The organism is Streptomyces sp. NPDC051104, from assembly GCF_040682835.1.
GTDB classification, from domain to species: Bacteria; Actinomycetota; Actinomycetes; order Streptomycetales; family Streptomycetaceae; genus Streptomyces; species Streptomyces cynarae.
Map to the genome: position 1 here is coordinate 1 of NZ_JBFBBS010000014.1, position 111,464 is coordinate 111,464.

Consider the following 111,464-nt stretch of genomic DNA (forward strand, 5'->3'; position numbering starts at 1 on the left):
CCGGTACAGCCACAGGCCGCCCTTGCTGTCACGAGCGACGAGATCGGCCCTGCCGTCCCCGGTCAGGTCACCGGTGCCGACGATGGAGCTGTAGATGTTCCAGCCGTAACCGATGGACGTACGGGCCAGGAACGGCGCCGACGCGTTGCCCGTACCCCGGTACAGCCACAGGCCGCCCTTGCTGTCACGAGCGACGAGATCGGCCCTGCCGTCCCCGGTCAGGTCACGGGCGCCGACGACGGAGTTGAAGATGTTCCAGCCTGAGCCGACCTGTTTCCGGGGCGCGAAGGGCGCTTTCGGGTTGCCGGTGCCCTGGTAGAACCACAGCGTGCCCTTGCTGTCACGGCCTACGGCGGTTCCGGTGCCGTCCGCCATCTCACCGCTGACACTGGTGATGAGGTTGTAGGTGTTCCAGCCGGTTCCGATGGCGGCCCGGGCGGCCAGTGCGCCGGAGGGCACACCGGTGCCGCGGTACTGCCACAGGGTGCCGGAGTAGTCCCGTGCCAGCAGGGTGCCGAGCTGCGACGCCGGGGGCACACCGATGCCGGTGAGCGGCTCCAGCTGCGCCCCCTGCCCGGCGTCGCCGGTGACCTCGTACGAGGCCGACTGGCTGCCGCTCGCGGTCGGGGCGAAGGTGACCGTCTGCCGGACACTCTGCTCGGGACCGATGACCAGGCCCTCCGGGAGCTGGTCGGCGCTGCTGAACACACCTGCCGGGGCCTTCGCCTTGGTGACGGTGACCGGGACGTTCCCCGTGTTGGTGATGGTGAAGGTCCGTGTGCTCGACGTGCCGCGGACCACCGCGCCGAACGACAGGGTCGTCGGGTTGAACACCAGGTGGCCCTGGCCGCTGATCGCGTCGCCCTCGACCGGGATGGTGAGCGGCCCGCTGGTGCTGCTCAGTGTGATCGACGAGGAGTTGTGGCCGGTGGCCGTGGGCGCGTACCCGACCTGTAGGACGATCGAGCTCTGGGGCGGGATCACCGTCGGGTTCGCCGGGTCGGCGCTCGGCAGGTCGGCGGCCGTGAACGGTCCGTCGGGCCGGGTGACGGAGGTGATGGTCTCGGGGTCGGTGCCCGTGTTCGTCAGCTGGACGTTCGCGGTGGCCGTGGTCCCCGTCGGCTGGTTGTCGAAGGACACCGTGCCCGGGAACGCGGCCAGACCGGGCTTGGTCCCGACGCCGTGCAGGCTCAGTGCGAAACTGCCGGCGTCGGTGGCCACGGTGAGCGTCCCGCTCGCGCCCAGGACCGCGGTGGGTTCGAAGGAGAGGGGTATCGACAGCTGCCCGCCCGCCGGGATCGTCGGCGGCAGCGACGAGGTGTCCGCGGTGAACGGACCGTCGACGGTGACGCCCTTGATATCGAGGGACTGGGACGGGCTCTGGTTCTCCGTCAGGACGACGTCGGTGCTCGCGGAGCCGCCCACCGGCACGAGCCCGAAGTCGACCGGGCCGCCCTTGAGCGGGCTGCCCACCGGGTTGCCGAAGGCGTAGACCTTGCCCTCCCGGGTGCCGACGAAGACCTGCCCGCCGTCGGTGGCCGGGGTGGCGAACTTCGGCGCGGTGCCGATCGGCGCGGACCAGACCAGCGGCAGGACGCCGTTCGCGTCGGGAACCGGCTCGTACGCGCGCAGCTGCGCGTTGACGCCGGTCGACCCGCCCGACCAGACCACCCACACCAGGGCGCTGCCCGAGCGTGTTCCGTCGGAGGTCACCACGGGCGATCCGCTGGTGTAGGGGAAGGAGTCCTGGCTGGACCCGGCGACGGTCAGCGCCGGGTCGCCGGAGCCCGTCACGCCGCGGTGCAGCGCCACCAGTGAGCCACCGCTGCCGACGACGTAGACATAACCGCCGTCACCGCCCCAGACCCCGGGGTGGCCCCACTGGCCCTTGAGCGGTCCGGTGATCCCGACCACGTCGTCGGTCCCGCCGGTGCCCTGCGACCTCCCGCCGAGGTCGTCGCGGTCCAGCAGGAAGACCCGGCCGTCCTTGCCCTGCTGCACCATCAGATGCGGATGGGAGGCGGTGCCGAAGCTGTCCGGCAGGCCGACCGGCCCGCCGGAGGCCAGGTCCTTGTCCTGCTGGTCCAGGGTCGGCGCGTTGGACGGGCTGAAGAAGTCGGCGGCCTTCAGGCTCCGGTCGGCCTGCACCTGCAGCCGGACCACGGACTCCGCGAGAGTGCCGGGCGGGGCGCTGCCGGGGCCGGGCGCCGGGCTGACGCCGTTGCCGGTGGCGAGGAAGATCCGGCCGGGGCCGTCCGAGACGAGTCCGCCGCCGGACTGCCAGATGCCGGCCCCGCTGTTGCTGGCGCCGGTCTCCGTCGCCCACATGGAGGTCACCGAGGGGTTGGTGGTGCTGACGCCGACCACATAGCCGCGATAGGGCTTGGCGTCGCAGTGTCCGCCGAACGCCGCGTACACCACCCCGTCGAGCAGCAGAAGGCCCGGACGCTGCATCTGGTAGGCGGGCAGGAAGGACTGGGTGGGGTCGTTGGACGGGGTGCCCTGGATCGTCACGGGGAAGCCGGACTTCTCCGCCCCGGTGACCGGGTCGAGCGCGTGCATGTACCAGTGCGGGCTCAGGGCGTCCGGACCGTCGTCGACCTTGGTGGTCAGATAGACGGCCCCGCTGACCGGGTCGTACACCGGCGTCGCGGTGCTGCCGATGGTCGGCACGAGATCGCCGCAGTTGAGAGTGGACGCGGGCCATGCGGGCCCGAAGCTGCGCTGCCACAGCACGGCTCCCGTGGTGCGGTCGAGGCCGTAGGCCTTGTTGTTCTCGGTGACCGCCACCACCGTGCCGCCGACGACGATCGGCTGGGCGTATATCTGCCCGTCGAGCTGCGCGGGAGCCTTCCAGAGCTGCCCGAAGGAAGAGGAGCGGACGTCGGACGGGCCGAGGTTCGGTTCACTCCCGTCCCAGCCGGTCCGGAGGGTGTCCACCGAGCCGGTCGTCTCGCTCGCCTGCGCCTGTGAGACGCCCAGCCCGATCAGGCCCGCGGTCACCGCGGCCGTCACGGCGAGCGCCAGGCCGCGCCGCCGGGTGTGTCTGCGTCTGTGCACGCGTCTGGTGGCGCCCGCCACCGCAACGCCTTGTGATATCGCCAAGGAAACCCCCCTGAGTCCCGAAGGCCCCCCAGGCCCTCCCCCCGCGCCACGGCGGCCTCCACGATCGCGTGGGAGGCCGCGGCGGACGGGTACAGTCCGCGCATCCAATCACAGACCGGCGTCCGTGCCTACGGTCGTGGATTTTTCGTGCCTACGGTTGTGGACCTGATGCACGCAGTCCGGGCGCGTGCTCGCGCGCAGTCGGCCGCCCGGGAACTCCGACCCGGTGATCACTGGCCGGACACGGCCTGGTGGGGCAGCGAGTTGATCACGGCGTCCAGGAGGCCGGGGAACCTCGCGTCCAGGGCCTCGCGGCGCAGCTGCACATACCGGTTGCGGCCGACCGCCCGGGTGGAGGTGATCCCGGCCTCCCGCATGATCTTCATGTGGTGCGAGACGGTCGACTTGTGCAGATGCCCGACGCCCAGCGCGTCGGGCGCACAACTGAACTGCTCACCGGTCGAGTACACCTTCAGCAGCCACAGCCGCACCGGGTCACCGAGTGCGTGCAACACCTTGACCAGCTCGATGTCGTCCACATCGGGCTGCGGCAGCCACTCTCCCTCGTCACCGCCCACGGATCCTCCCACCCTCAGGTTGTTTGACAATCATCCAACAGTCCCTATTGTTTGACCAACGTCAAACCGTTGCGCTCGCGCCGCACGCACTCTGGGGGATTCGTGCGCCTACGTCTGCTTCTGCTTGCTCTCGGTACCTTCGCCGTCGGAACGGACGGCATGGTGATGGCCGGCATCCTGCCGCTCATCGCCCGTGATCTGGATGTCTCTCTCTCGGTCGCCGGACAGGTGGTGACCGTCTTCGCCCTGTCGTACGGGATCCTGGCCCCGGTTCTCGCCACCGCGACCGCCAAGTGGCCCCGCCGGAGGGTTCTGCTGACGGCCCTCGCCGTCTTCACCCTCGCCAACTCCCTGACCGCGCTCGCCCCTTCCTACGGCGTCCTGCTCGCCACCCGCGTACTCGCCGCCGTCGGGGCCGCCCTCTACACGCCCACCGCGAACGCCGTGGCCGCCGCCGTGGTGCCGCCCGAACGGCGCGGGCGGGCGATCGCCGTGGTGACGGGTGGGCTGACCGTCGCCACCGCGCTCGGGGTGCCGCTGGGCACCTGGATCGGACGCACGGAGTGGCGGCTGACCATGTGGCTGGTGACCGGACTCGGCGCTGCGGCCTTCACCGGTCTCGCCCTGCTGCTGCGCGAACTGCCGTATCCCACAGCCGTCCTGAGCCTGCGCGACCGCATCACCCCGCTCGGCAATCCACGCGTCCTCGGCGCGGCCCTGACCACGTTCCTGGTCTTCCTCGCCTTCCAGACGACGTACATCTACTACGCGCTGGCCACACGCCCGGCGACCGGCGGCGACCAGGACCGGCTGACCCTGCTGCTCCTGGTGTCCGGGATCGCGGCGGTCGGCGGGTCACAGCTGGGTGGACGACTGGTCGACCGGTGGGGACCGCGCACGGTGATCCTGTCGGCGTGCGCCGCCTACATGGTGCTCGCGGCCACCCAGCCCTGGACACTGCGCACCATGTCGACGGCCCTGCCGGCCTCCGTGCTCACCCCGCTGATCGGCTGGTCGATCACGGTGGCCCTGATCGCTCGCCTCGCCTCCCTCGACCCGGCCAATGTGCCCGTGCTGGTCTCCCTCAACAGCAGCGCCCTGTACCTGGGCATGGCGGCGGCGGGCGGCACCGGCAGCCTGGCGATCACCCTGCTCGGCGACCGCTGGTTCGTGTGCGTGGGCGCCGGACTGATGGCGTTGGCGACGGGTGTGGCGGCGCTGACGACGTGGCCTCCGGCGCCGAGCACCGAGAGCCGCGTGCCCGTGGCCGATCCGGAGACCAGCCCCTCTGTTTGACCGGGCGACCGTGTCGCAGCCGGTCAGGTCAGGCGTCGAGCGCTGTGCGCCACGACCGCACAGCCTCCGCCGACACCGGTGTCGTCCAGCCGGCCGTACGGGCCGCCGCGCCGATGTGGAAGGCGTCGACGCCCGCCGTGCGCAGCCGCGGGACGTGGTCCAGGCGGAGTCCGCCGCCCGCCATGAGGCGCTGGGTGTAGCCGGGCTCGCCGCGCCGGGCGGCCTCGGCGACGAGGGTGGGCAGGCCGTCGTCCACGCCGTCCGGCGAGCCCGCGGTGAGGTAGGTGTCCAGGCCGGGCGCCTCGGCGAGCCGCTTGCGCAGGGCGTCGCGGTCGGCGGCGCGGTCGATCGCGCGGTGGAAGGTCCAGCGGCAGCCGTCCAGTTCCCCGGCCAGCCGCTCCACCGCGTCGAGGTCGGGCCCGCCGTCCTCGCCGAGGAACCCGAGCACGAACTCCTCGGCACCGGCGGCACGCAGCTCCCGTGCGGCCCGTACGAGCGCCTCGACGTCACCGGCCGCGAACCCGTCCCCGAGGCGGAGCATCACGCGCAGGGAGATGTCGACGGCGGCGCGGATCCCGGCGAAGGCCGCAACCGGCGGGGTGAGCCCGTCGGAGGCCATGTCGGTGACCAGCTCGAGGCGGTCCGCGCCTCCGGCCTGGGCGGCGACCGCGTCCTCGACGTCGAGGGCGATCACCTCCAGGACTGCACGCGTGCTCATAGGACCCCTTCCGTCGGTGTTCCATGGAGCGGCTACAGGTCTAGTCCAATCCAAGGGTACGACGACGGGGTCCGAGGCGGCGACAGGGCACCGGCCGCCGCCGCGGACGTACGGCCGTCCTCAGCCGAAGAGGTTCAGCTCCCTTTCCTCCACGCCCGCCAGCTCGTACCGCGCCCCGTCCAGCGGGCGGCCGGAGTAGAGCCGCACCAGCGTGGACGCCTCGCCGATGAACCGGGCGGGCGGGTGCTCCCCGTTCGCGTCGCCCAGGAGCAGGGGCTCGTCGAGGTCGTCGAGGTCCGCGTGGAGCGGGACGTGCCCCTTCTCCCGGGAGACACGGGCGAGCAGGGTGAGCGCGTACGGCAGCCCGTCACCGGCGTACGCCCCCGGCTCCCCGAACGTCTCCCGCACGTCTCCGCCGTGCACCCACTCCCCGAGCGCGACCATGTCGAGCACCCCGCCCGCCTTCGCGATCGCGGCGCCCGCCTCGGTCATGCCGCGCTCCAGTTCGTCGACGACCTGGGCGTTGCTCCAGTCGGCGCGCTCGGCGATGTCGCGGTCGTTCGACTCGGGGCTGAACACCCCTTTCTCGAAACGGTGCTCCACCACCCGCGTCAGGGCGGCCGAACAGTGCGCGAGGACGTGCCGCACGGTCCAGCCCGGACACGCGGCGGCCGGCAGCGCGAAGTCCGCGTCCGGGCGGGAGCGCAGCAGCGGGATCAGCGCGTCGCGCTCGGTGGTCAGCAGCAGGCCGGGCAGCTCGGGGTCTCGTACGTCGTCGTGCAGGTCTGCATTCGTCATGCGCCCCACGCTAGGTGCCCACCGGCGAACAGGGGAGAATGCCCCCATGACCGACCTCGACGCGTTGCGTGAGAGCTGGCGGCGCACCCTGCTCGCGGTGCGGGGCGGTGCGGAGCGGCCCGATCCCGCACCCTACGCCGACGACCTGCTGCGCCGCTGGTCGGAGCCGCAGCGCCGGTACCACACGGTGGAGCACCTGGCGGCGGTCCTCGACCGTGTCGACGTACTTGAGGAGTACGCGGACGACCCGGACGCGGTGCGCCTCGCGGCCTGGTTCCACGACGCGGTGTACCTGCCGGAGCGGTCGGAGAACGAGGAGCGGTCGGCGCGTCTGGCCGAGCGTGCGCTGCCGGAGGCCGGGGTGCCCGAGGAGAGGACCGCCGAGGTCGCCCGTCTGGTGCGCCTCACCGTCACCCACGACCCCGCCGACGACGACCGAAACGGTCAGGTCCTGTGCGACGCGGACCTCGCGATCCTCGCCTCGCCCCCGTCGGCGTACGCCGCCTACACCGCGGCCGTCCGCGAGGAGTACCACTTCGTGCCCAACGCCGCGTTCCGCGAGGGCCGCGCGGCGGTTCTGCGCCAACTCCGCGACCTGCCACGGCTGTTCCGCACCCCGCACGGGCGGGAGAAGTGGGAGGCGACGGCGCGGTACAACATGCGGTCGGAACTGGATCTGCTGACGCCGAGGCCGCTGCCGGAGTAGCGTTACGAGACCATCCCTTCGCAGGAAGGATCACTGGCCGTGAGCGAACAGCCCGTCCACCCGGAAGCCCCCGTCGAGCCGCCGCCCATGCGGACCCTCGGCGAGGTGCGGGCCGCCCTCGCCGCAGGGCTCGGCTTTCCAGGTGACCTGGCCCGCCTCGAGGCCGAGCTCGCCGCCACCTTGAACCGTGTCGACTTCACGGATCTGCACGAGGTGTCCGAGCTGATCGCGACCTACCGGGGGCATGTGCTGACCCGCTGCGACCCGGACTTCGAGGCATCCCTTGCCGAGGGCATCGAGCTGGCCCAGTCCCTCAAGCGGGAGCGCCACCGTTGACCGAGTCCCGAACCGTCGTGGAGATCACCCACACGGCCCGTAAGCGGCTGGACCAGCTCGGCCCCGCCGCCGCTTCAGCGGTCGAGGAACTGCGCGAAGAGCTGGAGCACGTACAGCACTTAGGGCGTCGGGTTCGCGTACTCGACCAGGGCGCCGAGGTCTGGGTGACGCGCATCGAGGCACGCGCGGAGTGTCCCGCCCTGTCCGTGACGTACGTCTATCTGCCTCGCCCCGCACCACCGACCGGTGCCATTGTCTCCGTCGTGCCGGATGACGGCCGGAACGACGGTCTGGGCCCATCAGAGGCGACTCCGTGATCCGTATACCCACCGAACGCCTCACCCTCCACGGCGTCACCCCCGCAGCCGCCGCCGATCTGCACGCGGGCGGCACCGGAGGCTTCGAGTGGCTCGACGGCGAGCCATTCGAGGGCACACGGGAAGCCGCCGGGATGCTCGTGAAGGCGTACGAGGCCGGGGTGCACCGGCCGGAGTGGGGCGTCTTCGTGCTCGTACGGAGGGAAGACGGGCGGGCGGTCGGGAGCATGGGCTTCCACGGAGCCCCGGATGAGGAGGGGCGCGCGGAGGTCGGCTACGACCTGGTGGAGGGCGCCCGCGGCCACGGCTACGCGACCGAGGCGCTGCGCTCCCTCGCCGCGTGGGCGCTGGCCAGGGACGACGTCGGCACGCTGTTCGCCACCATCGAGCGGGCGAACACCCCCTCGCAGGGCGTCATAGCCCGGGCCGGGTTCACCCGAGTGAGTGAGGACGAGGAGACGTACGCGTACGCGCTGCACCGCTGAGCCCCTGCTCGCGGCCCTTGCGCCGGCGCAGTCCGGACGCGTGCAGCAGCCGCACCACCTCGCGGCTGGAGACCTCCACCGCACCGGCGGCCACCGCGTCGGCGTACCGGTGCGAGGGCAGGTCGTAGTGGTCGCGTTCGAAGGCGCGGCGGGGCACGTGCAGCTTCCCCGCGAACGCGTGGAGTTCGTCGTACGAGACGTCGCTGATCAGATGCGACCACAGGCGGCCGTGCCCCGGCCAGGCGGGAGGGTCGATGTAGACAGTCACGAGGACGTCATCCCGCCCGTCGCCCTCCCCAGCGAGCCCACCGCCGCGACCTTCACACCGGCTTGGGGACACACCCAGTGCGGGTTGGGCCCGAGTTCCGGCTCGACGTCGAGGGCGTGCGGGTCACCGGAGCCGCAGACCGGGCACAGCGGCCAGCGGCCGTACCGCTCCAGGAGCGCGTCCTGGACGTCCTGCGCGACCAGGCCCGCCACGTAGTCGGCGCCGTCCGGCCACTGCTCGACCCACCATCGCCGCTGGGCCACGGAGTCCTCGACGAGTGAAACCACGTCCGCCTGGGCGACCTCGCCCGCGATCAGGTCGGCGAGCACCAGGGCACGCGCCGCGTGCAGGGCCTGCTCCAGGGGGCTGATGGGGTCCATGCCCCTATTGTGCGCACTCTTGACCGGACGGCCGAATCGAAAATAGCTTTCACGTGTGACCCGCGACGTGAAGGAAATTTTCGCAGGGCCGGTGGGTCCGGGGGTGCCACCCGCCCCCGCCGCCCTCGCCGCCAAGGTGCGCACCCTCGCACCGTCCATGACCCGGTCCATGCAGCGCGTCGCCGAGGCCGTCGCCGGGGACCCGGCCGGCTGCGCGGCGCTCACGGTCACCGCCCTCGCCGAACTGACCGGCACCAGCGAGGCCACCGTCGTCCGCACGGCCCGCCTGCTCGGCTACCCCGGCTACCGGGACCTGCGGCTCGCCCTCGCCGGCCTCGCCGCCCAACAGCAGTCGGGCCGAGCCCCGTCCGTCACCGCGGACATCGCGGTCGACGACCCCATCGCCGACGTCGTCGCCAAACTCGCCCACGACGAACAGCAGACCCTCGCCGACACGGCGGCCGGACTCGACACCGTGCAGCTCGGCGCCGCCGTAGCCGCGCTCGCCGCCGCCCGCCGCGTCGACGTCTACGGCATAGGCGCCTCCGGGCTCGTCGCCCAGGACCTGGTGCAGAAGCTGCTGCGGATAGGTCTCATAGCCCACGCGCACAGCGACCCGCACCTCGCCGTCACCAACGCCGTGCAACTGCGCGCCAAGGACGTGGCGATCGCGATCACGCACTCCGGCTCCACCGGGGACGTCATCGAACCGCTGCGCGTCGCCTTCGAGCACGGCGCGACCACCGTCGCGATCACCGGCCGCCCGGACGGCCCGGTGTCGCAGTACGCCGACCACGTCCTGACCACGTCCACGGCCCGCGAGAGCGAGCTGCGCCCGGCCGCGATGTCGTCCCGCACCAGCCAACTCCTCGTGGTGGACTGCCTGTTCGTGGGCGTGGCGCAACGGACGTACGAGACGGCGGCGCCGGCGCTGGCCGCCTCGTACGAGGCGTTGGCGCACCGTCACCGCCCACGGGGCGGAACGAAGCGCTAGGCCCTTCCGTCCTCCTCCCAGAGCAGTGCCGCAGCGGAAACGAGCCACCCTCATGACTTCCTCGTCCCACCCCCGCGATCTCCGCGCCGAGCTGGAGACGCTGACCACCGAGGCGTTCCGTCCCGAGCTGGCCGAGATCGACCGGCTGCCGACGCTGGAGATCGCGAAGCTGATGAACGGCGAGGACGCGACCGTGCCCGCCGCGGTCGCCGCGCGGCTGCCGCAGATCGCCGCCGCGATCGACGCCGTCGCCGAACGGATGGCCCGCGGCGGCCGGCTCGTCTACGCCGGCGCGGGGACCGCCGGGCGGCTCGGCGTCCTGGACGCGTCCGAGTGCCCGCCGACCTTCGACACGGACCCCTCCCAGGTCGTGGGCCTGATCGCGGGCGGCCCGGGCGCCATGGTGACGTCGGTCGAAGGCGCGGAGGACTCCAGGGAGCTGGCCGCGGAGGATCTCGACGCGCTGGAGCTGACGGAGTGTGACACGGTGGTCGGCGTCTCGGCGTCCGGGCGCACGCCCTACGCGGTCGGCGCGGTGGAGCACGCGCGGGCGCGGGGCGCGCTGACGGTCGGCCTGTCCTGCAACGCGGACAGCGCGCTCGCGGCCGCCGCCGACCACGGCATCGAGATCGTGGTCGGCCCCGAACTGCTGACCGGCTCGACACGGCTGAAGGCGGGCACGGCGCAGAAGCTGGTCCTCAACATGCTCTCGACGATCACGATGATCCGCCTCGGCAAGACGTACGGGAACCTGATGGTCGACGTCCGCGCCTCCAACGACAAGCTGCGCGCCCGCTCGCACCGCATCGTGGCGCTGGCGACCGGCGCGAGCGACGAGGAGATCGAGCGTGCCCTCGCGGCCACGGGCGGCGAGGCCAAGGACGCGATCCTCACCATCCTGGGCGGCGTGGACGGCCCGACGGCGAAACGTCTCCTCTCGGAGAGCGGAGGGCATCTTCGCGCGGCACTGGAGAAGTCGGCCGGCTGAGCCACCTTTCGGTGGAGAGCGGTGGAGGTTCCCGCGCGGCGCCCACCTCGGTGCTTGCGGGCGCCGCACGCTCAACCCGTGCCCAGTACCTCATACGCCGCCACCGCCGCCGCGCTGCTCCCCCTGGTCGGCGGCCCCGCGAACGTCACCTCCGTCGCCCACTGCATGACCCGACTGCGGCTGGGCCTGGCCGACCGCTCCCTCGTCGAGGAGTACGCCCTGCGCGCGCTGCCCGAGGTGCTGGGAGTGGTGGACGACGACACGTACCAGATCGTGCTCGGGCCGGGGAAGGCCGCACAGGTCACGGCGGAGTTCGAGGCCCTCGTCCGTACGAGCAACGATGAACCGGCCGCGCGGGGAGCCGCGTTGAAGGAGGCCCGGCGCCAGCGCAACGCCACCCCCGGCAAGATCCTCCTGCGCCGCGTGGCGAACGTCTTCGTGCCGCTGATCCCGGCCCTCATCGGCTGCGGCGTCATCGCGGGCGCGACCGGCCTGCTCCTCAACCTGCGCCTGCTGCCGTCCCTCACGCCCGCCCTCACCACCCTCTCCTCCGCCTTCATGGCCCTGATCGCGGTCTTCGTGGGCCACAACACGGCGAAGGAGTTCGGCGGCACGCCGGTACTGGGCGGCGCGGTGGCCGCGGTCGTGGTCTACCCCGGGGTCGCCAAGGTCACCGTGCTCGGGACGGCCCTCGCCCCCGGCCAGGGCGGGGTGCTGGGCGCCCTGGCCGCCGCGCTCCTCGCGACGTACGTCGAGAAGTGGTGCCGCACCCGGGTCCCGGCCACTTTGGACGTCCTGCTGACCCCGACGCTCACGGTCCTGGTCCCCGGCCTGGTGACGCTCTACATCCTGATGTACGCGGCCGGAGCGGCGGCGAGTGCCATCGGCACGGCGGCGAACTGGCTTCTGACGACCACGGGCGCGGCAGCGGGCCTGGTCCTCGGCGGCCTGTTCCTCCCCCTGGTGATGCTGGGCCTGCACCAGGCCCTGATCCCGATCCACACCACCCTCATCGAACAGCAGGGCTCCACGGTCCTGCTCCCCCTCCTGGCGATGGCGGGCGCGGGCCAAGTGGGCGCGGCCCTGGCGGTCTACGTCCGCCTCCGCCACGACCTCTCCCTCCGTACGACGATCCGCTCGGCCCTCCCGGCGGGCCTCCTGGGCGTGGGCGAGCCCCTGATCTACGGGGTCTCGCTACCGCTCGGCCGCCCGTTCCTCACGGCGTGCGTCGGCGGTGCGGCGGGCGGAGCGTTCGTCGGCGGCTTCGCGATGCTCGGCTACAAGGTGGGCGCGACGGCGATCGGACCGTCCGGGTGGGCGCTGTTCCCGCTGCTGGCAGGGACCAGGGGGCCGGGGGTGACGGCGGCGATCTACGGAGGCGGGCTGCTGACGGGCTACGCGGTGGGCTTCGCGACGACGTACGCGTTCGGCTTCAGCGGACGGCGTGCTCTTCTCCTCCCGTCACCGGATTGACCAGCCACCGAGGTGGCTTCAGTGCGGGGAGGGTTCGGCCAGCCCCGCCTCCAGGTCCAGCACCGCCCTGCACACAGCCGCTTGCACATCGGTGTACGCCAACAGGTAGACGGCTCGCACACGAGAGGCGACATGTGATCGGAAGTATCCGACCACGCCGGCCACCAAGGTCTCCGCCGTCTTCCTCAGGTCGCTGTTTCCTCCACCGGTTCCGAGCAGAGGGAGAACGACCGAGCGCAACTCCTCGCCTGCGTCGTTCAGCCGGTCCACCTCGGCCAGAACGTTCCGGACGCACCTCTCCAGGTCCAAGACGGGGCGGAACCCGGACCCCGGTTCCCCTTCGACGGCAGCGACATGGAGGATGCGCTTGACCTGATGGCTCGCTGCAAGTTCTCCGGCTCCTGTCACGAGGACCTGTCCTGGCACGACCCGGGTCTGGCCTCCCATTCGGTCGGCCAGTTCCAGGGCGATGGTGTCGTCGATCAGGTTTCCGGCCGCGTCCCGTCGCCCCCCGTGGTAACGGATGGTCGCGGAGATGGTGGGCTCGTTGATGCGTGACATTTCCATACGGGTGTTCTCGGTGTTCACCCAGACGTCCATGCCGGTCACGCCGGCAAGATTGCCCGTGACCATCCCCACTCGGTGCCCCCGCACACCGGGCACGGCGACCTCGTGCCGGGTGCCGGTCACCAGAGGGCGAGCCGGCCGGCCCGGAGCGCGCTCACCGAGCAATTGCCGGCGCAGCGCCGCGTTCTCCGTCTTCACCTTCTGCAGTTCCGCCGCCATTTCGTCCCTGCCACGCGTCTTGGACAGCCACGTGAAGGACGCCAGCATGAAGAAGGCGGCGAACCCAGCCGCACCTCCCAGACTGAAGCCCAGCGCCCGTCCCTCTGAGATCGAGTCGGGAAAGGTCGCGAAGAGGAACAGCGCCCCCGCCAGGGAGTACAGCAGCGTCACGGGAAGTTGGAGGGCATAGTGCCGCCCCGCACGGGCCGGCGCGGACGACCAGGCTTGCAGGCCGACACCGGACAGGATGAGGAGTGCAGTCAGGCACAGTTGCAGCGGGCTCATGGGCGACACGCCATCCCTTCTCTCGGCCTCCACCCCGCCGGTCAACGGCTTCGGGCAGCCTCGGCACAGCAAGAGAAGCACAGGATCGGGCAGGGCCACCAGTGATGGCTCTCGCCACCTTCGCCGAGGGCTGCACCACGGTCGCCGCGTGGTATGACGGAACGTCACGTACTGGCTTTACACGGGTGGTTTCATGTTCATATGAACCCCATCGACTTCGGCGACCTCTTCGAACTCAGGGTGCGTCTGCAACTGCTTGCCGAAGAGGCCGATCGCCGCCTCGTCACCGTGTTCGGTTCTGGAATCAGCAACGCGGTGCTGCCGGGGGTTCCGGAACTGACGGAGCTTTTCCGGGCGCACGTGCCGCGCGCAGGGCGGGCACGGTTCAACGAGACGATCGACGCCATCACCGACCCCGGCCTCAAGTACCAGAACGCAGCCGCCATCCTGACCCGCCAGGCCGGCGAACAGACGGTGATGCGTGCGATCCGCACCGCGGTGTTGAAGGCATGCCATGACGTGTCCGATGAGGACGCCGGCAAGGTCGCGCGCGACGAGGAACAATGCCGCGGGCTGGTTCGGGCGGGTTCGTGGCAGATCCCGCTGGGCTACCAGAGGTTCGCCCGCTTCTTCGCCTCCCTCGACGGAAGAGTGCGCGGACCGATCATCACCACGAACTTCGACCCGCTCGTCGAAATAGCTCTCACCAAGGCCGGTGTCGACGCCGTCCCGATACCGGTCCCCACGGACTCCGCTCCCACACCGGACCAGTTGCGGGAGGCCACGACCCATCCCGTTCTGCACATCCACGGGTACTGGACGGGTCCGGCGACGAGCAACGTTCCGTCTCGAATCACAGCAGACAGGCCCCAACTCGATGCCGTGCTTCAGAAGATACTCACGAACTCCGTCGTTCTGGTCGTGGGATACAGCGGCTGGCTCGACGGCTTCATGAAGAGTCTGCGCGGCCGAGTACTCAATGACGCGGACCTCCTCCAAGCCGAAGTCCTGTGGGCGGCCTATGAGCCGAACGCGTCCGACGCCCTCGGGGACGGCGTGCTCAACGACCTCGTGGGCGCGCCCGGCTTCAGTCTTTATCTGGGAGTCGACGGACACGAGCTCTTCAGCGGGGAAATCGAGGTCGACGACAGCGCAGCGCAGGAGAAGGCCTCCCCCTTCGGCTATTCGAGGGTGCCCCGTCCAAGCGCATCCACCGAGTACAAGCCGGCCCACTTCGCAGACGGACGTCCCCCGAACTGGGCCGATGCCCAGCCGGGCCGCTGGCCCTTGCTCAGCTCCACGCAGACGCTGGAGGAGGAACTGCTCGGCTGCCTCGCCAAGGGCGGGGGAGGTGGAGTGGTCGCCATCGGTCCTCTCGGTGAGGGCAAGTCACTGGCTGTGCGGCAGTTGGCAGTATCAGCCGCTTCGGCCCGACCGGACTGGGATGTGTTGTGGCGCGAACCCGGCGCGCCTCCCATCACAGAGACTTGGCTACGTGAGGTCCGCAAGACCTCGGACCGCACCTTGATCTGCATCGACGAGGCCGATCTGGTCATGGACGAACTCGTGGCCACCGAGCGTCTGTGGGGAGCGGAGAACTCCGGCTTCGCCTTCCTGCTCGCCAGCCACGACCGGCTGTGGTGGCAAGGCGCGGGCACTTACCTCCAGGCGCGCATCAGCCCTGTTCTCTTCCATGGCATCACCGCTGACGACGCCGCCAACATCGCCGGCGCCTGGCAGGCGATGGGACTGCTGCCGCCCTCCCTGGCCAGTGCTGAAGCCGCGGCCGAGCGACTCGCGACGTCGGCGGGCGCGATGGCGATGAAGACCAACACACTCTTCGGCGCTGTGCTCGACGTCCGGTACGGACCGGAACTCGGCCACCGCGTCGAGGATCTGCTGAGGAAGCTCCGGGACATCAACCTGACGGACACCGTGACGCTCGGCGACGTGTTCGCTGGAATCTGTGTGATGCAGCATGTTCTCGACAAGGACGGAAACCGGGGCAGAGGCGCAAGCCGTTCGGTGATCGCGGAAATGGTGGGGAAAGGGGAGGTCTTCGCGGACGGCAAGATCTTGCGCATCCTTGGCCGGGAAGCAGCCGTCACCTTTGCGGGTGACCGGGTGTACTCCCGGCATCCGGCCATCGCCTCGGCCGTGGTCGAACAGGTGAACAGGGATGGGTCCGCCCAGAAGGTCTATACGCTGGTGGGCAGGGCCGGTGGAGCACTGAGAGCGGCGGAAGCGAGCGAGATCGACGGGTTCCGCGACGCCTACCTGCTCTCCCGCCACCTGCCGGTTCCCGAGGCCGTGTGGGCGGCCGCCGGGGCCGTCGAAGGCACAGGAAAGCTGCTGGAATCCCGGGTGAGCCTACTGCGGGCCTTTCGCCGGGAACCTGGAGGACGAGCCGTCAAGTACGCCCGGGACCTGGCCAAGCATGCGCACGAGTACCGCGACTTCCGAGCCGCCCTGAGAGGGTTCCTTGTGGAGTTCTCGAACTGCATGCGAGACGAGCATGCGCAGACCTCCTCCGGACTAGCCGCGCTCGCGCTTGACGACAGGGTCGGGTTCAGGCTCGACTCCACTCGCGCAGGGTACGCGCTGGTGAGCCTCGGGAAGTCTGCGCTCAAGCTGAACGCGCAGACGGGTACGGGAGCCACAAGTGATGCCCCGGAGATCTCCTACATCCTGCTCGAACGTATCCGCGGGGAGTACGAGGCGGAACAGTTCCTGGGGGTGATCCGCACGCGTCTGACACCGCTGGAGGAGTTCCGCAGCCTGAGCGCCATCAAGTTGTGCGCTCGTCTGGCCACGGCGATGAGCACCGCAGCGAAGTCAGCGGAGAAGGAAACAGGCGTACAGCTCGGCCTCGATGACGCGCTGTCCTTCGACACGTTGCGCCGACTGGCCGAGCTGGGACCCGACGGGAGGTGAGGAACAAGGCCCAGAGGTCAGGCCCCTTCCTGGGCCCTTCAAGGCACCCGAGACTCCCGGTTGAGCCGCCGCACCCGCGCCCTCAGCTCCTCCCCCGTCGGCATCGCCCGCAGGACGTCCGTCACGTGCTGCGCCGTCCGCACGTTGCAGCGCCCGAGCTCCACCAGGGCGAACCCGTCGTCGCTCGCGCCGGTCACCGGGTCGACGCCCAGCGACGGCAGTACGACTTCGACTCGCGCCAGAGCGACCCGCAACGCCTCGACGACCTCTTCGATGGACCACGCCATGCCATTTCGCCAGCCACGACTTCGCCCACATCCCACCCCGCGAAGCCGCCATCGCCGCCTACATCGACCGCCTGCCCGACGGCGCCGACATCTCCGTCAAAACGCTGGCCAAGCACCTCCCCTACGGGCAGTGCGCGCTCCGCACCGCCCTCAACCACCTCCACCGGGCAGAGCACTTGCGCCGGGGCCGGGAACGCCTGGAGGCGGAGGCGGGCGGCTCCCGCTGGATCACCCGATCGTGGTTCTCCCGTACCGCACGGGCCGATGACTGGTGGGCGGCCTTCGTCCGGGGCGACGTACCGCAGGAGCCGCGCCCGGACGCGCCGCGGTCGCCCCGCTCCCGCGCCCACATCCTCCTCGCCGCCCTCGGCCGTACGGCTCCCGTCCTCTCGCTCTCCCAGGCCGACTGTGCGGCCCTCGCGCCGCTGGTGTCCGAGTGGTTCGCCAGGGGCGCGACCGACGAGGCCGTAGTCCGCGCCCTGACCGTCGGCCTGCCCTCCCCGGTCCACCACCCGGCCGCCCTGGTCCGCAGGCGCCTGACCGACAAACTCCCACCCGAGCCGCTGCCGCCGGAGCCCCCACGCCGCCCTCTCCGCCTCCTGGAATGCGCGGAGTGCGGCGTCCCGGGCCGCCCGGAAGCATTGCCGGGCGGTCTCTGCGGCGCATGCCGAGACGGGCACGCCCCCGCTCATCCCAAAGCGACCCTACCCGCCTCGACGATCCGCGCCCGCGCGTCGGAGACCCGCAGCGAGATGGCGCTTCGGCGACATGAAAGGACACCCGCATGACGGCTCCCACGGTCCACCGGCACCGCTCCAGGGCAGCTCCCGGGTCGAGCGACTGAACAGGAACCACGCGCGGCTCAGCGCCCTCCGCCGTGTCCTCCGACGTCCGGCTGCCGCTTCGCGTCGCGGTGGCGACGGTGGTACAGGTGGCGGCCGATGAGAAACAGGAGCAGTACGGCCATGGCTGTCAGCACGTACAGCTCGTAGCGCTGGATCGCCGGGTAGAGCGTGTTTAGGTGGGCTCCGGCCAGGCCGCCGAACGTGACCCAGGCGCCGACCCACAGGGCCGCGCCCAGGGCGTTGAAGATCAGGAAGCGGCGCCAGGACATTCCGGCCATCCCGGCGATGATCCCGTTCGCCTGGCGCAGGCCCTCGATGAACCTGGCCACGGTGACGACCTTGCCGCCGTGCCGGGTGAAGAAGCCCTCCGCCTTCTCCACGCGGGCCGGCGTGAGCAGGACGTAGCGGCCGTAGCGCTCGACGAGCCGGTGGCCGCCGAAGCGGCCGATGGCGTAGCCGACGTTGTCACCGAGCACGGCGGCGAAGAACGCGATGACGGCCACCAGGACGATGTTGATCCGGCCCGCGCCCGCGTAGACGGCGGCGACGATCAGGATCGTCTCGCCGGGCACGGGCACGCCGAAGTCCTCGATGAACACCAGGCCGGCGACCGCCAGATAGCCCCAGTGGTCCAGGATCGGGGCGACGTCGGCCAGGACTCCGGGAAGCGGGGGCTGTGTCATCGGCGGTCTCCCGTGCGACTGGGCATGAGCTGTCGGTACCGGTTTCCATGGTCCTGCACGCCCGCGCGGCACGAGCGGGACGGTCACGACTCCGTCGCGACGAGCTGGTCGACCAGGCGGCGCGCCTGGGTCAGCAGGGTGCCGTAGGTGGCGACCTCGTTGGGGTCGTCCGGTACCGAGCGGGTCAGGTGGCGGCGCAGTTCGTCATGCGTGTCGCGCAGCTTGCGCACGGCTTGGTGCAGCTCGTGGTCGTCCTGGGCGCCGAAGCGGCTCTGGCAGTACAGCTGGAGCGCCTGCGCGGTCCGGTGCAGGAAGTCCGCGTAGCGACGGGCGGCGGAGGGATCCGGCCGGGCCGCCGGGCGGTCCTCGGACGCGGCCTCCAGGACCGCCCGGGTGACACCGGCGGTGTGCACGGCGGCGTAGTCCAGGACGACGACCGCGTCGTCGTAGTCCTTGCCCGGCGCGGACAGCGCGCGTGAGCGGCGGCGGAGGTTGATGCGCATGCTCTCCCGGCTCCAGCCGATCGCGGAGCGGGCCTGGTCCACCAGGCGTTCCAGGCGCAGCGCGCGCTCGTGCCAGGTGGCGGCCTCGTCGGCGTCCCACCGGTCCTCGGCCATCCCGTCGGCCACCGCCTCGAGGATGTCATGGGCCTCCCCGGCGGCGTCCTGGAGGGCCGCCCGGCTGTCGCGCAGATACACCGGGGGCCGGATCAGCGCGTTGACGGTGATCCCGACCAGGGCACCGAAGACCGCCTCGGCGATCCGGGCGGCCGAGGTGGCGACGGTGACCTGCCCGTTGGTCAGGACGAACAGCGCGCCGGTGGCCGCGTAGATGCCCTGGCTGCCCAGGCGCTGCCAGTGGCCCAGCAGCACCACCGTGGGCAGCACGAGCGCCATGGCGGTCATCGTGTTGTGCAGCAGCAGGGCCGCCGCTGTCGCCACGACCGTGCCGGTGGCGATCGCCGCGAGCTGCTGCAGCCCGTGCGCGATCGACCGGTACACGGTCGACTCCACGAGGACGACCGCCACCCAGGGCGCCACGAAGGCCACCGGGGCCTTCAGCCACCAGCCCGCCACGGCCCAGGCCACCCAGGCGGCCAGGGCCGCCTTCAGCGCCTGGACGACGATGTCCCGCTCCCGGCCCGGTCCCTCGCAGGCCCGCCGCACCGTCCGGCAGGCCGTCTGCAGCCAGTGCCACACCGGCTGGATCGCCGTACGCTTCCCTCTCATGGCACACCAGGTGCCACGGGGCTCGCGATGAATGCCCCTTCGGCCGCAGGTGCCTGCGGTGGCCGGTTCCGGAGCGGGTACCGGCTCAGCGCAGCAGCGGCAGCGCAGGGAACTCGTACCCCTCCCAGATGCGCCGCGACGTCTCCTCCGGGTACGCGGTGACCTTCGGCTCCGCGTCCAGTACCTGCACCAGCCGGCGCTCGGTGTCGTACGCCGGCCAGCCCGGGTCGCCCGTCCTCGCGAACCTCGTCCAGGACGTGCGGAAGCGGGAGGCCAGCGCCTCGGCCTCCGGGCCGGGCTCCCCGTCCGCGAACAGCAGGGAGCCGAGGTCCGCCGTGAACGTGCCGAACACGAGCGGGATGTCGAGACCGTGGCAGGCGCGCAGGACGCCTCCGCTGCCCGGCGCGGGCCAGGTCAGTTCGTACGCGTACGCACGGCCGCCCCCGGCCACCTGTGCCTCGGCCAGGTGCAGGGTGGGCATGCGGAAGAGCCAGTCGGACTGGATCCGTTCGTACAGCTCGTCGGGCGTGGCGTCGGGGAACGCGGCGCGGTAGGCGGCCTCGCCGTCCGGGCCCGGAGCGAACAGGCGCAGGGCTCCCGTCACCTGCTCGTCGGTGATCCGGCCGAGCATGCCGCCGAGGACCAGGAAGAGCTGGTACTCCTCCCGGTTGTGCCCGGTGATCAGCTCGACGTCCCGGCCCGCACCGTCCGCCAGCGCCCGCCAGGGTGTGGTGGGCAGCACCTCGCCGTCGACGACCGGCGAGAAGGGGGTCACCGTGGGCGCGACCTGCCCCCAGCGGTCCTGGTACTGGAGCATCTTCGCGCTCAGCGCCTGGCCCGCGTCGGTCAGTCGGCGCGGGTCCACGGTCGACAGGTCGGCGGCCGTGGGGCGCAGGCCCGCCTCCGCGGCGATGGCGGTCGCGAGGTCACGGGCCAGTTCGTCGGAGAAGTACGTGCCCGGCACGCTCTGGGCGATCGCCCGCCGGAACAGCCCGGCCGCATGGGGCACGGCCAGCAGCGCGGCGACGGAGCCGGCACCCGCCGACTCGCCGAAGACGGTGACCTGCTCCGGGTCGCCGCCGAAGGCCTCGATGTTGTCCCGCACCCACTCCAGGGCCGCGACCTGGTCCAGCAGACCGCGGTTGGCGGGGGCGCCCTCGATGCGGGCGAAGCCCTCGATGCCGACGCGGTAGTTGAAGGTGACGACGACGAGGTCGCCGTCGCGGGCGATGTGCCGGGCGTCGTAGCCGGGGCTGCCCGCGTGGCCGAGTTTGTAGGCGCCGCCGTAGATCCACACCATCACGGGGCGGCGGGCGGCCGGATCGGGGTCGGGCGTCCAGACGTTGACGGTCAGCCAGTCGTCGCCGAGGGACCTGTCCGGGAAGCCGGTTCGGCCCGGGATCCCGAGCTCCTGCGGGGGCGGCGGCCCGAACGCGTACGCCTCCCGTGTGCCCTCCCAGGCCCGTACCGGGCGGGGAGCCCGGAAGCGCCCCTCCCCCACCGGCGGCTCGGCGAACGGTATGCCGCGGAACACCGCGAGCCCGTCCTCCCGGCGCCCGCGCACCGCGCCGGCCGCGGTGCGCACCACGGGCCCGGTCTCGTCGTCGGCGGTCGGCGTGCGGGATTCGGCTGTCGTCATCGTGTGACCTCCAACTTGTCGCCGGTACGGCCCCTCGTCCGGGTGCCGCTGGAACACGTGGTGCACGGACGGCCGGGCGGCCGCACAGCCCGCGGGAGCGGGGCCGCGACCGCCCGACCTGACGATCAGTTGGACTCTACGCCTTGGCCTCGGAGACCTCCGCGTGCCCGGCCGGACCGTCGGCCGCGGGCGGCGTCTGCCCGGCGGCCGGACGCCGGCGCGGGATGAAGGAGGCGACGGCGCCCGCGAGCAAGGTGGCGGTGACGGCCCAGGCGGTGTCCGACGACGAGGCGTGCAGCAGCTCGGGGACGATCGGGATGACCAGGGTCTGCATCAGCGAGACGACGATGCCGGCGAAGGCCAGGACGGCCACGATGGCGTTCGGCCTCGGCGGCGTGTTGGCCCCCATGCGGCGGAGCCGCACATGAGTGCGGCCCCTCGCCCCCGAAGGGCGAGGGGCCGCACTCCCCGTTCGTCAGTGCAGGGTCGTCAGCGCCCCGTCCGTCAGTGCAGGGTCTTCAGCGCCGCCGCGTCATACGCACCCAGCTCGTCGAAGCGGCCCTGGAGGACCTTCTTCGCCCACTTCGGGTCCTGGAGCAGCGCCCTACCCACCGCCACCAGGTCGAACTCCTCCGACTCCAGCCGGTCCAGAAGGTTGTCGAGGGTCTTGACCGGGGCGCCCTCGCCCTGGAACGCGCGGAGGAAGTCGCCGTCCAGGCCCACCGAACCGACCGTGATCGTCGGCTTGCCGGTGAGCTTCTTCGTCCAGCCCGCGAGGTTGAGGTCGGAGCCCTCGAACTCGGGCAGCCAGTAGCGGCGCGTGGAGGCGTGGAAGGCGTCCACGCCCGCCGCCGCGAGCGGGGTGAGGATCGCCTCCAGCTCTTCGGGGGTCTCGGCGAGCCGGGCGGCGTAGTCCTGCTGCTTCCACTGCGAGTAGCGGAAGAGCACGGGGAAGTCGGGGGACACCCGCTCGCGGACCGCCGCGACGATCTCGGCCGCGAACTTGGTGCGAGCCACCGGGTCGCCGCCGTACGCGTCCGTGCGGCGGTTGGTGCCCGCCCACAGGAACTGGTCGACGAGGTAGCCGTGGGCGCCGTGGATCTCCACGCCGTCGAAGCCGATGCGCTCGGCGTCCGCGGCGGCCTGGGCGAACGCGTCGGTGACGTCGTCCAGGTCCTGCTGGGTCATCGCCCTGCCCGTCGGCTCGGCGCCCGCGGTGACCAGGCCGGACGGTCCGACGGCGGGGGCGTCCGAGAAGGGGGGCTCGCCCTGCTTGCGGACCATGCCGATGTGCCACAGCTGCGGGACGATCGTGCCCCCGGCGGCGTGCACGTCCTCGGCGACCTTGGCCCAGCCCGCGAGCTGCTCGTCGCCGTGGAAGCGCGGGACGCGGTCGCTCTGGCCGGCCGACTCGTGGCCGACGTAGGTGCCCTCGGTGACGATCAGCCCCACGCCGGCGGCGGCGCGGCGCGCGTAGTAGGAGCGCACGTCCTCGCCGGGGATGCCGCCCGGGGAGAACATGCGGGTCATCGGCGCCATCACGATCCGGTTCGGGACGGTGAGGCCACCCAGCGCGATCGGGCGGGACAGGATCTGGGCCGCGCGGGAGGCGGGCGTGGTGACGGTCACGTGAGGGGCTCCTCGGGAGGGATCGCTGTGTTAACCGACTGGTATGTGCGCGCGCATTGTTGCAGCTTCTGAAGCAACGGCCTATGGGCCGGCCCACATTCCCGGCCGGGCGGAACGCCCGCGTGATCCCGGACACGCCCGAGGGCGGCACCCCCTGCCACAGACAGGGAGTGCCGCCCTCGTACGGAAGGACTGGTACCGATCCTCGGAAGGATCAGAAGTCCATGTCACCGCCCGGCATGCCGCCACCGGCGGGCGCGGCGGCCTTCTCCGGCTTGTCGGCGATGACGGCCTCGGTGGTGAGGAACAGCGCGGCGATGGAGGCGGCGTTCTGCAGCGCGGAACGGGTCACCTTCGCCGGGTCGATGATGCCCTCGGCGATCATGTCCACGTACTCACCGGTCGCGGCGTTCAGGCCGTGGCCCGGGGTGAGGTTGCGGACCTTCTCCACCACGACGCCGCCCTCGAGGCCGGCGTTGACGGCGATCTGGGTCAGCGGGGCGGTCAGGGCCTTGCGGACGATCTCGGCGCCGACGGCCTCGTCACCTTCGAGGTCCAGCTTCTCGAAGGAGTTCTGCGCCGCCTGGACCAGGGCCACGCCACCACCGGCGACGATGCCCTCCTCGACGGCCGCCTTCGCGTTGCGGACGGCGTCCTCGATGCGGTGCTTGCGCTCCTTCAGCTCCACCTCGGTGGCGGCACCGGCCTTGATGACGGCCACGCCGCCGGCCAGCTTCGCCAGGCGCTCCTGCAGCTTCTCGCGGTCGTAGTCGGAGTCGCTGTTCTCGATCTCGGCGCGGATCTGGTTGACCCGGCCCTGCACCTGGTCGGCGGAGCCGGCACCGTCGACGATCGTGGTCTCGTCCTTGGTGATGACGACCTTGCGGGCGCGGCCCAGGAGGTCCAGGGTCGCGTTGTCCAGCTTGAGGCCGACCTCCTCGGAGATGACCTCGCCGCCCGTGAGGATGGCGATGTCGCCGAGCATGGCCTTGCGGCGGTCGCCGAAGCCCGGGGCCTTGACGGCGACGGACTTGAAGGTGCCGCGGATCTTGTTGACGACCAGGGTCGACAGGGCCTCGCCCTCGACGTCCTCGGCGATGATCAGCAGCGGCTTGCCGGACTGCATGACCTTCTCGAGGAGCGGGAGCAGGTCCTTGACGGAGCTGATCTTGGAGTTGGCGATCAGGATGTACGGGTCGTCGAGGACGGCCTCCATACGCTCCATGTCGGTGGCGAAGTACGCCGAGATGTAGCCCTTGTCGAAGCGCATGCCCTCGGTGAGCTCGAGCTCCAGACCGAAGGTCTGCGACTCCTCGACGGTGATGACGCCTTCCTTGCCGACCTTGTCCATCGCCTCGGCGATGAGCTCGCCGATCTGGGTGTCGGCGGCGGAGATGGAGGCCGTGGAGGCGATCTGCTCCTTGGTCTCGACGTCCTTGGCCTGCTCGAGCAGCGAGGCGGAGACGGCCTCGACGGCCTTCTCGATGCCGCGCTTGAGGGCCATCGGGTTGGCGCCGGCGGCCACGTTGCGCAGGCCCTCCTTGACCAGGGCCTGGGCGAGGACGGTCGCGGTGGTCGTACCGTCACCGGCGACGTCGTCCGTCTTCTTGGCGACTTCCTTGACCAGCTCGGCGCCGATCTTCTCGTACGGGTCCTCGAGCTCGATCTCCTTGGCGATGGAGACACCGTCGTTGGTGATCGTGGGGGCGCCCCACTTCTTCTCGAGGACGACGTTCCGGCCCTTGGGGCCGAGGGTCACCTTGACGGCGTCCGCGAGCTGGTTCATGCCGCGCTCGAGGCCGCGCCGCGCCTCCTCGTCGAACGCGATGATCTTGGCCATGTGAAGTGGTCCCTCCAGGACTGGGGGTGATTCCTTCGGACCGCGCCCGCGCCCGCGACGGACGGCCCGGCCGGAGGTTCCTTGCCCCACCCGGCCCGCGGCCTCACCGACCCGGTCCATCTGTTGTCACTCTCACCTTCAGAGTGCTAACGCCAATGATTAGCACTCGCCCCGTCCGAGTGCAAGGCGCGCCCGCGGAGCGGGCTCGTTGAGGGGTGGTGGTCGGGTGACGGGCGGGCGCAAACGGCTCCCGGGACCAGAGGGTGAACTCGGGAGCATGATCCGCAGGTGGACGCCGCTGCGCGCCCCCTGGAGAGCCGGTGGCCGGACACGACCGAGGGGCCCGTACCCCGGACGGGATACGAGCCCCTCGACACGTCGAACAGTTCAGCGTCGGCGCGTAACTTCAGCCGGCCAGGCGAACCATGTCCGCCTGCGGCCCCTTCTGACCCTGCGAGATCTCGAACTCGACCCGCTGGCCCTCCTCAAGGGTGCGGTAGCCGTCCATCTGGATCGCGCTGTAGTGGACGAAGACGTCCGCACCACCGTCGACCGCGATGAAGCCGTACCCCTTCTCCGCGTTGAACCACTTGACGGTGCCCTGAGCCATGCCTAACTCCCCTATTACTGGCCCTTGCACAGATCCACACTTCGCGGATCCGGGTCAGACCTCGCCCCCAACGGTTGGGGGCGTGCGCCGGAACGCGTCGACCGCGGCTGAATGTATCTGTCCAACTGCCGTCTGCAACAGGTCAATCGGACGAGAATTCGGGGCCCGACCGGTCGGGAATGTACGGAGAATTCACCCGAATTCAGGGCAAGTCGGGCCGGGCAAAGGGAATGAATGGCGCAAAAGCCCTGCACAGTTTGGCTGCTTCTTGTCGGGCGCGCGGCAGGTGATCGCGGACCCGGAAGGGGAGTCCGGGAGCGCGTTCCCCAACTGTACCCCGCTCAACCATGCAGAATTGCCCCCTCCGTTTCTCTCACGGAGAGGGCAATTCGATGAACTCGGTTACATGCGTTACCGAGGGTAAGGATCGCGCGTCCGAACGACCGTCAGCCGCCCGCGACCGCCGGGATGATGGAGACGCCCGCGCCCTCCGGGGTGGCGGTCTGAAGACCCTGCTCGAAGCGGACGTCGTCGTCGTTCACGTAGACGTTGACGAAGCGGCGCAGCTTGCCCTGGTCGTCCAGGACGCGGGCGGCGATGCCGGTGTGGTTCTTCTCCAGGTCGGCGATGACCTCGGCGAGGGTCGCGCCCTCGGCGGTGACCTCGGCCTGCCCGCCCGTGTAGGTGCGCAGGATGGTGGGGATGCGGACGGTGACGCTCATCGGGGGATGACCTCCGGTCGGGGTACGGCTGGTGGGTTGTGGCGGGCGGAGGTCAGACGAGACCGGCCTCACGGAAGGACTCGAGGGTAGGACGGATCGTCGCGGTCAGCCCCGTGTCGGCCACCGCGTCCAGCGTCTTCAGACCGTCCCCGGTGTTGAGGACGACCGTCGTCTTCGCCGGGTCGAGGACGCCGTTCTCGATGAGCTTGCGCGTGACGCCGACGGTCACGCCACCCGCCGTCTCGGCGAAGATGCCCTCGGTGCGCGCCAGCAGCTTGATGGCGTCGACGATCTGCTCGTCCGTCACGTCCTCCACGGCGCCACCCGTGCGGCGGGCGATGTCCAGGACGTACGGGCCGTCGGCCGGGTTTCCGATCGCCAGCGACTTGGCGATCGTGTCCGGCTTCTGCGGCCGTACGACGTCGTGGCCCGCCTTGTACGCCGTCGACACCGGCGAGCAGCCCTCGGCCTGCGCGCCGAAGATCTTGTACGGCTTGTCCTCGACGAGCCCCAGCTTGATCAGCTCCTGCAGACCCTTGTCGATCTTCGTCAGCTGCGAGCCCGAGGCGATCGGCACCACGATCTGGTCCGGCAGCTCCCAGCCGAGCTGCTCGGCGATCTCGTACGCCAGGGTCTTGGAGCCCTCCGCGTAGTACGGCCGCAGGTTGACGTTGACGAAGCCCCAGCCCTCGCCCGCCGGGTCGCCGATCAGCTCGGAGCAGAAGCGGTTCACGTCGTCGTAGTTGCCCTCGATGCCGACGAGCTCGCCGCCGTAGATCGCGGCCATGACGACCTTGCCCTGCTCCAGGTCGTGCGGGATGAACACGCAGGAGCGGAAGCCGGCGCGGGCCGCCGCGGCGCCGACCGCGCCCGCGAGGTTGCCGGTGGAGGAGCAGGACAGGGTGGTGAAGCCGAAGACGCGCGCCGCCTCGAGGGCCTGGGCGACCACGCGGTCCTTGAAGGAGTGCGTCGGGTTACCGGAGTCGTCCTTCACATACAACCCGCCGGTGACGCCCAGCTCGCGCGCCAGGTTGTCGGCCTTGACGAGCTTGGTCCAGCCCGGGTTGAGGTTCGGCTTGTCGGCGACGTCCGCCGGGACCGGCAGCAGCGGCGCATAGCGCCAGATGTTCGCGGGGCCCGCCTCGATGCGCTTCCGCAGCTCCTCGGTGTCGTAGCCCGAGAAGTCGTAGGCGACCTCCAGCGGGCCGAAACACTCCTCGCAGGCGAAGACCGGGCCGAGCGGCACCCGGTGGCCGCACTCGCGGCAGGACAGGGCCGCGGCGGGGCCGAGGTCCACGGAATCGGTGGTGCTTGCAACTGTCTGCACAGCCATGTCAGGCGAGGCCCTTTCTCCTCATCTTCCTCACGACGCATCTCGCCGTGAGACGGAATTGGCACCTTCCCGAGCCGGGAGCCTCGCCTGCTAGGACGAGAACCGACTGGAGGGTTGCCGGGGCTTCACCGGGCCGTGTCCCTCTGCCCCTCTGGATGAGCTGTATGCGGTTGTTTCGCCGGCGCGGGCCAGGGTGGGCCCCGACATGCGATGGTCACCGGCGTTGTTCAAGACTGTAACCGACGGCCGGGAGAGTTGAGATAGTCGTCCGAACCGCGAGATGGATCACAAGAGAGACCGTTCGACCGTCCCCGACTCACCCCCCACCCCGTACGAACGTGAGGAGCCGCAGACTGTGCTGGAAGAAGTCGAGCGCTGGCTGAGCACCCGCTCCTGGTCCGTCACCGATCGCCCGCTCCACCAGATCATGGCCGCGAAACGAGCCTCGGGCTCCTCGGTCAGCGTCGTGCTGCCCGCGCTCAACGAGCAGGAGACGGTCGGCGAGATCGTCTACGTCATCCGCCACGACCTCGTGCGGCAGGTTCCGCTGGTCGACGAGATCGTCGTCGTCGACTCCGGCTCCACCGACCGCACGTCCCAGGTCGCCGCCGCGGCCGGCGCCAGGGTGGTGCACCGCGACACGATCCTGCCGCGCATACCGGCCGTGCCGGGCAAGGGCGAGGTGCTGTGGCGCTCCCTGCTCGTCACCGGCGGGGACATCGTCTGCTTCGTCGACGCGGACCTGAAGGAGTTCTCCTCGGACTTCGTGACCGGGATCGTGGGCCCGCTGCTCACCGACCCGGACGTGGACCTGGTGAAGGCGATGTACGACCGTCCGCTCGGCACCGAGTCGGATTCGCTCGCCTACGGCACTGAGTCGGATCCGCTCGCCTCCGGCACCGAGTCGGATTCGCTCGCCTACGACAAGACGGCGGGACAGGGCGGCCGCGTCACGGAACTGATGGCGCGCCCGCTGCTCAACATGCACTGGCCGCTGCTCGCCGGATTCGTCCAGCCGCTCGGCGGCGAGTACGCGGCCCGCCGCTCCCTGCTGGAACGGCTCCCCTTCCCGGTCGGGTACGGCGTCGAGCTCGGCATGCTGGTGGACGCGCTGCACCTGGTGGGCCTGGACGCGCTGGCCCAGGTCGACGTCGGCGTGCGCAAGCACCGCCACCAGGACGGCCAGGCGCTCGGCCGCATGGCCGCCGCGATCTACCGCACGGCCCAGCTCCGCCTGGCCCGCGGTCATCTGGTCCGCCCGGCCCTCACGCAGTTCGAACGGGTCGAGGGCGGCTTCGAGCCCCGGACGTACTCGGTGGACACGGAGGAGAGGCCGCCGATGGCGGAGATCGCCGAGTACATGGAACGAAAGGTGGCCTGAACCGTGCGCAGCCGGATGCCCGGACGTGGCGGACACGGTTCCGCATACGGCCGAACCGTACGTTTGAGCGTATTCGCCTCGGGCTAGGTTTCGTGGCATGGCTTCCACGCAGCATGCGCACGGCGCCCGCATCCTCGTCGCCTCCAACCGCGGCCCCGTCTCGTACGCGCTGGACGAGTCCGGGCAGCTCACCGCCAAACGCGGCGGAGGCGGCCTGGTGTCGGGCCTGTCGGCGATCGGCCCCGACGCGGGCGCGGTCTGGGTGTGCGCGGCCCTGAACGACGGCGACCGCGAGGCCGTACGCCGCACGGGCGGCGCACTGGATCCGGCCGACACCGGCGGCCGGCGGGTCCGGATGCTCGACATCGACGCGACGGTGTTCTCCGAGGCGTACAACGGCATCGCGAACTCGGTGCTGTGGTTCGTCCACCACATGCTGTACCAGACGCCGCTCGAGCCGGTCTTCGGCAGGGAGTTCCGGCACGCGTGGGCGTCGTACGAGACCTACAATCGCGCGTTCGCCGAGGCGCTGGCCGAGGAGGCGGCCGAGGGGGCGGCGGTCGTGGTGCAGGACTACCACCTGACGCTGGTCCCGGGGATGCTGCGGCAGTTGCGGCCGGACCTGCGGATCGGTCACTTCTCGCACACGCCGTGGGCACCGGTGGACTATTTCCGGATGCTTCCGGACGACATCGCCGGTCAGGTGCTGCGCGGCATGCTGGGCGCCGACCGGCTGGGCTTCCTCACCCAGCGGTGGGCGGACGCCTTCACCAAGTGCTGCGAGGCGCTCGTCGGCGGGCTGGGGAACACCCGGATCGGGGTGCACGGCCTGGGCGCGGACGCGGACTTCCTGCGCGAGCGGGCGCACCGGCCGGATGTGGACGAACGGATGGCGATCCTGCGGGAGCAGATCGGCACCGGCCCCGACGGCCGCCCCCGCAAGGTGATCGTGCGGGTGGACCGCACGGAGCTGTCGAAGAACATCGTGCGGGGTCTGCTGGCGTACGAGGAGCTGCTGGAGTCCCGTCCGGAGTGGCGCGATCGGGTGGTCCACGTGGCGTTCGCGTACCCGTCCCGCCAGGACCTGGCCGTGTACCGCGAGTACACGGCGGAGGTCCAGCGGGTGGCCGCGGAGATCAACGAAAGGTACGGGACGCCGGGCTGGACCCCGGTCGAGATGCACGTCAAGGACGACTTCGCGCGCTCCCTCGCCGCGTACCGGCTCGCTGACGTCGCCCTGGTGAACCCCATCCGGGACGGCATGAACCTCGTCGCCAAGGAGGTTCCGGTGCTGTCGGACCAGGGGTGTGCGCTGGTGCTGTCGCGGGAGGCCGGGGCGTACGAGGAGCTGGGCGACGACGCGGTGACGGTCAATCCGTACGACATCCGGGGCACGGCGGAGGCTTTGCACGAGGCGTTGTCGATGCCGGTGGGTGAGCGGGCGGAGCGCTCGAAGCGGCTTGCCGCGCAGGCTACGGCGCTTCCGCCGGCCCGGTGGTTCTTGGATCAGTTGGCTGCGCTGGAGGTTTGAGGTCGTTTTTCGGGTGCGGGCCGACGGGGGCTTGTCGCTCCCCCGAGTTCTCGGCTTCGCTCGAACAGGGGGACCCCCATCGCGGCGGAGCCGCATATCGACACGGCCCCGCGCCCCTCAAGGGGCGCGCTCTACGCCAGCCTCTCTGCCAATGTCCTCAGTAGCTGTACAACCCCCTGCGGGCCGTCGACCACCAGGTCCGCCCTCTTCGCCAACTCCGTGACCTCGTCGCTGCCGCTGCAGATCAGGAGGCCGGGGACGCCGTCGGAGCGGAGTTTGTCGACGGCGGCGAAGGCGGGGAGGTCGCCGAGGTCGTCGCCGGCGTACATGACCGCTTCGGCACCGGTCTCACGGACGTACTCCGACAGGGCCACCCCCTTGTCCATGCCCGGCGGGCGCAGTTCCAGGACCATGCGGCCGGGTTCGACGATCAGGCCGTGGCGGGCGGCGAGGTCGGCGAGGGGTTCGCGCAGGGCCTCGAAGGCGGCCTGCGGGTCCTCGGCGCGGCGGGTGTGGACGGCGACGGCGCGGCCCTTCTCCTCGATCCAGGTGCCGCGCCAGGCGCCGATCTCGTCGAGGTGGCCGGGGAGTTCGGCGCGGACGGCGGCGACTCCCGGGTGGGGGGCCGGAGCGGTGACGGTGCCGGTGCGGGCGTCCCAGCGTTCGGCGCCGTAGTGGCCGAGGACGACGAGGTGGTCGAGTCCGGGGACGCCCGCGAAGCCGCCGTGGCGGACGGCGACGCCGGCGGGACGGCCGGTGACGACCGCGACGGAGGCGACCTTCGGGGCGAGGGCCGCGAGGGCGGAGACCGCGTCGGGGTGGGCGCGGGCCTGGTCGGGGTCGGGGACGATCGGGGCGAGCGTCCCGTCGAAGTCGAAGGCGAGGACGGCCCGCTCGGGCCGGGCGAGGATGGCGTCGAGACCGTCACGCCCGGCCGGGGTGGCGGGCGTCGGCAAGGAGTCCGTGTGGCTGCCCATGGGTCCGACCCTATCGGCGCGCGGCCGGGCGCACCCACGGGGTCACGGGGGCGCGCCGGGCGCGCGCCGGCAGGCCCGGCGCGGCTCACGGCTTACGGCTTACGGCTTACGGCTTACGGCTTACGGCTCACGGCTCACGGCTCACGGCTCACGGCTCACGGCTCACGGCTCAGCGTTCCGCGCGGCGTGCCTCTCGGATGCGGCGGAGGCGGTTGACGGTGACCGGGGCGTGGGCGAGGGCCCTGGGGTCGTCGAGGAGGGCGTTGAGCAGCTGGTAGTAGCGGACGGGGGCGAGACCGAGCTGCTCCCGAATGGCCCGCTCCTTGGCCCCCGGCCCGGAGAAACCGCGGCCCTCCAGGGCCAGGATGGCCTTCTCTCTGGGGTTCAGGTCGTCCATGCGGGAACGGTAGCCAATCACGAGCCCGTCCGGGGGTCCCCCTGCCTACCCGCACGTATCCCGGCTAGCCCGCGGAGCTGTCGGCCGTCACGGCCGCCCGCTGCAGCTGGCCCAGGATCGCCGCCGGGCTGCCGTCCGGGCCGACCGCCTTGCCTATCCGGTTCTTGATGTCCGCGCTGACCGTCGCCCACGACGTCTTGCCGACCGGGTACAACTCAGCGCTCGGCAGCTCCTGCAGGAACGGCTCCAGGTCCTGGTCCTGGGACGACTGCGCCATGGTCTCCCGCGCGGAGCTCGTCACCGGCAGCAGGTCGTACTCGCGGGAGAAGGACAGCACGTTCTTCTCGCTGTACACGTAGTCGAGGAACTCACGGATCTGGTCCTTGTGGCCGCCCTGCTGGAACGCCATCATCCAGTCCGCCACGCCCATGGTCGACTTCGCCCGGCCGTTGATCCCGGGCATCGGCACCATGCCGAACTTCACGCCCTTCCCGCGCGCCATCTTCATCAGGGACGGGTGGCCGTTCAGCATGCCCACCTCGCCGCGCGTGAACGCGGCGAAGGCGTCGGCGCGGTTCAGCTTCCCCGGCGCCACCGGGCCCGTCAGCCCCTTGCCCACCAGGTTGTCCTTCAGCCAGGTGAAGGTGGCCACGTTCTGCGTGGAGTCGAGGTCGTAGGAGCCGAAGCCGTTCAGGTAGCCGGCGCCGCCGCTGAGCAGCCACTGCATGGTCTCCGCCTGCGCCTCCTCGGGGCCCAGCGGCAGCGCGTACGGGTACTTCACCCCCTTGGCCTCGAGCAGCTGAGCGTCCGTCGCCAGGTCGCTCCAGCTCTGCGGCGGGGTGGTGATGCCGGCCTCGGAGAACAGCGTCTTGTTGTAGAGGAGGATCCGCGTGGAGGCGGCGAACGGCATGCCGTACTGGGTCCGGTTCACCTTGCCGGCGTCGCTCAGCTCCGAGGCGAAGTCCGCCTGGACGGGGATCGAGAGGACGTCGTCGGCCGGGTACAGCTTGCCCGCCGCCGCGTAGTCCGCGTAGGCCCCGATCTGCGCCATGTCCGGGGCGTCGCCCCTGGCGACCATCTCCTTCACCTTGCGGTCCACGTCGTTCCAGGAGTAGACGCTGACCTCGACCTTGATTCCGGAGTGCTCCGCCTCGAAGTCCTTGACCAGCTGGTCCCAGTACTTCTCGGAACTGTTCGCCGACGAGTCCCCGTAGTCGGCGGCCACCAGCCGCAGGGTGACGTCCCCGGAACCCACCGCACCCGCGCAGCTCGCCAGGGCTCCGGTCATGCCGAGGGCGGACACCGCCGCGATCAGACCCTTGCCCCATGTCGTCCTGCGCGTTCCGCGTCGCTGCACTGCTCTGGCCCTGCCGTCTCATCATCCGGAATATCCAAAGGATAAGGTCTACACCACCTGAATGGACTAGACCTCTTCCGGGTCCACGAGCGACACTGTTCCCGTGAGACATGTCATCGCCCTGGATGTGGGCGGCACCGGGATGAAGGCCGCTCTGGTCGGGGCCGGGGGTGAGCTGCTGCACCGGGCGCGCCGGGCCACCGGACGTGAGCGCGGGCCGGACGCCGTGGTGGAGTCGGTGCTCGCCTTCGCCGCCGAGCTGCGCGCGCACGGCGAGCGCCACCTGGGCGAACCCGCGGCCGCCGCAGGCGTCGCCGTCCCCGGGATCGTGGACGCCGAGCGCGGTGTCGCCGTGTACTCGGCCAACCTGGGCTGGCGCGATGTGCCCCTGCGGGACCTGCTCAGCCGCCGGCTCGACGGGGTGCCCGTGGCGCTCGGGCACGACGTGCGCACCGGCGGACTCGCCGAGGGGCGCCTCGGCGCGGGCCGGGGGGCGGACCGGTTCCTGTTCGTGCCGCTCGGCACCGGGATCGCGGGCGCCATCGGCATCGGCGGCCGGGTGGAGGCCGGGGCGCACGGTTTCGCGGGCGAGATCGGCCACATCGTCGTACGGCCGCAGGGGAGCCCGTGTCCGTGCGGTCAGCGCGGCTGTCTGGAGCGGTACGCGTCCGCGGCCGCCGTGGGCGAGGCCTGGGCCGGGGCGGCCGGTGCCCCGGAGGCGGACGCCGCCGACTGCGCGAAGGCCGTGGCGTCGGGGGACCCGCGGGCACGGAAGGTCTGGCAGGAGGCCGTGGACGCCCTCGCCGACGGCCTGGTGACCGCGCTCACCCTGCTGGACCCGCGCACCCTGATCATCGGTGGCGGGCTCGCCGAGGCCGGGGAAACGTTGTTCGCACCACTGCGCGAGGCCGTGCGCCGCCGCGTGACCTTCCAGAAGCTGCCGTCGATCGTCCCCGCCGCGCTGGGGGATGCGGCCGGACGTCTCGGGGCCGGGCTCATGGCCTGGGATCTCCTCAAAACCACTGACCCTGCGGAGGTAACCATCTGATGGCCACTACGAAGGTTCTCGCCGGTGCCCGGGTGGTACTGCCCAGCGGGGTGGTGGACGACGGCCGCCTGGTCGTGGAGGGCACGCGCATCGCCGGGTCCGCCCCCGAGAGCGCCGAGATCATCGACGTACGCGGCCACTGGCTGGTCCCCGGCTTCGTGGACATCCACAACCACGGCGGCGGAGGTGCGTCCTTCTCCGGCACGGTGGACGACGTCCTGACGGCCCTGCGTACCCACCGGGAGCACGGCACCACCACGCTCGTCGCCTCCACCGTCACCGACGACATGGACGTCCTCGTCCAGCAGGCGGGCCTGCTGTCGGAGCTGGCCGAGCAGGGAGACATCGCCGGCATCCACTTCGAGGGCCCGTTCATCTCGCCGTGCCGCAAGGGCGCGCACTCGGAGGCGCTGCTGCGCGACCCCGATCCGGCGGAGGTGCGCAAGCTCATCGACGCCGCGCGCGGCCGGGCCGCGATGGTGACGCTCGCCACCGAACTGCCCGGTGGCCTGGACTCCGCACGGCTGCTGGTCGAGCACGGGGTGATCGCGGCGATCGGGCACACGGACGCGACCTACGAGCAGACGGTCCAGGCCATCGACGCGGGCGCCACGGTCGCCACCCACCTGTTCAACGCGATGCCACAGCTCGGCCACCGCGCCCCCGGCCCCGTCGCCGCCCTGCTGGAGGACGAGCGGGTCACGGTGGAGCTGATCGACGACGGCGTCCATCTGCACCCGGCGGCCCTGCGACTGGCGTTCCGTCACGCGGGCGCGGGACGGGTGGCGTTCATCACGGACGCCATGGACGCGGCCGGTATCGGGGACGGGCGGTACATGCTCGGCCCGCTCGAGGTCGAGGTCCGTCAGGGTGTGGCCCGACTGGTGGAGGGCGGCTCGATCGCGGGCTCGACCCTCACCCTGGACCGCGCGTTCCGCCGGGCGGTCACCGTGGACGGGCTGGCGGTGGAGGACGTCGTCACGGCCATCTCGGGGGGCCCGGCGAAGCTGCTCGGCGTCTACGACCGGGTGGGCTCCCTGGAGCCCGGCAAGGACGCCGACCTGGTGCTGCTGGACGACGACTTCCGCCTCAAGGGCGTGATGCGCCGCGGACAGTGGGTGGTCGATCCCCAACTGGGGTGATTGATCCGTTTGTTCGCGTGCGGCGGTCGGCCCCGGGACTGGGCCGACCGCCGACTCTTTTGGCATGATCGAGCCTCCGCAACCGCCGACGGCAGGCGCACTGACCAATCCGGGCCCACGGACCGCGCCTGCACGACCCTCGAGGGAGGTCCCCACGTGATCCTGACGGTCACGCTGAACACCGCTCTCGACATCACCTATCGCGTACAGGAGCTGAGGCCGCACACCTCGCACCGGGTGACCGAGGTGACCGAACGGCCCGGCGGCAAAGGGCTGAACGTCGCCCGGGTGCTCGCCGCGCTCGGTCACCAGGTGACCGCCACGGGCTTCGCGGGCGGCGCGACGGGCCGCTCCCTGCGGGAGCAACTCACCCGCACGCACGGCCTCGTGGACGCGCTGGTCCCGGTCGCGAACGCCACCCGGCGCACCGTCGCGGTGGTCGACCGGTCCACCGGCGACACCACCCAGCTCAACGAGCCCGGCCCGGTGATAACGCCCGCCGAGTGGTCGGCCTTCCTGGAGGCGTACGACGACCTGGTGCGCTCCGCCGCCGCGGTGGCCCTGTGCGGCAGCCTGCCGCCGGGCGTGCCCGTGGGGGCGTACGCCCACCTGGTACGCACCGCGCGGGCGGCGGGCGTCCCGGTACTCCTCGACACCAGTGGGGAGCCGCTGCGACGGGGCCTGGCCGCCCGCCCCGACCTGATCAAACCCAACGCCGACGAACTGGCCGAACTCACCGGCTCCCACGAGCCCTCGCGCGCCACCCAGGACGCCCGCAGGCGCGGCGCCCGCGCCGTCATCGCCTCCCTGGGCGCACAGGGCCTGCTGGCGCTCACCCCGGAGGGCCGCTGGCACGCGATCCCGCCCGCCTCCGAGCACGGCAACCCCACCGGCGCCGGCGACTCGGCCGTCGCCGGCCTCCTCTCCGGCCTGGTCGACCAACTCCCCTGGCCCGACCGACTGAGCCGCGCGGTCGCCCTGTCGGCAGCCACCGTACGGTCCCCCACGGCGGGCGACTTCGACCGCGCGGCCTACGAGAAACTCCTGGCCCGAGTGTCGGTGACGGCGGCGTGAAAGCTTTGCGACCCTCGCCGGATATGCCCGCCTGGCAGTTTGGCCGAGAGACGCCCTCCCCCATGTCGGCCAGATGATCAGATGATCACCTGTTCGCTATATCGACCAATAGCGAAAGATTCGGAATCGGGGACTTTATATGAGGGTGCTCGGGAAAAGCCTGACGACGGTGGCTGTGGCCGGCGTGTTGCTGGGCGGCGCCTCTGCCACACCGGCTGCGGCGGCTGATCCCAAACGGTCCGCCGGTCCACCGGCGGACCGTTTGGCTGTTTGAGCCCTACTGCACCCACAGTTGGTCGATGAGGGCGTTGCACTGGTTCCCCTGACCACAGGCGATCGTCAACGTGTTGGTGCCCTTGGTCAACGTCACTGGAGCCCAGGTGGACTGCCAGCCCTTCTCGAAGTCGCCGTTCGGTGAGCCGATGAAGTTCTTCATGCCCAGCGGCTGTTGGTTGGGTTTGCCGTTGACCGTCAGCGTCGCGTTGGCGTCCACACCGGGAATGGCATAACGCACATACAGGCGGTACGAGCCGGCTTTCTGGATGTCATTGACAGTCCAGGTGATCGAGGCACCGACAGTGTTGAACCCCGTCACATAGACCCCGCCGTCCGCTTTCGCCCCCTTGACGTCCGAGGCCGTGGTCGCGCCGCCGCTCAGCTGGAGGGCCTTGGCGTCGCTCTTCGGTAGTTCCCCGACCGCGGAGCCGGACGACGAGGCGCTCGGGGAGGCGCTCTGCGAGGCGGTCGGAGTGCCCGACGCGTTGCCCGCCGTGTCCTTCTTGCCGTCGTTCGAGTCGCCGGTGACCATCGCCACACCGATGCCGATCACCACCGCGGCGACCACCGCGATCGCGCCGATCAGCAGGCCCTTGGTGTTGGGGCCCCGGCCGCGGCCGCCCCCCGGGGGCTGAGCCATCGGGGTCTGACGGGTCGCCGGGGCGCCGCCCGGCATGGTCTCGGGTGCCGCGTAGTGCGCGTTCGGCCGGCCGTACGCCTGCTGCGGCGGGACCTGGCCGTAGGCGGACGTCTGCGGCTGGCCGTACTGGCGTTCCCCGACCGTGCGCACTCTGTTGACGGAGCCCGGGTAGCCGTAGCCGCCGGAGGGCGGCTGAGCGCCGTTGGCCTGACCGTCGGCGTAGAGGTAGCCGAACGGGTCGTCGTCCTCGGGCGTGCTCGCGCCGTTGTTGCCGGGCGTCATCCCTAGGTCTCCTCAACAGGTGCGGGTCCAGATGCGTACGTGGCTGAATGGCGAGCCTACCCGGTCCCCGGACCGCACACGGCTGTTGTTCCCATCACCCAAGGGTTGACCGGCGGTTTACCCCGCACGCCTGTGCTGTTTGGGACGAGACCGTTTCTCTACGTACATCCGCTCGTCAGCCGATTTCAGCACTTCGTCCGCCGTCATGCCGCAGTGTGCCCAGCCGATGCCGAAACTCGCGCCGACCCGCATGGCGCGGCCGTCGACCCGGATCGGCTGGATGATCTCGTTGCGCAGACGGACGGCGAGATCCTGGGCGTCGGCCTTGCCGAGCCCGTCGGCAAGCACGACGAACTCGTCACCGCCGAGCCGGGCCACCGTGTCCCCGTCCCGCACCCCGCGGCTGAGCCGCCGGGCGACCTCGATGAGGACGGCGTCGCCCGCGTTGTGCCCGAACCGGTCGTTGATGGACTTGAAGCCGTCGAGGTCGCAGAAGAGCACCGCGAGGCCCTTGGTGCCGTCGTCGCTGCCGCTGTCCGGGGCGACGGTGTGCACATGGTGGTCGAAGGCGTCGTACGGCCCCGGCCCGGCGTGGAAGTCGAAGGCGTGGCCGCCGCTGTCGTGGGCGGCCGGGTGGTCGCTCCGGAACCCGTCGCCGTACGCGGCGTCCAGGGAGTCCGCCGCGCTCGGCGGCAGCGACTGCGGGCGCCGGCACAGGCGGGCGGACAGACGGGCGCGCAGTTCCGCGGAGTTGGGCAGGCCGGTGAGCGAGTCGTGCGAGGCGCGGTGGGCGAGCTGCAGCTCGCGGCGCTTGCGCTCCTCGATGTCCTCGACGTGGGTGAGCAGGAAGCGGGGCCCGTCGGCGGCGTCGGCGACGACGGAGTTGCGCAGGGACACCCACACATAGGTGCCGTCCCGGCGTCCGAGCCGCAGTTCGGCCCGCCCGCCCTCGGCGGAGGTGCGCAGCAGGGTGCCGATGTCCTCCGGGTGGACGAGGTCGGAGAACGAGTAGCGGCGCATCGCGGAGGCGGGCCGGCCGAGCAGGCGGCACAGCGCGTCGTTGGTACGCAGGATCCGGCCGTGCTGGTCGCCGCCCATCTCGGCGATGGCCATGCCCGAGGGGGCGTACTCGAACGCCTGCCGGAAGGACTCCTCGCTGGCGCGCAGCGCCTGCTGCTCCCGCTCCAGGCGGACCAGGGCCCGCTGCATGTTGGCCCGCAGACGGGCGTTGCTGATGGCGATGGCGGCGTGGAAGGCGTACATCTGGAGCGCCTCGCGCCCCCAGGCGCCGGGCCGCCGCCCGTTGCGCGGCCGGTCCACGGAGATGACGCCGAGGAGTTCACCGCAGGAGCTGCCCTGGGCACCCGGCGTGTACATGGGCGCGAAGAGGCGGTCGGAGGGGTGCCACTCGTCCTCGAAGCGGGGCTCGGGACCGTCGGTGTACCACTGCGGCACGTCGTCCTCGTCGAGGATCCAGCCCTCCGTGTGCGGTATGAACCGCAGGGTGCCCCAGGCCTCGCCCATGCTGAGGCGCCGCTCCCAGGAGGCGCGGGAGCCGACGCGGCCGGTGATCAGCGCCTCCGCTGCGGAGTTCCCGGCGAGTGCGGCGACGACGAGGTCACCGTCCGGGCGTACGAGGTTGACGGCCGCCAGCTCGTAGCCGAGGCCGTTGACGATGCCGTCGGCCACCGTCTGCAGCGTGTCCGCCAGGCTGCGGGCGGTGTTCATGTCCGCCATCACCTGGTGCAGCTGCCGCAGGGTCGCAAGACGGACATAGGGCTCCGACTCGGTCTCCATTCGCCCTCCCCTCGAGATCTCGCAGCAACTCCAGGGACGCGTCGGCGTACCACCGTTCTCCCGGTATTCCGCGGCACGCTACTCGGTGTACTCCCCGGGTAGCGTCATGCAGCGCCTCCGCCACTGAATCACAGCGCGCTGCCCACTAGGTACACAGGGTCAACAAAATAGGCTTCCTGTGACTCAAGTCACAGCTAAAGATGAACAATTACGGAGGGGTTCCGCATTTTTCCTGTGTTTTCGCGGAATGCTTCCGGACTCGATGCGGGCCCTCTGTGCAGAGCTTGTGATCCTACGACGTCCGTCGACGTCCGTCGCTGGTCCTAGGCCGCGATTCGGGCCCGGGCCCGATGTGGGGGGCCATGAGCGGGGACTAGCGTTTTGACGTGCTCAAGACTTCCGCTGTCCCGTCCATGTCCGCCGTGCCGCCCTCCTCCGGGCATCCTGAGGGGGTGAGCAACGACGAGTTCCGCGCTGCCATGTCCCGGCTGGCCGCGGGCGTGGTCCTGGTGACCTCGCACGAGCCGGCGCTGGATCCCGAGGGGCCGAAGGGCGAGGACGTCGGCATGACGGCGACCGCCTTCATGTCGGTGTCCCTGGACCCGCCCCTGGTGCTGGTGAGCCTGCGCGAGGGCGCCCGCATGGACGACCTGCTCGCCGAGCAGCCGCTGTGGGCGGTCTCCGTCCTCTCGGAGAGCCAGCGGCACATCGCGGGACGCTTCGCGATGAAGGGCCGCGTCAGCGACCGCCTGCTGTTCGAGGACATCCCGTACGTCCGCGGCGAGGCCTCCGGCGCACCGCTGGTCGGCGGCGCACTGGCGACCCTGGAGTGCCGCACGGAACAGCGGGTGCAGGCGGGCGACCACACGCTGGTCATCGGCCGGGTGCTCACGGCCCGGGTGCCGAGTGCGGAGGGCGGACCGCTGATGTATTTCCGGGGGCGGTACCGGCACTTGAAGTGAGCGGAAGAAATCCGTGGCCCTCGGTACGGGGAGACGAGCGGGGACCAGACCGTGGGCGTCCTGGGACTGACCTGACCCGCCGGTCCGGCTGTCCGCCTACGTCCAGTCACGAGCGGACCGGCCGCGTTTCGTCTCCGAGCGCTGCTTCTTCTCCCGCAGTCGCCGCTCGTTGATCCCCCGTGGGATCCGGGTCGGCCTGCGGGGCTTGGGCGGGGGCGCGGTCGCCTCCGCCAGCAGCGCCGCCAGGCGTACCGCGGCGGCCTCACGGTTGCGCCACTGGGAGCGGTGCTCGGAGGAGCGGACGCTGACGACCCCGTTGACCAGGCGGGGCGCCAGGCGCTCGAGGGCGCGCTCCTTCCACACCTGGGGAAGGGCCTCGGTGTTCGCCAGGTCGAAGCGCAGCTCGACCTGCGAGTCGCTGGTGTTGACGTGCTGTCCGCCGGGCCCGGACGACCGGGAGAAACGCCACATCAGCTCGGCCTCGGGGAGCGAGACGGAGCCGCGGATTCTGTGTTTTCCGGGGGACAGCCCCCCGGACCCCCGAGAAGGACCGGACATGCCGTCCATGTTCCCCGCTCCGCCCGGTTCTCGTCATCCCGATTTCCGGTGGCAGGTAAAAAAGGTAAAGGAACCCGGAACCGCGAGTACCCCCCTTGGCGTTGCTAGAGGTGGCGGTAGCTTCATCCGCACACGCAACGAGGGAAGGGACTCCCAACAATGGCTGTAAGCCTGTCCAAGGGTGGCAACGTCTCGCTCACCAAGGAGGCTCCGGGCCTGACCGCCGTCACCGTGGGCCTCGGCTGGGACGTCCGCACCACCACCGGCACGGACTTCGACCTCGACGCGTCCGCGATCGCGGTCAACGCCCAGGGGAAGGTCTACTCGGACCAGCACTTCGTCTTCTTCAACAACAAGCAGACCCCGGACAACTCGATCGTCCACACGGGTGACAACCGCACGGGCGAGGGCGCGGGCGACGACGAGGCGATCAACGTCAACCTGGCAGCGCTCCCGGCCGACATCGACAAGATCGTCTTCCCGGTCTCCATCTACGACGCGGAGTCCCGCTCGCAGAACTTCGGCCAGGTGCGCAACGCCTACATCCGTATCGTCAACCAGGCCGGCGGCCAGGAGATCGCCCGCTACGACCTGTCGGAGGACGCGGCCACGGAGACGGCCATGGTCTTCGGCGAGCTGTACCGCAACGGCGCGGAGTGGAAGTTCCGCGCGGTCGGCCAGGGCTACGCATCGGGCCTGGTGGGCATCGCCCAAGACTTCGGCGTCAACGTCTGACGGAGCCCCCTGTCTCCTCACCGGAGCCCCGGTCCGGGAGGCCGGGGCTCCGGCGTGGTCCCCGGCCTCCCACGACCCGTGCGGGACCCGTCCGCGATACGTTGCGCGGGTGATCCTCGAGCCCCTCTCCCCCGCCCCCGACCATGACCTTCCGGGTGAGCTGCTGACCGAGCTCACCGGGCTCTACGCCTCCAACCGGGAGTTCCACGCCCTGAGCGGCGACTTCCCCGACCCGGACGACATCCGCCCGGAGCAGGTGGCGGCCGCGCTGGCCGACGAGTTGGCGCACCCTGACGTGGAGGTCCTGCTCGCCCGCAGTTTCGGGCGGCTCGTCGGCATCGTCGTCACCCTGGCCCACCACCCCGACCCGGCCGACCCGGACCCGTGGATCGGCCTGCTGATGGTGGACGCGGCGATGCAGCGGCACGGGCACGGGCGACTGCTGGCGTCCCTGGTCGAGGACCGCTTCCGCGCCGCGGGCCGCACCGCCGTACGACTGGCCGTGCTGGAGAACAACCCCGCGGGCCTCGCCTTCTGGACGGCGCTCGGCTACGAGGTCGTCGACCGCCGCCCGGACCGTGGCCGGGGCCGCCCGTGCGCCGTGCTGCGCAAGGCCCTGTGACACCATCGCCCCCGTGCTCGACATCGGCTACGCCCTCTCCAACCGCTTCCCGGACCCGCCACAGACCGACTACCGCCGCGCGGACGTCCACGCCCTTCGGCACGACCTGTTCTGCGGTGACGTCTATCTCGCCGACACCGAGGCGGACCGGGAGCTGTCCACAGCCTGGGGATGGGTGCCGGTGCTCGACTTCGCGTGGGCGCTGTGCGACATCGTCGAGCGGCTCGACCGGGACCCGCTCGGCAGCCGTGCCGCCCGGCGGCAGCGCGCGGAGCTGGACTTCACCGAGTCGACCGACCGCCTGCTGTTCGAGCGCCGTTTCGGCTGGGTGGACATCGAGGCGGAGTGGCTGCCGCCGGCCGAGCCCCCGCTGACGTTCTCCCACGCGGAACTGCGCCGCGAGGCCCGCGACTTCCTGCAGGACCTGCTCGCCGACCTGACCGACCTGCACGAGGACCTCGGCGAGAACCCGGCGATCTGGACGCTGCAGGCCCGTTTCCCCCGGATCGCCTGACACCGGGAGCCCCCGGACGCGGCGGGCCGCTCCTCACGGCTCCAGGACCACCTTGCCGACCGTGCCCCGCGTCTGAAGGGCCCGGTGGGCCGCGGCCGCCTCGGCGAGCGGAAAGCGCTGGACGGCCGGGACCAGGCGGCCGGCCGCGGCCTCGGCGAGGGCACGCTCCTCCAGGGTGCGCAAGGGGTCAGGACCGCCCGCCCTCCGCAGCATCACGGGACCGAGGACCTGCTCGGAGACACCCTCGACGAGATACGGCCGGCCGCCCCGGATGCCCTCGGCGGACCACCCGAACACGAGGTGCCGGCCGCCCGGCGCGAGCAGTCCCACGGCGGTCCGGGCCACCGTGCCGCCGACGCCGTCGAAGATCACGGTGACCCTGCCGCGATACTCCACGAGTCGGTCCGCCCAGGCGGGGTCCGTGTAGTCGACGGCGAGGTCCGCGCCGTTCTCCCGCACCCGCGCGACCTTCTCCGGACCGCCCGCGAGCCCGATCACGGTGGCGCCCGCGTGCCGGGCGTACTGCACGAGGAGGGTGCCGACGCCGCCCGCGGCGGCCGGGACGAGGGCCACGGAGCCGGGGCCGAGGTCGGCGAACTGGAGGATGCCCTCGCCGTACGGCCCGTGCCGATCATGGCGACGGCCTGCGCCTCGTCCAGGTCTGCGGGTATCTCGTGCAGGCGGACGACGTCCGTGACGGCGAGTTCGGCGTAGCCTCCCGGCACGAAGCCGAGGTGGGCGACGACCCGGCAGCCGAGCCGGCGGGCGTGGACGCCCTCGCCGAGGGACTCGACGGTGCCGGCGACCTCGCGGCCGGGGATCGTGGGCAGCGGGGCCGACCCGGGCGCGGGACCGGTCTCGCCCTCGCGGAGCGCGGTGTCCAGCAGGTGCACGCCCGCCGCGGCGACCGCGACACGCACCTGGCCTGGGCCCGGTTCGGGGTCCTCGACCTTCTCGTGGGTGAGGTTCTCGGCGGGGCCGAAGGCGTGCAGCCGGATCGCGTGCATGGGAGGGCTCCTCGTCCGTGCGTCTTTGCCGTCGTCTGTCGTGCTGCTCTCGGAAGGCCCACCCTTCAAGCTCAAGCGCGCTTGAGGTCAAGGGCGACGTCGCAGGTCGGGGCGATTGTCAGTGGTGGGGTGCAGCATGGGGGCATGGTGCGCAAGGCGCGGGTGGTGAAGGCGGCGCGGCGGCCGGAGGTGCGGCTGCCCGAGCTGGTGGCGTGGACGGACGGGGAGGTGGTGCCGGACGGGGACTACGACGGGCTGGAGTTCCAGGACGCGGATCTCGCGGGACAGGACGGCGGGGGCGCCCGGTTCATGGACTGCGCGCTGACGGGGTGCGCGCTGGACGGGACGGGGCTCAACCACGCGCGCGTGCTGGACTCGGTCCTCACGGGCATACGGGGCGTGGGCACGGACCTCGCGGAGGCGACCCTGCGCGATGTGGAGCTGGTGGACGCCCGGCTCGGCGGGACGCAGCTGCACGGGGGGGTGCTGGAACGGGTACTGGTGCGCGGCGGCAAGATCGACTACCTGAACCTGCGCAAGGCGCGGCTGAAGGACGTCGTCTTCGAGGGCTGTGTCCTCATCGAGCCCGACTTCGGGGGCGCCCGGCTGGAGCGGGTGGAGTTCGTGGACTGCGTGCTGAGGGGAGCCGACCTGACGGCGGCGGCCCTGGTGGACGTGGACCTGCGCCGCGCGGCGGAGCTGGACATCGCGCGCGGGGTGGAGCGCCTGTCCGGCGCGGCGATCAGTCATGCGCAGCTGCTGGATCTCGCGCCGGTGCTGGCGGCGGCGATGGGACTGCGGGTGGCGGAAGCGGACTGACAGCCGCCCGGCACGGGCGGCGACCGGAAGGAGCGGGGGACCGGCACGGGCGGCGACCGGCTTAGCGGCGGACCGGCACGAGCGACAGACCGGCACGGGCGACAGACCGGCACGAGCGACAGACCGGCACGAGCGACAGACCGGCACGAGCGACAGACCGGCACGAGCGACAGACCGGCACGAGCGGCGCACCGGCACACGGCGCCGTCGCCCGGGGGCGTGATGGTGGCGGCCACGGCCCTCGAAGCGGGGCTGCGCCATGCCGCCCGGCAGGGACGTGCGCCGCCACTCGTCTCGCCACGGCAGTCGCTTGGGTGGACCATGGAGGTGACGCGACGAAGGAGGCCCGCCATGAAGAAGTCATCCGGAGCCTCGGATTACGACACCTGGCTCTACTCGCACACCCCGTCGCAGGCCGAGGGCGAGCGCGACGAGCCGGGCGAGCGCAGTGCCATGGAGCAGCACCCGGACGTACCCCGCACGGAGCCGTCCCAGGCGGAGGGCGAGCGGGGCGCGGACGAGCAGGGGCCGAATCGTCCCTGACCACGGGTGATCCGGTGATCGGCGGTGGCCTTCGGTGTCGTATGTCGCTGTGAGCGCGCTCAGCCACCCGGGCCTGCTGCGGGACAAGAACGAGGACAGTCTCGTCGCCGGGCCGTGGACGCTGTGTGCGACCGTCACCGAGAACCCGCAGACGCTGGTCTTCCCCCTGGGGACGCCCCTGGTGGTCGCCGTGGCCGACGGACTCGGCGGGCACCCCGGGGGCGAGGTGGCGAGCGCGCTGGTGGCACGGCGGTTCGCGGCCCTCGGGCCGGCGCTGGGCAGTGAGGACGCCGTCCGGGGCGCCGTGGCCTCCTGCAACCGTGCCGTCTACACGGCTGCCGAGGGCGGCGAGGACGACGGTCGCGGCCTCGCGATGATGGGCACCACCGTCGCGGGTGCCGTCGTGCTGCCCAAGGAGCTGCTGGTCTTCAACGTCGGGGACAGCAGGGTCTTCGCCGCGCCCCGGAGCGGACTGCGGCAGGTGAGCGTGGACGACAGCCCGCCCCTGGCGCCGGGGCAGCGCACCACCTCGCTGGTCACGCAGTGCCTCGGCGGCTCCCCGCACTACCGTGCCGTCGTGGCGCATGTGACGGCCACGCCGTTGTCACCGGGCGACCGCTATCTCGTCTGCACCGACGGCCTCACGGATCCGGTGCCGGAGGAAACGATCGACGCGGTGCTGCGGGAGCACGACGACGGACGGGCCGCCTTCGAGCTGTGGAAGGCCGCCATCAGCGCAGGCGGCCCCGACAACATCACCTTCGCGCTCGTCCGCGTCGCCGACGACGACTAGAGGGGGCGGGCTCCCTGCCCCCTGCGCCCCGCGGATCGCCCCAGCTCCGCCAGCGCCCCGTCCGTCAGCCGGTACACCGTCCACTCGTCCTGCGGGCGGGCGCCCAGGGCCTCGTAGAAGTCGATCGACGGGCGGTTCCAGTTCAGCACCGACCACTCCAGACGCTCGTAACCGCGTTCCACGCAGATGCGGGCCAGTTCCGTCAGCAGCGCCTTGCCGTGGCCGGCGCCGCGGGCCTCCGGGCGGACGTACAGGTCCTCCAGGTAGATGCCGTGCGCGCCCCGCCAGGTCGAGAAGTTCAGGAACCACAGCGCGAACCCGACGACCTCTCCCCCGTCGTCCTCCGCGACATGCGCGAACGCCGCCGGCCGGGCGCCGAACAGCGCCTCACTCAGCTGTTCCTGCGTGGCCCGCGCCTCCTCGGCCGCCTTCTCGTAGGCGGCGAGTTCACGGATCAAGGTGTGGATGACGGGGATGTCGTCGGGAGTCGCGGTGCGGATCATGCGGGCAGTCAAACACAGATGGGGCCGGGCCCACGAAGGCCCGGCCCCATCCCGCCGTCACCGACGGCTCAGCGCAGGCGCCGTACGTCGATCGCCCAGATGCCGCGCCCGTGGGTGGCCGCGTAGAGCCGTCCGTCGGGGCCCGTGCGGAGCTGGAGGACCGCCGTCGTGGGCAGGTTGGTGCCCGCCACCTTCCAGCTGGACGCACCGGCCGGACGGACCAGGACGCCGAGGTCGGTGCCGATCGCCACGGTCCCGTTCTTCAGCAGCACGACCGTGTTGGCGGGCACGTCCGGCAGGTTCCCGGAGATGTCCTTCCAGGTCGCGCCGCCGTCCCGGGTCTCGAACAGGTGCCCGACTCCGGCGCCCGGCCCCTCCGTCCACTTGCGGGAGAAGCCGTTGACCGCGAGGAGCACGTGGCTGGAGTCCGCCGGGTCGATCGCGAGGCCCGCGAGGTAGCGGTTGGGGACCGTCCCGTCGGCCGGCAGGTTCAGCTGGTGCCAGCCGGTGCCGTCCGCGTTGCCGACCGCGATGCCCCGGGTGAAGCCCTCGTTGTTGCAGGGGCCGCACCAGGCGGCGTACACCTTGCCCCCGGAGGAGGCGACGGCGGTGGCGGTGTGGCCCTCGCCGAGGTCGAAGGCGTTGAACCACTCGCTGCCGCTGCGGATCGCCCAGCCCTTGGTGTTGATCCACACGTGGCGGCCGCCCGCGACCCAGGTGTTCGCGTCCTTGATGTCGGAGTTCAGCGGGGCGATGAAGCGGGCCTCGCCGGTGGCGTTGTCGGGCGGGGCCACGGAGTAGGTGGTCGCCTTCGACGGGTCGGTGATCCACCTTCCGTCGTTCACCGCGCAGTTCTGTGTGACAGCGACCGCCAGGTACACGTACTCGGAGGCGATGTTGCACCCGTTGGCCGGGTCGACGATCGTGTCGCCGCCGTCACCGCCGAAGTTGGAGCCCATCACACGGTCGCCTGGCCGCAGGACCGACTGGCCGTTGTCCTGCAGACCGCCGCTGACGTCGAGCCCGCGCGCGGCCTGGTCGATGCCCACGCCGACCGAGTAGTACTGCAGCGCGTCCATCGTGCCGTCGTTCAGGGACGTCCAGTCGGTGCCGTGGCCCGAGGCGTTCGCCGAGCCGTTCAGCGGCCTGCGGAACGCGCCGCCGTCGTCGCCGACCACCAGGTACGGCGCGCCGCCGTTGCTGCCGATCGCCACCGCGTGCTGGTCGGCGTGCACGGTGGAGGGGCAGTCACCGCTCTGCTTGGCGGGGTCGATGGACCAGCAGGGGAAGCCGAAGTTCCAGTACGGCCCGGGCGCGGTCCAGCTCTTGCCGCCGTCCTTGGTCTCGAAGACCTCCTCCAGACCCGCGTAGACGTGGTCGGGGTTCTTCGGATCGACGGTGAGGAACTGGTCGTACCACGCCTGGATGCCCGGCTGGTAGCCGGCGCCGGTGAGCGCCGAACCGGAGTCGCGCAGCTGCGTGTAGTCGGCGATCTTCGTCCACGGCCCGGTCGGAGAGCCGGACTTGGAGACGAAGATGCCGGCGAGCCCGCTGTCCGGGTTGGAGTTGGTCATCGCCGGCGACTGGTCGATGGCGTAGTAGCGGGAGCCGTCGGCGCTGTGAGCGAAGGTCACGTTGCCCACGTCGTCGCTGTCGCTCGGCAGGTCCCCGAGGCTGGTCAGCCGCTGCCAGCCGCGCGGGCCCTTGGCGTAGAAGCCGTTGTACGTGTCGCCGCCGCGCCAGCCGACCGCGAGGACGACCTTGTTCGGGTTCTTGGGGTCGATGGCGATGTCACTGGTGATGTTCTTGTACGCCGCGTCGGGGTCGCTCGCCTCGGAACCGCCCGGCAGGTAGTCGGGGTTGGGGGCGAACTCCAGCTTCCAGGGGCCCTTCAGGGACTTCGTGGAGTGGCTCCACACGCCGCGCGTGGTCGCCGCCCACACCTTGTCCCCGCCGAACCGCAGCGCGTTGATCGAGGTGGACTCCAGCTCGTCCCCGCCGACCCGGTCACGGGTGCTGAACTTCCCCTTGCGCGGGTCGTCGAGCACGTAGACACCCGTGCCGAGGAACGAGGTCGCGCTGGTGTTGGCCTCACCGGTCGCGTACCACAGCCGTCCGCGACCGTCGAGCTGGAGGTCGCCGGTGGAGAGGGCGGGCAGGCCGTCGGAGATGTTCTGCCAGTGTCCGCCGCCCGTGCGGGAGCGGAAGACACCGCCGTTGGCCGAACCGGCGTACACATACCCGTGGTTGTCGGCCGCGAGCCCGGTCACGCGCCCCGTGACCCGCCCGGCGCCGCCGCTGGAGTTGGAGTTGGTGTCCCGGTAGCGCGGGTCGTCGGAGTCGTACGGCAGCCGCGTCAGCTCGCTCCACGTGCTGTGCGTGTGCCGCAGACCGCTGAGCTCGTCGTACGCGGCCCCGTAGGCGCCCGGCGCCACGATGCCCGGCGAGGTGCGGGCCTCCGCGTACTGGTCCGCCTGCTCGGCGATGTTCCCGGCCTCGTCCTCGTCGCCTCCGGGGTCCTCCGTCTCCGCGAACGGGGACAGGCCCTTCTGCTGGTTCAGAAGGGCCTGTCCCCGAAGCGCCCGCACCCCGAAGGGGTCCGTATGGGTACCTGATGCCGCCTGGGCCTGTGTGACCGTCAGACCCAGCGCGGCGGACACGGCGAACACCGCCGCCCATGCCCGTCTTCTGCGCAACCCGTCGTCTGCCATGAAAAACGTGCCCTCCCCTAAAAGCCGTGGCGTACATGACACAAGCTGCACCACAGCTTTGGGGAGACGGGAGTTGAGGGAGAAGCGGTTGGGGGCAATCAGAACGTAAAGATTTTCCGGGACCTGGCGGTGGCCCAAAGGACACAGTCCCCGCGAGGGGTCCGGGGGACGCCGTCCCGGGGAGGGGTCCGGGGGACACAGCCCCCGGCCGGAAGCTCGGGGGACGCAGCCCCCGGCAGGGGTCCCCGGGGGCAGAGCCCCCGGGGATGGGAGGGGCGAGGGCGGCGGGGGCGAAACCGACCCGGGGCGCGCCCGGCGGCCACGGCGACAGCCCAGCGCAGCGGGTACGTGTCAGTGGCGTCCGGCGACCCGGTCGGCCAGTTGTGCCAGCCGTGACGACTCGATGCCGGGTGCCGTCCGTTCACGCCGGTCCGCCGTGCGGTAGGTGGCGTACATGCCGTGCACGCCCAGCCAGCGCAGCGGTTCCGGCTCCCACTTGCGCACCCGGTGGTTCACCCACGGCAGCGCCGTCAGCTCCGTCGGGCCCCCCTGGCCCGAGTCCTGCTGGACGAGGTCGCGGAGCGTGCGGGCGGCGAGGTTGGTGGTGGCGACGCCCGAGCCGACGTAGCCGCCCGCCCAGCCGAGGCCCGTGGATCGGTCCAGGGTGACCGTGGCGCACCAGTCGCGCGGCACGCCCAGCACCCCCGACCAGGCGTGGGTCACCCTGATCCCGGCCAGCGACGGGAAGAAGCGGACCAGGATGTCGTACAGCGCCTCGACGGTGGCGGGCTGCGTGCGGCCGTCGTTGTCCGTGCGGGAGCCGAAGCGGTACGGGATGCCGCGGCCGCCGAGCGCGATCCGGCCGTCGGCGGTGCGCTGGGCGTACATGTACGCGTGCGCCATGTCGCCCAGCGTCTCGCGCCCCTCCCAGCCGATCCGCTCCCACTGTGCGTCGGTGAGCGGCTCGGTCGCGATCATGGAGGAGTTCATCGGGAGCCAGGTGCGCCGCTGCCCCTTCAAGGAGGCGGTGAAGCCCTCCGTGCAGCGCAGGACGTACGGGGCGCGGACCGTGCCGTAGGGCGTCACGGCGTGCTTGGGGCGGATCTCCGTGACCGGGGTGTGCTCGTGGATCGTCACGCCGAGCGCCTCGACGGCCGCCGCGAGGCCCTTGACGAGCTTCACCGGGTGCAGCCGCGCCCCGTGCGGGGTCCAGGTCGAGCCGACAGCGTCCGCCACCCTGATCCGCTCGGCGGTCTGTCGGGCGCCGTACAGCTCGCGGTCCTTCTCGCCGTACGACAGCTCCTGCTCGTGGAACGCCTTGAGCCGGGCCAGCTGCGCGGGCGTGTACGCCACCTCCAGGACGCCGCCGGCGTGCACGTCCGCGTCGATGCCCTCCTCCTCGGTGACGCGGACCACCTCGGCGACCGTGTCGTTCATCGCCCTCTGCAGGCGGACGGCGGCCTTGTGGCCGTGCAGCTTCGCGTACCGGTCGCGGCCCGCGATGCCGTTGTAGAGCCAGCCGCCGTTGCGGCCGGAGGCGCCGTAGCCGCAGAACCTCTGCTCCAGGACCGTGATCCGCAGGAAGGGCGCCGCCTTCTTCAGGTAGTAGGCGCTCCACAGGCCGGTGTAGCCACCGCCGACGATCACCACATCGGCCGACGCGTCGCCGGCGAGGGGTTCCCGGGGCTCGGGGAGGCCGTCGTCGGCGTACCAGAAGGAGACGCCGCCGTTGACGACGCCATTCACCGCACTGTTCATGCGGTGGGACGTTAATGCCTGAGAGCGACCAGTGTCTCCTTCGGATTCCATGGTCTTCCGCAGCCACGGGTCAGCGGATAGCAGGCCAGACCGATCAGCACCGAGATGAAATGCCCGAAATCGGTGAAGGTGGGGGTCGCGGTCAGGGGGAGGGCGTACACCAGGAGGACGACGGTCAGATAGGCGTAGCTCCAGGGCGCCGCGAGCCGGTAGGTGAGCACGCCGATCACCCCGGCCAGCGCGTAACTGACCCCGAAGTCGAGCGTGTTGACCGCCGAGTACGGGGCCATCCCGTCCTTTATCGCCTGCAGCAGCGCGCCCTCGCTGACGAGCGTGGCGAATACGTGCGCGGCGGCGCACACGGCCAGCCAGCGGGCGGTGCCCAGCCAGCGCTCCGCCTGCGCGTGGAAGACCGTGTAGAGCGCCGCGTACGGCAGCCAGTGTCCGCCGTTGATCCACATCGCGGAGGTGATGAACACGCGCAGCGGGTCCTGGGACAGCTGGTGGATGTTGGTGGACCGATGCCGCAGGAAGCGTGCCTCGAAGTGCGGCGACATGTGGTGCAGCGCGATGGTGGTGAAGAACAGGACCAGCAGCCACACGTACGTCCCCGGGGCGCTGCGTATGTAGGCCGCCGCTGCCCCGAGGCCGCGCCGAAACCGCCTGACCCCGTCCACACAGGCCAGTATGGTCGGGAAGGTGATCGAGGTACCTGGCGAGCTGGTCGCTTCTCAGGAGAAATTCAACCGGGAGGCGGGGCGCGCGTTCGTCGCGGAGCTGCCCCGGCGGGTGGAGGGGTTCCTGGAGCGGTGGGGGCTGCGGGTGGACGGGCCCGTGCGGTACGGGGTGACCGCGCTGGTGCTGCCGGTGACACGCACCGACGGTGCTTCGGCAGCGCTCAAGCTCCAGCTCCGGGACGAGGAGAGCGAGGGCGAGCCCCTGGCACTGAGCGCCTGGGACGGGGAGGGAGCCGTACGGCCGCCCTGCGCGAGATCGCGTCCGAGCCGGGCGACCGCCTGCTGCACTGGGACCTGCACTACGACAACGTCCTGGCCGCCGAACGCGCCCCCTGGCTGGCCATCGACCCCGAGCCGCCGGCCGGCGACCCCGGCTTCGACCTGCTCCCGGCGATTCGCAACCGCTACGACCCCGGGGAGACCCGGTGGCGCTTCGCCGCCCTGACGGACGCACAGGGACTGGACCGGGAGCGGGCGCGGGCCTGGACGCTGGGCCGGGTGCTGCAGAACTGCCTGTGGGACATCGAGGACGGCAGGGCGCCTGAGACGGTCCAGCTGGAGATCGGACGGACTCTGCGCGGCTGACTGTGCGCGGGTGACTCTGCGCGGGTGACTCACCGCCCGAGGACACGGCGGCCCGAGACACGCCCCCGTATGGACGATCCGGCATTCAACGGCTTATCCGGTCATAGCGTACCGAATATGACGAAACGCCATCTCGCCTACCTCGCGTGTGCCGCAGCGCTCATCGCGTCGGGGTGCGGCGCCACCGCCGACTCCCTCCCCGCGACGCCCGGCACCCGCACCGTGCGTCCGGGTGACTCGATCCAGAAGGCGGTGGACGCCGCCAAACCGGGAGACACCATCCTCCTCGCCGCCGGCACCTACCGGGAGAGCGTTCGGGTGACCACCTCCGGGCTGACCCTGCGCGGCATGGGCCGGAGCACCGTCATCGCACCGGCCGACAAAGCGGCCTCAAACGCCTGCGCGAAGGCCGGCAACGGGATCTGCGTCGAGGGGACGCAGGGGCACCCCGTCACGGACACCACCATCGACTCCCTCGCCCTGACCGGCTTCTCCAAGAGCGGCCTGTGGTCGACGTGGACCGACCGGCTGACCGTCCGGCACGTGACCGCCCAGAAGAACAAGGTGTGGGGCATCGCGCAGGAACGCTCCACCCGGGGCGTGTTCCTGGACAACACCGCACGCGACAACGGCGACGCGGGCCTGTTCCTCGCCAACACGGTCGCCTCCGAGGGCGGGGCGACGAACACCAGGGGCGCGGTGATCGCGCGCAACCATCTCCAGGGCAACCGGATCGGCGTGACCATCCGCCGCCTGAGGGACCTCACCGTCATGAGCAACGACCTCACCGCCAACTGCGTGGGGCTCTTCGTCGTCGGGGACGAGAACACGCCGCGGGCCGGCGCCCTGACCGTGAGCGACAACGTCATCCGTCAGAACAACAAGTCCTGCCCGAAGACCGCGCGGCTGCCCGCCCTGCAGGGCTCCGGGATCGTCCTGACCGGGGCCGAGAACACCCTGGTGACCCGGAACACGATCACGGACCACAAGGGCAAGTCCCCGCTCTCCGGCGGCATCGTGCTCTTCAAGAGCATGGTGGGCGCCTCGAACGAACGCAACCAGATCACCGGCAACACGGTGCGGCGCAACGCCCCGGCGGACCTCGTCAACGGGGAAGCCGGCAAGGGCAACACCTTCCAGGGCAACACCTGCGGCGCCTCCAAGCCCGCGGGACTGTGCTGACGCCGCGGCACCGCCGCCTTGCGGACCCAGAGAGGAAAAGGCAGCACATGACGACCGTAAGCCCTGCCCCACCGCCCTCCATGCGCCTGCGGGAACTCGCGTTCGGGGCGGCGTGCGCCGCCGCCCTCCGCGCCGCCGCCCGGCTGGGCGTCGCCGACGCGCTCGGGGACGGCCCGATGGCCGTGGAGGACCTCGCGGCTGCGGTGAAGACCGAACCCCGGCCACTGCGGCGGCTGCTGCGGGCCCTGACCTGCTACGGCGTCTTCGCCGAGCACGAGGACGGGACGTTCGCGCACACCGACATGTCCCGGCTGCTGCGCGAGGACGACCCGAACAGCCTGCGCTACATCACCCTGTGGTGCACCGAACCCTGGACGTGGAACGCGTGGCCGAAGCTGGACGAGGCGGTGCGCACCGGCCGGAACGTCATCGAGGACCTGTACGGCAAGGAGTTCTTCACCTACCTCAACGAGGACGCCCCGGAATCGGCCGACGTCTTCAACCGGGCCATGACGACCTCCAGCCGGCAGTCCGCTCGGGACGTCGCCGAGCTCCTCGACCTGTCGGGGAGTACCTCGGTCGCCGACATCGGCGGCGGCCAGGGGCATGTGGTGGCGAGCCTCCTGGAGAAGTACCCGTCGATGCACGGAACGCTGCTCGACCTGCCCCCCGTGGTGCGGAACGCCGACCCGCAGCTGAGGGAGGGCGGCGCCCTCGCCGACCGGGTGCGCATCGTGCCCGGCGACTGCCGCGAGGCCATCCCGGTCAAGGCCGACGTCTACATCATCAAGAACATCCTCGAGTGGGACGACGACTCGACCGCCCGGTGCCTGCGCAACGTCGTCACGGCGGGCGGCCCCGGGGCGCGGGTCGTGGTCATCGAGAACCTCGTCGACGACACCCCCTCGATGCGGTTCTCCACCGCCATGGACCTGCTGCTGCTCCTCAACGTGGGCGGGGCCAAGCACACCACGAAGAGCATGGTGGACCGGATCACCGCCGCGGGCCTGATCATCGACGACATCCGCCCGGTCAACCCCTACCTGCACGCGTTCGACTGCAGCGTCCCCCAATGAACAGCGTCTCCCAGTGAACAACGTGTCCCAGTGAACAACATCCCACACTGAACGACGACCGCCACCGGCCCGCGAGGGCCGCCCCCACAGGCCACCGGTCGCCGGGCCCGCGTACACCGCGGACCCGGCGACCGGTGGCCGTTCGGGTGGTTCGGACGGTGGGGCCGGGGGTGGTTCAGCGAGCGGAGTCCCGCTCCCAGCGGTAGAAGCACTGCGCCATCGCGTCCTTCGGGGAGCGCCAGGTGGCCGGGTCGTAGGCGCTGACGTACGCCGTGAGTCGCTCGCTGACGTCCCGGAAGTCCGGGTGCTGGGCCACCTTGGCGATGGCCGGGCCGGGCTCCTGCTCGGCCTCGATCAGGTGCATGTAGACGTCGCCGAACTGCCACAGGGTGCGCCGGGTGACCCCGACGAGATGCGGCAGCTCTCCCCGGTCGGATTCCTCGAACACCTTGGCGATGTCCGGGGCCGATCCGGGGGCCATACGGGCGACGATCAGGGCCTGGTGCATGAGCGTGTCCTCCGTCCGGTTCAGTCGGCCAGCGCGGGTGCGGGCCGTGACTCGGCGGCGGCCTTCTCGATGCGGTCCCGGATCAGGGCCATCTGCACCTTGGAGTTCCGGTTGATGTTGTCGGTCATCCAGGCGTCGTCGACCGGGGCGTCGGGCTTCATCGCGAAGTCCTGCGTCCACACCATCCGGGTGCCCTCGGTGACCTCCTCGTACTGCCACCGGATGTTCATGTGCGCGAAGGGCCCCGGCTCGACACGGCGGGCCTTGACGGTGAGCGTGGGACGGTCCGTCTCCCGCTCCGAGACCCAGCTCCACACCGTGCCGTTCTGGTCGGGGTGCATCGTCAGCCGGAAGGTCGTCCTGTTCCCCTCGCGGGAGAGCACGTCCACGGAGGCGTACTCGCTGAACAGGTTCGGCCAGTTCTCCAGGTCGTTGGTCATGTCCCAGACCAGGTCCACCGGCGCGGCGATGGTGATGGCGTTCTCGGTGTGTCCGGCCATGTCAGGCTCCTGCCATAAGGGTGCTGTTGACGAGGTCGAGGAACTGCCGGGGCGTCTTGCAGCGCTCCGCGTCGGGCGGCATCGGGGTGCCGTGCCGGTTCTCCAGTTCGCCGACGATGCCGAGCAGGCCGAGCGAGTCGATGCCGAGGGCGTCGAAGCCGGAGTCGCACCGCTGCTGCAGATCCTGCGGGGCGACGGTGACTCCGGCGGCCTTCCTCATCAGCTCGGACAGTTCTTCCAGGGTGATGCGGTCGTTCATACGGTGGGTCTCCTTTGCTCCAGGGCGGCCTCGCTGCGAGGCGCCGCTGTTCCGGTCGTTGACTCCCGGCTCACTCGGCCGCGCCGTGCCGCAGCACGAGCGCCGTGTTCGACCCCATGAGGCCCCGGCTGAGGACCAGCGCCGTGCGCGGCTCGGCGGCGCGGGCCCGGCCGGTCACCAGGTCGAGGTCCTGGCAGACGTCGAGGACGTTGGGGGTGGGCGGGATCAGGCCGTGCTCCATCGAGAGCACCGCCGACGCGACGTCCAGCACGGGCGCCGCGCAGTAACCGCGGCCTATGCCCGTCTTGGGCGCCGTCACGGGTACGCGCCTGCCGTGCGCGCCCAGCGCGTCGGCGATCGCCAGCGCCTCGGCACGATCCGCCTCCGGTACGCCGAGGGCGTCGGCGAAGACCACGTCGATCTCCTCCGGGGCGCACTCGGCCTCCTCCAGGGCGCCGCGGATCGCCTGGACGAGCCCTTCCCGGGACCGCTCCCACCGGGAGGCGCCGGTGAACGTCGCCGCGTGCCCCGCCAGCACGGCCCGCACCCGCACGCCCCGCTCACGGGCCGAGGTCTCGTCCTCCACGACGAGCATGGCGCCGCCCTCCGCGGGCACGAACCCGCAGGCCCCCGAGGTGAAGGGGCGGTAGGCGCGCTCCGGGTCGCCGACGGTGCTCAGTTCCTCGTAGCCGAGCTGGCAGACCATCGAGTACGGCGCGAGCGGCGCCTCGGTCGAGCCGGCCACGATCACATCGGTGCCCCGGTGCACGGCCCGCGCGGCGTGCGCGAGGGCGTCGAGCCCGCCGGCCTCGTCGGCGGCGACGACCGAACAGGGGCCCTTGAACCCGCGGCGGATGGAGATCTGACCGGTGCTGGCCGCGTAGAACCAGGCGATGGACTGGTAGGGACCCACGAAGCGGCTGCCCTTTCCCCACAGCCGCTGCAGCTCCCGCTGCCCGAACTCACCGCCGCCGGATCCGGCCGCGGTGACCACGCCGAGGGAGAACGGCGAACCGTGCTCGTCGGCGCGGCCGATCCGGGCATCGGCCAGGGCCAGGTCGGCCGCGGCCATCGCGAAGTGCGTGAACCGGTCGGTCTGCACGAGGAAGCGCTCCTCGACCCCCGCCGCCGGGTCGAAGGCGCGGACCTCGCCGGCCACCTTCAGGGGCAGGTGCTCGCACCCCTCGCGGGTGATCCGGTCCAGGACGCTGATGCCCTCCCGGGTGGACTTCCAGAAGGTGTCGGTACTCGTTCCGTTGGGCGCGACGACGCCGATTCCGGTGACGCCGGCGCGCCTGACGTGGGGTGCGCTCATCGTGTCCTCTCCCTCTGCCGGGTCAGGATCACCGCGGACTGGAAGCCGCCGAACCCGCTGCCCACGGAGAGCACGCTGGTCAGCTTCCGCTCCCGGGCCACGCGCGGGACGTAGTCCAGGTCGCACTCCGGGTCGGGGGTCTCGTAGTTCGCGGTCGGCGGTACGACCTGGCGGTCCAGGGCCAGTACGCAGGCCACGACCTCGATCGCGCCGATCGCGCCGAGGGAGTGCCCCACCATGGATTTGATGGAGCTCATGGGCGTGTCGTAAGCGTGGTGACCCAGGGCCCTCTTCACGGCGGCGGTCTCGTGGCGGTCGTTCTGCCGGGTGCCGGAGCCGTGCGCGTTGACGTAGCCGATGGCCGAGCCGTCGAGGCGGGCGTGGTCGAGCGCCGTCTCGATGGCGCGGGCCATCTCCAGGCCCTCGCTGGTCAGTCCGGTCATGTGGTAGGCGTTGCCGAAGGTGGCGTAGCCGCTGAGCTCGCAGTACACCCGCGCCCCGCGGGCCCGGGCGTGTTCCAACTCCTCCAGGACGAGCACCGCGCCGCCCTCGCCCATGACGAACCCGTCACGGTTGTTGTCGAAGGGCCGTGAGGCGTGCGCGGGGTCGTCGTTGTTCGGGGACGTGGCCTTGATCGCGTCGAAGCAGGCCATGGTGATCGGGGAGATCGGCGAGTCGGAGGCGCCCGCGATGCAGACGTCGGCCCGGCCCTCCTCCACGGTGTGGAAGGCGTACCCCACCGCGTCGAGCCCCGAGGTGCAGCCCGTGGAGACGGTCTGCACCGGACCGCAGGCGCCGAAACGTTCCGCCACCATCGAGGCCAGCGTGCTCGGCGAGAACGCCCGGTGCAGATGCGGACCCGCCTCCCGGTGGTCAACGTCCCAGCGCTGCCCGCGATGGCTGACCAGGACGTAGTCGTGCTCCAGCCGGGTGGTTCCGCCCACCGCGGTCCCCAGGGACACCGCGACCCGCCAGGGGTTCTCCCGGGCCAGGTCGAGGCCGGCGTCCCGTACGGCCTCCTCACCGGCGACCAGGGCGAACTGGATGTACCGGTCGGCACGTTCGATCTGCTCCGGCCCCAGCCCGCACGCCACCGGGTCGAAGTCGCACTCGGCGGCGATCCGCGAACGCAGGCCGGTCGGGTCGAAGAAGGTGATGCCCCGCGTCGCGGTACGGCCGTTGGCGAGCAGATCCCAGAACGCCGGGACGCCGATGCCGCCCGGTGCCACGACGCCTATGCCGGTGACCGCCACGCGCCGGGTCATGAACGGACCTGACCTCGGTCGGCCGGCCGGGCACCGCCCGCCCCGGCTCCTTCCGCGGCGACCGCGACGGCTTCCGTCTCCTCGGTGTCGACGTGGCCGAGCTGCGGGGTCGGGGCGAGGGGGCCCAGATGGAAGACGAGACGCGCCTCCTCATCACCCACGTTGCGGAAGCGGTGCCGCATATAGGCGGGGATCATCAGGCCCTGTTCGGGGCGCAGCGCGTGCGGCTCGCCGTCCAGGTCCACCTCGAGCCGGCCGTTGAGGACGTAGACGAACTCCTCGGAATAGGGGTGGTAGTGCTCGCCGATCCGATCCCCCGGCTGCACGATGGCCACACCCATGAAACCGCTGGTGGAGCCGACCGTGGCCGGGGTGAGCATGGCGCGCAGATCGCCGCCGCGTCTGGTGTTGGGCTCGATCTCGCCGAGCTCCACGATTCTGGGACGGGGTTTGGTCACGTCGTTCCTCCGATGGTGTGCTGCGTCGACAGGGGGGCGGGGCCACCACGGCCCTGTGGTGGCGGTCAGGCCTCGGCCGAGCGGCGGTCGGTGATGAGGTCCATACGGGCGAGCGTCAGGAAGCGCGCCAGGTCGCCGCCCTTCAGCGCAGAGCCGTCCGCACCGACGGCGGCGCCGTCGAGGAGGGTGGTCAGCTCGGCCGCCTGCCCCGGATCGGCCAGGCCGAGGGTCAGCACCGGGTCGGCGGCGACACCGCCGCGGACATCGATCAGCCGTACGACGATCTCGTCACGCTGGAAGATCGTGCTGCCGCAGACCGGGCTGCGCGGATCGTCCGCCCGCGCCTCGTCCTGCTCCGCGAGCAGCCGGGCCAGCCGCATGCCGCAGCCCGGCCGGGCCGGGTAGTACAGCGCGAGCCGCTTCGCCTCCGGGCACTCCTGATCCGACGTCACATGGTGGACCGCGGGCAGCGCCGCACGGGTGAAGAAGACCCGCGCCGACTCCGGGTCGTTGAGGTCCCGGTCCTGCTCCAGATAGGGGTTGATGGCCTCCTCCACCGCCCGCACCTCCGGCTGCCGGGAGACGTGCCGCAGCGCCGCGAGCAGGTCGCCGCGCACCTCGATGGCCCGCACCACCCGGTTGCCGTGCATGAACAGCGAGGTCCGGCACAGCTGGGTGGTGTCGTCGACCCGGGCCTCCGGCGAGGCGTAGTCCGAGAGGATCTTCGCCACGGCCTCCTCGCTGCCCGGCTTGACCGTGAAGGTGAGCGCATGGCGGATCACTCCGTCACCGATCCGCGGGGACGCCTGCAGCCGCCGGTTCGCGGACCTGGCGGACGCCTCGCCACCGGTCTCCCGGACGATGTGGAAACGCAGCGACCGGGTGTCCCTGACACAGCTGTGCAGCGGTTGCACCATCCGCACGTGCTCCTCGCTGTTCACCCAGGCGAGGAACGGCGGGGCGCTCTCCCACTCGCTGGTGATGAGCCACTGCGAGGGATTCTCGATCGACTGGCAGAGCTGGTCGCTGACGTGCCCGGGAACGGACGCGACCTGGTTGCACAGCTGCTCGTACGCCTCCAGGAACTGCTGCTGAGCTCCGTCGTAGACGTCCACCAACAGGACGACCCGGAGCGGGGAGCCGTCGAACACCGACTGCGAGACCCGTTTCGACACCTGTCGCGTCACCGGTTCTGAAACACGTTCAGACATTGTGGTCATGCTGCGCTCTTCTCCTTCGGCGGGGCAGAAGCCGACATCGGCCGCGGGTGACACGACGTCAGCGTTCCTCGATCGTGTTCCGGCCGCCGGTGGTGCGCGACTCGTATGAACCACGTGGGTGATCACGCGGGTGATTGGCCGCGCCGACGCACGCGAAGCCGCCCGGAGAGGGCATGGAAACCACAACGTGCCCAACCCCGCACCCCTGCCCCTGGAGGCACCGATGCAGCAAGAAGCCGACCACCGGGTTCCGGTCCTCATCGTCGGCGGCTCCCTGGTGGGCCTGTCCATGTCCCTGTTCCTGGGCCGTCACGGCGTGCGGCACACCCTCGTCGAGCGGCATGCGGGCACCTCGATCCACCCGCGCGGACGCGGCAACAACGTACGGACGATGGAACTCTTCCGGGTGGCCGGCATCGAACCGGACATCAAGACCGCGGCCTCGCTCCTCGCCGGCAACCACGGCATCCTGCAGACCCCCACGCTCGTCGGCGACGCCGGCGAATGGCTGTTCCGGCACATCGACCCGGGCGGCGGACTGGCCCGGTTCAGCCCCACCACCTGGTGCCTGTGCAGCCAGAACGACCTGGAACCCGTCCTGCTCGACAGCGCCCGGGAACTCGGCGGCGACCTGAGGTACTCCCACGAGATGGAGTCCTTCGAACAGGACCCCGAAGGGGTGACGGCCGTCATCCGCGACCGGGCCACCGACGAGCGGTACACCGTCCGCGCCGACTACCTCGTCGCGGCGGACGGCCCGCGCAGCCCCGTGCGGCGCCGGCTCGGCATCGGCCAGAGCGGGCCCGGCGACCTCTTCGCCAACGTCAGCGTCACCTTCCGCTCCAAGCTGCTCGCCGACGTGGTCGGCGACCGCCGCTTCATCTGCTGCTACCTCACCGACCCCGAGGCCGACGGCGCCCTGCTGCCCGTCGACAACAAGGAACAGTGGGTCTTCCACGCGCCCTGGCACCCCGAACGCGGCGAAACCCTCGAGGAGTTCACCGAGGACCGGCTCCAGCGGCACATCCGCCGCGCCGTCGGCGTGCCCGACCTCGACGTGGAGGTCACCGGCAAGGCGTCCTGGCGCGCCGCCGAACGCGTCGCCGACCGGTACGCGGCCGGCCGCGTCTTCCTCGCCGGGGACTCCGCCCACGAGATGTCCCCGACCGGCGCGTTCGGCTCCAACACCGGCATCCAGGACGCCCACAACCTGGCCTGGAAACTCGCCGCCGTCCTCGGCGGCTGGGCCGGACCCGGCCTGCTGGACACCTACGACACCGAGCGCCGACTGGTGGCCCTCGCCACCAGCGCCCGCGCCTCGGCCCGCTCCGTGGAGCACAGCCACCCCGGCTTCTCCCCCGCGCCCGGAATGCGCGGCGACAGCCCGAGAAGCGGCATCCTCAACGTCGTCCTCGGCTACCGCTACCCCGAGGGCGCCGTCGCCGGGGCCGACCCGGCGCAACCGGTCGTGCCCGACGCCGTACGCCTCACCGGGGAGCCGGGCAGCCGCGCCCCCCACCTCTGGCTGCGCCGCTCCAGCGCCCGGCTGTCCACGCTCGACCTGTACGAACGCGCCATGGTGCTGCTCAGCGACGCCCGCTCCACGGCGGGGTGGCACGACGCGGCCCGCCGCATCGCGGTGACGGACGGCGTACGCCTCGAGACCTACCGCATCGGCACGGGACCGGACGCCGACCTGACGTACGACGAGGGGGAAGGAGCCGGGCCCGGCGACTGGGCACGGACGTACGGCACGACGACGGACGGGGCGGTCCTGGTACGACCGGACGGGTTCGTGGCCTGGCGGGCGCCGGGAGCCGTGCCGGACCCGGTGGGCGCTCTGCGGGAGGTGCTGGGGGCGGTCCTCAGGCCGGCCTGAGCCCGCTCACCCGACGGGGGTGTGCCGGGTGGTTCCGGACGGCTTCCCGGCGCCCGGAACCACCGGCGGAACAGCTAGTGCCGCAACAGGCAACGTTCGCCCCGTCGCGACGCCCGGCACTCCCCCAAGCTCTCGGCTTCGCTCGAGCAGGGGGGACCCCCACCCCCAAGCTCTTCGAGCAGGGGGGACCCCCACTCGCCGCACCGGCCAAAAGCCCAAGTACATCCAGTACGAGGACTTCCGGCCGGCACTCCCCCAAGCTCTTCGAGCAGGGGGTACCCCCAGAGCACGCACCGGACGCCGTCCGCCTGCTCAGGCGCCGTCTCGACCGTGAGTGACCACTCGGGTTGATGTCACCCGTGGATGTCGAACGCCCCGGACCGATCATCGGCCGGGGCGTTCGTGCTATTCAGCGAGAGAGCCCCCTGTCGGATTCGAACCGACGACCTTCGCTTTACAAGAGCGGCGCTCTGACCAGCTGAGCTAAGGAGGCGTGCACCTGGGTGCTCGTGCAGTGTACCCAGGTCCGGAGGGCGGTCTGTCGAAAATCTCCGCGAGGTTCACAGTCCCCGAGGTACTGACAGACAGGCGAACGCCAGGTACCGTCCTGGTCCAGTTCACTCTTGTGGACTACACCACAACGGAACCCCGTAGTGGCAACCACCTTCCTACTCGGATCGTCCGGCACGTTCCTGCCGGTAGAAGGGGGCCCATTCACCATGGCCACTGTCTCGTTCGACAAGGCGACCCGGATCTACCCGGGCACCGAGAAGCCCGCCGTAGACGCGCTCGACATCCACATCGAGGACGGGGAGTTCCTCGTCCTGGTCGGGCCGTCCGGCTGCGGCAAGTCCACCTCGCTCCGCATGCTGGCGGGGCTCGAGGACGTCAACGCCGGCGCCATCCGGATCGGCGACCGTGACGTCACGCACCTGCCGCCCAAGGACCGGGACATCGCCATGGTGTTCCAGAACTACGCGCTCTACCCGCACATGACGGTCGCCGACAACATGGGCTTCGCGCTCAAGATCGCCGGTGTGCCGAAGGCGGAGATCCGCAAGAAGGTCGAGGAGGCCGCGAAGATCCTCGACCTCACCGAGTACCTGGACCGCAAGCCGAAGGCGCTCTCCGGTGGTCAGCGCCAGCGTGTCGCCATGGGCCGCGCCATCGTCCGTGAGCCGCAGGTCTTCCTCATGGACGAGCCGCTGTCCAACCTCGACGCCAAGCTCCGCGTGTCGACCCGTACGCAGATCGCGTCGCTCCAGCGCCGCCTCGGCATCACCACCGTCTACGTCACCCACGACCAGGTCGAGGCCATGACGATGGGCGACCGCGTGGCCGTGCTGAAGGACGGTCTGCTCCAGCAGATCGACACCCCGCGCAACATGTACGACAAGCCCGCGAACCTCTTCGTCGCCGGCTTCATCGGCTCCCCGGCGATGAACCTCGTCGAGGTCCCGATCGCCGACGGCGGTGTGAAGTTCGGCAACAGCGTGGTGCCGGTCCAGCGCGACGCGCTCTCCGCCACCACCGACGAGACCGTCACCGTCGGTGTCCGTCCGGAGCACTTCGACGTGGCCGGCCCGGACTCCGACCAGGGTCTCGCGGTCACCGTGAACGTCGTCGAGGAGCTGGGCGCCGACGCGTACGTCTACGGCACCGCGAAGGTCGGCGACGAGTCCAAGGACCTGGTCGTGCGTGTCAGCGGCCGTGACGTGCCGGAGAAGGGCAGCCGGCTGCACGTCGTGCCGCGCTCCGGTGAGACCCACGTCTTCTCGACCTCCACGGGCGAGCGTCTCTCCGACTGACCCGACGACCTCGGCTTATTCACCCAGGTTGACGAAGAGGGCCCCGCAGCAGGCTGCGGGGCCCTCTTCGCTGTCGACAAATACCCCGGCATACGGTGCATTTCGATCAGCCGCGTCAACCGTTACCCAGAAATCAGCGCTTCCTCATCACCCGAACCGGTGACTAAATGTCGCCAAATCACTACGGGACGCTACCCTCACTCGCGTGAAGCACACCACTACTCCTCAGGGACGGCGCGGCCGGGGCCCCGCCCGCCGGATCGGCCGCACCCTCGCCCTCGTTCTGCCCGTCGTCCTGGTGCTGTCCGGGACGCTGGCGGTGACCCGCGTCAACTGGTCGGGCGGCTCCAACTCGGTGCTCGCCGCCTCCTCCGAAGACGTCTCCACACGTGCGTCCTCCCGGGCCCCGCAGGACGTGCTGCGCGACAAGCTCCTGCTGGAACTGCAGGAGAAGAACCCGGGTGTCGCCCTCACCCACCTCCAGGAGGCCGTCAACGGCCGCCCGTCGCTGGCGAAGCACTGCGCGTCCATCGCCAGGGCGCTGGGCCGTGCCGCGGTCCGCGTGTACGGGCCGTCGCGCGCCCAGGCCTACGCCCGGCCGGTCTGCGACACGTCCTTCGCCTCGGGCGTGGCGGGCGGGCGCGGCTGAGGGCCCGGCCGGGCGGGGCGCGAGGCGACGTACAGTTCGGTCATGACCGATCCGAACGCCGCCTCGCGCCCCGTTCAAGCCGTTGTCCTGGCCGGGGGCCAGGGCTCCCGGCTGCGTCCGTACACCGATGACCGGCCCAAGCCGATGGTGGAGATCCCGGGCACCGGGACTCCTATCATCGGCCACCAGCTCGCCTGGCTCGCCGAGGAGGGCGTCACGGACGTCGTGGTCTCCTGCGGCCATCTCGCCGAGGTCCTGCAGAACTGGCTGGCCTCCGCCGACCTGCCGCTGCGCGTCACGACGGTGGTGGAGTCGGAGCCCCTCGGCCGCGGCGGCGGCCTGCGGTACGCCGCGGAGCACCTGCCGCACCCCGACAAGCCGTGGTACGCGACGAACGGTGACATCTGGACCCGGTTCTCGCTGCGCGACATGGCGGACTTCCACACCGAGCGCGACGCGGTCGCCACGCTGGCGCTGGCGCGGCCGCGCATCCCGTGGGGCGCGGTGCAGACGGACGGCTTCGGCCACGTCACGGACTTCATCGAGTCCCCGCCGTCGACGTTCGAGATCAACGCGGGGGTCTACGTCTTCTCCGCCGAGTTCGCCAAGATGCTCCCGGAGCGGGGCGACCACGAGCGTACGACGTTCCCCCGCCTGGCCCGCGAACACCGCCTGGCCGGCTTCCCGATCCCGCAGGGCGCGTACTGGCGGGCGATCGACACGGCGAAGGACCTCACGGAAGCGGCAAAGGAGCTCGCAGCCCAGGTCCGCTGACGCTGCGGCAGGGATCCACACCCCCTCCCACCCGGATCCACACCCCCTCCCACACAGAAGGGCCCGGACGCCTGCCGGCCGTTACGCCATCGCCTGCCTGCCCGGTCGTTGATGCCAACGATCCGGCAGGCGTCCGGATGAGAAGTTCCTTGATCCACGAGCAGAAGGTATGTCTCCCGCTCTCGACTCAACTTCTTCGGCCCCTGTGGCCGCCGATCCGCCCGAACCTCGAAGTCCATCGCAACCCCTGAGCTGGGGTATTGCGACGACCACTAGAACTCAAGCCATGTGCGGGCCCTTCGTGTGGGAACGTCGGGCTACCCCAGCAGCCCGCCCACCAAGTGGTCGGAGCCTCCCGAGCTGCTGCCGCCGCTTCCTCCTGTGCCGCCGGTCGGGCCTGCTGTGCCCGTGCCGCCCGACGAGGAGGGGCCCGCGCTGGTGCTGGGGGCGTGCCCGGACGGGGACGAGTGGCGGGGCCGGGCCTGGCCCACGCTGCCCTGGGTCTGGCTCGGCCGGCCGCCCGTGCCCGAGCCGGTCGCGCCCGCCGTGGCCGGCGTCCTGGCCGTACTCGACGGCGACGACGTCGTGCCCTGGGTCGTCGGCGGCTGGGAGGCCGAGGGGCTCGCCTTGTGCTGCCGCGCGCCCGGCGTCTGGGGCAGCGGTGAACCCGGCAGTTCGTTGCGCGGCGCCTCTCCGGGCCCGGGCACGACCACGCGGTCCGCGTCCCGTACCGCCCCGCCGAGCAGCGAGCCGACCAGCAGCGTCACCCCTGTCACCAGCCCCGTCACCACGGCGCCCCGGCGCAGCACGTACTGCCGCAGCTCCCAGATGTCCGCCCGCGGCCCGAGCCGGCGCCACGCGCTCCCCGCCAGGCGGCCGTCCACGGAGTACACCGGCGCCCCCGCGATGACCAGCGGCGACCAGGCGGCGAGGTAGATGATGTCAGGCGCGTCGTACCCGGGGGTGGTCCGCCAGCTCACCGTCACGATCAGTGCCGCCGACAGCAGCGCCCCGGCCGCGGCCGCGACCCGCTGCCACAGCCCGAGGACGGTCAGCACACCCATGATCACCTGGAGGAAGGCGATGACCAGGCCGGTGCCGACGGGGTGGTGGAGCGCGAACTGCCGCAGTGGCTCGGCGACTTGCCAGGGGTGCAGAGTGTTCAGCCAGGTGACCATGGACCCCCGTTTGCCGCCGTCGAAGTAGAGGGGGTCGCAGAGCTTGCCCATGCCGGCGTAGGCGGAGATGGAGCCGAGGAAGAGGCGCAACGGCAGCAGCACCACGCCGAGGTTCATCCGGCGCCCGGGGTAGTAGGCGTGCCGTACGTGGTCGCCACCGTGCCGCCTGCTCCGCCGCCCGTTCGCGAGCTCCTCGGTGCGCGCCGCGCCCGCGAACTCGCCGTCCCCGTAGGGCGGTTCGTCGTAGGCGTGCCTGTGCCCGTCGTACGCGACGTCGTCGTACGCGCTCTCCACGCTCCGCATCGGCGGCAGCAGCCGTGTCTCCCCGGCCAGCGGCCCGCGCTGGGCACCGACGACCGGCGTCTGAACCGTCTGTGCGGTCAGGTGGTCGTCGTAGCCGCCGGTGCCCGCCAGGCCGTCCAGTCCGACGCGCGGGATGACCTGCGTCGCGCCCGGGTCGCCGCCCGCCTCCTCGCCGTGCGTCAGGCTCGACGTCCGTACGGCCTGGAGCAGCCGGTGTGCGCCGGTGTCGTCAGGCGCCGACTTACCGCTCCAGACGACGGGCCGACGGCGGCCGGCGGCCTCCGCCGTGCCGGCGACGGGCATGCGCGCGACGTCCTGCGCGCCGCCGCCCTGCCGGGCGACCCGCGGGTACTGGGCGCGGCGCGCCGACGCACCCAACTGCACGCGGAAACTCGCATGATTGACGATGACCTGCGCCGGGTCGCTCGGCACCTTCACCATGCTCAGCGCGGGAGCGTCGTCGAACCCGGACGACCGGTCCCCCGTGGGTGTGCGGCGTGTTCTGGTCTCCACACTCATCTAACCGAGTGACGTGTGGTTAGGACACTGCTTTGACTCCGCGGATCTGTCCGGACCCCGTCAAGCTTGCCCTGTACGACCGAATTCGCCCGCACGAGCGAGGACGCCAACGTCTGTCCGCATCCTCCGGCCCGTCGGTGTCACGCGCGTCGGCGGGCCGCCTCGTACAGCACGATCCCCGCCGCCACACCGGCGTTGAGCGACTCGGCGCCGCCCGGCATCGGGATCCGCACCCGGAGGTCACAGGTCTCGCCGACCAGCCGCGACAGCCCCTTGCCCTCGCTGCCGACGACGACCACCACCGGCCCTTCCAGCGCGTCCAGCTCACCGAGTTCGACGTCCCCGTCGGCGGCGAGCCCGACGACCGTGATCCCCGCCTTCTTGTACGCCTCCAGGGCACGCGTCAGGTTGGTGGCGCGCGCGACCGGCGTACGGGCGGCCGTACCGGCGGACGTCTTCCACGCACCGGCGGTCATCCCGGCCGCGCGCCGCTCGGGCACGACCACCCCGTGCCCGCCGAATGCGGAGACGGAACGGACCACGGCGCCCAGGTTCCGCGGGTCGGTGACCCCGTCGAGCGCGACGATCAGCGGGTCCTCGCCCTCGTCATAGGCGGCGTCGGTGAGGTCCTCCGGGTGCGCGTACTCGTACGGCGGGACCTGGAGGACGAGGCCCTGGTGGTTGAGCCCGTTCGTCATCCGGTCCAGCTCGGGACGCGGCGCCTCCATGAGGTTGATGCCGCCGCGCTCGGCCGCGAGCTGAAGCGCCTCGCGCACGCGCTCGTCGTTGTCGATGAACTGCTGGACGTAGAGCGTGGACGCGGGCACGCCCCCGCGCAGCGCCTCGACGACCGGGTTGCGCCCGACGACCAGCTCGGAGGACGACTTCCCGCCCGTACGACGCTGGGGGCGGACCTGCGCGCGACGCGCCTTCGCCTGTGCGGCGCGCTGCTTGGCGTGTCCCTTGCGCATCTCGGCGGGCGGAGTCGGGCCCTTGCCCTCCAGGCCCCGGCGTCGCTTGCCGCCGCTGCCGACCTGCGCGCCCTTCTTGCCGGACATGCGGCGGTTGTTCGCGGCCATGACCTACCTGTCTGTTGAAGCGTTCGTATCTGTTGAAGCGTTCGTACGTACGTCCAGTACGTCTCTTACGTCTATGCAGTGTGCCGCCCGGAGGGCCGGGCGGCACAATCGATCATCGGATCGGCGGTGGGATCAGCGCGGGCCGAGCGTCCAGCGCGGGCCCTGCGGGCTGTCCTCGATGACGAGCCCGGACTGGTTGAGCTGGTCGCGGATGGCGTCCGCGGTGGCCCAGTCCTTGCGGGCGCGGGCCGCCTCGCGCTGCTGGAGCACCAGGCCCACGAGGCTGTCGACCACGCCGTGCAAGTTTTTGTTGAACGCAGTCTCGCCGCGGTCACCCTCGCCGGCCCACTCGGCGTCGAGCGGGTCGAGGCCGAGGACGCCGAGCATGGCGCGCACCTCGGCGAGCCGGGCCACGGCGGCCTCCTTGTCGTCGGCCGCGAGCGCGCTGTTGCCCTGGCGGACGGTGGTGTGCACGACGGCGAGCGCCTGCGGCACGCCCAGATCGTCGTCCATGGCCTCGGCGAAGGCGGGCGGCACCTCGGCGGCGGGCTCGACGACACCTCCGGCCTTCTCGACGACGCGCTGCACGAAACCCTCGATGCGCGCGAACGCCGACTCGGCCTCGCGCAGGGACTCCTCGCTGTACTCGATCATCGAGCGGTAGTGCGGCGTGCCCAGGTAGTAGCGGAGCACGATGGGCCGCCACTGCTTGACCATCTCGGAGACGAGCACCGAGTTCCCGAGGGACTTCGACATCTTCTCGCCGCTCATGGTGACCCAGGCGTTGTGCACCCAGTACCGGGCGAACTCGTCGCCGAAGGCCTTGGCCTGGGCGATCTCGTTCTCGTGGTGCGGGAAGATGAGGTCGAGGCCGCCGCCGTGGATGTCGAAGGCGGAGCCCAGGTACTTGTGCGCCATGGCGGAGCACTCCAGGTGCCACCCCGGGCGGCCCCGCCCCCACGGCGTCTCCCAGGTCGGCTCGCCGGGCTTCGCGGCCTTCCACATGGCGAAGTCGCGCGGGTCCCGCTTGCCGGTCTCCCCGACGCCGGAGGGCTGCTGGAGGTTCTCCAGCTCCTGGTTGGAGAGCTGGAGGTACTCCGGGAAGGACCGCACGTCGAAGTAGACGTTGCCGTCCGCCTCGTAGGCGTGCCCGCGCTCGATGAGCCCGCGCATCATCTCGACCATCTCGGTGATGTGGCCGGTGGCGCGCGGCTCGTACGTCGGCGGGAGGCAGCCGAGCGCGGTGTACCCCTCGTTGAAGGCACGCTCGTTCGCGTATCCGATGGCCCACCAGGGGCGGCCCTGGTCCGCGGACTTCGCGATGATCTTGTCGTCGATGTCGGTGACGTTCCGGACGAAGGTCACCTGGTACCCGCGGTACTCGAACCACCGGCGCATGATGTCGAAGTTGAGGCCCGAGCGGATGTGACCGATGTGCGGTGCGGCCTGCACGGTGGCGCCACACAGGTAGATCGAGACACAACCCGGCTTGAGCGGGGTGAAGTCACGGATCTGCCGGGCGCTGGTGTCGTACAGGCGAATAGTCACGAGTCCAGAGTAGTGGGCCGGGGCCGGTCTCCGGCGCCCAGCCCACCAAGACCGTCACCCGATCATGCGGCGGATGCGGCAGGTATCCCCGCCTCAGAGCCGCCCCACCACCTTCTGCGGCACCACCCGCACCACCACCCGGTCCGCGTCCTGCGCCGACGCGGGGTTGAACTCGGCGTATTTCTTCCCCGTGTACTTCAGCGACAGTTCGTCGATCAGTTCGCGGGCGCCCTCGGTGCTCAGCTCCGCGGTGCCGCGGATCTCCGCGTACTCGTACGGCGCGTCGGGGTTCAGAACCACCACGCTCACCCGGGGGTCGCGGTCCAGGTTCAGCTTCTTGCGGCGGTCGACCGTCGTGGAGAAGAGGAGGTCGTCACCGTCCCGCTTGACCCACACGGGGGACAGTTGGGGGCTGCCGTCGGGCTGGATCGTGCCGACGACGATGAAGACGGGGCCGTCGAGCAGCCTCTTGAGGCGGTCGGACAGTACGGCGGTCGGCATGGGTGCCTCCAGGACCTGGGTCATGTGTCGCTGGTCACTCTGCCGGTACCCTCGCACGCTCTCAGCACGCCCGCACCACGAGCGCCGCCATCACATTGACCCACGAGCGCTGCCATCAGCAAACCCGCACCACCAGCGCCACCGTCAGCAAACCCCCACCACCAGCGCCGTCATCAGCGTACTCGCACCACCAGCGCCGTCGCCACGGCCATCAGGCCCTCGTTCCGGCCGGGGAAGCCGAGGCCGTCCGTCGTGGCGCCGGAGACCGAGACCGGTGCGCCCGCCGCCTCCGAGAGGATCTTCTGTGCCTCGTCGCGGCGTTTGCCGATCTTCGGGCGCGGCCCCACGACCTGCACCGCGATGTTCCCGATGCGGAACCCCGCCTCGCGCACGGTCCGTGCCGCCTCCGCGAGCAGCGTCACCCCGGACGCCCCGGACCACTCGGGCCGCCCGGTGCCGAAGTGCTGCCCCAGGTCACCGAGGCCGGCGGCGGAGAAGAGCGCGTTGCACGCGGCGTGTGCGACCACGTCCGCATCCGAGTGGCCCGCGAGGCCCGGCCCCTCACCCTCCCACTTCAGGCCCGCGCACCACAGCTCCCGCCCCTCCTCGAAGGCGTGGATGTCGGTGCCGATGCCCACCTGGGGCAGCAGCGGCCCACTCGGCGGCAGCCGGACACCGGACGCTTCAGAACCCATCGGTGAGCCTCCTGCGGGTCAGGACCGCCTCCGCGAGCACCAGGTCCAGCGGTCGCGTGACCTTGAAAGCCTCCTCGTGGCCGGGGACCACGACGACCGGCAGCCCGAGCTGCTCCACCATGCTCGCGTCGTCCGTGACGTTGTCCGTGACCGTCTCGTGGGCCTGGATCAGCGTCGCGCGGTCGAAGCCCTGCGGGGTCTGCACCGCGCGCAGCCGGGCGCGGTCGGGGGTGGCGACGACCGGTTCGGGCTCGCCGGGCGCGGTGGCCGGCTGGACCTCCTTCACCGTGTCGGCGAGCGGCAGCGCCGGGACGACGGCCGGCGCGCCCTCCCGTACCGCCTCGATCACCGCGTCCACCGTGTCCACCGGCACCAGGGGGCGGGCCGCGTCGTGGACCAGGACGATCCCGTACTCGGGGGGCAGGGCGTCGAGGCCGAGCCGTACGGACTCCTGGCGCGTCTCGCCGCCGGGGACGACCAGGAAGTCCGTCCTCTCCGGCAGCGCGTGCGCGTCGAGCAGGGACTTGACCTCGGCGGTCCCGTCGGGCGGGGCCACGACGATGACGAGGGATACCGCGCGGGACGCCGCCATCGCGCGCACGGCGTGGATGAGCATGGGAACGCCACCGAGCGCGCGGAGCGCCTTGGGGGCACCCGGGCCGAGGCGTACACCCCGGCCGGCGGCCGGAATCACCGCGGCGGTACGGAGGGCGGGCGGCTCGGTGGTCGAAGGGCGCGATTCGTCAGACATCGGTTCCTGTCAGGTTTGTGTGCTCGGCCGGGATGGGTATGGCCACACCGTGCCGGGCGCGACGCCTTGACCGGACCCTTCCGTGACTTCTGGTCGAGCCGACTGCCCGGGCCCGGCACGCCAAGTATCGGGGGTTTCCCCGTCGGCACAGGGATCCGGGCAGGGCTTTTCGCGTTCCGGCTGTTGCACCTGAGGTTCGGGCCGCGGCGTCATGGGTACGTCGGGCGGTGACGGGTACGAACATGCCGCAGCGCCCGGCGACACCTACTGTGTCATCGGGCACCGCGGCATCGCGTGTGTGCTGTGCGCCGGTCGGTCCGCCGCGCTCCTGGCCGGGGAGCGAGCGGGCCGGGACGGGCGTCAGGACGCGAGGACCTCGTCGAGGAGGGCCTCGGCCTTGTCCTCGTTCGTGTTCTCCGCGAGGGCGAGCTCGCTCACCAGGATCTGCCGGGCCTTGGCGAGCATCCGCTTCTCACCGGCGGAGAGTCCGCGCTCGCGCTCACGGCGCCACAGGTCACGCACGACTTCCGCGACCTTGATGACGTCGCCGGAGGCGAGCTTCTCCAGGTTTGCCTTGTAACGACGAGACCAGTTCGTGGGCTCCTCGGCGTACGGCGCGCGCAGCACCTCGAAGACCCGGTCCAGCCCGTCCTGACCGACCACATCACGCACGCCGACGAACTCCGCATTGTCCGCTGGCACACGCACCGTCAGGTCGCCCTGGGCGACCTTCAGCACCAAGTAGGTCTTGTCCACGCCTTTGATCTGGCGAGTTTCGATGGCCTCGATCAGCGCGGCCCCGTGATGGGGATAGACCACGGTGTCGCCAACCTTGAACGTCATGTGACAGGTACCCCTTCCGTGGCTATCCAGGGTAACACGGAAACCGCGTCTTCTGAATGGCGTTTTCGCAGGTCAGGGCATATCTCGGGGCTTGACAAGCGCGACCGGAACGTGCTTCGAGGGGTGAGCGGAAGAGGGTATTCGCAGGTCGGAGCGGCTGTGCGGGCAGGTCGAAACCCGGGCGTTACACGCGTCGCAGGACTCCGAGCGTGCCCGGAACATCCGCTTTTGTCCACCCCCAAGTGATCGACTTCCGCTACTCCGTTCGGTGCGCGGAGGCGGGTACGAGTCGAATCCGGAATTGATCAAGGGCTCCGGCGAGGCGCGGTTGTCGTGCCGGTGATCGATTTTCGGCACTCGCCTCGCAACCCGCCTCGCATTCCTTACCGGAAATCCCCGGGGCGGGTGAGGAGACGCTTATGTGAATGGTGAGTCAGGAGTGGTCAAAGTGGTAGACGGGACTGTTGTGTACCGGGTGAACGTTGCGCCGTCGCCCTGACAGCGGTGGGGCGCGCTGCGGCCGGGGCCGGATCCGTGAGGCGAAGTGCCGGGCTTGGGGAGGGTCGGGTGCGGTGGCCCGGGAGCGGCTCGGTAACCTAAGGCCGCTGACAGATACTTAGGGCGGCTTTATCAGGGGGTCGCCCTGCTTCGCCCACGTACAAGGAGTTGCCGCCGCCGTGAGCAGCAGCCTTCGACGCGGCGCCCTCGCCGCCGCCGCCATCGCGTTCTCGATCGCCTCGCTCGCCGCCTGCGGCGCCGGCAACGACAGCCAGACGCTCGAGGTCAAGCCGGACAACGCGGCGACCAGCGTCGGAAACATCAAGATCCAGAACGCGCTCGTCATCACCCAGCCCGACCCGAAGTCCACCGGGCCCGCCGTCATCTCCGCGACGGTCTTCAACGCCGGCCGCACGGACCAGACGCTGGACTCCATCACGGTCGACGGCACCGGCAAGACCGCAGAGCTCAGCCCCGCCTCGGGCAAGGGCAAGCTCACGATCCCGGCCGGCGGCTCGGTCGTGATCGGTGGCAAGGGCAACGCCTCCGCGGTGCTGCCGAGCAGCCGGGAGGCCGTGCAGGACGGCAACGCGCAGAAGATCACGTTCAGCTTCAGCGAGGCCGGGGACGTGAGCCTGCGGGCGTTCGTGGTCCCGGCCGAGAGCTACTTCACCAAGTGGGGACCGAGCAACATCCCGTCGCCGTCGGCCACCGCCTCCGCGTCCCCGGCCACGTCGACGCCGGGCTCCCCCAAGCCGTCGACCTCGGTGCAGGGTTCCCCGGCCGCGGGCGCCGAGGGATCCCCGTCGGCGACCGCGTCGAAGTCCGCGAGCCACTGAGGGACTCCCGGGCACGGACACGAGGGCGGTACCCCGCTGGGGGTGCCGCCCTTCGTCGTACGGGTCCGCGCGGCAGGCGGGCACCACGGCCGTCGGCAGTGCGGCACGCACCCCCCACACGCACGAAGGGCGGCACTCCGCCAGGAGTCCCGCCCTTCGTCGTGCGATGCGTGCGCCGACGCCCCGCCGCCGTCTTTATGGCTTACAGCTCACGGCTTACCGCTTACGGCTCACGATCACCGCTCACTTCACGGCTTACGGCTTACGGCTTACGGCTCGAACTTGTAGCCGAGGCCGCGGACCGTCACCAGGTAGCGCGGGGCGCCCGGGTCCGGCTCGATCTTGGCGCGCAGGCGCTTGACGTGGACGTCGAGGGTCTTGGTGTCGCCCACGTAGTCCGCGCCCCAGACCCGGTCGATGAGCTGCATACGGGTCAGCACGCGGCCCGCGTTGCGCAGCAGCATCTCCAGCAGGTCGAACTCCTTCAGCGGCAGGTCGACCTTCGACCCGGAGACCGTGACCACGTGGCGGTCGACGTCCATCCGCACCGGACCGGCCTCCAGCGCGGCCGGCGTCACCTCCTCCGGCTCGCCGCGGCGGCGCAGCACGGCCCGGATCCGGGCCACCAGCTCCCGCGAGGAGAACGGCTTGGTGACGTAGTCGTCGGCTCCTATCTCCAGCCCCACGACCTTGTCGATCTCGCTGTCCTTGGCGGTCACCATGATGACGGGGACGTTGGAGCGGCCGCGCAGCTGGCGGCACACCTCCGTGCCGGGCAGACCCGGCAGCATCAGGTCGAGGAGGACGAGGTCGGCGCCGTTGCGCTCGAACTCGTCGAGTCCGTCGGGCCCGGTGGTCGCGACGGCGACCTCGAAGCCCTCCTTGCGGAGCATGTACGACAGGGCGTCGGAGAAGGACTCCTCGTCCTCGACGACGAGCACTCGGGTCACGGAAGGACCTCCGGGGCGGGAAGCGGTTCGTACGGGGATGAGACGGTGGGGGTCGTCGCGTCGGGCCGGCCGTCCTCGTCATCGAGGTCGGACGGATGGTCGGTCGCATGGTCGCGGGCCGCGCCCGCCTCCGGCAGCCGCAGGGTGAAGGTGGAGCCCTGACCCTCGGAGCTCCACACCGTGACCTCCCCGCCGTGCGAGGCGGCCACGTGCTTGACGATCGCGAGACCGAGGCCCGTGCCGCCCGTGGCACGGGAGCGGGCCGGGTCGACGCGGTAGAAGCGCTCGAAGACGCGCTCCTTGTCCTTGTCGGAGATGCCGATGCCCTGGTCGGTGACGGCGATCTCGACGAGGTCGCCGCCGTGCGCGGACACCCGGCGGGCGGCGATGCCGACGCGGGTGCGGGCGGGCGAGTAGTTGACGGCGTTCTCCACGAGGTTGCCGAGGGCGGCGGCGAGCTGACCGCGGTTGCCCCACACGTGCAGCTCCGCGGTGCCTCCCACCCGTCGCCCACCATCACCCTGATCGGGCCCTTCGGGCACCCATACATTCGAGGCCATGATGATCTGCTTGGTGGTGGCAGCGTGCCGGCAGCGGTCGATGGCCTCGGCGACCAGTTCGTCGACGCGTACGGGCTCGGCGTCCTCCAGCGGGTCGTCGTTCTGCACCCGGGAAAGGTCGATGAGCTCCTGCACGAGGTTGGTCAGGCGGGTGGCCTCGACCTGCATCCGGCCCGCGAAGCGCTGCACGGCCTCGGGATCGTCGGAGGCGTCCATCACGGCCTCGGAGAGCAGCGACAGGGCGCCCACCGGCGTCTTCAGCTCATGGCTGACGTTCGCCACGAAGTCGCGGCGCACCGCCTCTATCCGGCGGGCCTCGGTGAGGTCCTCGACGAGCAGCAGGACCAGCCGGGAGCCGAGCGGCGCCACGCGCGCGGAGACGGCGAGCGCCTCCCCGCGTCCGGTGCCGCGTCGCGGCAGGTCCAGCTCGACCTGGCGTATCTCGCCGTCGCGCCGGGTGTCACGTGCCATGTGGAGCATCGGCTCGACGGCGAGCCTGCCGCCGCGCACCAGCCCGAGCGCATAGGCTGCGGAGCTGGCCTTGACGACGGCGTCGGCCTCGTCGAGGACGACGGCCGAGGAGCGCAGGACGGACAGCACCGTGTCCACGCCCGGCGGCAGCACGGGGTCGGTGTGCAGGGAAGTACGGGTCGGGCGCTTCTGGTCGCGCTCGCTCCAGCGGAACGCCAGCATGGCGATGACACCGGTGAGCACTCCGGCGATCGCTGCCGCTGCGGCGACCGCCGCGTTCACGTCCATGCGTCCAGATTAGGCAGGTCCTCGCACCTGCCCACAGCCATCGGAGTGCGACCTCGAACACTCGTCGCCCAGAGTTCACCTGGGAGCCAGTATTGGTTCATTCGGGATGGCGGAAACAGTCGCGTACGGGCCGGAGCGTGGGAGCGTGGGGTGCGTAGGGCGCCGTGTCCGCCGTGTTTTCGTCATGGTGACGACGGCCCCCGGCCCCCGGCCCCCGGCCCCCGAAGCAGACGTAAGAGAGGGACACCCAGATGCGGGACGCGTACCACGAGGAACTTGACTCGATCGGTGACAGCCTGGTCGAGATGGCCCGGCTGGTCGGGTCGGCGATCGGGCGTGCCACGACGGCCATCCTCGACGCCGACCTGAAGCTGGCGGAGGCCGTGATCGAGGCCGACCAGAAGGTCGACGACCTCCAGCACGGCCTGGAGGCGCGCGCGATAGCCCTCCTGGCCCGCCAGCAGCCGGTGGCGACGGACCTGCGCATCGTGGTGACGTCGCTCAGGATGAGCGCGGACCTCGAGCGCTCGGGCGACCTCGCCCAGCACGTCGCGAAGCTGGCCCGGCTGCGCTTCCCCGAGCGCGCCGTGCCGCACGACCTGCACGCCACCATCCTGGAGATGGGCCAGCTCGCCCAGCGCCTGATGGCGAAGGCGGCCGAGGTGATCGTCACCAAGGACGTCGACCTGGCGCTGCAGCTCGAGCAGGACGACGACGAGATGGACCTGCTGCACCGCACCCTCTTCCAGCATCTGATCGACGAGCGCTGGAGGCACGGCATCGAGACCGCCGTGGACGTGACCCTGCTGGGCCGCTACTACGAGCGCTACGCCGACCACGCGGTCGCGGTGGCCAAGCGGGTGGTGTACCTGGTGACCGGCGAGCACGCGGACGACATCCAGCCGGGTGTCCAGCCGGTGACGGGCGTCGAGGGCGCGTGACGGGGAGCCCGCAAGGGGCCTGAAGAAGGCCGGCCGGGCGTGTACGAGCCCCCGTGCGCCGTTGATGCGCCCGGCCCAGCGGGCATGCAATGGGCGGAGGCACCAGTCTCGACATCCTTCGAGGAGCGACCCATGGCCGAGACCCCGAGCACGTCCGACCCCACGCAGGAGCGCGAGACCCAGCAGCCCGCCGAGATCACAAGCCTGCCGCTGGTCGGCGCCTGCGGCTGCGGCTCCGGCTGCGGATGCGGATGCCAGTCGGGCGCGCCCTGCCAGTGCGGCTGACGGCGCATCGCGCACGACAGCACGACAGCACGACAGCTCGACAGCACGACAGCTCGACAGCTCGACAACGGAACACGGACCTACGACGACGAGGGGCCCCGGCGCACTGCCGGGGCCCCTCGTATGCGTGGGGAAGCCCACGAGCGCAGCATGAAAGAGAAGGAAGGAAAGGAAGGAACGGGGTCGCACCAGGAACGAGGTACCAGGCCATGGCCCAGTTCATGGACATCCACCACGGTATGAAGGGCATCACGGCCGATCAGCTGAGCGAGGCCCACCAGGCCGACCTCGCCATCGAGGAGGAAGAGGGCGTGCACTTCCAGCACGCATGGGCGGACCCGGAGTCGGGAACGGTCTACTGCCTGTCCGAGGCTCCTTCGGCCGAGGCGGTCCAGCGCATCCACGAACGCGCAGGCCACAAGGCGGACGAGATCCACCCGATCCCCCTGTCGGCCTGACGCCGTCGACCCCTGTCGACCTGGCACCGCCGCCAGACGGGCGCCGGCTCAGCAGGCCCCACGCCTCGAACGGTTGACCGACACATGGCAATGATTGAGTAAAACCGCCTCCACGGGAAATGGTGCGCACTCGCGCGGCGTTCGACTCCTCGGAGGGTGTTCCGCGCCGTCCGCACAGGCATGCCCGCAGCAAGGAGGAACGCCACGTGAGCCAGTACGTCACCAGGCTCGGGCGTCGCTCCCCGGCGACCACCTCGCGGCTGCGGCTGCCGCACCGTAGGCCCCGCCGTGTGGCCATGCTCTCCGTGCACACCTCACCGCTGCACCAGCCCGGCACGGGTGACGCCGGCGGCATGAACGTCTACATCGTGGAGCTGGCCCAGCGGCTCGCCGACCTGGGCATCGAGGTCGAGGTCTTCACCCGGGCCACCACGGCCGCTCTGCCGCCGGCCGTCCAGCTGGCCCCGGGCGTGCTCGTCCGGCACGTCGACGCCGGACCGTACGAGGGGCTGGCCAAGGAGGACCTCCCGGCCCAGCTGTGCGCCTTCACGCACGGTGTGATGCAGGCGTGGGCCGGTCACCGCCCCGGCTACTACGACCTCGTGCACTCCCACTACTGGCTCTCCGGCCACGTCGGCTGGCTGGCCGCCCAGCGCTGGGGCGTCCCCCTGGTGCACGCCATGCACACCATGGCCAAGGTCAAGAACGCCAACCTCGCCGAGGGCGACACCCCCGAGCCCGCCGCCCGGGTCATCGGCGAGATGCAGATCGTGGCCGCCGCCGACCGGCTCATCGCCAACACCTCCGAAGAGGCCGACGAACTCGTACGCCACTACGCCGCCGACCCAGGCAAGGTGGCCGTCGTCCACCCCGGGGTGAACCTGGAGCGCTTCCGGCCCGCCGACGGCCGGGCCGCCGCCCGGGCCCGCCTCGGCCTGCCGCAGGACGCGCTGATCCCGCTCTTCGCCGGGCGCATACAGCCCCTCAAGGCGCCCGACGTGCTGCTGCGCGCCGTCGCCGTCCTCCTCGACGAGCGCCCCGAGCTGCGCTCCCGCATCGTCGTACCCGTCGTGGGCGGCCCCAGCGGCAGCGGACTCGCCAAGCCGGAGGGGCTGCAGAAGCTCGCCGCCCGGCTGGGCATATGCGACGTCGTCCGCTTCCGGCCGCCGGTGCGGCAGGACGAGCTCGCCGACTGGTTCCGCGCCGCGTCCGTCCTGGTGATGCCGTCGTACAGCGAGTCCTTCGGGCTCGTCGCGATCGAGGCACAGGCCGTCGGCACGCCGGTCCTGGCGGCCGCGGTCGGGGGACTGCCCGTCGCCGTGCGGGACGAGCACACCGGGTTCCTGGTCGAGGGCCACGATCCCGCCGCGTACGCGCGCGTGCTGCGCGATTTCGCCGACGACCCGCAGCTGTGCGCCCGCATGGGCGAGGCCGCGGCCCGGCACGCCCGGTCGTTCGGCTGGGACGCGGCGGCCTCCGCGACCGCCGGGGTGTACACGGAAGCCATGCAGGCCCACCGGCGCCGGGCGCGCACCCACCACGGCTAGGGCCTCTCTTTCGGATCAGCCCGGTGTCGCGGGGCCTGGCACGCACTCCCCCACTGCCTTGACGGCGTGGGGCACCCCCAGCGGCGTTGTCGTCGGTCCCCGACTCCCCCACGCTCGAACACGCTCGCGCGGGGGGACCCCCATCGCGTCGCCCGCCGCGGTAGCGGCTGATGTCACAGCCTCCTCCGCCTTGCATCTGCACGCACCAGGCCCCGCTCGACTGGCCTGCAAAGGACCGTTCCGTACAGCCTGATCCAAAAGACAGGCCCACACCTCGCGTACGCTGCCTGGCATGTCCGATGAGCAGCGGGCCGCACAGGTCATCGAAGGGGTCCTGAAGGACGCCGAACTGGAGTGGGAGAGCCCGCAGTCGGGCTCGTACGTCGTGAAGCTCCCCGGGACGCGCAAGCTGTCGACGACCGTCTCACTGATCGTCGGCCGGCACTCGCTGTCCCTCAACGCCTTCGTGATCCGCCACCCCGACGAGAACGAGCCCGCGGTGCACCGCTGGCTGCTGGAGCGCAACCTCAAGCTCTACGGGGTGAGTTACGCCGTCGACCCGCTCGGCGACATCTACCTCACCGGCCGGTTGCCGCTGGCCGCGGTCACCCCGGACGAGGTGGACCGGCTGCTCGGCTCGGTCCTGGAGGCGGCGGACGGCAGTTTCAACACCCTTCTGGAGCTGGGCTTCGCGTCCGCGATCCGCAAGGAGTACGCCTGGCGGGTGTCCCGCGGCGAGTCCACCCGCAATCTGGACGCGTTCAGTCACCTGACCCAGCGCCCCGAGAACTGACCCTCCCGGCCCTGTAATTCATCGCCGCCCGACCCCTTCCGCACCGTGCGGCCCCGTGGCATGCTCACGGCCAGCACGTTTCTGAACATCGTTCATATCCATGGACTCTCTCTCCCGGGCTCGCCTCGGGAATCCCTGGAAGGCGGTTCGGGCATGGGCAAGGGGCACGCGGACATCAGCAGACGGAGCCTGCTCGGAGGAGCCATCGCCGTGGCGGCCGCCGCCGCCACCGGAACGACGGCGGCGGCCGCCACACCGTCCAGGGGCCAGGTGCCCGTCCTGTGGCACGAGTTGGTCCGCACGCCCTTCACCCATCCGCAGATCCCGTACGTGGGCCGGGCCGGTTACCGGCGCGGGACGGCGCGCTTCCCCCGCCGCCCCGTGGTGGCCGACGTGACCGCCTACGGAGCCGTGGCGGACGGCACGACCGACTGCGCCCCCGCGATCAACCGTGCCATCGCCGCCGCCGGAAGGGCCGGCGGCGGCACGGTCACCGTCCCGCCCGGCACCTTCCGCATCGACGGCCTGATCCACATCGGGTACGACAACGTCGTGCTGCGGGGCGCGGGCAGCGACCGTACGACGCTGTACGCGACGAAGAACCTGACCGAGCTGATCGGCGTCTACGGCTCCCGCTACGGCGGCACCAAGTCGTCCTGGTCCTGGGCGGGCGGTCTCATCTGGCTGGCACCCAAGGCCCGTTGGGACTCCCTGGTCGCGGCCATCCGGGCGCAGGCATGGCCGTTCGAGGGCTGGACCGGCAACAAGCGCGACGAGTGGGAGACGCTGACCACGGTGTCCCCGGCCAGGCAGGGCTCCTGGACGGTGACGGTCGCCGACGCCCGCCGGCTGAGGCCGGGCCGACTCGTCCTGCTCCGCCTCGCGGACGACGCCGACCACACCCTCCTGGAGCACATGTCGGGCGGCGGGCCCGGCCCGCAGGCGTACTCCTGGGACGACAAGACGAAGCTGACGTCCTACGTCCCCTATGAGTGGCCCGTGCGCATCGCGCGCGTGGCGGGCCGGAAGGTCACGTTCGAGCGACCTCTTCCGCTGGACGTGCGCCCGGAGTGGGATCCGCGCCTGACCACGCATGTGCGGGAGCTGACCGGTGCGGGCGTCGAGGGCCTCACCCTCCAGGCGATCGAGACCCCGCAGTCCCAGCACCTGCTGGACAAGGGCTACAACGGGGTCGCGTTCCAGTGCGCGTACGACTGCTGGGCGGACGACGTCGTCGTGCGGCACGTGGACAACGGCTTCGGCCTGGTCGCCGCCTCGTCCTGCACGCTGCGCCGCACGCGCGTGGCGGGCCGTGGCTCGCACCACCCCTACTTCTGCCGCGAAGGCTCGCACGACAACCTGATCGAGGACTTCACGATCGAGCAGCGGACCGTCCCGGCCCCGCCGAACACCCAGCTCCACGGCATCAACGTGGAGGGCCTCTCCTCGTACAACGTCTGGTCGCGCGGCGAGATGCAGATGGGCACGTTCGACTCGCACCGGGGGCTGCCGTTCGCGAACGTCCGTACGGACATCACCGTGAACAACAACGGCCGTCACGGCGGCGACGCCATCGCCGGGCCCCTCTTCGGCGCCCGCTTCACCCACTGGAACATCCGCGTGACGAACGGCCGCGCGGGCCTGATGAAGATCGACGGCCTGGCGCCGTACTCCGCCACCGTCGGCATCAACGAGGTCACGGAGTTCGACCAGATCGACGTGCCCGACTTCACGGGCGACCTGCACTCCCGTCTGGAGTTGTACGGCACGACGGACGCGGTACGGCCGCGGAACCTGTACGAGGCGCAGCGGGAGCTGTGACCGGGGCGGGGCCCAGCGGGTGCTGCGCCCGGGGCGAGACCGGCGGGGCCGTGACCGGGGCGGGCCGCCGGGGGGCGCGGCCCGCCTCAGGCCGCGCCGACCTCCGCCGCCCTCGCTGTCTCCTTCTCCGTCCCCCGCGCCGGCTCCTCCCCCGGGAGGCGGCGCATCAGCGCGGCGTAGCCGAACCCGGCCGCCGTACCGACCACCGCGCACAGGCCCCACAGCCACTCCGCGCCGAGCCGGTCGATGACGAAGCCGGACAGCAGCGGCGCGACCAGCGAGGCCACCGACCAGGACAGGGTGTACATGCCCTGGTAGCGGCCGCGCCCGTGCACCGGGGAGAGGCGTACCACGAGGCCGGTCTGGGTGGGCGCGTTGACGATCTCTGCCAGCGTCCACACGCACACCGTCAGCGCGAAGACACCGACCGAGCCCGCGAAGGCGGTCAGCCCGAAGCCGTACCCCGCGAGCAGGGAGGAGACCACCAGCAGCCGGCGCGGATCGCGGTGCTCGATGAAGCGGGTGACCGGTATCTGCAGCGCGACGATCAGCACGCCGTTGACGGCGATCGCCATGCCGTAGTCCGCGGGCGAGAACCCGGCCTCCCCCATGGCGACCGGCAGACCGACGGACCCCTGCTGGAAGACGAGCGCGACGAGGAAGGACAGCCCGACCACGCTCATGAAACGGCCGTCGCGCACGACGGTCCCGAGGCCGACGTCGCCCGCGGCCTCCTTGGCGGTGGGAGCGGGCCGCGACTCGGGCAGCTTCGCGAAGACGACGACCGCGCAGACCAACGTCATCCCCGCCTCGATCAGGAACCCGGCGAGATAGCTGACCTCGGCGATGAAACCCGCCGCCATGGAGGAGACCGCGAAGCCGAGGTTGATCGCCCAGTAGTTGAGGGAGAAGGCGCGCACCCGGTCCTCGGGGCGCACGATGTCGGCCATCATCGCCTGCACGGCGGGACGGGAGGCGTTGCTCGCCATGCCGACGAAGAAGGCGACGACGGCGATGGACACGGGATCCCGCACGAACCCGAGCAGCGCCACGAACCCGGCGGTCGACGTCTGCGCGATCAGCAGGGTGGGCCGCCGCCCGAGCCGGTCGGCCATCACGCCCCCGCCGAGCGAGGAGACGACACCGCCGAGCCCGTGCAGCGAGGCGACGAGACCGGCGTACGAAGCCGAGTACCCACGGTCCAGGGTCAGGTACAGCGCCATGAAGGTGGCGACGAAGGCGCCCAGCCGATTGACGAGCGTGCTCGTCCACAGCCACCAGAACTCGCGGGGAAGCCCCGAGACGGTCTCTCGGGCGGCACGTCTGACGGCGGCGATCGACATGAGGGTCCCCCACGGGCATAGGCGCATGTAAGCGGCTCGAACGGTGATCAGAACTTACAAAGGCGCGGCGCGGAGGGGCCACTCAATTAACAGATGCCGTCAACTGTCGTACGGCGCGGGAACCAGCCGCCGACCGGATGTCCGCCTGCCGGGCGGGCCGTACGAGGGGGCGAATGCGTGGATTACGCTCTGAGGCATGGCCGACGCACCGTACAAGCTGATCCTCCTCCGCCACGGCGAGAGCGAGTGGAACGCGAAGAACCTGTTCACCGGCTGGGTGGACGTCAACCTGAACGAGAAGGGCGAGAAGGAGGCGGTCCGCGGCGGTGAGCTGCTCAAGGACGCCGGCCTGCTGCCCGACGTGGTCCACACGTCCCTCCAGAAGCGCGCGATCCGCACCGCGCAGCTGGCGCTGGAGGCCGCCGACCGCCACTGGATCCCGGTGCACCGCTCCTGGCGCCTGAACGAGCGCCACTACGGCGCCCTCCAGGGCAAGGACAAGGCGCAGACGCTCCAGGAGTTCGGCGAGGAGCAGTTCATGCTCTGGCGCCGCTCCTACGACGTGCCGCCGCCCCCGATCGAGGACGACTCGGAGTTCTCCCAGGCCGACGACCCGCGCTACGCGACGATCCCGCCGGAGCTGCGCCCGAGGACGGAGTGCCTCAAGGACGTCGTCTTCCGCATGCTCCCGTACTGGTACGACGGCATCGTCCCCGACCTCCTGGCCGGCCGCACGGTCCTGGTCGCGGCCCACGGCAACAGCCTGCGCGCCCTGGTCAAGCACTTGGACGGCATCTCGGACGCCGACATCGCCGGCCTGAACATCCCGACGGGCATCCCGCTCTCCTACGAACTGGACGCCGACTTCAAGCCGGTCACCCCCGGCGGCACGTACCTCGACCCGGAGGCGGCCGCGGCAGCGATCGAGGCGGTCAAGAACCAGGGCAAGAAGAAGTAACCCTGACTGATCAGGGCCCCTGCCTGCGGGTCAGCCGCGGGTAGGGGCCTTGGCGCTGCGCCGGGGCCGTGTCCCCGCGAACCACGCGATGATGAACGGGCCGCCTGCGATTTCCGAATCGGAGCCCCGGGAGACCAGCGGTGGCGGTCCGCTCCGGGCGGCGAGGAACCGGGCGTGGACCCCCACGGGTCATACCGCAGATCCCGGGCGTTGTTCAGGCGGCGGCCCGGGAAGCGGCGCGCAGCGGCGCGAGCGCGGCACTCCTGGCGACGACCTGGTCCAGCAGTGTGTCCAGCGCGGTGGCGCTGTGGTGGGCCGGCTTGAGGGTCGTGTAGTTCTCGAACTCGGTCATCAGTGACAGCGTGACCTGCCGGCTCACGCCGGCCATCTGCAGCGCGCCGCAGATCAGCCGTAGTTGTTCGGCCGCCCGGGCGCCGCCGACGACGCCGTAGGAGACGAACCCGGCCGCCTTGTTGTTCCATTCCGCATAGAGGTAGTCGAGGGCGTTCTTGAGAACCCCGGAGGTGGAGCTGTTGTACTCGGGGGTGACCATGACGAACCCGTCGAACGAAGCGATCCTGGCCGCCCAGGCCCGCGTGTGCGCGTGCTGATAGTGGCCGTGCTTGGCCCCCAGCGGCTCGTCCAGGTGGGGGAGCGGATGGTCACGCAGGTCGATCAGCTCGAACTCCGCGTCGGGGCGGCGCGATGCGGTGTCATGGACCCACGAGGCGACCTGTTCGCCGTTGCGGCCCGGGCGGGTGCTGCCGAGGATGATGCCGATCCTGATCATGTCCGATTCCCCTGTTCTGTTTGTGGTGCAACTGTTTGTGGTGCGACGAATCCGTCAGCGGGCGTCCGCGTCCCGCGGGGGCACGTAGCCCGTCAGGGGACTGTCGTCGAGGTACCGGATCTCGTAGACGCGTTCGGTGAACTTCCAGCCGTCCGGGGTGCGCTGGTAGCGGTCGTGGTAGATGGCGTGGTTCACCCCGGACCGGCCGTCGCGGCCGCGCCCGACCTCGGACATGTACGCACGGCCGGACGCGGTGTCGCCGTCGAGCTGGATCAGGCCCGGATGGGTGTTCTGCACCAGGAAGTCCACGAAATCCGGTACCCGTCGGCCCCAGGCGCGGATCTGCTCCTGCCCGGTCATCTCGGCGGGGATGCCGGGCATCCGCCACACGCCGTCCGGTGTGAACAGCGACGCGACACGGTCGTAGTCGCGCATCATCACCGCGTCGGTGAACTCACCGCGCAGCGCCTCGATCTCGACCCGGTCCGCGATCGCCTGAAAGTCGCTCATCGTTTCCTCCCTGTCACACCCACGGGGGATGCCGTGCCGGTGTCAGCAGTACGACGGCGCAGCTCCCGCACATGTCAGGCGAGACGCGACCTCACATTCCGGTGTGCTGTCTCGTCGATCTGGTGAGTGCACATCCGACCGACGCAGGGCAAGGGGAGGACCGTGACCACCGGAGACGATCAGAGCCTGGGCGCGATCATGAGCGAGCGGCGTCATCTGATCAATCTCGCCTACCGGCTGCTGGGCTCCCTGGCCGAGGCCGAGGACGCCGTCCAGGAGACCTACGCCCGCTGGTACGCCATGTCCCGCCAACAGCAGGACGCCGTCGAGTCCCCCGGCGCCTGGCTGACGAAGGTCGCTGGCCGCATCTGCCTGGACCTGCTCGGCTCGGCACGAGCCCGGCGCGAGCGCTACGTAGGTGAATGGATCCCCGAGCCGCTGCCCGAACCCACCCGATGGACCACCGGGCCGGCAGGCAGCGCCACGGCCGACCCGGCCGACCGGGTGACACTCGACGAATCGGTCAACATGGCCTTTCTCGTCGTGCTCGAATCGATGACCCCGGCCGAACGCGTCGCGTTCATCCTGCACGACGTCTTCCGCTACTCCTTCGCCGAAGTCGCCGAGATCGTGGGCCGCACACCCGCCGCCTGCCGTCAGCTGGCCTCCTCCGCCCGCCGCCGCATCCGCGCCTCCCGAACGCCCGCGACCCCGGCGGCCCACCAGGCCGGCATCGTCAGAGACTTCAAACAGGCATGGCAGGCCATGGACATCAGTGCCCTCATCGGCCTCCTCGACCCCAACGCCACAGTGATCGCCGACGGCGGCGGCCTCGCCAGAGCCTCGCTCCACCCCATCGAAGGCAGCGAGCGGATCGCGCACTACCTGACCGACCTCTTCGCCAGGGCACCCGGCACCCTGACCGTCGTGGAACGCACGGTCAACGGCCGGCCCGGCCTGGTCGCTCAGCAGGACGGCCGTACCGTGGCGGTGTACGCGTTCGACATCGCGGGCGATCAGATCACCCACATCTGGGCGGTACTCAACCCCGAAAAGCTCCGCCCCTGGACGACGGGCTGACCCGCGTCTCCGGTCACCCAGCCGTGTTCGTCGCTTCCGGGTGCCGGTCGTAGGGTGCTGTGCGTGGACGGGACCCTGCACTTGCAGACGCAAGAAGACATGGAACTGATCGAGTTGGCCCGGCGCATTGTGGAGGCAAACGGCGACGGGGAGGTGCACACGGTTGGCGCCGCTGTCCGGGATGCCCGGGGACGGATGTTCGGTGGCATCAACCTCTACCACTTCACCGGCGGGCCCTGTGCGGAGCTCGTGGCGCTCGGGCATGCCCGAGCGGCGGGGGCGCGTGACCTGAAAACGATCGTTGCGGTCGGCGACCGGGGCCGCGGCGTGCTCGCGCCGTGCGGTCGCGACCGACAAGTCCTCCTCGATCACCATCCAGGCATCCGCGTCCTGGTGCCGACGCCCGAAGGAGTCCGCAGCGTCTCCGTAGCCGACCTCCTGCCTCACAGCTATGTGTGGGCGGAGCAGGCCGTGTCCTCGGAACCGGGCTGTCATGCGACGGCCAGGCAGTCCTTGCACTTCCATCGGGACTATCTCGACGCCGTCCGCACGGGACGGAAGACGACGACCGTACGCTTCCGGGATCCGGTTGCCACGGGGCCGGTCGACATGGTCTTCGAGCTGGATGAGGAGGTGGTGCTCGACGGTGTCGTCACGCAGATCACTTCGAAGAAGGTCGGCGAGCTGACCGAGCAGGACGCCATCGCCGACGGATTCCGCGATCTCGCAGAACTCCACGACAGGCTGCGGTACCACTACCCCCACATCCGTTCCGCCGATGACATCGCCATCGTCCACTTCCGCTTGGCTGACGCGTGACCCGTGGGTGTGGGATGTGAACCCGCGGCGGCTCGGGCCACGACGGTTGAGGTCAGTACGGTCAGCGAAGGAGACCTGCGGTCGAATTTTGCCTCAGCAGATCTCGAAACCCCAGGTCAGTGGCGTGACGCGGTTGTTCCCGTCCGGATCTGTGCCGACGGCCACAGCAAACGGGTTACAGATAGGCTCATACTGAGCCATGACAAAGCCTGCTGCACCGAAGCGTCATCTGCCCACCAGCCCCTTCAAGGCCCCGGTCACACCGGCTCCCAAGCACTTCGCCATGGGCGACCAGGTCACACATGACGTGTACGGCCTCGGCCGGGTGATCGGCATCGAGGACGGAATCGCGACGCTGGTGGATTTCGGCTCGGCACAAGTGCGGATCTTGAGCCCCTACGCCAAGATGACCAAGCTGTAGGACCGCTGTGCCCGGTCACGGCACACCAGGCCCCTTCAGGGACCTGTACCGAAAGAGAGACCTCTCATCGATCTGACGCCTCTGTTCTCCGCCCCGGACGGGCAACCCCGCTGCTCCACTGCAGCATCGCCGCCTCCGACGACGAACCCCTTCCAGGCCCCTGCCTTGGGGCAGGACGAGACCTTGCCGCTCGAGGGCGTACAGGAGTCCGCCTCGGGCGAGTTGCGGTACAGCAGCGAAGTACACAATGACCGACCTCGGTAGAGCTACGGATCAGAGGGTGCCCGTGCCCCACCTGTGCCCGATCTTGCGGAAACCAGGGTGACGAGCGGGTAGCGCGCTGCGAACTGTTCGCGGCGGAGCGCCCATGCCGATGCTCGCCCGAGTGGCCCGGCTCGGAGACGACGGCGCACGGGCACATGCTCTCGGCTCAGCCTTCCAGCCACTACAGCGTTCTCACGAACCCGGAGCTCGGTCCGTTCGTCGCGCGCTGCACCGGTTGTCGGGCTCGCTATCCCCACTCTTGGTGATCCCGCAGGGTGAGCCGATGCCTTTCGACTGGGCTCGCGATTGAGTCGGACCGTCTCTGTGCCGTCCGAGGTCGCTCGGCGGCGGTCGACGACGATCAACAAGGGGACGCCTATCAGGACCCGAGAAGGCCCGGTTCCGGCTGCTCCCTCACTTCCGCCTGAGCTCCCGCACCGCGGAGGGCCGCGAGGCCAGTTCGAGGTGGGCGACATTCTGCGGGTCAGCTGCCCGTCGGCGCGTACACGAGTTGTGCACGCGACCCCTCATTACATCTCGATCGAGTGGCCATGGGCCCAGATTGATCCGGAATCCGTATACGGGGGGAACGGCCAACGGGCGATTCCGCGTACCGAGGGCGCCTCCGAGTGCGTCACAGCCGATGGCGGGCTGCTGCCTCAGGCTGAAGAAGAAGCCGTCCACCGAGCCGGGCCGGCCACGGCCGCCCGGTGCGGACGCCGGACGGCCCGGGTGTGGAACCCGGGCCGTCCCAGGGGTCGGCAGGTGGCGACCCCCTGGTGCAGTGCCGTCGCGTCAGCCGTGCCGACTTGCCTCAGCCAGGGCGGACACGAAGCGCAGGGCGTCCACCGTGCCGACCCCGGTGGCCATGTCGTAGCCCTTGACGGCCTTGTAGCCGGTGACGCCCTCATAGCTGTTGTCCGTGCCGTCGTTGACGTCGACGATGCCGGAGTTCTTCTGCCTGAGGATGCCGTACAGCGCCCCGTTGATGTTGCCCACCCGGTGCCCGGCCGCCTGGTCGGCGAGGGCGATGATGCCCGAGAAGAGGGGGCTCGCCTCGCTGGTGCCGCCGGAGACGTCCCAGCCGGTGGCGGTCGGGTCGAAGCTGGAGTAGACCCAGGCGCCGCCGTTGACCGCGGCGGCCATCGACACGTCCGGGGTGCCGCGGCGGGTGCCGACGACGTTCTTCACGCCGTTCTGGAAGCCCGGACGGGTGAAGACGTGGGACTGGCCGCCGCCGCCCGCGCCGTAGTCGTTGTAGACGCTGTCCGGCTTGACGCGCTGCCCCTCGTCGTTCAGGTGGAGCTGGGTGCCGCCGATGGAGGTGACCAGCGGGTCCGAGGACGGCCAGGAGTTGACGCGCTTCTTGTAGTAGGTCTTGCCGTCCGCCATGAGGTCCGTGGCGCCGCCGTCACCGGAGGAGGCGAGGACCGTCACGTGCTTGCGGTTGGCGTCCTGGAAGGCGTAGCGCAGGTTCTTGATGCTGGAGAAGTCGCCCTTGTCGAAGCCCGGGAACGTGTTCTCGGTGGCACCGAAGCTCTGGCTGATGACGTCGCCGACCCCGTGGTCGATCAGGTACTTCTCGGCGTTCATCATCTCCGGGAGGCCGGTGGTGCCTTCGGTCTCGGAGACCGCCGTCTCCACCAGGACGATCTTGGCGTCGGGCGCCACGGCGTGGGCCATCTCGACGTCCAGGGAGGTCTCGCCGGCCCAGCCGGTCATGTCGGAGTTCTTCGGGTCGAAGGGAGGCACCTTGCCCCACTTGACCAACTTGATCTTGGTGCTGGGCAGGCCGAACTGCTTGCTGTAGACGTCGAGGTCATGCTGGACCGTCGGGGAGCCGAACGAGTCGACGATGACGATGGTGCGCCCCTTGCCCGTGATGCCCTTCTTGTACAGCGGGTCGAGGTTGTACGCGGTGCGGTACTGGAGCGGGTTGTAGCAGGCGATGTGCCACTTGGCCTGGCACTGCTCGCTGGTGAGCGGGCTGGCCACACCATGGACGAGCGTGTGCCCGACGACGGCCGGAACCGCCTTGGTGTGCGGTACGGCGGCGGGCGCGGCGGTGGTGACGCCGGCCAGCGGAGCGGTCACCAGCGCGGCGACGGCGAGGGCGGCGGTGGCGGCCGTGGAAGCCGCGACACCCCGCCCGGTACGGGCTATGTGCATGAATCCCCCTTAGTGGTCCGGAGTCGCACGAAGTGGTCTCCGGACATCCCACCCACTGAGTCATGCACAGGACAAGGTCGTTGAACCGTAGATGCCATATCCTTTACAGGTCCGGGGGACAGTCCCGGCGTCAGAGTTATCCACAGGCCGGTCCGGCGGCCTGTCCCGCCCCCTTACTCTCGTAGGCATGTCAACCCGCGTCGCGTCCCGCCCCGTGGGTACGGTGACGCGCGGGACCACCAATCCGAATCGGCTGCGCCGGATGGATCGCTGGATCGCAGCGGTCCATGGGGCCGAGCTTCGTCGTGCGGCGGAGCCCGTGGCCGTCGACCTCGGGTACGGGGCCGCGCCCTGGACCGCGGTCGAGTTGCTGCGGCGACTGCGTGCCGCCGCGCCCCGCACCCGGGTCGTCGGGGTGGAGATCGAGCCCGCCCGAGTTGCGGCCGCGCAGCCGTACGCCCGTGAGGGGCTGGTCTTCCGGCACGGCGGGTTCGAGGTGCCCGTGCCTGGGCGGCCCTCGCTCATCCGGGCGGCGAACGTCCTGCGGCAGTACGAGGAGGGCGAGGTCGCCGCCGTCTGGGAGCGGCTGTGCTCCCGGCTCGCCCCCGCCGACCCGGCGTCCGGCTCCCGCGGCGGGCTGCTCGTCGAGGGCACGTGCGACGAGATCGGCCGCCGTCATGTGTGGGTCGCCCTCGGCCCCGAGGGTCCGCGCACCGTGACGTTCGCCACCCGGCTCGGTTCCCTCGACCGCCCGTCCGACCTGGCCGAGCGGCTGCCGAAGGCGCTCATCCACCGCAACGTCCCGGGCGAGCCCGTGCACGCCTTCCTGCGCGACTTCGACCGCGCCTGGGCCGCCGCCGCACCCTACGCCGCGTACGGCGCGCGCCAGCGCTGGATACGCACCGTCCGCCGGCTGACGGCGGACTGGCCGGTCACCGACGGCCCGGCGCGCTGGCGCCAGGGGGAAGTCACCGTGGCCTGGGGGGCCTTGGCGCCCCGCACATGACCCCTGCCCGACCTGCGGGGAACGATCTCCCTGAGTGCTTCGTCACACTCGCGGGAAGATCGCCGTACGCGGGTCGGTGACAGGGGAGGGAGATCGTCGTACGAGGTGCGGCAGGTGGGGGAGTTTTTTGCGCGGTTAAGTCCCGCCTCTGTCACTTTGCGTCCGAGCGTGGCACGATCCCCAGACGTCTCGTAGGTTACTGACGGTAAATCAGCTTTGGGGGAAAGGTATGGGATCCGGGAAGCGGGCCCTGATCACGGCGGCCATCGCTCTGGTCTGCACGGTCACCGTGCTGGGCACACCGGGCGCGGCGTACGCGAGCCCGGAGCGGCCGGACCCGAGACCCACCCCGTCCGACGGCTCGGCCGCGGCCACGGCATCGACGTCGGCGTCGACGTCGACGTCGACATCCGCATCGGCATCGGCGTCCGACGAGGTTCTCGAATCGGTCCGCAGAAAGCTGGACGCGCTGTACCACGACGCGGCGGTCGCCACCGACGCCTACAACGCGGGCGAGGAGAAGGCCGAGAAGCAGTCGGCGCAGATCGTCCGGCTGGCCCGGGAGATCGTCAGGGGCCAGGAGAGGCTGGCCGAGCTGAAGGACCGTGCGGGCGCCGCGGCCCGCGCCCAGTACCGCGGCGGCGGCCTGCCGCCCGAGATGCGGCTCTGGCTCAGCCGTGACCCCCAGGAGTTCCTGGACGAAGCGGGCATGGTCCGCCAGGGCGAACACGCGACCACGGGACTGATCGCCGAGTTGACCCGTACGCAGGAGGACTTGAAGCAGTACGCGAGCGACGCCGCCGACGAGTGGAAGAGGCTCGACGCCAACCGCAAGGCCAAGGCCGAGGCCAAGAAGGAGATCGAGAAGCAGATCGCCGCCGCCGAGGAGCTGCAGTCCCGGCTGAAGAAGCAGGAGCGGGAGCGACTGCAGAAGCTGGAGGAGCAGGCCGCCCACCAGGCACAGACCGCCTGGCTCGACTCCGGGATACTGAAGGAGATTCGCGGCAGAGCGTCCGAAGAGGGGCAAAAGGCCGTACGGTTCGCGACCGACCAGATCGGTAAACCATACGTATGGGGAGCAGAAGGGCCGAAATCGTACGACTGCTCGGGGCTGACGTCCCAGGCCTGGGCCGCGGCCGGCGCGCCCATCCCCCGCACCTCGCAGGAGCAGTGGAAGCAGCTCAAGCACGTGGACATCAAGGACATGCGCCCCGGAGACCTGATCATCTACTTCTCCGACGCCAGCCATGTGGCGATGTACATCGGCGACGGCGCGATCGTCCACGCCCCGCGTCCGGGGCGGACGGTGACGATCGCGGGGGCCGGGTCCATGCCGATCCTCGGGGTGGTGCGCCCGGACGCCGACTGAACCGGACGCCGACACGGAAACAGAGTCGAGTCATGACGTGACCCGCCCCACGTGACGCGGCCCACCTCCCTCGGGTTGAAACCTGGGCGGGACGTGACTTTCGTCATCCTCGCCGGGATGGTTCCGTGTCCAACTGCGGTTGGGGATGCGGCATATGACGATGGCCGGTTGCACCACCCCACCCCGTCGGGCATTCCATTGCGGCCTCGGCTACCGCTATGGTCCCCGTCGGTGGGTCGAGTCCCTCGTCCCACCGTGCCCTCGGGGGGAGGGAAGGAACCCAAGACGATGCCCGTACCCGTGCCGCGGCCCCGAGCGATCCCGGCCGTGGAGGGTGGTCAGGCTCAAGCCGCGTCCCTGCCCGGCGCTCAGACCGCTCAGACCGCACAGGGGCCGTCCGCCCGTGCCAAGGCCCAGACCGACACGCTCACCCTGCTCGTGATCGAGGACGATCCGGCCGGTTCGCCGATCGTGCCCGAGATGCTCGACTCGGCAGGCCGCCCCATACGGCTGCGCACCGCCCGCAACCTCACCGAGGCCGAGCGGCTGCTCACCGACGACGTCCACTGCATCCTGCTGGACCTCGCACTGCCCGCGCCCGGCCGGGCCGCCGCGGAGGACGACGAGTTGGCCGTGCTGCGGCACGTGCTGCAGCTCGCCCCCCGCCATGCCGTGCTCGCGCTCACCGCGTCCGGTGACGCGGAGCGGGGTGCCGAGGCCGTGCGCGTAGGCGCTCAGGACTACCTGTTCCGCGAAGAACTGGACGGGCGGCTGCTGAGCCGTGCGATCCGGTACGCGGTCGAACGCAAGCGGTCCGACACGGCCGAGCGGCGGCTGACCGAGTCCAAGCTGCGCGCGCAGGAGAACGCCCGCCTGGAGCGCGGCCTGCTGCCCACGCCGCTGCTCGACGGGTCCTCGCTGCGGTTCGCCGCCCGCTACCGGCCCGGCCGTTCGCGTGCCCTGCTCGGCGGTGACTTCTACGACACGGTGCGCACGCCGGACGGCACGGTGCACGCGATGATCGGTGACGTGTGCGGGCACGGCCCGGACGAGGCGGCGCTCGGCGTGGAGCTGCGCATCGCCTGGCGTGCGCTGACGCTGGCGGGGCTGTGCGGGGACGAGCTGCTGTCCACCCTGCAGCAGGTCCTGGAGCATGAGCGGGACAACGACGAGATATTCGCCACGCTGTGCACGGTGGACATCGCGCCGGACGGCCGTCGCGCCGGGCTGTGCCTGGCCGGCCACCCGGCCCCGCTGATCGCGCGCCCCAACCTCCCCCAAGCTCTCGGCTCCGCTCGAGCAGGGGGGAACCCCATCGCCGAGCTGCTGCCGTACGACAACAACGGCCCCGCGCTCGGCCTGCTGCCGGGTGCGCGCTGGCCGCGGATGCAGGTGGAGCTGGGACCGGTCTGGAGCCTGATGCTCTACACCGACGGACTGATCGAGGGCCGGGTCGGGCAGGACGGGGAGCGCCTGGGGCAGGACGGCATGGTGGAACTGGTCCGCCGCCGGCTGGCCGAGGGCCTGACGGGCGAGGAACTGCTGCGCGCGACGGTCAACGAGGTCCGCGACCTCAACGGAGGGGAGCTGGCGGACGACGTGGCGGTGGTCCTGCTCGACCGGGCGCCGTAAGCCACGGCGGCAGGTCGGACCAAGGCGGACCGCCGCCTACCACCCGCCGCTGCACGGCCCGCACGGACCGCCCGTCGCTGCACAGCCTGTACGGAACCGCCGCCGGTGTACGGCCCGACCAGGCCGTCCGCCGCCTACCGCCCGCCGTTGTACGGCCCGTACGGACCGTCGCTGCTGCTCCCCCGGCGACGACGGCCCCAGCCGCCGCCCGAGACCTGCTTGAGGGCGGGGCGGACGTCCACGAAGAAGACGATCGTGGCGACGAGGCCGGCGAGCTGTAGGAAGAGCATCGGCACGAACAGGTTCACCGCGACCGCGATGCCGAGGATGATCAGCCAGAAGCCCTTGTTCTGCTTGTCGGCGGCGCGGTACGCGTCCTGCCGGTACAGCACGGCCATGGCCAGCGCCACCACGGCGAGCACCAGCATGGCGGTGAAGAGCAGCCACATCAGGCCGCCGAATGCCGTCATCAGCACAATGCCCACCACCCGAGTCGAGTCGTCTCTACGGCCAACCGTACCCGCCTGCGGCCACCGCGTACCCGCACAACGGGCCGGGCACCTCGGAAGTGCCCGGCCCGTCGTCCGTCATCCGTCATCCGTCACGCGGCCCCCGCCGGGGTCACGGGTTCCTCACTTGGTCGGCGGCGTGGTCTTCTTCGCCACCGGCTTGCGGGCCGCCGGGGCCGTCTTCTTCGCCACCGGCTTCTTGTCCTCGGCGAGCTCGGCCTTGGGGGCCTCGGCCGGCTGCGGCTCGGCCTTGACCTCGACCGGCTCGGGCTTGCCCTCGACGGCGACGGCCAGGTCCTCGATCCCCTCGGCGGCCTCGCCGCGCCAGGTCTTCACGGCCTGCTCGCCGTGCTCGGCGACCTTCTCGTAGGTCTCCCGGGCCTTGACCGCGTACTCGGCGGCGACGCCCACACCCCGCAGCGCGAGGTCCTGCGCCGTCTCGCCGAGCTTCTTCAGGTCGGCGTCCAGGCTGCTGCCGAACTTCTTGAGGTCCGAGTCGAGGCTGCCGAAGAACTCGCCCACCTTGGTCTGGATGGTCGACTGCGTCTCCTTGACGCGGGCGCCGGCCTCCTTGGCGCGGGCCGCGGCCTTCTCCTGGACCGCCTTCGGGTCGGTGTTGCGGACGGCCTCGAGGCGGGCCGGGGCCTCGGCGCGCAGCTGCTCGACCAGCGCGGGCACCTTCTTGGCCTGCTTCAGGGCCAGGTCGGCGGTGCCGGCGGCGAAGTAGAGCGGGGTGGGGTCGCTGAGGGTCTTGCGCAGGTCGTCGGTGATGGCCATGGGATGGTCCTCCCGTTTCGGCTTTGTTGAGGGTTTTGGGCGGTCCGCGGGACGTCGAGCCGTCGTCCCGGTGGTCCGGTCGCTGTCCGTGGTCCCGGTGTCCCGGTCAGCCGGCTGCCTGCCGCGGACCGGCATCGCTGCCGTCGGCCGTGCGGGGGCCGGCGTCGGCGGTGTCCTGGGCGTCGTCCATGCCGTGCGCCTCCTGAGACTGCTGAGTCTCGCGAGTCCGAGCCTCCTGAACCGCCTGGCCGTCCTCGTCCGCCGCGCCCGCCCGGGCGATCTCGAAGCCGTTCTCCTTGCGGAACGACTCGTAGATCTGCAGCAGCACCTGCTTCTGCCGCTCGGTCAGCGTGGGATCGGCGAGGATGACGGCGCGCGTCTCCACCTCGTCCCGGTCCCGCTCGGCGTCGAGGATGCCGGCCCGCACGTACAGCGTCTCGGCGGAGATCCGCAGCGCTTTGGCGACCTGCTGCAGCACCTCCGCGCTCGGCTTGCGCAGCCCGCGCTCGATCTGGCTCAGATACGGATTGGACACGCCGGCGGCGTCGGCGAGCTGCCTGAGCGACAGCTGCGCGTTGCGCCGCTGCTCACGCAGGTACTCACCGAGATTGCCGACGTTCAGCGATGGCATGCCTCCACCTTGCCCCATAAGCGCTAACAATTGCAAGCATCTGCTTGCAAAAGTGCGCCACGCCACGGAAAGGTCGTCACCATCGCCGTCCGAGGCATCGCCGTCCGAGGCATCGCCGTGCGCGGCGGCGCACCATCGCCGGCACCACCGCCGTCAAGGGCGTCGCGACACCGCCGTCCATCCCACACCCGCCGTGCCCGGGTCCGTGGGAGGCGCTGGTGCGCGGACGGGTGACGTCATAAACCGTTGGCGCCGGCTCGCGTACCCCGATAACGTGCCGCCCATGACTGCCGGGTCGGCCTTGGGCCGTTCACGAGTGGGGCACCCGGCCTCCGAGTGAGGCGGGGGCGGGCGAGAGGCCCGCCGTTCTTCTTCTGTTCCAGACGCGTATCGCCATCCCACCACGCCGAACAGAAGAAGGCAGAGACAGCAGAGCATGCCCAACCCCTTCAACCAGCAGATCATCGACGAGTTCCGCGCCCACCGCGGCCGCGTGGGCGGCCCCTTCGAGGGCGCCCGGTTACTGCTCCTCACCACCACCGGCGCCCGCACCGGCACCCCGCACACCACCCCCCTCGGCTACTACCCCGACGGCGGCGAGCGCGTCCTCGTGATCGCCTCGGCCGGGGGCGCGCCGCGGCACCCCGACTGGTTCCACAACCTCATGGTGCATCCTCAGGTCACCGTGGAGACGGGCGTGTTCACCTACGAGGCGACCGCGGTCGTCCTGGACCGCGCCGCGCGCGACGAGGCCTTCGCCCGCGCCGTCGAGTCGGACCCCGGCTGGGCCGAGTACCAGGCGAAGACGGACCGTGTCATCCCGGTCGTCGCCCTCCGGGCGAATCCGAGGCCGGGCCCGCCGCGCATCGAGGCGTCCTCTCCCGGTGAGGCCATCAGGGCGGTCCATGACGTCTTCCGCCGCGAGCTGGCCCTGATCAGGAAGGAGTTCGCGGCCTCGGGAGGCGGCTCCGCCCTGGGCGCACAGCTCCGGATCAACTGCCTGACCCTCTGCAAGGGCCTGGGCAACCACCACGCCGGCGAGGACATCGCCCTGTTCCCCTCCCTCGAAGGCCGCCACCCCGAGCTGGCGCCGGCCTTCGACCGGCTGCGCCGCGAACACGAGCGGATCGCCGCCCTCCTGGGCGACCTGCGCCGGGTCGTGTCGGCACCCGACGCGGACCGGGCCCGTGCCCTGCCCGAGGTGGAACGCCTCACCGACGAGCTGGAGGCGCACCTGGCCTACGAGGAGGAGCGGTTGATCCCCCTGCTGGGATGACCCTGCCGAACTCACCTTGCCGAACTCACCTTGCCGAACTGACCTTGCTGGAGGGACCCAGCCAGGTGGCCCGCAAGGGTGACCTGCCAGGATGGCCCGCCGGGGTGATCGCCACGCCGGTGGGGCATCCCGCCCCCGCCCGGGGGCAACACGCCTCACGGGGATGCCGAGCCTGCGCCTTGTGTGCTCATCTCCGACAGGTCATGGGCGGCTTCCCAGAGCGTCTCGAACAGTCTCCTGCGCTCGTCGATGACCGTGCGGGCCTTGGCGCCGTCATCGCGGTGCCAGCGCGTCAGCCGGGCGTCGTATCCCACGAGGTCCAGCAGCCGCTCACCGTTGTCGCCGCCGGCCTGTCGGGACGGGTCGGCCGACGGGGGGCCGAAGCGCCGTATGTCCACCTTGTCGTAGAGCCCTTCGAAGGCCTGATCGTCGTTGATGAGGCAGAGCTTCAGCGTGGGAGACATGTGCACCACTCGGAACTCGACATGCAGAACGCCCCGCCCGCTGTCCTCCAGCCTGCCGATCATCTCGCGCATCTCGCGGTTGTAGCGTCCGATCTTGTCGACCAGATCCCGTCGGAACTCGGGTGCGTCCGTCACCTTGCCGTCGCTCTTGATCATCCCGGGCACCTCGATGGGCTTGGTGAAGTCCGGGACGAGCAGCCGTACGCGTACCACTCTCTCCGGATCACGAGGCAGGCCCTGCAGCATGGGGCGCAGCGGGACGACGACGGTCTCTCCGGTGAAGCCCATGGCGGCGATGTGGGTCTCGCGCGCCTCGAGCGCCTGCCTGAAGTGGGTCTCCAGTTCCCGTGCGGAGACGCTCTTGCCGCTCTGCAGCCGTTGTTCCTCGGTCAGCCGCTGTACCGCACCACTCAGCCGCTCGAGTTCGGACTGGAGCCGGGCCGCCAGGGCGCGTTGCTCCTCGTGAACGGCATGCAGGCGCAGGACCTCGTCCTCGAGCCGCGCCGTTCCCGCACGTCCCTCCTCATGTGCCGTGTTCAGCCGCTGCACCTCGGCATACAGCACGTATCCGACGAGACTGAGCAGCGCACCGCCGAGGTAGGCCTTGTCCTGGAGGGCGTCACCGAGCGGCTTGACGAACTGTGCCAGGAGACCGATCAGAAAGATCCCTAGGAGCAGCAGCCGGGTCAACGCGCTCTCCATGCGCGCCCAGTGCGCTGCCCACTGACGCCACGACCGCCTTCCCTCCGACACCCAAGTACCCCAAAGAGTCGGCACGTTGACCATGCACGTTCATGGTGCCTCGATCAAGCCCGGTCAGGAAGGGCACGCGGCAATGGCTTCCGACAGCGTCGTCAGGCGGCGGACGACCAGGTCGGCTCCCGCCGCCTGCAGTGGTGCCGCCTTGCGTTCGTTGCGGGCGTAGCCGACGAAGCGGACCTCGGCCTCCCTGGCGGCGAGGAGATCCGCCACCGTGTCCCCGATGAGCACGGCGTCGTCCGCCCTGGCATCCAGCCCTTCCCGGGCACGGTTCAGGCAGTCCGGGTGGGGCTTCATCAGCCGGGGATCACCGGTCCGTCCGTACACGTGGTCGCCGAAGTACTGTGCGAGTCCCACCCTTCGCAGGTACACGGTGACGGCAGCCGGCGAGTTGTTCGTCGTCACAGCGATGCGTACACCCGCGGCCGACAGTCCGCGCACGAAGGCGTCGGCCGCGGGTGTGGGCCACGCTCTGGTCGCAGCCTCCTTCTCGCGCATCGTGATCAGCGCCTCCAGCCCCTGGACCAGACGGCTGCCGCGACGCTCCCGGTCCACTGCCCGCAGCACCACGTGCGGGTCGATGGACTCGCGGGCCTCACAGCTGAGGAGCGCTCCCTCACCCGCTCGATCGACGATCTCCCTGAGTTCTCGCGCGACCGGCTCGGACGAGCCCTTGGGGAAGAGGCGGCAGAGCGGTCCGTCGAAGTCGAAGAGCACACACCGTCCGGTCAGCACCCACTCGGCCACCTCACGGATCCGGTCCGGTTCCTCCGGCTCACTGAGCTCGTAGTGATCTCCGTCCGACACGGCACCCCATTGGTCGTCCTCGGTCATCCTGACGCATCCACTCTCCCGGCAAACCCAGGAGCGACAACACCGACCGGTTCGGCTGCCCGCCGCGCCGCCGAGCGGCCGCTCCCTCACCCCGGTGAGGAGGAGAGGATGTTCCTGGCGTGCCACTCGCGCAGTGCCTCGATGACACGCCTCTCATCGGGTACCTCTATCAACTGCAGAGGCTCCCGGGCCGTGCGGATCGCCGCGCGGATCCTGGCCGCCGCCCGTCGAAAGTCATCCGCCTCCGGCTCCTCGGGAACGCTGAGAGCCGCGCGCATGACGTCGGGAAACACGGACTGAGCGTGCTCGAAAGCCAGGTAGATCGCCAGGTCGTCGAGGCCCGCGGTCAGTACGCCATGCCCGGCGCGGACCATGGCCTCACCCCAGAGATCCGTCATGCGTTCCTGCGCCCTCTTGCCGTATCGCATCCGCACCAAGTGCGTCGCGAGATCGTGCAACGGATCGCCGTACATCGCCAGTTCCCAGTCTATGACGGTCAAGCGGCCACGGCGGACAACGACGTTGGACCGGTGCACATCGGTGTGAAGCAGGCGAAAGGGCCGTGGGGTCAGACCCCCGTGAGCTTTCCTGAACGTGGCCATCGCGTTGTCGGGGATGAGGACACTGTCGAAGAGGGAACCGAAACGGTCCCGGTGTGCTTGGTGGACCCGCTCCTCGGTGAAGTCGACCAGCCAGTGCAGAAATCCCTCACTGTCCCCGTCCTCCGGCCACCCTTTCGGCCTCGCCGGCAACTCGTCCACCGGAATGCTCGCAGTCGCGGCGAAGAACTCCGCAAACGCTCGCATGACGCGTTCGCCCACGTCACCACCGGGGTGGAGTTCCGCCAGCACCCGGCCCTTCCGGTAGGAGTGCAGCGACCACTCACCGAAGTCGGCGAGACACCGGGGGACCTGCCGGATGTGACGGGACACGACACGCAGTACTTCGGCTTCGCGCGGCCAGATCCGGGGAACGACCTCGACCGTCTCCAGCGGCACCCTCACCTTCCCCCGGGCGAACGGCGGGACGCCCAGGAGCACTGCAAGCCCGAGGCCCAGGGGCACGACGTAGTTGATGTTGTGGTGGCCCTTGACCACAACACAATCGCCGCGTCGTCGCCGTGACTCCAAGAGCCGCTGCACGAGTGCCCGACGCGCCCTGTGAGGCAGAGGGGACGGCATGGCCGCAGAGAGTAGCGCCTCGGCAGGCAGTCACCTGACGCCGTGCCACCATCCGGACGAGGGAGAAAACAGTTCCTGGAAGAGCCGGTTGGTGCACTCTTCCCGCCTAGCTCGCGACCAGCGGCACCTTGAGGTCGGGTTCCAGACTGTCCCACAGGCTGTTGAACCATTTCCGGCTGTCGTCGACGAACGACATGTCGCGGTCACCGTTGCGGGCGTCGAAGGAGAAGAGCAGCGACCGTGTTCCCGGTGTGTCCCGCAACGGCGTCGCGGCACCGTCGATGTCCTCGGTCCGTGCCGCGATGTGGTAATGGGCGAAAAGGACTTCCGTCTCGTTGAGCAGGTAGATTTTGTGATATGGCGTGTTCCTCACGACGCGGAACCTCACCCGGGCGTCGATTTTGTACTGCACGCGCAGCCTGTCGAACTGCCTCCAGAGCACGTTGACCTGGCTGACGTGCTGTTCCTCGGAACGCTTGTGGACGGCGGCGTCGGCGTCCTCGTCCGCCCCCCAGCCCCCCAGAGGAGCGGGGTAGAAGAGCCTGTGCTCCTTGGCCGGCAGGATGATGCGCGCCTCGACCGACCTGGGTTCGGCACGGTGCGAGGCAACCAGACGCAGGGGGGCGTCCATGGAGCGCATCAGCGTCTCAGCCGTGAGACAGATGGCGTCGATCTGTACGTGCGAGGTCTGGAACGCCGCCTCCAGGCGGTGCGGCAGGCCCACCAGGGCCAGAGCGGGCTGTGGCTCCTCACGGGAGACGGCCGGCTCGGCGACGCGGGGGGTACTTCCCCTTCCGGTCATGTGGAGAAGCCCGTCCTCCTGCAACACACGCTGGGCATCACGCACCACCGTGCGCGTCACACGGAGTTCCTCGGCCAGCTTCTGCTGGGACGGCAGCCTGCCGCCGGTCTTCAGCTCGCCGTTCCTGATCCGCTCGCGCAGGACGTCGGCGACCTGTTGAGGCGAGAGTCCTCTGCTGTCGCTCACTGCCACACTCCTGCCGCCTAGCCGTTCATGCCAACCCGTGACAACTTTACGTCGGTTGGCAACCAACTCGTGCGGTTCTGTGCGCAACCAGTCGGGAGGCAGGCGTCTGGCACCTGGTGACAGGTGTCGGCCTTCAGCCGCTCGGCCGGCCTTGGCGACTCCGGTCGCGCCATCCGTGCCAGCGCGCCAGCTCGCCTTCGACCTCCTCCAGGCTCGGCAGGGATTCCAGGGCCAGCGGCCGGGCGGCGGACGCCAGCACCTGCCGCACCCTCATGGCCTGCTGCCTCAGGACGGTGGAGCCGGCCCCTGGCCGGGACGCGACGAACTCGATCGCACGCACGATGTCGGTGAAGACGGACTGGGCCCGCTTGAAGTCGAGAAGTCGGGGCAGGTCCTCTTCCCAGCCCCCGGAACTGCCGGGCAGCTCCTCCTCCATGGCCTCGCACCACCGCTTGGCCATCAGGTCGTGCTGCGCCTTCGGGTAACGCATCAGGTAGAGATGGGTGGCCAGATCGTAGAGGGGGTCGCCGACCATGGCCAGCTCCCAGTCGATGGTCCACAGCCGCCGGTGGTCGTCGACGACGAAGTTCTCCCGGTGCAGATCGCCGTGCAGCAGACAGAAGGGCCGCTGGTGCAGGCCGGCGACATGCCTTCTGAGCCTGCTGAAGCAGTCCGCGTCCACGCCCAGGCAGGCGAACAGGCCCGGAAACCTGACCGCGTTCTCCCGGTACACGCGTTCTTCGGCGAAATGGATCAGACGGTCCAGGAATCCCGCGCTGTCACCCTCGGCCGGCCGGCCATCGGGGCCGTATACGCCTTCCACGTCGAGCGACCACTGGGACACCCGCGCCAACTGGCGGAACAGGTGCAGGACCTGCACAGCGACGTCTTCGGGGACCTCTTCTCCCGACGCGTGCAGCGAACCCAGCGTCCGTCCCTCGATGAACCTCTGCAGACACACTCCGTCGACCACGTCGATGAGCTCCGGAATGGCCGCGACACGGCCCTGAAGCGCACGGAGCAGTCTCACCTCCGAGACGAAGCTGCGGCGGTCGAACCAGAGCAGGTTGCTCCGCGGCTCCCGCAACTTGCCCCGGATCGGACGCGGGCCGACGGCCTCGGCAGGGAGGGGAATCACATACGTCTCGTGGTGGTAACCCTCGAGCGGACCCTCGACCACGCCAGGGTCGCCACTGATCTCGACGGCGCGCTCCCGCACCGGAGAGGAGCCACGTTCGGCCGGCATTGTCCGTCCCTTGACCTGAGAGCGCACCACCGGTGCGGCAGCGGAGGAGCAAGGTACTCCGGCGCGGATGGGCATGGTGTCGGAAAGGGGGTGTCTCAACGTGTCCGACCGACGTCGTCCCGCAGCACGCGCAGGACCGGCTCCAGGGCGCTCACGACCACCTCGGCACCCGCGGCGCGCAGGAGTTTCTGTTTGCGCTCGTTGCGCGCGTAGCCGAGGAACGGAACGCCGGCCTGCTCGGCGGCTTGCAGATCAGAGGGGCTGTCGCCGATCATCAAAGCCGTTTCACCGGCGGCTCCCATGGCCCGCAGAGCGCGGATCAGGTGGTGCGGATCCGGCTTCTGCCGGTGGAGTTCACGGGTGCGGCCGTAGATGTGCGGGGCGAAGCAGTCGACGAGTCCGCGGCTCTTCAGATACGCGCTGACCGCGCGCGCCGAGTTGTTGCTGGTGATCGCCAGTCGCGCGCCCAGGGCCGCCCAGGTGCGTATCAGTGGATCGGCGTACGCGGTCGGCTGCGCGGAGACGACGGCCCTCAGCTCCTGCTGGGTGAGCCTCTCCTCCATGGCCGCCACCAGATCGCTGCCCCGGTGCCGGGCGTCCATCATGGGCAGAAGCACGTACGGATCCGGCTGCGAACGTTCCTCCTGCGTCAGTTGCCAGAGGAGCCCCTGCCGCTCGAGCCAGTCCATCATGTCCTGCGAGACCAGTTCCGCCGAGTGACCCGCGAACAACCGGCAGATCGGCCCGTCGAAGTCGAAGAGCACGAAGCGCGCACCGGTGATCAGTTCACGCAGTCTCCCTGTCTCTGCCGCCATCGGATCGGTCCGCGTCGTATCAGAAGTCACCAGGAAAGTGTCAGGTCCGTGGTGATGGTTTCCCAGAGGGCGTCGAACCACTGCTGTGACTGGTCCACGAACGCCGCGTCACGCTGGCCCGCTCGGCGTTCGAAGGAGAAGAGGAGGGACTCGGTGCCGAGGGTGTCGTACATCTCGAGGGTCTGGCTGTTCACCTCCTCCTCGCGCCTGGTGAGCATGTAGTAGGCGATCAGCGCCTCCGTGCCGTTGAGGAGGTACAGCTTCACCGGCGGGGTGAAGGGCAGGGCCCGGAAGGTCACACGGACGTCGATGCTGTGCGAGGAACGCAGGGCCTGGAGGTTGTGGCGCAGGACGTGGCCCTGGGCGTTGCGCTGTTCCAGCCAGCGTTGGTGGACCGGGTCCTCGTCGTCGCCGGGGTCGACCGAGATCGGGAACGCCAGGTTGATCTTCCGGGAGGGCAGCAGGATCCGCACGTCGATCGACCGGGGCCGGACGCGGCCCTCGTGGATCAGCCGGAGGGGCTCGCCGAGCGCCAGCATCAGGGTCTCGGCGGTCAGGCAGGCGGCGTCGATACGCACCTCAGGGGCGGCGAAGGCCTCCGCGAGCCTCGCTGCCAGCGCCACCATGGTCGGCTGCGGTTCGTCGCTGACCGGCTGGGACCCGGCGATCGTGGGCGGGCTGCCCTTGCTGACGTTGGTGAGCAGCCGCTCTTTCTGCAGGACGCGCAGCGCCTGGCGGACCGTGCCCCGCTCCACGCCGAACTCCTCAGCCAGTTCCGCCTGGGTCGGCAGGCGCTCGCCCGGCTTCAGCTCGCCGGTGCGGATCCGGGTCCGCAACGCGTCGGCGATCTCCTGGGCCGAGAGCCTTCCGCTGCCGTTCACTGCGACGTTCTCCTGAGTCACGACCAAACGCTACAACCCCCGTCCATCCACCGGGAGTTGTTTAAATGTTGTTTATAGGTGCCGACCAACTGGGGATAACTTGAGTGTAGTTGGTTGCCAACTCGGAAGAGTTGGTGGAGGGTATCCCTCCTCTCGCACATCGTCTGCAGGTAGTCCCCGGATGCAGACGGCTCAACCCCCTCTGTCCCGCCACCCGGTCCCCCGAGGTCCGCCACTGGAAAGAGGTCCCGCCATGCCCGCCCTCGCCTTTCTCTCCGCCCTCTTCGTCGTCGGATTCGACCAGTTCGTCCAGTGGAAGTACGGGACGATGGGCATCATCGGACTGATGCTGCTCACGGTCGGGATCAAGGCCAACAGCCCCGCCTGCAGCTCCATAGGGGCCGTCGTCCTCGCCCTGCTGGTCGCCCAGCCCGCGCTCTGACCTGGTCAGACGCCGAGATCCAGCTCCGAGCTGATCGTCTCCCACAGGGCGTCGAACCACAGGTGCGACTGCTCCACGAACGTCGTGTCCCGCAGCCCGGCACCCTGCGCGAACGCGAACAGCATCGACCGGGTCCCCTCCGCGTCGTACAGCTCCAGGTGCTCCTGGTCGATCTCCGCCTCGCGCCGGGTCAGCGTGTAGTACGCGAAGAGCGCCTCGGCGCCGTTGAGCAGGTACAGCTTCACCGGCGGCGTGAAGGGCAGGGCGCGGAAGAAGACGTGCGCGTCGATGCCGTGGGTGCTGCGCAGCGCCAGCAGGTTGTGCCTGAGGACCTGGCCCTGGGCGTTGCGCTGCGCCAGCCAGCGGCGGTGCAGGCGGTCGCCGTCCGTGCCCTCCACCGGGGTGGGGAACGCCAGGTCGATACGGCCGCTGGGCAGCAGTACGCGTACGTCGACCTTGGCCGGTTTTATGCGCCCCGCGTGAATCTCGCGCAACGGCTCGCTCATCGCGAGCGTCAGCGACACCGCCGTCAGGCACAGGGCGTCGATCTCCACGTGCGGCACCGCGAAGGCAGCGGATATCCGTGGGGCCAGCGCCACCATCGTGGGCTGCGGCGGGGCCTGGGGACCGGCCGGCGCCCTCCCCGCGTGCTGCGCCACGGTCGCCGGGCTGCCCTTGGAGACGTCGGTGAGCAGTTGCTCGGACTGCAGGATGCGCAGCGCCTGGCGCACGGCTCCCCGCTCCACGCCGAACTCGTCCGCCAGCTCGGCCTGCGTGGGCATGCGCTGGCCCGGTCGCAGCACCCCCGACCTGATCCGGCTGCGCAGCTCGTCGGCCACCTCGTGGTGCGATCTCTGTGGCCGTTGTGACTTCTCCCGCTCGCCCGCGGCAGCGTGTTCCGGCTCCACGGCCGAACCCTACAACTTCACGCCATCTTCCGGCAGTTCAGAAGAAGGTGGTTATGAGACGACTCCAAGCGGAGATAAGTCAGGTGGAGTTGGTCGCCAACTCCAGCAAAGTTGAACGAGCTTGAGTGCTCCTGACCGACATGGTCGTACGAGTGACCGGGCTCCCTTCCGGAGGGGAGCCGGGAGCCCGGCGTGCACCACCACAACCACAACTGAATCGCTACGGATGAACAAGCACAGCAGTCACCGCCCGCACGGAAGGAGCGCCACCCGAGAGCCCGTGGGGCTCAGAAGACGTCCGGGCACCACGGCCGCCTGGACGTACGCAGCAGGGCGTCGGCGACGGAGGCGGCGCCCTTTTGCTGTTCCCGGACCCGCCCGAGCGCCGCGAGCCGCACCGCGGACTCGTCCCCCAGCCACAGGGTCGCCAACTCGCCGACCGGCAGGGTCAGCTCGGGCTCCTGGTCGGTACGCTCGCACTCGGCGCCGTCCGGCCCGGCCTGAAGCCGGTAGCGGCCGCCGGCGAGTCCGGCCTCGTCGACCACCTCCAGGACGAGCGTGCCGGACGTCGCGTAGGTACGTGCCTCCAGGGCGCGTACGACGTCCAGGATCCGTACCCACAGCGTGTCCGCGTACGTGGTGAGGCGGGCCGCCCGCGGGTCGGGGAGGAAGTGGGGCAGCAGGTCGTCCGGGGCGCGGTTGCCGGACTTCACGGTGGTGACCCAGTCGAGCGAGCACAGGTAGTGCCACAGGGCGCGTTCGGCGCTGGGGCTGGTCGTGATCAGGCCCTTCACGGTCGCGGTCTGCAGGGGCCGCTTGCCGTCGCCCCAGTGGTCGTCGCACACATAGGCGGCGAGACCGTCGATCTCCCCGGAGGCGGAGCGGTGGACGGCGTAGAAGGGTTCCGTCCAGGAGCCGTCGTCGAAGCGCAGGGCGCCCGTGTTGAGCTGCCACCAGCGGTCGTCTCGGGAGACCGCGCCGGGCGTGGCGCGACGGAAGCGCTCGTGCAGCTCGGGGCCGAGTTTGCGGACGTCGTCCGCGTCCACGAGGTCTATCCGGCCGTCGTCGAAGACCGGGCGGTGGCGCTCGAGGCCGGTGCGGGGGACGTCGATGGTCCACTCGGCGGTGTGGGCGGCCGGGCCGAAGCCGTAACGGCCGTAGATGGGGTATTCGGCGGCGATGAGGGTGGCGACGACGTCACCGCGTTCCTTCGCGGCGGCGAGGTCGAGGGCCATCATGCGCGTCAGAAGGCCGCGGCGGCGGTGGGTGGCGGTGACGGAGACGTTGGTGATGGCGTCGGCGGGGACCGGTGCGCCGCCGACGGCGGTCAGCTCCTGGGGGAAGGAGCGGAAGGTGGCGACACAGCGGGCGTCGTCGAAGGCCGCGAGGGTGCGGGCGGGGATGATGTTGCCGCCGCGTACGGCGAGCTCCTGGTCGGAGACGTGCGGGGAGCGGAGGAACCCGGTGTGCAGGGCGCGGATCCAGTCGGGGATCTCGGAGTCGGTGATGGGGCGTACGTCGAGGTCCTGAGGATGGCGGCTCATGGGGTCACGGTAGGAGGGCGGGGACGGGGGTGTCGCGTGGATTTACGACTGCCCGCCCCCGGACCCCGCTCGTCGCCCCGGACCACGCTCGTCAGCTCCGGATCCCGCTCGTCGCCCCCCTGATCCCGCTGGTCACCACAGACCCGCTTGTAACTCCGGACCCGCTCGTCACCCTCTCGCCCCCGCAAAGCGCGAAGCACTCTCGTAGGGTGCGTATTTGGTTGTGATCAAGGGGCGGCGCTGGTGAGGTCTTTGATCCAGATCATCGCGCCACGAAGGTGGAGGCCGGCAAGTAGCTCGTGGGGGTTTTGTCGTAGCGAGTGGCGATGCCCCGCCAGGCTTTCAGCTTGTTGATCAAGCGCTCCACGGTGTTCCGTTCCTTGTAGAGGCCGGCGTCATGGCCGACGGGCCGCCCGCCCCTGCTGCCCTTCTTCTTCCGGTTGGCGGCCTGGTCCCTCTTCTCCGGGATGACCGCGCGTCGCTGTTCTTCCCGTTCCGGGCCGTCCGCGACATCCTGCCCGACTTGTCCTGCCGGGCCGCCCCCCTTTGCCGGGCCTTCTCCTCCTCAGCAGCGGCCTTCTCCAAGGCGGTCAAAGTATCGGGGTCGAGATGCATCCCGGCGGCGTCATGGTGAGCCCGGGCGGTGGTGGAGTCCACGCTGACCAGCGATAAGTCCACCTCCCCACGCTTCTCGGCCTCCGCGATCAGGCCCTCCAGCAAGGCTTCGAAGACGCCGGTGTCCCTCCACTGCCGGAAGCGGTTGTGGACGGTCGACCACGCGCCGAACTCTCTCCCGCCACTGCCCGCCCGTCTTGAACCGCCAGATCACACCCTCGAACTGCTGTCGCAGCGCTGCGGATACGGCCGGTATCGCCGATCGGCAGGTACGGCTGGATGAACTCCCACTCCACGTCTGTCAGTTGCGCTCGCGTCACGCATCACGACGTACCGGATCAGACCGGTTCACCGGGTTGGGGCGGGCCAGTCGGCGGGCAGGCCATCCGTCGCCGCCGGTCAGTTGGTGAGAATGGCCTCCGACTGTGAGGGATGATCGCGACCGCACTCGGCGGCAGATAGCCCACGACCTCTTGACACGCGACAGAGGTCTACCTAGCTTTACAAGCCCACGCTTGTACAAGAAATAACTTGTGCATCTGAGAGGATACCGGGATGACCAGCACCACCAGCACGCGGACCGAGGACTTCACCGCGGTCCTGAACCTCCCCTCCAGCCCCGACACCGTGTCGGCACTCTTCACCTCCGCCGCCGGCGTCAGCCGCTGGTGGGGCCCGACCGAGGGCGATGGCGCCGCCGGTGGCACGCTCGTCACCAGCTTCGGCGAGTACGGCGTGAACGCGATGCGCGTCCTCGAAGCCGGGCCCACCCGCGTGGTCTGGGAGTCCATCGCGCCCGAGGGGACCACACCCACCGGACACACGCAGGAGTGGCTCGGCACGACGATGGAGTTCGACATCGTCCCCACTGGCACCGGCACCGAGCTCCGCTTCCGGCACGCCGGCCTGACCCCGCAGCTGGAGTGCTGGGAGGCCTGCGTCGCCGCCTGGACGTCCTTCATGGCGAGCATCGAGACCTTCGCCAAGACCGGCACCGGCACCCCGTTCGGGGCCTGAGAGACTAGCCAGATGACCGAGCGGAAGCAGTCGACGCCCGCAGCACCCGATGCGGTGCTACGGGCGCTCGCCGACCCGCACCGCCGACAGATCCTGCGCCTCGTCCAGCACACCGAGCTGCCTGCGGGCCGGATCGCGGCGAGCTTCACCCTCACCCAGCAGGCGGTCAGCCAGCACATCGGCGTGCTCAAGCAGGCCGGCCTCCTCACCGAGCGCCGCGAGGGAACCCGCCGCCTCTACGCGCTGCGCCACGAGTCGCTTGAACCGGTGCGCGAGCTGCTCTCCGAGTTCTGGCCCGACGCCCTCAGCCGCCTGAAGAAGGCCGTCGAGACGGCCCATCCCCGACCACCGAAGAGGTAGCCGTTGACTGCCGAGATCCGCAACGACGTCATCATCGCGACCGAGCACATCAAGGCACCGCCCGAGGTTGTCTTCCCGTACTTCACCGACCCCGCGCTCATCGTCAAGTGGATCGGCGACCGGGCCGAGCTCGACCCGCAGCCCGGCGGCGTGTTCTCACTCGGCATGGGCGAGGTCGTCGCCCGCGGTGCGTACATCACCGTCGAGCCGCCGTACCGCGTCGTGTTCAGCTGGGGCATCCCCGGCAGCGACGCGCTGCCGCCCGGCGGATCGACCGTCGAGGTCGTGCTGACCCCTGACGGCGACGACACGATGGTCGTACTCACGCACCGTGGCCTGCCGTCCACCCACATCGGCGACCACCGCGCCGGCTGGGAGCACAGGCTCGGGCAGCTGCGCGTTGCGGCTGGCTGACGCAGTTGCATGGTGGTGGGCGCGAGCGCCCGGATTCGTTGCCGTCGGGCTTTCGTATCGGTGCGTGGTGGGGGCAGGGAGCATCCGTCCATGCCGAAGTCCGGCGCGGTGTTCTTGCTGGCGGGGAAGCGGTTGTGGACGGTCGACCACGCGCCGAACTCTCTCCCGCCACTGCCCGCCCGTCTTGAACCGCCAGATCACACCCTCGAATTGCTGTCGCAGCCGCTGCGGATACGGCCGGTATCGCCGATCGGCAGGTACGGCTGGATGAACTCCCACTCCACGTCTGTCAGTTGCACTCCCGTCACGCATCACGATGTACCGGATCAGACCTCGTCACGAGGGCGAATCCCGCAGATTGATCACAACTGAATACGCACCCTAGCTAGAACGCCGCCCGTATCTCCCCCACCTCACGACCCCCGCCCAGCAGCGGTGCCCTGCCGATCCGCTGGACCACCGGGGCCTCCACCCCCATCAGGGTCAGTGCCCTGGACAGGACCGGACCCAGGGTCCGGGTCGCACCGTCGTCGATCTTGAAGGCCAGGGCGCGGCCGTCCGGGAGGGCCACCGCCTGGACCGCCTCCGCACCCATCTTCGACAGGGCGCCCGGTATCTCGCGCATCAACCAGGTGTCCGGGCGGCGCGTGCCCGCCACGTACTCCGGGTGTGCCCGCATCGCGTCCGCCACGTGGCGTTCCGCAGTGCCCGGGGCCGCCAGGACGAAGGAGCGGTAGGCGCGGGCCAGGCCGGTGAGGCTGATCGCCATCAGCGGCGCCCCGCAGCCGTCCGTGCCCACCGCCGCCACCGGCTCCCCGGCGGCCTCCTCCACCACGGAGTGGATCAGCTGCTGAAGAGGGTGCTCGGGGTCGAGGTACGTCTCCAGCGGCCAGTCCCGCAGCGCGCACGCCGCCAGCATCGCCGTGTGCTTGCCGGAGCAGTTCATGGTGACCCGCTCGCGCACGGCGCCCGAGGCCAGGTACGCCTCCGCCTCCTGCGGGTCCAGCGGCAGGTCCGGCGGGCACTGCAGGCGCTCGGGGGTCAGCCCGTGCTCCGCCAGCATCTTCCGCACCAGGTCCAGGTGGAACGTCTCGCCCGAGTGGCTCGCTGCCGCGAGCGCGAGCCGCTCCTCCGTCAGCTCCAGGCCGGCGCGCAGCACACCGGCCGCCTGCATCGGCTTGTTCGACGAGCGCGGGAAGACGGGCGCCGTCACGTCGCCGAGCGCGAACTCCACGGAACCGTCCTCGGCGAGCACCACCAGACTCCCCCGGTGCCGCCCCTCGACGAACCCGGACCGCACCACCTCGGCGAGCACCGGGGGCGCGGAGGACTGTGCGGATATGGCGGGCTGGGCGGAAGTCGACATGGGTGGGGTTGCCCTTCGGGACGGGGACCTGGCCGGCACGGCCCGGGACGGGTTCCCTCCCGGGCGTCGGGCACGCTCAGGGCCCCGGATGGCGGGGCCCTGGCGTCACGTGAGCAGGTCGTCTACTTGCGCTTCTCCTTCACGGTACCTGCGGGCGATCTCGGCACTGCAGTCGTCCGCCGTGCGCTGCAGTTCCTGCCGCCGCCGGGAGACCTGCTGCTCGTAGCGCACGAGCCGCCCCATCCCCGCGCCCAACTCCTCGTCCGTACGCGCCTGGAGGTCCGACAGCTCCACCTCGCCGA

General features: G+C 70.7%; 106 protein-coding genes, 1 tRNA gene, 7 pseudogenes and 1 riboswitch (1 of these 115 running past the window's edge). Of the genes and pseudogenes, 48 read left to right on the top strand and 66 right to left on the bottom strand.

Annotated elements, in window-relative coordinates; translation table 11 throughout:
- Positions 1-3,060, bottom strand: a 3,060-nt coding sequence (locus tag AB0N14_RS20585; protein ID WP_366027128.1) for a choice-of-anchor D domain-containing protein, incomplete at its 3' end; no start/stop codon positions are given.
- A 275-nt stretch (positions 3,061-3,335) separates the two neighbouring features.
- Positions 3,336-3,683, bottom strand: a complete 348-nt coding sequence (locus tag AB0N14_RS20590; RefSeq protein WP_366027129.1) for a transcriptional regulator — start codon at positions 3,681-3,683, stop codon at positions 3,336-3,338.
- 102 nt (positions 3,684-3,785) lie between these two features.
- Between AB0N14_RS20590 and AB0N14_RS20595 the strand changes: the two genes are divergently transcribed.
- The gene (locus tag AB0N14_RS20595) at positions 3,786-4,979 is read left to right on the top strand and encodes an MFS transporter (RefSeq protein ID WP_366027130.1); all 1,194 of its coding nucleotides are present in this window, start codon (positions 3,786-3,788) and stop codon (positions 4,977-4,979) included.
- 28 nt (positions 4,980-5,007) lie between these two features.
- On the opposite strand, the gene AB0N14_RS20600 is transcribed toward AB0N14_RS20595, so the two are convergent.
- Together AB0N14_RS20600 and AB0N14_RS20605 are read right to left on the bottom strand one after the other, a co-directional pair.
- The gene (locus AB0N14_RS20600; protein ID WP_366027131.1) at positions 5,008-5,697 is read right to left on the bottom strand and encodes a copper homeostasis protein CutC; all 690 of its coding nucleotides are present in this window, start codon (positions 5,695-5,697) and stop codon (positions 5,008-5,010) included.
- A gap of 120 nt (positions 5,698-5,817) precedes the next feature.
- Positions 5,818-6,495, bottom strand: a complete 678-nt coding sequence (locus AB0N14_RS20605) for a maleylpyruvate isomerase family mycothiol-dependent enzyme (protein WP_366027132.1) — start codon at positions 6,493-6,495, stop codon at positions 5,818-5,820.
- A 46-nt stretch (positions 6,496-6,541) separates the two neighbouring features.
- On the opposite strand from AB0N14_RS20605, the gene AB0N14_RS20610 reads away from it, so the two are divergent.
- The 4 genes and pseudogenes from AB0N14_RS20610 to AB0N14_RS20625 form a co-directional block, all read left to right on the top strand.
- Positions 6,542-7,201 carry a hypothetical protein gene (locus tag AB0N14_RS20610; RefSeq protein WP_366027133.1) on the top strand — a complete coding sequence of 220 codons (660 nt, stop codon included), beginning with the start codon at positions 6,542-6,544 and terminating at the stop codon, positions 7,199-7,201.
- A gap of 39 nt (positions 7,202-7,240) precedes the next feature.
- Positions 7,241-7,537, top strand: coding sequence for a hypothetical protein (locus AB0N14_RS20615; protein WP_366027134.1), 297 nt, complete (start codon positions 7,241-7,243; stop codon positions 7,535-7,537).
- Positions 7,534-7,854: a hypothetical protein gene (locus AB0N14_RS20620; protein WP_366027135.1), complete on the top strand. Its 321-nt coding sequence runs from the start codon at positions 7,534-7,536 to the stop codon at positions 7,852-7,854. Before AB0N14_RS20615 ends, AB0N14_RS20620 begins: the two co-directional genes overlap by 4 nt.
- Positions 7,848-8,339, top strand: a pseudogene (locus tag AB0N14_RS20625) (GNAT family N-acetyltransferase); the annotation flags it as partial. The gene AB0N14_RS20620 and the pseudogene AB0N14_RS20625, both read left to right, overlap by 7 nt.
- Here AB0N14_RS20625 and AB0N14_RS20630 read toward each other — a convergent pair.
- Together AB0N14_RS20630 and AB0N14_RS20635 are read right to left on the bottom strand one after the other, a co-directional pair.
- Positions 8,287-8,607 (bottom strand): DUF4031 domain-containing protein, encoded by a 321-nt coding sequence (locus tag AB0N14_RS20630; RefSeq protein ID WP_366027136.1) that lies wholly within the window; start codon positions 8,605-8,607, stop codon positions 8,287-8,289. The pseudogene AB0N14_RS20625 and the gene AB0N14_RS20630 sit on opposite strands and share 53 nt — an antisense overlap.
- Positions 8,604-8,987, bottom strand: a complete 384-nt coding sequence (locus AB0N14_RS20635) for a hypothetical protein (protein WP_366027137.1) — start codon at positions 8,985-8,987, stop codon at positions 8,604-8,606. Before AB0N14_RS20635 ends, AB0N14_RS20630 begins: the two co-directional genes overlap by 4 nt.
- A 55-nt stretch (positions 8,988-9,042) precedes the next feature.
- On the opposite strand from AB0N14_RS20635, the gene AB0N14_RS20640 reads away from it, so the two are divergent.
- The 3 genes from AB0N14_RS20640 (at position 9,043) to AB0N14_RS20650 (ending at position 12,442) form a co-directional block, all read left to right on the top strand.
- On the top strand, positions 9,043-9,981 hold the full coding sequence (locus AB0N14_RS20640; protein ID WP_366027138.1) for a MurR/RpiR family transcriptional regulator: 939 nt from the start codon (positions 9,043-9,045) through the stop codon (positions 9,979-9,981).
- A gap of 52 nt (positions 9,982-10,033) precedes the next feature.
- Complete coding sequence (murQ, locus tag AB0N14_RS20645; protein WP_366027139.1) at positions 10,034-10,969, top strand: N-acetylmuramic acid 6-phosphate etherase; 936 nt, start codon at positions 10,034-10,036, stop codon at positions 10,967-10,969.
- 78 nt (positions 10,970-11,047) lie between these two features.
- Positions 11,048-12,442, top strand: coding sequence for a PTS transporter subunit EIIC (locus tag AB0N14_RS20650; protein WP_366027140.1), 1,395 nt, complete (start codon positions 11,048-11,050; stop codon positions 12,440-12,442).
- A gap of 18 nt (positions 12,443-12,460) precedes the next feature.
- On the opposite strand, the gene AB0N14_RS20655 is transcribed toward AB0N14_RS20650, so the two are convergent.
- Complete coding sequence (locus AB0N14_RS20655) at positions 12,461-13,513, bottom strand: macro domain-containing protein (protein ID WP_366027141.1); 1,053 nt, start codon at positions 13,511-13,513, stop codon at positions 12,461-12,463.
- 201 nt (positions 13,514-13,714) lie between these two features.
- On the opposite strand from AB0N14_RS20655, the gene AB0N14_RS20660 reads away from it, so the two are divergent.
- Positions 13,715-16,447, top strand: coding sequence for an SIR2 family protein (locus AB0N14_RS20660; protein WP_366027142.1), 2,733 nt, complete (start codon positions 13,715-13,717; stop codon positions 16,445-16,447).
- 38 nt (positions 16,448-16,485) lie between these two features.
- Here the strand turns inward: AB0N14_RS20660 and AB0N14_RS20665 are convergent, their stop codons facing one another.
- Positions 16,486-16,734, bottom strand: coding sequence for a hypothetical protein (locus AB0N14_RS20665; protein ID WP_366027143.1), 249 nt, complete (start codon positions 16,732-16,734; stop codon positions 16,486-16,488).
- Between the two features lie 176 nt (positions 16,735-16,910).
- On the opposite strand from AB0N14_RS20665, the gene AB0N14_RS20670 reads away from it, so the two are divergent.
- The gene (locus AB0N14_RS20670) at positions 16,911-17,522 is read left to right on the top strand and encodes a hypothetical protein (protein WP_366027145.1); all 612 of its coding nucleotides are present in this window, start codon (positions 16,911-16,913) and stop codon (positions 17,520-17,522) included.
- A gap of 74 nt (positions 17,523-17,596) precedes the next feature.
- On the opposite strand, the gene AB0N14_RS20675 is transcribed toward AB0N14_RS20670, so the two are convergent.
- From AB0N14_RS20675 to thrC, 9 genes and pseudogenes are all read right to left on the bottom strand, one after another.
- Entirely contained in the window at positions 17,597-18,262 is a 666-nt protein-coding gene (locus tag AB0N14_RS20675; protein ID WP_366027146.1) for a DedA family protein, read from the bottom strand.
- Between the two features lie 83 nt (positions 18,263-18,345).
- The gene (locus AB0N14_RS20680; protein ID WP_366027147.1) at positions 18,346-19,491 is read right to left on the bottom strand and encodes an aromatic acid exporter family protein; all 1,146 of its coding nucleotides are present in this window, start codon (positions 19,489-19,491) and stop codon (positions 18,346-18,348) included.
- Between the two features lie 85 nt (positions 19,492-19,576).
- Positions 19,577-21,130, bottom strand: coding sequence for a carboxylesterase family protein (locus AB0N14_RS20685; protein ID WP_366027148.1), 1,554 nt, complete (start codon positions 21,128-21,130; stop codon positions 19,577-19,579).
- Between the two features lie 229 nt (positions 21,131-21,359).
- Positions 21,360-21,539, bottom strand: a pseudogene (locus AB0N14_RS20690) (MFS transporter); the annotation flags it as partial.
- A 95-nt stretch (positions 21,540-21,634) separates the two neighbouring features.
- Positions 21,635-22,759, bottom strand: coding sequence for an NADH:flavin oxidoreductase (locus AB0N14_RS20695; RefSeq protein ID WP_366027149.1), 1,125 nt, complete (start codon positions 22,757-22,759; stop codon positions 21,635-21,637).
- 214 nt (positions 22,760-22,973) lie between these two features.
- On the bottom strand, positions 22,974-24,599 hold the full coding sequence (gene groL / locus AB0N14_RS20700; RefSeq protein ID WP_366027150.1) for a chaperonin GroEL: 1,626 nt from the start codon (positions 24,597-24,599) through the stop codon (positions 22,974-22,976).
- 406 nt (positions 24,600-25,005) lie between these two features.
- Positions 25,006-25,209, bottom strand: coding sequence for a cold-shock protein (locus tag AB0N14_RS20705; RefSeq protein WP_009339379.1), 204 nt, complete (start codon positions 25,207-25,209; stop codon positions 25,006-25,008).
- Between the two features lie 446 nt (positions 25,210-25,655).
- Positions 25,656-25,931 carry a MoaD/ThiS family protein gene (locus AB0N14_RS20710; RefSeq protein ID WP_366027151.1) on the bottom strand — a complete coding sequence of 92 codons (276 nt, stop codon included), beginning with the start codon at positions 25,929-25,931 and terminating at the stop codon, positions 25,656-25,658.
- 52 nt (positions 25,932-25,983) lie between these two features.
- A complete protein-coding gene (gene thrC, locus AB0N14_RS20715) occupies positions 25,984-27,264 on the bottom strand; it encodes a threonine synthase (protein WP_366027152.1) in 1,281 nt (426 codons plus the stop codon).
- Between the two features lie 18 nt (positions 27,265-27,282).
- Positions 27,283-27,426, bottom strand: a riboswitch (SAM riboswitch).
- 193 nt (positions 27,427-27,619) lie between these two features.
- Here thrC and AB0N14_RS20720 point away from each other — a divergent pair.
- Together AB0N14_RS20720 and AB0N14_RS20725 are read left to right on the top strand one after the other, a co-directional pair.
- Positions 27,620-28,645 (top strand): glucosyl-3-phosphoglycerate synthase, encoded by a 1,026-nt coding sequence (locus AB0N14_RS20720; RefSeq protein ID WP_366027274.1) that lies wholly within the window; start codon positions 27,620-27,622, stop codon positions 28,643-28,645.
- Positions 28,646-28,742: 97 nt separating this feature from the next.
- The gene (locus AB0N14_RS20725) at positions 28,743-30,176 is read left to right on the top strand and encodes a trehalose-6-phosphate synthase (protein ID WP_366027153.1); all 1,434 of its coding nucleotides are present in this window, start codon (positions 28,743-28,745) and stop codon (positions 30,174-30,176) included.
- Between the two features lie 131 nt (positions 30,177-30,307).
- On the opposite strand, the gene otsB is transcribed toward AB0N14_RS20725, so the two are convergent.
- The 3 genes from otsB to AB0N14_RS20740 all read right to left on the bottom strand — a co-directional run bounded on the left by otsB (position 30,308) and on the right by AB0N14_RS20740 (position 32,838).
- On the bottom strand, positions 30,308-31,153 hold the full coding sequence (gene otsB, locus AB0N14_RS20730) for a trehalose-phosphatase (RefSeq protein ID WP_366027154.1): 846 nt from the start codon (positions 31,151-31,153) through the stop codon (positions 30,308-30,310).
- 169 nt (positions 31,154-31,322) lie between these two features.
- Positions 31,323-31,550: a DUF3263 domain-containing protein gene (locus tag AB0N14_RS20735; RefSeq protein WP_366027155.1), complete on the bottom strand. Its 228-nt coding sequence runs from the start codon at positions 31,548-31,550 to the stop codon at positions 31,323-31,325.
- 64 nt (positions 31,551-31,614) lie between these two features.
- A complete protein-coding gene (locus AB0N14_RS20740) occupies positions 31,615-32,838 on the bottom strand; it encodes an extracellular solute-binding protein (RefSeq protein ID WP_366027275.1) in 1,224 nt (407 codons plus the stop codon).
- Between the two features lie 172 nt (positions 32,839-33,010).
- Here AB0N14_RS20740 and AB0N14_RS20745 point away from each other — a divergent pair, with 172 nt between their 5' ends.
- From AB0N14_RS20745 to AB0N14_RS20755, 3 genes are all read left to right on the top strand, one after another.
- On the top strand, positions 33,011-33,955 hold the full coding sequence (locus AB0N14_RS20745) for an ROK family protein (RefSeq protein ID WP_366027156.1): 945 nt from the start codon (positions 33,011-33,013) through the stop codon (positions 33,953-33,955).
- Positions 33,955-35,097: an N-acetylglucosamine-6-phosphate deacetylase gene (gene nagA / locus AB0N14_RS20750; protein WP_366027157.1), complete on the top strand. Its 1,143-nt coding sequence runs from the start codon at positions 33,955-33,957 to the stop codon at positions 35,095-35,097. Before AB0N14_RS20745 ends, nagA begins: the two co-directional genes overlap by 1 nt.
- A gap of 156 nt (positions 35,098-35,253) precedes the next feature.
- Positions 35,254-36,171 (top strand): 1-phosphofructokinase family hexose kinase, encoded by a 918-nt coding sequence (locus AB0N14_RS20755; protein WP_366027158.1) that lies wholly within the window; start codon positions 35,254-35,256, stop codon positions 36,169-36,171.
- Between the two features lie 277 nt (positions 36,172-36,448).
- Here the strand turns inward: AB0N14_RS20755 and AB0N14_RS20760 are convergent, their stop codons facing one another.
- Both AB0N14_RS20760 and cdgB read right to left on the bottom strand, forming a co-directional pair.
- Positions 36,449-37,369, bottom strand: a complete 921-nt coding sequence (locus AB0N14_RS20760) for a carbohydrate-binding protein (protein WP_366027160.1) — start codon at positions 37,367-37,369, stop codon at positions 36,449-36,451.
- 117 nt (positions 37,370-37,486) lie between these two features.
- Positions 37,487-39,166 (bottom strand): diguanylate cyclase CdgB, encoded by a 1,680-nt coding sequence (cdgB, locus tag AB0N14_RS20765; protein WP_366027162.1) that lies wholly within the window; start codon positions 39,164-39,166, stop codon positions 37,487-37,489.
- Positions 39,167-39,579: 413 nt separating this feature from the next.
- Between cdgB and AB0N14_RS20770 the strand changes: the two genes are divergently transcribed.
- Positions 39,580-40,128: a flavin reductase family protein gene (locus tag AB0N14_RS20770; protein ID WP_366027276.1), complete on the top strand. Its 549-nt coding sequence runs from the start codon at positions 39,580-39,582 to the stop codon at positions 40,126-40,128.
- A gap of 96 nt (positions 40,129-40,224) precedes the next feature.
- Here AB0N14_RS20770 and arfB read toward each other — a convergent pair whose 3' ends face one another.
- Positions 40,225-40,686, bottom strand: coding sequence for an alternative ribosome rescue aminoacyl-tRNA hydrolase ArfB (gene arfB, locus AB0N14_RS20775; protein ID WP_366027163.1), 462 nt, complete (start codon positions 40,684-40,686; stop codon positions 40,225-40,227).
- A 159-nt stretch (positions 40,687-40,845) separates the two neighbouring features.
- Here arfB and AB0N14_RS20780 point away from each other — a divergent pair, with 159 nt between their 5' ends.
- From AB0N14_RS20780 to AB0N14_RS20790, 3 genes are all read left to right on the top strand, one after another.
- Positions 40,846-41,421, top strand: a complete 576-nt coding sequence (locus tag AB0N14_RS20780; protein WP_103839798.1) for a TerD family protein — start codon at positions 40,846-40,848, stop codon at positions 41,419-41,421.
- 109 nt (positions 41,422-41,530) lie between these two features.
- Positions 41,531-42,043 (top strand): GNAT family N-acetyltransferase, encoded by a 513-nt coding sequence (locus tag AB0N14_RS20785; protein ID WP_366027164.1) that lies wholly within the window; start codon positions 41,531-41,533, stop codon positions 42,041-42,043.
- A gap of 13 nt (positions 42,044-42,056) precedes the next feature.
- Positions 42,057-42,557, top strand: a complete 501-nt coding sequence (locus tag AB0N14_RS20790) for a hypothetical protein (protein WP_366027165.1) — start codon at positions 42,057-42,059, stop codon at positions 42,555-42,557.
- Between the two features lie 33 nt (positions 42,558-42,590).
- Here AB0N14_RS20790 and AB0N14_RS20795 read toward each other — a convergent pair.
- Positions 42,591-43,564 (bottom strand): annotated as a pseudogene (locus tag AB0N14_RS20795) (zinc-binding dehydrogenase).
- Between the two features lie 144 nt (positions 43,565-43,708).
- On the opposite strand from AB0N14_RS20795, the gene AB0N14_RS20800 reads away from it, so the two are divergent.
- From AB0N14_RS20800 to AB0N14_RS20810, 3 genes are all read left to right on the top strand, one after another.
- Complete coding sequence (locus AB0N14_RS20800) at positions 43,709-44,383, top strand: pentapeptide repeat-containing protein (protein ID WP_366027166.1); 675 nt, start codon at positions 43,709-43,711, stop codon at positions 44,381-44,383.
- Positions 44,384-44,734: 351 nt separating this feature from the next.
- Positions 44,735-44,926 (top strand): hypothetical protein, encoded by a 192-nt coding sequence (locus tag AB0N14_RS20805; RefSeq protein WP_366027168.1) that lies wholly within the window; start codon positions 44,735-44,737, stop codon positions 44,924-44,926.
- A 34-nt stretch (positions 44,927-44,960) separates the two neighbouring features.
- Entirely contained in the window at positions 44,961-45,719 is a 759-nt protein-coding gene (locus AB0N14_RS20810) for a PP2C family serine/threonine-protein phosphatase (protein ID WP_366027169.1), read from the top strand.
- Here AB0N14_RS20810 and AB0N14_RS20815 read toward each other — a convergent pair.
- From AB0N14_RS20815 to AB0N14_RS20830, 4 genes are all read right to left on the bottom strand, one after another.
- The gene (locus AB0N14_RS20815) at positions 45,716-46,222 is read right to left on the bottom strand and encodes a GNAT family N-acetyltransferase (RefSeq protein WP_366027170.1); all 507 of its coding nucleotides are present in this window, start codon (positions 46,220-46,222) and stop codon (positions 45,716-45,718) included. The genes AB0N14_RS20810 and AB0N14_RS20815 overlap by 4 nt on opposite strands.
- Positions 46,223-46,290: 68 nt before the next feature.
- On the bottom strand, positions 46,291-48,933 hold the full coding sequence (locus AB0N14_RS20820; RefSeq protein WP_366027171.1) for a glycosyl hydrolase: 2,643 nt from the start codon (positions 48,931-48,933) through the stop codon (positions 46,291-46,293).
- Between the two features lie 351 nt (positions 48,934-49,284).
- On the bottom strand, positions 49,285-50,691 hold the full coding sequence (locus AB0N14_RS20825) for an FAD-dependent oxidoreductase (protein ID WP_366027172.1): 1,407 nt from the start codon (positions 50,689-50,691) through the stop codon (positions 49,285-49,287).
- A gap of 11 nt (positions 50,692-50,702) precedes the next feature.
- Positions 50,703-51,368, bottom strand: a complete 666-nt coding sequence (locus AB0N14_RS20830) for a rhomboid-like protein (protein ID WP_366027173.1) — start codon at positions 51,366-51,368, stop codon at positions 50,703-50,705.
- Between the two features lie 22 nt (positions 51,369-51,390).
- On the opposite strand from AB0N14_RS20830, the pseudogene AB0N14_RS20835 reads away from it, so the two are divergent.
- The 3 genes and pseudogenes from AB0N14_RS20835 to AB0N14_RS20845 all read left to right on the top strand — a co-directional run bounded on the left by AB0N14_RS20835 (position 51,391) and on the right by AB0N14_RS20845 (position 54,271).
- Positions 51,391-52,013 (top strand): annotated as a pseudogene (locus tag AB0N14_RS20835) (aminoglycoside phosphotransferase family protein).
- A 117-nt stretch (positions 52,014-52,130) separates the two neighbouring features.
- Positions 52,131-53,195 carry a right-handed parallel beta-helix repeat-containing protein gene (locus tag AB0N14_RS20840; RefSeq protein WP_366027174.1) on the top strand — a complete coding sequence of 355 codons (1,065 nt, stop codon included), beginning with the start codon at positions 52,131-52,133 and terminating at the stop codon, positions 53,193-53,195.
- A 47-nt stretch (positions 53,196-53,242) separates the two neighbouring features.
- Entirely contained in the window at positions 53,243-54,271 is a 1,029-nt protein-coding gene (locus AB0N14_RS20845; protein ID WP_366027175.1) for a methyltransferase, read from the top strand.
- Between the two features lie 175 nt (positions 54,272-54,446).
- Here the strand turns inward: AB0N14_RS20845 and AB0N14_RS20850 are convergent, their stop codons facing one another.
- The 7 genes from AB0N14_RS20850 to AB0N14_RS20880 all read right to left on the bottom strand — a co-directional run bounded on the left by AB0N14_RS20850 (position 54,447) and on the right by AB0N14_RS20880 (position 59,796).
- Entirely contained in the window at positions 54,447-54,779 is a 333-nt protein-coding gene (locus AB0N14_RS20850) for a TcmI family type II polyketide cyclase (RefSeq protein ID WP_366027176.1), read from the bottom strand.
- Between the two features lie 20 nt (positions 54,780-54,799).
- Complete coding sequence (locus tag AB0N14_RS20855) at positions 54,800-55,279, bottom strand: SRPBCC family protein (protein WP_366027177.1); 480 nt, start codon at positions 55,277-55,279, stop codon at positions 54,800-54,802.
- Between the two features lies 1 nt (position 55,280).
- Entirely contained in the window at positions 55,281-55,538 is a 258-nt protein-coding gene (locus tag AB0N14_RS20860) for an acyl carrier protein (protein WP_366027178.1), read from the bottom strand.
- Between the two features lie 70 nt (positions 55,539-55,608).
- Positions 55,609-56,853, bottom strand: coding sequence for a ketosynthase chain-length factor (locus AB0N14_RS20865; protein WP_366027179.1), 1,245 nt, complete (start codon positions 56,851-56,853; stop codon positions 55,609-55,611).
- Positions 56,850-58,118, bottom strand: coding sequence for a beta-ketoacyl-[acyl-carrier-protein] synthase family protein (locus AB0N14_RS20870; protein ID WP_366027180.1), 1,269 nt, complete (start codon positions 58,116-58,118; stop codon positions 56,850-56,852). The genes AB0N14_RS20865 and AB0N14_RS20870 overlap by 4 nt, the downstream gene beginning before the upstream one ends.
- Positions 58,115-58,576 (bottom strand): cupin domain-containing protein, encoded by a 462-nt coding sequence (locus AB0N14_RS20875; RefSeq protein WP_366027181.1) that lies wholly within the window; start codon positions 58,574-58,576, stop codon positions 58,115-58,117. Before AB0N14_RS20875 ends, AB0N14_RS20870 begins: the two co-directional genes overlap by 4 nt.
- 65 nt (positions 58,577-58,641) lie before the next feature.
- A complete protein-coding gene (locus AB0N14_RS20880; protein WP_366027182.1) occupies positions 58,642-59,796 on the bottom strand; it encodes a SchA/CurD-like domain-containing protein in 1,155 nt (384 codons plus the stop codon).
- 223 nt (positions 59,797-60,019) lie between these two features.
- On the opposite strand from AB0N14_RS20880, the gene AB0N14_RS20885 reads away from it, so the two are divergent.
- Positions 60,020-61,675 (top strand): FAD-dependent monooxygenase, encoded by a 1,656-nt coding sequence (locus AB0N14_RS20885; RefSeq protein ID WP_366027183.1) that lies wholly within the window; start codon positions 60,020-60,022, stop codon positions 61,673-61,675.
- A 419-nt stretch (positions 61,676-62,094) separates the two neighbouring features.
- Here AB0N14_RS20885 and AB0N14_RS20890 read toward each other — a convergent pair.
- Positions 62,095-62,168: transfer RNA gene (locus tag AB0N14_RS20890), tRNA-Thr, on the bottom strand.
- Positions 62,169-62,394: 226 nt separating this feature from the next.
- Between AB0N14_RS20890 and ugpC the strand changes: the two genes are divergently transcribed.
- The 3 genes from ugpC (at position 62,395) to AB0N14_RS20905 (ending at position 64,906) form a co-directional block, all read left to right on the top strand.
- Complete coding sequence (gene ugpC, locus AB0N14_RS20895) at positions 62,395-63,483, top strand: sn-glycerol-3-phosphate ABC transporter ATP-binding protein UgpC (protein WP_366027184.1); 1,089 nt, start codon at positions 62,395-62,397, stop codon at positions 63,481-63,483.
- Between the two features lie 205 nt (positions 63,484-63,688).
- Positions 63,689-64,132: a hypothetical protein gene (locus AB0N14_RS20900; RefSeq protein WP_366027185.1), complete on the top strand. Its 444-nt coding sequence runs from the start codon at positions 63,689-63,691 to the stop codon at positions 64,130-64,132.
- A 42-nt stretch (positions 64,133-64,174) separates the two neighbouring features.
- Positions 64,175-64,906, top strand: a complete 732-nt coding sequence (locus AB0N14_RS20905; RefSeq protein WP_366027186.1) for a nucleotidyltransferase family protein — start codon at positions 64,175-64,177, stop codon at positions 64,904-64,906.
- A gap of 74 nt (positions 64,907-64,980) precedes the next feature.
- Here the strand turns inward: AB0N14_RS20905 and AB0N14_RS20910 are convergent.
- The 8 genes and pseudogenes from AB0N14_RS20910 to AB0N14_RS20945 form a co-directional block, all read right to left on the bottom strand.
- Positions 64,981-65,145, bottom strand: a pseudogene (locus AB0N14_RS20910) (IS30 family transposase); the annotation flags it as partial.
- 78 nt (positions 65,146-65,223) lie between these two features.
- Positions 65,224-66,906: a DoxX family protein gene (locus AB0N14_RS20915; RefSeq protein ID WP_366027187.1), complete on the bottom strand. Its 1,683-nt coding sequence runs from the start codon at positions 66,904-66,906 to the stop codon at positions 65,224-65,226.
- A 140-nt stretch (positions 66,907-67,046) separates the two neighbouring features.
- Positions 67,047-67,985 carry a 23S rRNA (guanosine(2251)-2'-O)-methyltransferase RlmB gene (gene rlmB, locus AB0N14_RS20920; RefSeq protein WP_366027188.1) on the bottom strand — a complete coding sequence of 313 codons (939 nt, stop codon included), beginning with the start codon at positions 67,983-67,985 and terminating at the stop codon, positions 67,047-67,049.
- Positions 67,986-68,117: 132 nt separating this feature from the next.
- On the bottom strand, positions 68,118-69,533 hold the full coding sequence (cysS, locus tag AB0N14_RS20925; RefSeq protein WP_366027189.1) for a cysteine--tRNA ligase: 1,416 nt from the start codon (positions 69,531-69,533) through the stop codon (positions 68,118-68,120).
- Positions 69,534-69,626: 93 nt separating this feature from the next.
- The gene (locus AB0N14_RS20930) at positions 69,627-70,034 is read right to left on the bottom strand and encodes a PPOX class F420-dependent oxidoreductase (RefSeq protein WP_366027190.1); all 408 of its coding nucleotides are present in this window, start codon (positions 70,032-70,034) and stop codon (positions 69,627-69,629) included.
- A 173-nt stretch (positions 70,035-70,207) separates the two neighbouring features.
- A complete protein-coding gene (gene ispF, locus AB0N14_RS20935; RefSeq protein ID WP_366027191.1) occupies positions 70,208-70,729 on the bottom strand; it encodes a 2-C-methyl-D-erythritol 2,4-cyclodiphosphate synthase in 522 nt (173 codons plus the stop codon).
- Positions 70,719-71,480, bottom strand: a complete 762-nt coding sequence (gene ispD / locus AB0N14_RS20940) for a 2-C-methyl-D-erythritol 4-phosphate cytidylyltransferase (RefSeq protein ID WP_366027192.1) — start codon at positions 71,478-71,480, stop codon at positions 70,719-70,721. Before ispD ends, ispF begins: the two co-directional genes overlap by 11 nt.
- 360 nt (positions 71,481-71,840) lie before the next feature.
- Complete coding sequence (locus tag AB0N14_RS20945) at positions 71,841-72,323, bottom strand: CarD family transcriptional regulator (RefSeq protein WP_003953493.1); 483 nt, start codon at positions 72,321-72,323, stop codon at positions 71,841-71,843.
- 677 nt (positions 72,324-73,000) lie between these two features.
- Between AB0N14_RS20945 and AB0N14_RS20950 the strand changes: the two genes are divergently transcribed.
- Positions 73,001-73,660 carry a DUF461 domain-containing protein gene (locus AB0N14_RS20950; RefSeq protein WP_366027193.1) on the top strand — a complete coding sequence of 220 codons (660 nt, stop codon included), beginning with the start codon at positions 73,001-73,003 and terminating at the stop codon, positions 73,658-73,660.
- A gap of 269 nt (positions 73,661-73,929) precedes the next feature.
- Here AB0N14_RS20950 and AB0N14_RS20955 read toward each other — a convergent pair whose 3' ends face one another.
- Both AB0N14_RS20955 and AB0N14_RS20960 read right to left on the bottom strand, forming a co-directional pair.
- Positions 73,930-74,610 carry a response regulator transcription factor gene (locus tag AB0N14_RS20955; RefSeq protein ID WP_015659563.1) on the bottom strand — a complete coding sequence of 227 codons (681 nt, stop codon included), beginning with the start codon at positions 74,608-74,610 and terminating at the stop codon, positions 73,930-73,932.
- The gene (locus tag AB0N14_RS20960; protein ID WP_366027194.1) at positions 74,607-75,929 is read right to left on the bottom strand and encodes an ATP-binding protein; all 1,323 of its coding nucleotides are present in this window, start codon (positions 75,927-75,929) and stop codon (positions 74,607-74,609) included. Before AB0N14_RS20960 ends, AB0N14_RS20955 begins: the two co-directional genes overlap by 4 nt.
- 251 nt (positions 75,930-76,180) lie before the next feature.
- Here AB0N14_RS20960 and phoU point away from each other — a divergent pair, with 251 nt between their 5' ends.
- From phoU to AB0N14_RS20990, 6 genes are all read left to right on the top strand, one after another.
- Positions 76,181-76,870, top strand: a complete 690-nt coding sequence (phoU, locus tag AB0N14_RS20965) for a phosphate signaling complex protein PhoU (protein WP_366027195.1) — start codon at positions 76,181-76,183, stop codon at positions 76,868-76,870.
- Between the two features lie 132 nt (positions 76,871-77,002).
- Positions 77,003-77,155 (top strand): hypothetical protein, encoded by a 153-nt coding sequence (locus AB0N14_RS20970; RefSeq protein WP_366027196.1) that lies wholly within the window; start codon positions 77,003-77,005, stop codon positions 77,153-77,155.
- 209 nt (positions 77,156-77,364) lie between these two features.
- Positions 77,365-77,613, top strand: coding sequence for an SCO4226 family nickel-binding protein (locus AB0N14_RS20975; RefSeq protein WP_366027197.1), 249 nt, complete (start codon positions 77,365-77,367; stop codon positions 77,611-77,613).
- A gap of 206 nt (positions 77,614-77,819) precedes the next feature.
- Positions 77,820-79,160, top strand: coding sequence for a D-inositol-3-phosphate glycosyltransferase (mshA, locus tag AB0N14_RS20980; RefSeq protein ID WP_366027198.1), 1,341 nt, complete (start codon positions 77,820-77,822; stop codon positions 79,158-79,160).
- A gap of 292 nt (positions 79,161-79,452) precedes the next feature.
- Positions 79,453-79,953: a YbjN domain-containing protein gene (locus tag AB0N14_RS20985; protein ID WP_366027199.1), complete on the top strand. Its 501-nt coding sequence runs from the start codon at positions 79,453-79,455 to the stop codon at positions 79,951-79,953.
- Positions 79,954-80,106: 153 nt separating this feature from the next.
- The gene (locus tag AB0N14_RS20990; RefSeq protein ID WP_366027200.1) at positions 80,107-81,774 is read left to right on the top strand and encodes a glycosyl hydrolase family 28-related protein; all 1,668 of its coding nucleotides are present in this window, start codon (positions 80,107-80,109) and stop codon (positions 81,772-81,774) included.
- Positions 81,775-81,860: 86 nt separating this feature from the next.
- Here AB0N14_RS20990 and AB0N14_RS20995 read toward each other — a convergent pair whose 3' ends face one another.
- Positions 81,861-83,117, bottom strand: coding sequence for an MFS transporter (locus AB0N14_RS20995; RefSeq protein ID WP_366027201.1), 1,257 nt, complete (start codon positions 83,115-83,117; stop codon positions 81,861-81,863).
- Between the two features lie 196 nt (positions 83,118-83,313).
- Here AB0N14_RS20995 and AB0N14_RS21000 point away from each other — a divergent pair, with 196 nt between their 5' ends.
- Positions 83,314-84,075: a phosphoglyceromutase gene (locus AB0N14_RS21000; protein WP_366027202.1), complete on the top strand. Its 762-nt coding sequence runs from the start codon at positions 83,314-83,316 to the stop codon at positions 84,073-84,075.
- Between the two features lie 214 nt (positions 84,076-84,289).
- Here the strand turns inward: AB0N14_RS21000 and AB0N14_RS21005 are convergent, their stop codons facing one another.
- Together AB0N14_RS21005 and AB0N14_RS21010 are read right to left on the bottom strand one after the other, a co-directional pair.
- On the bottom strand, positions 84,290-84,865 hold the full coding sequence (locus tag AB0N14_RS21005; protein WP_366027203.1) for an NAD(P)H-dependent oxidoreductase: 576 nt from the start codon (positions 84,863-84,865) through the stop codon (positions 84,290-84,292).
- A gap of 54 nt (positions 84,866-84,919) precedes the next feature.
- Positions 84,920-85,375: a nuclear transport factor 2 family protein gene (locus AB0N14_RS21010; RefSeq protein ID WP_366027204.1), complete on the bottom strand. Its 456-nt coding sequence runs from the start codon at positions 85,373-85,375 to the stop codon at positions 84,920-84,922.
- A 198-nt stretch (positions 85,376-85,573) separates the two neighbouring features.
- Between AB0N14_RS21010 and sigJ the strand changes: the two genes are divergently transcribed.
- The 3 genes from sigJ to AB0N14_RS21025 all read left to right on the top strand — a co-directional run bounded on the left by sigJ (position 85,574) and on the right by AB0N14_RS21025 (position 87,695).
- Positions 85,574-86,455, top strand: coding sequence for an RNA polymerase sigma factor SigJ (sigJ, locus tag AB0N14_RS21015; protein WP_366027277.1), 882 nt, complete (start codon positions 85,574-85,576; stop codon positions 86,453-86,455).
- 63 nt (positions 86,456-86,518) lie between these two features.
- Complete coding sequence (locus AB0N14_RS21020; protein WP_366027205.1) at positions 86,519-87,274, top strand: ASCH domain-containing protein; 756 nt, start codon at positions 86,519-86,521, stop codon at positions 87,272-87,274.
- Positions 87,275-87,473: 199 nt separating this feature from the next.
- Entirely contained in the window at positions 87,474-87,695 is a 222-nt protein-coding gene (locus AB0N14_RS21025; protein ID WP_200420795.1) for a hypothetical protein, read from the top strand.
- Positions 87,696-88,754: 1,059 nt separating this feature from the next.
- On the opposite strand, the gene AB0N14_RS21030 is transcribed toward AB0N14_RS21025, so the two are convergent.
- Positions 88,755-90,128, bottom strand: a complete 1,374-nt coding sequence (locus AB0N14_RS21030; protein ID WP_366027206.1) for a S53 family peptidase — start codon at positions 90,126-90,128, stop codon at positions 88,755-88,757.
- A gap of 187 nt (positions 90,129-90,315) precedes the next feature.
- Between AB0N14_RS21030 and AB0N14_RS21035 the strand changes: the two genes are divergently transcribed.
- The 3 genes from AB0N14_RS21035 to AB0N14_RS21045 all read left to right on the top strand — a co-directional run bounded on the left by AB0N14_RS21035 (position 90,316) and on the right by AB0N14_RS21045 (position 94,135).
- Positions 90,316-91,134, top strand: coding sequence for a class I SAM-dependent methyltransferase (locus tag AB0N14_RS21035; RefSeq protein WP_366027207.1), 819 nt, complete (start codon positions 90,316-90,318; stop codon positions 91,132-91,134).
- Positions 91,135-91,363: 229 nt separating this feature from the next.
- Complete coding sequence (locus AB0N14_RS21040; RefSeq protein WP_366027208.1) at positions 91,364-92,503, top strand: NlpC/P60 family protein; 1,140 nt, start codon at positions 91,364-91,366, stop codon at positions 92,501-92,503.
- 288 nt (positions 92,504-92,791) lie between these two features.
- Positions 92,792-94,135 carry a SpoIIE family protein phosphatase gene (locus AB0N14_RS21045; protein WP_366027209.1) on the top strand — a complete coding sequence of 448 codons (1,344 nt, stop codon included), beginning with the start codon at positions 92,792-92,794 and terminating at the stop codon, positions 94,133-94,135.
- Positions 94,136-94,269: 134 nt separating this feature from the next.
- Here the strand turns inward: AB0N14_RS21045 and AB0N14_RS21050 are convergent, their stop codons facing one another.
- The 3 genes from AB0N14_RS21050 to AB0N14_RS21060 form a co-directional block, all read right to left on the bottom strand.
- Positions 94,270-94,611 (bottom strand): DUF2516 family protein, encoded by a 342-nt coding sequence (locus tag AB0N14_RS21050; protein WP_366027278.1) that lies wholly within the window; start codon positions 94,609-94,611, stop codon positions 94,270-94,272.
- Between the two features lie 156 nt (positions 94,612-94,767).
- Positions 94,768-95,421: a hypothetical protein gene (locus AB0N14_RS21055; RefSeq protein WP_366027210.1), complete on the bottom strand. Its 654-nt coding sequence runs from the start codon at positions 95,419-95,421 to the stop codon at positions 94,768-94,770.
- Between the two features lie 106 nt (positions 95,422-95,527).
- Positions 95,528-96,052 carry a helix-turn-helix transcriptional regulator gene (locus AB0N14_RS21060; RefSeq protein WP_366027211.1) on the bottom strand — a complete coding sequence of 175 codons (525 nt, stop codon included), beginning with the start codon at positions 96,050-96,052 and terminating at the stop codon, positions 95,528-95,530.
- A 436-nt stretch (positions 96,053-96,488) separates the two neighbouring features.
- On the opposite strand from AB0N14_RS21060, the gene AB0N14_RS21065 reads away from it, so the two are divergent.
- The gene (locus tag AB0N14_RS21065) at positions 96,489-97,328 is read left to right on the top strand and encodes a nitroreductase/quinone reductase family protein (RefSeq protein ID WP_366027212.1); all 840 of its coding nucleotides are present in this window, start codon (positions 96,489-96,491) and stop codon (positions 97,326-97,328) included.
- Positions 97,329-97,483: 155 nt separating this feature from the next.
- On the opposite strand, the gene AB0N14_RS21070 is transcribed toward AB0N14_RS21065, so the two are convergent.
- The 7 genes from AB0N14_RS21070 to AB0N14_RS21100 all read right to left on the bottom strand — a co-directional run bounded on the left by AB0N14_RS21070 (position 97,484) and on the right by AB0N14_RS21100 (position 104,523).
- Positions 97,484-98,494, bottom strand: a complete 1,011-nt coding sequence (locus tag AB0N14_RS21070; protein ID WP_366027213.1) for an ATP/GTP-binding protein — start codon at positions 98,492-98,494, stop codon at positions 97,484-97,486.
- A 114-nt stretch (positions 98,495-98,608) separates the two neighbouring features.
- Positions 98,609-99,385, bottom strand: a complete 777-nt coding sequence (locus AB0N14_RS21075) for an HAD family hydrolase (protein WP_366027214.1) — start codon at positions 99,383-99,385, stop codon at positions 98,609-98,611.
- Between the two features lie 86 nt (positions 99,386-99,471).
- Complete coding sequence (locus AB0N14_RS21080; protein ID WP_366027215.1) at positions 99,472-100,482, bottom strand: aminoglycoside phosphotransferase family protein; 1,011 nt, start codon at positions 100,480-100,482, stop codon at positions 99,472-99,474.
- Positions 100,483-100,672: 190 nt separating this feature from the next.
- Positions 100,673-101,554: a GntR family transcriptional regulator gene (locus AB0N14_RS21085; protein WP_366027216.1), complete on the bottom strand. Its 882-nt coding sequence runs from the start codon at positions 101,552-101,554 to the stop codon at positions 100,673-100,675.
- A 133-nt stretch (positions 101,555-101,687) separates the two neighbouring features.
- The gene (locus AB0N14_RS21090) at positions 101,688-102,800 is read right to left on the bottom strand and encodes a phosphotransferase (protein ID WP_366027217.1); all 1,113 of its coding nucleotides are present in this window, start codon (positions 102,798-102,800) and stop codon (positions 101,688-101,690) included.
- 95 nt (positions 102,801-102,895) lie between these two features.
- Positions 102,896-103,696 (bottom strand): HAD-IA family hydrolase, encoded by an 801-nt coding sequence (locus AB0N14_RS21095; RefSeq protein ID WP_366027218.1) that lies wholly within the window; start codon positions 103,694-103,696, stop codon positions 102,896-102,898.
- Positions 103,642-104,523 (bottom strand): winged helix-turn-helix domain-containing protein, encoded by an 882-nt coding sequence (locus tag AB0N14_RS21100; RefSeq protein ID WP_366027219.1) that lies wholly within the window; start codon positions 104,521-104,523, stop codon positions 103,642-103,644. The genes AB0N14_RS21095 and AB0N14_RS21100 overlap by 55 nt, the downstream gene beginning before the upstream one ends.
- A gap of 226 nt (positions 104,524-104,749) precedes the next feature.
- Here AB0N14_RS21100 and AB0N14_RS21105 point away from each other — a divergent pair, with 226 nt between their 5' ends.
- The gene (locus AB0N14_RS21105; protein ID WP_200421025.1) at positions 104,750-104,938 is read left to right on the top strand and encodes a hypothetical protein; all 189 of its coding nucleotides are present in this window, start codon (positions 104,750-104,752) and stop codon (positions 104,936-104,938) included.
- A gap of 5 nt (positions 104,939-104,943) precedes the next feature.
- On the opposite strand, the gene AB0N14_RS21110 is transcribed toward AB0N14_RS21105, so the two are convergent.
- The 3 genes and pseudogenes from AB0N14_RS21110 to AB0N14_RS21120 form a co-directional block, all read right to left on the bottom strand.
- Positions 104,944-105,846 (bottom strand): winged helix-turn-helix domain-containing protein, encoded by a 903-nt coding sequence (locus tag AB0N14_RS21110; protein ID WP_366027220.1) that lies wholly within the window; start codon positions 105,844-105,846, stop codon positions 104,944-104,946.
- Between the two features lie 287 nt (positions 105,847-106,133).
- Positions 106,134-107,390, bottom strand: a complete 1,257-nt coding sequence (locus AB0N14_RS21115; protein ID WP_366027221.1) for a GNAT family N-acetyltransferase — start codon at positions 107,388-107,390, stop codon at positions 106,134-106,136.
- Between the two features lie 227 nt (positions 107,391-107,617).
- Positions 107,618-108,325: pseudogene (locus AB0N14_RS21120) on the bottom strand (transposase).
- A 235-nt stretch (positions 108,326-108,560) separates the two neighbouring features.
- Here AB0N14_RS21120 and AB0N14_RS21125 point away from each other — a divergent pair.
- Genes AB0N14_RS21125 through AB0N14_RS21135 form a run of 3 tightly spaced genes read left to right on the top strand, consistent with a single transcriptional unit; the run spans position 108,561 to position 109,796 of the window.
- The gene (locus AB0N14_RS21125) at positions 108,561-109,022 is read left to right on the top strand and encodes an SRPBCC domain-containing protein (RefSeq protein ID WP_366027222.1); all 462 of its coding nucleotides are present in this window, start codon (positions 108,561-108,563) and stop codon (positions 109,020-109,022) included.
- Positions 109,023-109,034: 12 nt separating this feature from the next.
- Positions 109,035-109,382 (top strand): metalloregulator ArsR/SmtB family transcription factor, encoded by a 348-nt coding sequence (locus AB0N14_RS21130; protein WP_366027223.1) that lies wholly within the window; start codon positions 109,035-109,037, stop codon positions 109,380-109,382.
- A 3-nt stretch (positions 109,383-109,385) separates the two neighbouring features.
- Positions 109,386-109,796 (top strand): SRPBCC family protein, encoded by a 411-nt coding sequence (locus AB0N14_RS21135; protein ID WP_366027224.1) that lies wholly within the window; start codon positions 109,386-109,388, stop codon positions 109,794-109,796.
- Positions 109,797-109,921: 125 nt separating this feature from the next.
- On the opposite strand, the pseudogene AB0N14_RS21140 reads toward AB0N14_RS21135, so the two are convergent.
- From AB0N14_RS21140 to AB0N14_RS21150, 3 genes and pseudogenes are all read right to left on the bottom strand, one after another.
- A pseudogene (locus tag AB0N14_RS21140) lies at positions 109,922-110,104 on the bottom strand (transposase); the annotation flags it as partial.
- Between the two features lie 77 nt (positions 110,105-110,181).
- Complete coding sequence (locus tag AB0N14_RS21145) at positions 110,182-111,162, bottom strand: asparaginase (protein ID WP_366027225.1); 981 nt, start codon at positions 111,160-111,162, stop codon at positions 110,182-110,184.
- A 105-nt stretch (positions 111,163-111,267) separates the two neighbouring features.
- Positions 111,268-111,464 carry the final stretch of an AmfC protein gene (locus AB0N14_RS21150; RefSeq protein WP_366027227.1) on the bottom strand. The gene runs 424 nt beyond the window's last position, so 197 of the gene's 621 nt are visible here — the last part of the coding sequence; its start codon lies off the right edge, out of view; it ends in the stop codon at positions 111,268-111,270.

What these genes read in the sequence shown, in the direction of transcription:
- AB0N14_RS20600 (WP_366027131.1), bottom strand. Translation starts at nt 5,697, where the DNA reads ATGAGCACGCGTGCAGTCCTGGAGGTGATCGCCCTCGACGTCGAGGAC.
- AB0N14_RS20605 (WP_366027132.1), bottom strand. Translation starts at nt 6,495, where the DNA reads ATGACGAATGCAGACCTGCACGACGACGTACGAGACCCCGAGCTGCCC.
- AB0N14_RS20610 (WP_366027133.1), top strand. Translation starts at nt 6,542, where the DNA reads ATGACCGACCTCGACGCGTTGCGTGAGAGCTGGCGGCGCACCCTGCTC.
- AB0N14_RS20635 (WP_366027137.1), bottom strand. Translation starts at nt 8,987, where the DNA reads ATGGACCCCATCAGCCCCCTGGAGCAGGCCCTGCACGCGGCGCGTGCC.
- murQ (WP_366027139.1), top strand. Translation starts at nt 10,034, where the DNA reads ATGACTTCCTCGTCCCACCCCCGCGATCTCCGCGCCGAGCTGGAGACG.
- AB0N14_RS20655 (WP_366027141.1), bottom strand. Translation starts at nt 13,513, where the DNA reads ATGAGCCCGCTGCAACTGTGCCTGACTGCACTCCTCATCCTGTCCGGT.
- AB0N14_RS20660 (WP_366027142.1), top strand. Translation starts at nt 13,715, where the DNA reads ATGAACCCCATCGACTTCGGCGACCTCTTCGAACTCAGGGTGCGTCTG.
- AB0N14_RS20665 (WP_366027143.1), bottom strand. Translation starts at nt 16,734, where the DNA reads ATGGCGTGGTCCATCGAAGAGGTCGTCGAGGCGTTGCGGGTCGCTCTG.
- AB0N14_RS20675 (WP_366027146.1), bottom strand. Translation starts at nt 18,262, where the DNA reads ATGACACAGCCCCCGCTTCCCGGAGTCCTGGCCGACGTCGCCCCGATC.
- AB0N14_RS20680 (WP_366027147.1), bottom strand. Translation starts at nt 19,491, where the DNA reads ATGAGAGGGAAGCGTACGGCGATCCAGCCGGTGTGGCACTGGCTGCAG.
- AB0N14_RS20685 (WP_366027148.1), bottom strand. Translation starts at nt 21,130, where the DNA reads ATGACGACAGCCGAATCCCGCACGCCGACCGCCGACGACGAGACCGGG.
- groL (WP_366027150.1), bottom strand. Translation starts at nt 24,599, where the DNA reads ATGGCCAAGATCATCGCGTTCGACGAGGAGGCGCGGCGCGGCCTCGAG.
- AB0N14_RS20705 (WP_009339379.1), bottom strand. Translation starts at nt 25,209, where the DNA reads ATGGCTCAGGGCACCGTCAAGTGGTTCAACGCGGAGAAGGGGTACGGC.
- AB0N14_RS20710 (WP_366027151.1), bottom strand. Translation starts at nt 25,931, where the DNA reads ATGAGCGTCACCGTCCGCATCCCCACCATCCTGCGCACCTACACGGGC.
- thrC (WP_366027152.1), bottom strand. Translation starts at nt 27,264, where the DNA reads ATGGCTGTGCAGACAGTTGCAAGCACCACCGATTCCGTGGACCTCGGC.
- AB0N14_RS20725 (WP_366027153.1), top strand. Translation starts at nt 28,743, where the DNA reads ATGGCTTCCACGCAGCATGCGCACGGCGCCCGCATCCTCGTCGCCTCC.
- otsB (WP_366027154.1), bottom strand. Translation starts at nt 31,153, where the DNA reads ATGGGCAGCCACACGGACTCCTTGCCGACGCCCGCCACCCCGGCCGGG.
- AB0N14_RS20735 (WP_366027155.1), bottom strand. Translation starts at nt 31,550, where the DNA reads ATGGACGACCTGAACCCCAGAGAGAAGGCCATCCTGGCCCTGGAGGGC.
- AB0N14_RS20740 (WP_366027275.1), bottom strand. Translation starts at nt 32,838, where the DNA reads ATGACCGGAGCCCTGGCGAGCTGCGCGGGTGCGGTGGGTTCCGGGGAC.
- nagA (WP_366027157.1), top strand. Translation starts at nt 33,955, where the DNA reads ATGGCCACTACGAAGGTTCTCGCCGGTGCCCGGGTGGTACTGCCCAGC.
- AB0N14_RS20760 (WP_366027160.1), bottom strand. Translation starts at nt 37,369, where the DNA reads ATGACGCCCGGCAACAACGGCGCGAGCACGCCCGAGGACGACGACCCG.
- cdgB (WP_366027162.1), bottom strand. Translation starts at nt 39,166, where the DNA reads ATGGAGACCGAGTCGGAGCCCTATGTCCGTCTTGCGACCCTGCGGCAG.
- AB0N14_RS20770 (WP_366027276.1), top strand. Translation starts at nt 39,580, where the DNA reads ATGTCCGCCGTGCCGCCCTCCTCCGGGCATCCTGAGGGGGTGAGCAAC.
- arfB (WP_366027163.1), bottom strand. Translation starts at nt 40,686, where the DNA reads ATGTCCGGTCCTTCTCGGGGGTCCGGGGGGCTGTCCCCCGGAAAACAC.
- AB0N14_RS20780 (WP_103839798.1), top strand. Translation starts at nt 40,846, where the DNA reads ATGGCTGTAAGCCTGTCCAAGGGTGGCAACGTCTCGCTCACCAAGGAG.
- AB0N14_RS20800 (WP_366027166.1), top strand. Translation starts at nt 43,709, where the DNA reads ATGGTGCGCAAGGCGCGGGTGGTGAAGGCGGCGCGGCGGCCGGAGGTG.
- AB0N14_RS20805 (WP_366027168.1), top strand. Translation starts at nt 44,735, where the DNA reads ATGAAGAAGTCATCCGGAGCCTCGGATTACGACACCTGGCTCTACTCG.
- AB0N14_RS20815 (WP_366027170.1), bottom strand. Translation starts at nt 46,222, where the DNA reads ATGATCCGCACCGCGACTCCCGACGACATCCCCGTCATCCACACCTTG.
- AB0N14_RS20820 (WP_366027171.1), bottom strand. Translation starts at nt 48,933, where the DNA reads ATGGCAGACGACGGGTTGCGCAGAAGACGGGCATGGGCGGCGGTGTTC.
- AB0N14_RS20825 (WP_366027172.1), bottom strand. Translation starts at nt 50,691, where the DNA reads ATGAACAGTGCGGTGAATGGCGTCGTCAACGGCGGCGTCTCCTTCTGG.
- AB0N14_RS20840 (WP_366027174.1), top strand. Translation starts at nt 52,131, where the DNA reads ATGACGAAACGCCATCTCGCCTACCTCGCGTGTGCCGCAGCGCTCATC.
- AB0N14_RS20845 (WP_366027175.1), top strand. Translation starts at nt 53,243, where the DNA reads ATGACGACCGTAAGCCCTGCCCCACCGCCCTCCATGCGCCTGCGGGAA.
- AB0N14_RS20850 (WP_366027176.1), bottom strand. Translation starts at nt 54,779, where the DNA reads ATGCACCAGGCCCTGATCGTCGCCCGTATGGCCCCCGGATCGGCCCCG.
- AB0N14_RS20855 (WP_366027177.1), bottom strand. Translation starts at nt 55,279, where the DNA reads ATGGCCGGACACACCGAGAACGCCATCACCATCGCCGCGCCGGTGGAC.
- AB0N14_RS20860 (WP_366027178.1), bottom strand. Translation starts at nt 55,538, where the DNA reads ATGAACGACCGCATCACCCTGGAAGAACTGTCCGAGCTGATGAGGAAG.
- AB0N14_RS20865 (WP_366027179.1), bottom strand. Translation starts at nt 56,853, where the DNA reads ATGAGCGCACCCCACGTCAGGCGCGCCGGCGTCACCGGAATCGGCGTC.
- AB0N14_RS20870 (WP_366027180.1), bottom strand. Translation starts at nt 58,118, where the DNA reads ATGACCCGGCGCGTGGCGGTCACCGGCATAGGCGTCGTGGCACCGGGC.
- AB0N14_RS20880 (WP_366027182.1), bottom strand. Translation starts at nt 59,796, where the DNA reads ATGACCACAATGTCTGAACGTGTTTCAGAACCGGTGACGCGACAGGTG.
- AB0N14_RS20885 (WP_366027183.1), top strand. Translation starts at nt 60,020, where the DNA reads ATGCAGCAAGAAGCCGACCACCGGGTTCCGGTCCTCATCGTCGGCGGC.
- ugpC (WP_366027184.1), top strand. Translation starts at nt 62,395, where the DNA reads ATGGCCACTGTCTCGTTCGACAAGGCGACCCGGATCTACCCGGGCACC.
- AB0N14_RS20905 (WP_366027186.1), top strand. Translation starts at nt 64,175, where the DNA reads ATGACCGATCCGAACGCCGCCTCGCGCCCCGTTCAAGCCGTTGTCCTG.
- AB0N14_RS20915 (WP_366027187.1), bottom strand. Translation starts at nt 66,906, where the DNA reads ATGAGTGTGGAGACCAGAACACGCCGCACACCCACGGGGGACCGGTCG.
- rlmB (WP_366027188.1), bottom strand. Translation starts at nt 67,985, where the DNA reads ATGGCCGCGAACAACCGCCGCATGTCCGGCAAGAAGGGCGCGCAGGTC.
- AB0N14_RS20930 (WP_366027190.1), bottom strand. Translation starts at nt 70,034, where the DNA reads ATGCCGACCGCCGTACTGTCCGACCGCCTCAAGAGGCTGCTCGACGGC.
- ispF (WP_366027191.1), bottom strand. Translation starts at nt 70,729, where the DNA reads ATGGGTTCTGAAGCGTCCGGTGTCCGGCTGCCGCCGAGTGGGCCGCTG.
- ispD (WP_366027192.1), bottom strand. Translation starts at nt 71,480, where the DNA reads ATGTCTGACGAATCGCGCCCTTCGACCACCGAGCCGCCCGCCCTCCGT.
- AB0N14_RS20945 (WP_003953493.1), bottom strand. Translation starts at nt 72,323, where the DNA reads ATGACGTTCAAGGTTGGCGACACCGTGGTCTATCCCCATCACGGGGCC.
- AB0N14_RS20960 (WP_366027194.1), bottom strand. Translation starts at nt 75,929, where the DNA reads ATGGACGTGAACGCGGCGGTCGCCGCAGCGGCAGCGATCGCCGGAGTG.
- phoU (WP_366027195.1), top strand. Translation starts at nt 76,181, where the DNA reads ATGCGGGACGCGTACCACGAGGAACTTGACTCGATCGGTGACAGCCTG.
- AB0N14_RS20970 (WP_366027196.1), top strand. Translation starts at nt 77,003, where the DNA reads ATGGCCGAGACCCCGAGCACGTCCGACCCCACGCAGGAGCGCGAGACC.
- AB0N14_RS20975 (WP_366027197.1), top strand. Translation starts at nt 77,365, where the DNA reads ATGGCCCAGTTCATGGACATCCACCACGGTATGAAGGGCATCACGGCC.
- AB0N14_RS20985 (WP_366027199.1), top strand. Translation starts at nt 79,453, where the DNA reads ATGTCCGATGAGCAGCGGGCCGCACAGGTCATCGAAGGGGTCCTGAAG.
- AB0N14_RS20990 (WP_366027200.1), top strand. Translation starts at nt 80,107, where the DNA reads ATGGGCAAGGGGCACGCGGACATCAGCAGACGGAGCCTGCTCGGAGGA.
- AB0N14_RS20995 (WP_366027201.1), bottom strand. Translation starts at nt 83,117, where the DNA reads ATGTCGATCGCCGCCGTCAGACGTGCCGCCCGAGAGACCGTCTCGGGG.
- AB0N14_RS21000 (WP_366027202.1), top strand. Translation starts at nt 83,314, where the DNA reads ATGGCCGACGCACCGTACAAGCTGATCCTCCTCCGCCACGGCGAGAGC.
- AB0N14_RS21005 (WP_366027203.1), bottom strand. Translation starts at nt 84,865, where the DNA reads ATGATCAGGATCGGCATCATCCTCGGCAGCACCCGCCCGGGCCGCAAC.
- AB0N14_RS21010 (WP_366027204.1), bottom strand. Translation starts at nt 85,375, where the DNA reads ATGAGCGACTTTCAGGCGATCGCGGACCGGGTCGAGATCGAGGCGCTG.
- sigJ (WP_366027277.1), top strand. Translation starts at nt 85,574, where the DNA reads ATGAGCGAGCGGCGTCATCTGATCAATCTCGCCTACCGGCTGCTGGGC.
- AB0N14_RS21025 (WP_200420795.1), top strand. Translation starts at nt 87,474, where the DNA reads ATGACAAAGCCTGCTGCACCGAAGCGTCATCTGCCCACCAGCCCCTTC.
- AB0N14_RS21030 (WP_366027206.1), bottom strand. Translation starts at nt 90,128, where the DNA reads ATGCACATAGCCCGTACCGGGCGGGGTGTCGCGGCTTCCACGGCCGCC.
- AB0N14_RS21035 (WP_366027207.1), top strand. Translation starts at nt 90,316, where the DNA reads ATGTCAACCCGCGTCGCGTCCCGCCCCGTGGGTACGGTGACGCGCGGG.
- AB0N14_RS21040 (WP_366027208.1), top strand. Translation starts at nt 91,364, where the DNA reads ATGGGATCCGGGAAGCGGGCCCTGATCACGGCGGCCATCGCTCTGGTC.
- AB0N14_RS21045 (WP_366027209.1), top strand. Translation starts at nt 92,792, where the DNA reads ATGCCCGTACCCGTGCCGCGGCCCCGAGCGATCCCGGCCGTGGAGGGT.
- AB0N14_RS21055 (WP_366027210.1), bottom strand. Translation starts at nt 95,421, where the DNA reads ATGGCCATCACCGACGACCTGCGCAAGACCCTCAGCGACCCCACCCCG.
- AB0N14_RS21060 (WP_366027211.1), bottom strand. Translation starts at nt 96,052, where the DNA reads ATGCCATCGCTGAACGTCGGCAATCTCGGTGAGTACCTGCGTGAGCAG.
- AB0N14_RS21065 (WP_366027212.1), top strand. Translation starts at nt 96,489, where the DNA reads ATGCCCAACCCCTTCAACCAGCAGATCATCGACGAGTTCCGCGCCCAC.
- AB0N14_RS21070 (WP_366027213.1), bottom strand. Translation starts at nt 98,494, where the DNA reads ATGGAGAGCGCGTTGACCCGGCTGCTGCTCCTAGGGATCTTTCTGATC.
- AB0N14_RS21075 (WP_366027214.1), bottom strand. Translation starts at nt 99,385, where the DNA reads ATGACCGAGGACGACCAATGGGGTGCCGTGTCGGACGGAGATCACTAC.
- AB0N14_RS21090 (WP_366027217.1), bottom strand. Translation starts at nt 102,800, where the DNA reads ATGCCGGCCGAACGTGGCTCCTCTCCGGTGCGGGAGCGCGCCGTCGAG.
- AB0N14_RS21105 (WP_200421025.1), top strand. Translation starts at nt 104,750, where the DNA reads ATGCCCGCCCTCGCCTTTCTCTCCGCCCTCTTCGTCGTCGGATTCGAC.
- AB0N14_RS21115 (WP_366027221.1), bottom strand. Translation starts at nt 107,390, where the DNA reads ATGAGCCGCCATCCTCAGGACCTCGACGTACGCCCCATCACCGACTCC.
- AB0N14_RS21125 (WP_366027222.1), top strand. Translation starts at nt 108,561, where the DNA reads ATGACCAGCACCACCAGCACGCGGACCGAGGACTTCACCGCGGTCCTG.
- AB0N14_RS21130 (WP_366027223.1), top strand. Translation starts at nt 109,035, where the DNA reads ATGACCGAGCGGAAGCAGTCGACGCCCGCAGCACCCGATGCGGTGCTA.
- AB0N14_RS21145 (WP_366027225.1), bottom strand. Translation starts at nt 111,162, where the DNA reads ATGTCGACTTCCGCCCAGCCCGCCATATCCGCACAGTCCTCCGCGCCC.